Annotated in this window: 100 protein-coding genes, 9 tRNA genes and 1 other RNA gene (2 of these 110 running past the window's edge); 86 read left to right on the plus strand and 24 right to left on the minus strand. The window is 35.9% G+C overall.

The annotated features are described in order from the left end of the window. Nucleotides 1-125, minus strand: partial view of a hypothetical protein gene (locus tag SCA31_RS13430; protein ID WP_410697501.1) — the 5' portion only. The gene continues 124 nt to the left of window position 1, outside the view; the window shows 125 of its 249 coding nt (coding positions 1-125); the start codon lies at nucleotides 123-125; the stop codon falls past the left edge of the window. A gap of 166 nt (nucleotides 126-291) precedes the next feature. Here SCA31_RS13430 and SCA31_RS13435 point away from each other — a divergent pair, with 166 nt between their 5' ends. The 5 genes from SCA31_RS13435 to SCA31_RS13455 all read left to right on the plus strand — a co-directional run bounded on the left by SCA31_RS13435 (nucleotide 292) and on the right by SCA31_RS13455 (nucleotide 3,737). Further along, on the plus strand, nucleotides 292-450 hold the full coding sequence (locus tag SCA31_RS13435) for a CCPGW family putative bacteriocin (RefSeq protein ID WP_410697502.1): 159 nt from the start codon (nucleotides 292-294) through the stop codon (nucleotides 448-450). Nucleotides 451-563: 113 nt separating this feature from the next. Next, on the plus strand, nucleotides 564-1,211 hold the full coding sequence (locus SCA31_RS13440) for an O-methyltransferase (RefSeq protein ID WP_410697503.1): 648 nt from the start codon (nucleotides 564-566) through the stop codon (nucleotides 1,209-1,211). Between the two features lie 84 nt (nucleotides 1,212-1,295). Next, nucleotides 1,296-2,012, plus strand: coding sequence for an NlpC/P60 family protein (locus SCA31_RS13445; protein WP_410697504.1), 717 nt, complete (start codon nucleotides 1,296-1,298; stop codon nucleotides 2,010-2,012). Between the two features lie 9 nt (nucleotides 2,013-2,021). Next, the gene (locus SCA31_RS13450) at nucleotides 2,022-2,486 is read left to right on the plus strand and encodes a DUF1648 domain-containing protein (protein WP_410697505.1); all 465 of its coding nucleotides are present in this window, start codon (nucleotides 2,022-2,024) and stop codon (nucleotides 2,484-2,486) included. A 12-nt stretch (nucleotides 2,487-2,498) separates the two neighbouring features. Further along, nucleotides 2,499-3,737, plus strand: a complete 1,239-nt coding sequence (locus SCA31_RS13455) for a 3-deoxy-D-manno-octulosonic acid transferase (protein WP_410697506.1) — start codon at nucleotides 2,499-2,501, stop codon at nucleotides 3,735-3,737. Here SCA31_RS13455 and SCA31_RS13460 read toward each other — a convergent pair. The 3 genes from SCA31_RS13460 to SCA31_RS13470 are packed head-to-tail and all read right to left on the minus strand — an operon-like array spanning nucleotide 3,729 to nucleotide 6,113. Beyond that, nucleotides 3,729-4,355: a deoxyuridine 5'-triphosphate nucleotidohydrolase gene (locus tag SCA31_RS13460; protein ID WP_410697507.1), complete on the minus strand. Its 627-nt coding sequence runs from the start codon at nucleotides 4,353-4,355 to the stop codon at nucleotides 3,729-3,731. The genes SCA31_RS13455 and SCA31_RS13460 overlap by 9 nt on opposite strands. After that, nucleotides 4,355-5,110 (minus strand): glycosyltransferase family 2 protein, encoded by a 756-nt coding sequence (locus tag SCA31_RS13465; RefSeq protein ID WP_410697508.1) that lies wholly within the window; start codon nucleotides 5,108-5,110, stop codon nucleotides 4,355-4,357. The genes SCA31_RS13460 and SCA31_RS13465 overlap by 1 nt, the downstream gene beginning before the upstream one ends. 25 nt (nucleotides 5,111-5,135) lie before the next feature. Then, a complete protein-coding gene (locus SCA31_RS13470) occupies nucleotides 5,136-6,113 on the minus strand; it encodes an acyltransferase family protein (RefSeq protein WP_410697509.1) in 978 nt (325 codons plus the stop codon). 199 nt (nucleotides 6,114-6,312) lie between these two features. Between SCA31_RS13470 and SCA31_RS13475 the strand changes: the two genes are divergently transcribed. The 13 genes from SCA31_RS13475 to SCA31_RS13535 all read left to right on the plus strand — a co-directional run bounded on the left by SCA31_RS13475 (nucleotide 6,313) and on the right by SCA31_RS13535 (nucleotide 22,631). Then, a complete protein-coding gene (locus tag SCA31_RS13475) occupies nucleotides 6,313-6,792 on the plus strand; it encodes a lipocalin family protein (protein ID WP_410697510.1) in 480 nt (159 codons plus the stop codon). Between the two features lie 179 nt (nucleotides 6,793-6,971). After that, nucleotides 6,972-9,785: a leucine--tRNA ligase gene (gene leuS / locus SCA31_RS13480; RefSeq protein ID WP_410697511.1), complete on the plus strand. Its 2,814-nt coding sequence runs from the start codon at nucleotides 6,972-6,974 to the stop codon at nucleotides 9,783-9,785. Between the two features lie 240 nt (nucleotides 9,786-10,025). Beyond that, nucleotides 10,026-10,889, plus strand: coding sequence for a MotA/TolQ/ExbB proton channel family protein (locus SCA31_RS13485; protein WP_410697512.1), 864 nt, complete (start codon nucleotides 10,026-10,028; stop codon nucleotides 10,887-10,889). A gap of 55 nt (nucleotides 10,890-10,944) precedes the next feature. After that, nucleotides 10,945-11,553, plus strand: coding sequence for an ExbD/TolR family protein (locus tag SCA31_RS13490; protein ID WP_410697513.1), 609 nt, complete (start codon nucleotides 10,945-10,947; stop codon nucleotides 11,551-11,553). A 10-nt stretch (nucleotides 11,554-11,563) separates the two neighbouring features. Continuing rightward, nucleotides 11,564-12,130: an ExbD/TolR family protein gene (locus SCA31_RS13495; protein WP_410697514.1), complete on the plus strand. Its 567-nt coding sequence runs from the start codon at nucleotides 11,564-11,566 to the stop codon at nucleotides 12,128-12,130. Between the two features lie 29 nt (nucleotides 12,131-12,159). After that, complete coding sequence (locus tag SCA31_RS13500; RefSeq protein WP_410697515.1) at nucleotides 12,160-13,002, plus strand: energy transducer TonB; 843 nt, start codon at nucleotides 12,160-12,162, stop codon at nucleotides 13,000-13,002. A gap of 77 nt (nucleotides 13,003-13,079) precedes the next feature. Beyond that, nucleotides 13,080-13,277 carry a C4-dicarboxylate ABC transporter gene (locus tag SCA31_RS13505; RefSeq protein ID WP_410697516.1) on the plus strand — a complete coding sequence of 66 codons (198 nt, stop codon included), beginning with the start codon at nucleotides 13,080-13,082 and terminating at the stop codon, nucleotides 13,275-13,277. Continuing rightward, nucleotides 13,267-14,142, plus strand: a complete 876-nt coding sequence (locus SCA31_RS13510) for a PstS family phosphate ABC transporter substrate-binding protein (RefSeq protein ID WP_410697517.1) — start codon at nucleotides 13,267-13,269, stop codon at nucleotides 14,140-14,142. Before SCA31_RS13505 ends, SCA31_RS13510 begins: the two co-directional genes overlap by 11 nt. Before the next feature lie 91 nt (nucleotides 14,143-14,233). Continuing rightward, nucleotides 14,234-15,886, plus strand: coding sequence for a hypothetical protein (locus tag SCA31_RS13515; RefSeq protein ID WP_410697518.1), 1,653 nt, complete (start codon nucleotides 14,234-14,236; stop codon nucleotides 15,884-15,886). 81 nt (nucleotides 15,887-15,967) lie between these two features. Next, nucleotides 15,968-16,687, plus strand: a complete 720-nt coding sequence (bshB1, locus tag SCA31_RS13520; RefSeq protein WP_410697519.1) for a bacillithiol biosynthesis deacetylase BshB1 — start codon at nucleotides 15,968-15,970, stop codon at nucleotides 16,685-16,687. A gap of 35 nt (nucleotides 16,688-16,722) precedes the next feature. Continuing rightward, nucleotides 16,723-16,798: transfer RNA gene (locus SCA31_RS13525), tRNA-His, on the plus strand. A gap of 326 nt (nucleotides 16,799-17,124) precedes the next feature. Beyond that, on the plus strand, nucleotides 17,125-17,559 hold the full coding sequence (locus SCA31_RS13530; protein ID WP_410697520.1) for a hypothetical protein: 435 nt from the start codon (nucleotides 17,125-17,127) through the stop codon (nucleotides 17,557-17,559). A gap of 26 nt (nucleotides 17,560-17,585) precedes the next feature. Next, nucleotides 17,586-22,631 (plus strand): DUF4132 domain-containing protein, encoded by a 5,046-nt coding sequence (locus tag SCA31_RS13535; RefSeq protein ID WP_410697521.1) that lies wholly within the window; start codon nucleotides 17,586-17,588, stop codon nucleotides 22,629-22,631. 122 nt (nucleotides 22,632-22,753) lie between these two features. On the opposite strand, the gene SCA31_RS13540 is transcribed toward SCA31_RS13535, so the two are convergent. Beyond that, entirely contained in the window at nucleotides 22,754-23,089 is a 336-nt protein-coding gene (locus SCA31_RS13540; protein ID WP_034679055.1) for a DUF3276 family protein, read from the minus strand. Between the two features lie 99 nt (nucleotides 23,090-23,188). Then, complete coding sequence (locus SCA31_RS13545; protein WP_410697522.1) at nucleotides 23,189-24,850, minus strand: ABC transporter ATP-binding protein; 1,662 nt, start codon at nucleotides 24,848-24,850, stop codon at nucleotides 23,189-23,191. Between the two features lie 91 nt (nucleotides 24,851-24,941). On the opposite strand from SCA31_RS13545, the gene SCA31_RS13550 reads away from it, so the two are divergent. The 7 genes from SCA31_RS13550 to SCA31_RS13580 all read left to right on the plus strand — a co-directional run bounded on the left by SCA31_RS13550 (nucleotide 24,942) and on the right by SCA31_RS13580 (nucleotide 30,983). After that, nucleotides 24,942-25,847, plus strand: a complete 906-nt coding sequence (locus SCA31_RS13550) for a transcription antitermination protein NusB (RefSeq protein ID WP_410697523.1) — start codon at nucleotides 24,942-24,944, stop codon at nucleotides 25,845-25,847. 1 nt (nucleotide 25,848) lies between these two features. After that, nucleotides 25,849-26,355, plus strand: coding sequence for a DUF1573 domain-containing protein (locus SCA31_RS13555; protein WP_410697524.1), 507 nt, complete (start codon nucleotides 25,849-25,851; stop codon nucleotides 26,353-26,355). 4 nt (nucleotides 26,356-26,359) lie between these two features. Further along, entirely contained in the window at nucleotides 26,360-26,713 is a 354-nt protein-coding gene (gene yajC, locus SCA31_RS13560) for a preprotein translocase subunit YajC (RefSeq protein ID WP_410697525.1), read from the plus strand. A gap of 98 nt (nucleotides 26,714-26,811) precedes the next feature. Beyond that, nucleotides 26,812-27,546, plus strand: coding sequence for an SDR family NAD(P)-dependent oxidoreductase (locus SCA31_RS13565; protein WP_410697526.1), 735 nt, complete (start codon nucleotides 26,812-26,814; stop codon nucleotides 27,544-27,546). Between the two features lie 389 nt (nucleotides 27,547-27,935). Continuing rightward, complete coding sequence (locus tag SCA31_RS13570) at nucleotides 27,936-28,790, plus strand: mechanosensitive ion channel family protein (protein WP_410697527.1); 855 nt, start codon at nucleotides 27,936-27,938, stop codon at nucleotides 28,788-28,790. Between the two features lie 145 nt (nucleotides 28,791-28,935). After that, complete coding sequence (locus SCA31_RS13575; RefSeq protein WP_410697528.1) at nucleotides 28,936-29,505, plus strand: Crp/Fnr family transcriptional regulator; 570 nt, start codon at nucleotides 28,936-28,938, stop codon at nucleotides 29,503-29,505. Nucleotides 29,506-29,714: 209 nt separating this feature from the next. Continuing rightward, nucleotides 29,715-30,983, plus strand: coding sequence for an adenylosuccinate synthase (locus tag SCA31_RS13580; protein ID WP_410697529.1), 1,269 nt, complete (start codon nucleotides 29,715-29,717; stop codon nucleotides 30,981-30,983). Nucleotides 30,984-31,021: 38 nt separating this feature from the next. On the opposite strand, the gene SCA31_RS13585 is transcribed toward SCA31_RS13580, so the two are convergent. The 3 genes from SCA31_RS13585 to SCA31_RS13595 form a co-directional block, all read right to left on the minus strand. Beyond that, a complete protein-coding gene (locus SCA31_RS13585; protein WP_410697530.1) occupies nucleotides 31,022-31,621 on the minus strand; it encodes a hypothetical protein in 600 nt (199 codons plus the stop codon). A gap of 56 nt (nucleotides 31,622-31,677) precedes the next feature. Beyond that, nucleotides 31,678-33,432: an aspartate--tRNA ligase gene (gene aspS, locus SCA31_RS13590; protein WP_410697531.1), complete on the minus strand. Its 1,755-nt coding sequence runs from the start codon at nucleotides 33,430-33,432 to the stop codon at nucleotides 31,678-31,680. 136 nt (nucleotides 33,433-33,568) lie between these two features. Beyond that, nucleotides 33,569-33,928, minus strand: coding sequence for an ankyrin repeat domain-containing protein (locus SCA31_RS13595; RefSeq protein WP_410697532.1), 360 nt, complete (start codon nucleotides 33,926-33,928; stop codon nucleotides 33,569-33,571). 111 nt (nucleotides 33,929-34,039) lie between these two features. Here SCA31_RS13595 and SCA31_RS13600 point away from each other — a divergent pair, with 111 nt between their 5' ends. Together SCA31_RS13600 and SCA31_RS13605 are read left to right on the plus strand one after the other, a co-directional pair. After that, nucleotides 34,040-35,434, plus strand: a complete 1,395-nt coding sequence (locus SCA31_RS13600) for an MATE family efflux transporter (RefSeq protein ID WP_410697533.1) — start codon at nucleotides 34,040-34,042, stop codon at nucleotides 35,432-35,434. A gap of 144 nt (nucleotides 35,435-35,578) precedes the next feature. Beyond that, nucleotides 35,579-35,698 (plus strand): 30S ribosomal protein THX, encoded by a 120-nt coding sequence (locus tag SCA31_RS13605; protein ID WP_076355030.1) that lies wholly within the window; start codon nucleotides 35,579-35,581, stop codon nucleotides 35,696-35,698. Between the two features lie 60 nt (nucleotides 35,699-35,758). Here the strand turns inward: SCA31_RS13605 and SCA31_RS13610 are convergent, their stop codons facing one another. From SCA31_RS13610 to SCA31_RS13620, 3 genes are all read right to left on the minus strand, one after another. Next, nucleotides 35,759-36,409: a DUF937 domain-containing protein gene (locus tag SCA31_RS13610; protein WP_410697534.1), complete on the minus strand. Its 651-nt coding sequence runs from the start codon at nucleotides 36,407-36,409 to the stop codon at nucleotides 35,759-35,761. A gap of 83 nt (nucleotides 36,410-36,492) precedes the next feature. Beyond that, entirely contained in the window at nucleotides 36,493-37,752 is a 1,260-nt protein-coding gene (locus tag SCA31_RS13615; RefSeq protein ID WP_410697535.1) for a protein O-mannosyl-transferase family, read from the minus strand. A gap of 2 nt (nucleotides 37,753-37,754) precedes the next feature. Next, nucleotides 37,755-38,264, minus strand: coding sequence for a DUF2480 family protein (locus tag SCA31_RS13620; protein WP_410697536.1), 510 nt, complete (start codon nucleotides 38,262-38,264; stop codon nucleotides 37,755-37,757). 157 nt (nucleotides 38,265-38,421) lie between these two features. Between SCA31_RS13620 and lpxB the strand changes: the two genes are divergently transcribed. The 10 genes from lpxB to SCA31_RS13670 all read left to right on the plus strand — a co-directional run bounded on the left by lpxB (nucleotide 38,422) and on the right by SCA31_RS13670 (nucleotide 50,751). Next, a complete protein-coding gene (lpxB, locus tag SCA31_RS13625; protein ID WP_410697537.1) occupies nucleotides 38,422-39,525 on the plus strand; it encodes a lipid-A-disaccharide synthase in 1,104 nt (367 codons plus the stop codon). A 38-nt stretch (nucleotides 39,526-39,563) separates the two neighbouring features. After that, on the plus strand, nucleotides 39,564-40,655 hold the full coding sequence (locus SCA31_RS13630) for a glycoside hydrolase family 99 protein (RefSeq protein WP_410697538.1): 1,092 nt from the start codon (nucleotides 39,564-39,566) through the stop codon (nucleotides 40,653-40,655). A gap of 152 nt (nucleotides 40,656-40,807) precedes the next feature. Further along, on the plus strand, nucleotides 40,808-42,580 hold the full coding sequence (locus SCA31_RS13635) for a ComEC/Rec2 family competence protein (RefSeq protein ID WP_410697539.1): 1,773 nt from the start codon (nucleotides 40,808-40,810) through the stop codon (nucleotides 42,578-42,580). 147 nt (nucleotides 42,581-42,727) lie between these two features. Further along, nucleotides 42,728-43,390: a succinate dehydrogenase cytochrome b subunit gene (locus SCA31_RS13640; protein WP_076355016.1), complete on the plus strand. Its 663-nt coding sequence runs from the start codon at nucleotides 42,728-42,730 to the stop codon at nucleotides 43,388-43,390. 15 nt (nucleotides 43,391-43,405) lie between these two features. After that, a complete protein-coding gene (locus SCA31_RS13645; protein WP_410697540.1) occupies nucleotides 43,406-45,418 on the plus strand; it encodes a fumarate reductase/succinate dehydrogenase flavoprotein subunit in 2,013 nt (670 codons plus the stop codon). A 24-nt stretch (nucleotides 45,419-45,442) separates the two neighbouring features. Continuing rightward, the gene (locus tag SCA31_RS13650) at nucleotides 45,443-46,210 is read left to right on the plus strand and encodes a succinate dehydrogenase/fumarate reductase iron-sulfur subunit (protein WP_109622312.1); all 768 of its coding nucleotides are present in this window, start codon (nucleotides 45,443-45,445) and stop codon (nucleotides 46,208-46,210) included. A gap of 309 nt (nucleotides 46,211-46,519) precedes the next feature. Continuing rightward, a complete protein-coding gene (locus tag SCA31_RS13655) occupies nucleotides 46,520-48,049 on the plus strand; it encodes a TlpA family protein disulfide reductase (RefSeq protein WP_410697541.1) in 1,530 nt (509 codons plus the stop codon). Between the two features lie 161 nt (nucleotides 48,050-48,210). Continuing rightward, nucleotides 48,211-49,617, plus strand: a complete 1,407-nt coding sequence (rlmD, locus tag SCA31_RS13660) for a 23S rRNA (uracil(1939)-C(5))-methyltransferase RlmD (RefSeq protein WP_410697542.1) — start codon at nucleotides 48,211-48,213, stop codon at nucleotides 49,615-49,617. A 53-nt stretch (nucleotides 49,618-49,670) separates the two neighbouring features. Next, complete coding sequence (locus tag SCA31_RS13665) at nucleotides 49,671-50,123, plus strand: DUF6452 family protein (RefSeq protein WP_410697543.1); 453 nt, start codon at nucleotides 49,671-49,673, stop codon at nucleotides 50,121-50,123. After that, nucleotides 50,089-50,751: a DUF6048 family protein gene (locus tag SCA31_RS13670; RefSeq protein ID WP_410697544.1), complete on the plus strand. Its 663-nt coding sequence runs from the start codon at nucleotides 50,089-50,091 to the stop codon at nucleotides 50,749-50,751. Before SCA31_RS13665 ends, SCA31_RS13670 begins: the two co-directional genes overlap by 35 nt. 54 nt (nucleotides 50,752-50,805) lie before the next feature. Here the strand turns inward: SCA31_RS13670 and SCA31_RS13675 are convergent, their stop codons facing one another. Continuing rightward, nucleotides 50,806-51,255, minus strand: a complete 450-nt coding sequence (locus SCA31_RS13675) for a hypothetical protein (protein ID WP_410697545.1) — start codon at nucleotides 51,253-51,255, stop codon at nucleotides 50,806-50,808. A 96-nt stretch (nucleotides 51,256-51,351) separates the two neighbouring features. Here SCA31_RS13675 and SCA31_RS13680 point away from each other — a divergent pair, with 96 nt between their 5' ends. Continuing rightward, a complete protein-coding gene (locus SCA31_RS13680) occupies nucleotides 51,352-53,367 on the plus strand; it encodes a M43 family zinc metalloprotease (RefSeq protein WP_410697546.1) in 2,016 nt (671 codons plus the stop codon). A 290-nt stretch (nucleotides 53,368-53,657) separates the two neighbouring features. Further along, complete coding sequence (locus SCA31_RS13685) at nucleotides 53,658-58,829, plus strand: fibronectin type III domain-containing protein (protein ID WP_410697547.1); 5,172 nt, start codon at nucleotides 53,658-53,660, stop codon at nucleotides 58,827-58,829. Between the two features lie 275 nt (nucleotides 58,830-59,104). Here SCA31_RS13685 and coaE read toward each other — a convergent pair whose 3' ends face one another. The 4 genes from coaE to ruvB are packed head-to-tail and all read right to left on the minus strand — an operon-like array spanning nucleotide 59,105 to nucleotide 62,291. Beyond that, complete coding sequence (gene coaE / locus SCA31_RS13690; protein ID WP_410697548.1) at nucleotides 59,105-59,731, minus strand: dephospho-CoA kinase; 627 nt, start codon at nucleotides 59,729-59,731, stop codon at nucleotides 59,105-59,107. 9 nt (nucleotides 59,732-59,740) lie between these two features. Then, nucleotides 59,741-60,607, minus strand: coding sequence for an MBL fold metallo-hydrolase (locus SCA31_RS13695; RefSeq protein WP_410697549.1), 867 nt, complete (start codon nucleotides 60,605-60,607; stop codon nucleotides 59,741-59,743). A 13-nt stretch (nucleotides 60,608-60,620) separates the two neighbouring features. Next, nucleotides 60,621-61,232: an FMN-binding negative transcriptional regulator gene (locus tag SCA31_RS13700; RefSeq protein WP_410697550.1), complete on the minus strand. Its 612-nt coding sequence runs from the start codon at nucleotides 61,230-61,232 to the stop codon at nucleotides 60,621-60,623. A gap of 36 nt (nucleotides 61,233-61,268) precedes the next feature. Next, on the minus strand, nucleotides 61,269-62,291 hold the full coding sequence (gene ruvB, locus SCA31_RS13705) for a Holliday junction branch migration DNA helicase RuvB (protein ID WP_109622288.1): 1,023 nt from the start codon (nucleotides 62,289-62,291) through the stop codon (nucleotides 61,269-61,271). Between the two features lie 324 nt (nucleotides 62,292-62,615). Here ruvB and hutI point away from each other — a divergent pair, with 324 nt between their 5' ends. The 4 genes from hutI to SCA31_RS13725 all read left to right on the plus strand — a co-directional run bounded on the left by hutI (nucleotide 62,616) and on the right by SCA31_RS13725 (nucleotide 68,813). Beyond that, a complete protein-coding gene (gene hutI, locus SCA31_RS13710; protein WP_410697551.1) occupies nucleotides 62,616-63,842 on the plus strand; it encodes an imidazolonepropionase in 1,227 nt (408 codons plus the stop codon). Nucleotides 63,843-64,325: 483 nt separating this feature from the next. Then, a complete protein-coding gene (locus SCA31_RS13715; RefSeq protein WP_410697552.1) occupies nucleotides 64,326-66,338 on the plus strand; it encodes a BCCT family transporter in 2,013 nt (670 codons plus the stop codon). A gap of 126 nt (nucleotides 66,339-66,464) precedes the next feature. After that, a complete protein-coding gene (gene hutG / locus SCA31_RS13720; protein WP_410697553.1) occupies nucleotides 66,465-67,388 on the plus strand; it encodes a formimidoylglutamase in 924 nt (307 codons plus the stop codon). Between the two features lie 132 nt (nucleotides 67,389-67,520). Further along, a complete protein-coding gene (locus SCA31_RS13725; protein WP_410697554.1) occupies nucleotides 67,521-68,813 on the plus strand; it encodes an aldehyde dehydrogenase family protein in 1,293 nt (430 codons plus the stop codon). Between the two features lie 140 nt (nucleotides 68,814-68,953). Here the strand turns inward: SCA31_RS13725 and pyk are convergent, their stop codons facing one another. The 6 genes from pyk to ssrA all read right to left on the minus strand — a co-directional run bounded on the left by pyk (nucleotide 68,954) and on the right by ssrA (nucleotide 74,005). Then, nucleotides 68,954-70,399: a pyruvate kinase gene (gene pyk, locus SCA31_RS13730; RefSeq protein ID WP_410697555.1), complete on the minus strand. Its 1,446-nt coding sequence runs from the start codon at nucleotides 70,397-70,399 to the stop codon at nucleotides 68,954-68,956. Then, nucleotides 70,392-70,865, minus strand: a complete 474-nt coding sequence (locus tag SCA31_RS13735) for an IPExxxVDY family protein (protein WP_410697556.1) — start codon at nucleotides 70,863-70,865, stop codon at nucleotides 70,392-70,394. Before SCA31_RS13735 ends, pyk begins: the two co-directional genes overlap by 8 nt. Next, nucleotides 70,843-71,607, minus strand: coding sequence for a ribonuclease III (gene rnc, locus SCA31_RS13740; protein WP_410697557.1), 765 nt, complete (start codon nucleotides 71,605-71,607; stop codon nucleotides 70,843-70,845). Before rnc ends, SCA31_RS13735 begins: the two co-directional genes overlap by 23 nt. Before the next feature lie 9 nt (nucleotides 71,608-71,616). Next, the gene (gene fabF / locus SCA31_RS13745) at nucleotides 71,617-72,861 is read right to left on the minus strand and encodes a beta-ketoacyl-ACP synthase II (RefSeq protein ID WP_284464935.1); all 1,245 of its coding nucleotides are present in this window, start codon (nucleotides 72,859-72,861) and stop codon (nucleotides 71,617-71,619) included. A gap of 33 nt (nucleotides 72,862-72,894) precedes the next feature. Beyond that, nucleotides 72,895-73,134: an acyl carrier protein gene (locus SCA31_RS13750; RefSeq protein ID WP_002976354.1), complete on the minus strand. Its 240-nt coding sequence runs from the start codon at nucleotides 73,132-73,134 to the stop codon at nucleotides 72,895-72,897. A gap of 472 nt (nucleotides 73,135-73,606) precedes the next feature. Beyond that, nucleotides 73,607-74,005, minus strand: a transfer-messenger RNA (tmRNA) gene (ssrA, locus tag SCA31_RS13755). Nucleotides 74,006-74,731: 726 nt separating this feature from the next. Between ssrA and rpsU the strand changes: the two genes are divergently transcribed. The 42 genes from rpsU to SCA31_RS13965 all read left to right on the plus strand — a co-directional run bounded on the left by rpsU (nucleotide 74,732) and on the right by SCA31_RS13965 (nucleotide 113,910). After that, nucleotides 74,732-74,929 carry a 30S ribosomal protein S21 gene (gene rpsU / locus SCA31_RS13760; protein ID WP_045501128.1) on the plus strand — a complete coding sequence of 66 codons (198 nt, stop codon included), beginning with the start codon at nucleotides 74,732-74,734 and terminating at the stop codon, nucleotides 74,927-74,929. Nucleotides 74,930-75,004: 75 nt separating this feature from the next. Beyond that, on the plus strand, nucleotides 75,005-75,892 hold the full coding sequence (locus SCA31_RS13765) for a tyrosine-type recombinase/integrase (RefSeq protein WP_410697558.1): 888 nt from the start codon (nucleotides 75,005-75,007) through the stop codon (nucleotides 75,890-75,892). Beyond that, on the plus strand, nucleotides 75,889-76,179 hold the full coding sequence (locus tag SCA31_RS13770) for an HPF/RaiA family ribosome-associated protein (RefSeq protein ID WP_410697559.1): 291 nt from the start codon (nucleotides 75,889-75,891) through the stop codon (nucleotides 76,177-76,179). The genes SCA31_RS13765 and SCA31_RS13770 overlap by 4 nt, the downstream gene beginning before the upstream one ends. 109 nt (nucleotides 76,180-76,288) lie before the next feature. Then, a tRNA-Thr gene (locus tag SCA31_RS13775) sits at nucleotides 76,289-76,362 on the plus strand. Between the two features lie 19 nt (nucleotides 76,363-76,381). After that, a tRNA-Tyr gene (locus SCA31_RS13780) sits at nucleotides 76,382-76,462 on the plus strand. A gap of 87 nt (nucleotides 76,463-76,549) precedes the next feature. Continuing rightward, a tRNA-Gly gene (locus SCA31_RS13785) sits at nucleotides 76,550-76,622 on the plus strand. A gap of 89 nt (nucleotides 76,623-76,711) precedes the next feature. Then, nucleotides 76,712-76,785, plus strand: a tRNA-Thr gene (locus tag SCA31_RS13790). A 20-nt stretch (nucleotides 76,786-76,805) separates the two neighbouring features. Further along, nucleotides 76,806-76,886 (plus strand) — tRNA-Tyr (locus SCA31_RS13795). A gap of 87 nt (nucleotides 76,887-76,973) precedes the next feature. Next, a tRNA-Gly gene (locus tag SCA31_RS13800) sits at nucleotides 76,974-77,046 on the plus strand. Between the two features lie 41 nt (nucleotides 77,047-77,087). After that, nucleotides 77,088-77,159, plus strand: a tRNA-Thr gene (locus SCA31_RS13805). 234 nt (nucleotides 77,160-77,393) lie between these two features. Continuing rightward, the gene (locus tag SCA31_RS13810) at nucleotides 77,394-78,074 is read left to right on the plus strand and encodes a response regulator transcription factor (protein WP_410697560.1); all 681 of its coding nucleotides are present in this window, start codon (nucleotides 77,394-77,396) and stop codon (nucleotides 78,072-78,074) included. A gap of 4 nt (nucleotides 78,075-78,078) precedes the next feature. After that, nucleotides 78,079-79,443, plus strand: a complete 1,365-nt coding sequence (locus SCA31_RS13815) for an ATP-binding protein (protein WP_410697561.1) — start codon at nucleotides 78,079-78,081, stop codon at nucleotides 79,441-79,443. Nucleotides 79,444-79,663: 220 nt separating this feature from the next. Beyond that, the gene (locus SCA31_RS13820; protein WP_410697562.1) at nucleotides 79,664-80,905 is read left to right on the plus strand and encodes a TolC family protein; all 1,242 of its coding nucleotides are present in this window, start codon (nucleotides 79,664-79,666) and stop codon (nucleotides 80,903-80,905) included. Between the two features lie 4 nt (nucleotides 80,906-80,909). Continuing rightward, nucleotides 80,910-81,995: an efflux RND transporter periplasmic adaptor subunit gene (locus tag SCA31_RS13825; RefSeq protein ID WP_410697563.1), complete on the plus strand. Its 1,086-nt coding sequence runs from the start codon at nucleotides 80,910-80,912 to the stop codon at nucleotides 81,993-81,995. 60 nt (nucleotides 81,996-82,055) lie between these two features. Beyond that, nucleotides 82,056-85,154, plus strand: coding sequence for an efflux RND transporter permease subunit (locus SCA31_RS13830; protein ID WP_410697564.1), 3,099 nt, complete (start codon nucleotides 82,056-82,058; stop codon nucleotides 85,152-85,154). A gap of 255 nt (nucleotides 85,155-85,409) precedes the next feature. Next, a complete protein-coding gene (gene tuf / locus SCA31_RS13835; RefSeq protein ID WP_034687396.1) occupies nucleotides 85,410-86,621 on the plus strand; it encodes an elongation factor Tu in 1,212 nt (403 codons plus the stop codon). A 57-nt stretch (nucleotides 86,622-86,678) separates the two neighbouring features. After that, nucleotides 86,679-86,749, plus strand: a tRNA-Trp gene (locus SCA31_RS13840). A 12-nt stretch (nucleotides 86,750-86,761) separates the two neighbouring features. Next, complete coding sequence (secE, locus tag SCA31_RS13845; RefSeq protein ID WP_039369543.1) at nucleotides 86,762-86,968, plus strand: preprotein translocase subunit SecE; 207 nt, start codon at nucleotides 86,762-86,764, stop codon at nucleotides 86,966-86,968. A 19-nt stretch (nucleotides 86,969-86,987) separates the two neighbouring features. Next, nucleotides 86,988-87,530: a transcription termination/antitermination protein NusG gene (gene nusG, locus SCA31_RS13850; RefSeq protein ID WP_002976412.1), complete on the plus strand. Its 543-nt coding sequence runs from the start codon at nucleotides 86,988-86,990 to the stop codon at nucleotides 87,528-87,530. A gap of 623 nt (nucleotides 87,531-88,153) precedes the next feature. Further along, nucleotides 88,154-88,774, plus strand: a complete 621-nt coding sequence (locus SCA31_RS13855) for a hypothetical protein (RefSeq protein WP_410697565.1) — start codon at nucleotides 88,154-88,156, stop codon at nucleotides 88,772-88,774. Nucleotides 88,775-88,785: 11 nt separating this feature from the next. Next, the gene (locus SCA31_RS13860; protein ID WP_410697566.1) at nucleotides 88,786-89,427 is read left to right on the plus strand and encodes a hypothetical protein; all 642 of its coding nucleotides are present in this window, start codon (nucleotides 88,786-88,788) and stop codon (nucleotides 89,425-89,427) included. A 6-nt stretch (nucleotides 89,428-89,433) separates the two neighbouring features. Then, nucleotides 89,434-90,102 carry a hypothetical protein gene (locus SCA31_RS13865; protein ID WP_410697567.1) on the plus strand — a complete coding sequence of 223 codons (669 nt, stop codon included), beginning with the start codon at nucleotides 89,434-89,436 and terminating at the stop codon, nucleotides 90,100-90,102. A 541-nt stretch (nucleotides 90,103-90,643) separates the two neighbouring features. After that, on the plus strand, nucleotides 90,644-91,090 hold the full coding sequence (rplK, locus tag SCA31_RS13870) for a 50S ribosomal protein L11 (RefSeq protein ID WP_047399346.1): 447 nt from the start codon (nucleotides 90,644-90,646) through the stop codon (nucleotides 91,088-91,090). Between the two features lie 11 nt (nucleotides 91,091-91,101). After that, nucleotides 91,102-91,794, plus strand: a complete 693-nt coding sequence (gene rplA, locus SCA31_RS13875; protein ID WP_045501112.1) for a 50S ribosomal protein L1 — start codon at nucleotides 91,102-91,104, stop codon at nucleotides 91,792-91,794. 17 nt (nucleotides 91,795-91,811) lie between these two features. Continuing rightward, nucleotides 91,812-92,396, plus strand: a complete 585-nt coding sequence (gene rplJ / locus SCA31_RS13880; RefSeq protein ID WP_076354936.1) for a 50S ribosomal protein L10 — start codon at nucleotides 91,812-91,814, stop codon at nucleotides 92,394-92,396. 46 nt (nucleotides 92,397-92,442) lie between these two features. Continuing rightward, nucleotides 92,443-92,808, plus strand: coding sequence for a 50S ribosomal protein L7/L12 (rplL, locus tag SCA31_RS13885; protein WP_047493581.1), 366 nt, complete (start codon nucleotides 92,443-92,445; stop codon nucleotides 92,806-92,808). A gap of 274 nt (nucleotides 92,809-93,082) precedes the next feature. Continuing rightward, nucleotides 93,083-93,595 (plus strand): hypothetical protein, encoded by a 513-nt coding sequence (locus SCA31_RS13890; protein WP_410697568.1) that lies wholly within the window; start codon nucleotides 93,083-93,085, stop codon nucleotides 93,593-93,595. Nucleotides 93,596-93,724: 129 nt separating this feature from the next. Then, nucleotides 93,725-94,852, plus strand: a complete 1,128-nt coding sequence (locus tag SCA31_RS13895) for a hypothetical protein (protein ID WP_410697569.1) — start codon at nucleotides 93,725-93,727, stop codon at nucleotides 94,850-94,852. Nucleotides 94,853-94,890: 38 nt separating this feature from the next. After that, nucleotides 94,891-97,491 carry a T9SS type A sorting domain-containing protein gene (locus SCA31_RS13900; RefSeq protein WP_410697570.1) on the plus strand — a complete coding sequence of 867 codons (2,601 nt, stop codon included), beginning with the start codon at nucleotides 94,891-94,893 and terminating at the stop codon, nucleotides 97,489-97,491. A 456-nt stretch (nucleotides 97,492-97,947) separates the two neighbouring features. Further along, complete coding sequence (gene rpoB, locus SCA31_RS13905; RefSeq protein WP_410697571.1) at nucleotides 97,948-101,769, plus strand: DNA-directed RNA polymerase subunit beta; 3,822 nt, start codon at nucleotides 97,948-97,950, stop codon at nucleotides 101,767-101,769. 76 nt (nucleotides 101,770-101,845) lie between these two features. Further along, on the plus strand, nucleotides 101,846-106,108 hold the full coding sequence (gene rpoC, locus SCA31_RS13910) for a DNA-directed RNA polymerase subunit beta' (RefSeq protein ID WP_076354924.1): 4,263 nt from the start codon (nucleotides 101,846-101,848) through the stop codon (nucleotides 106,106-106,108). A gap of 87 nt (nucleotides 106,109-106,195) precedes the next feature. After that, nucleotides 106,196-106,501 (plus strand): DUF3467 domain-containing protein, encoded by a 306-nt coding sequence (locus SCA31_RS13915; RefSeq protein ID WP_002976436.1) that lies wholly within the window; start codon nucleotides 106,196-106,198, stop codon nucleotides 106,499-106,501. A gap of 195 nt (nucleotides 106,502-106,696) precedes the next feature. After that, nucleotides 106,697-107,347 carry a Crp/Fnr family transcriptional regulator gene (locus SCA31_RS13920; protein ID WP_410697572.1) on the plus strand — a complete coding sequence of 217 codons (651 nt, stop codon included), beginning with the start codon at nucleotides 106,697-106,699 and terminating at the stop codon, nucleotides 107,345-107,347. Between the two features lie 126 nt (nucleotides 107,348-107,473). Continuing rightward, on the plus strand, nucleotides 107,474-108,316 hold the full coding sequence (locus SCA31_RS13925; RefSeq protein ID WP_410697573.1) for a DUF5777 family beta-barrel protein: 843 nt from the start codon (nucleotides 107,474-107,476) through the stop codon (nucleotides 108,314-108,316). A 2-nt stretch (nucleotides 108,317-108,318) separates the two neighbouring features. Further along, complete coding sequence (locus tag SCA31_RS13930; RefSeq protein WP_410697574.1) at nucleotides 108,319-108,666, plus strand: hypothetical protein; 348 nt, start codon at nucleotides 108,319-108,321, stop codon at nucleotides 108,664-108,666. A gap of 11 nt (nucleotides 108,667-108,677) precedes the next feature. Then, entirely contained in the window at nucleotides 108,678-109,223 is a 546-nt protein-coding gene (locus SCA31_RS13935) for a YceI family protein (protein WP_410697575.1), read from the plus strand. Further along, a complete protein-coding gene (locus SCA31_RS13940) occupies nucleotides 109,220-109,744 on the plus strand; it encodes an ankyrin repeat domain-containing protein (protein ID WP_410697576.1) in 525 nt (174 codons plus the stop codon). The genes SCA31_RS13935 and SCA31_RS13940 overlap by 4 nt, the downstream gene beginning before the upstream one ends. Nucleotide 109,745: 1 nt before the next feature. Continuing rightward, nucleotides 109,746-110,492 carry a T9SS type A sorting domain-containing protein gene (locus SCA31_RS13945; protein ID WP_410697577.1) on the plus strand — a complete coding sequence of 249 codons (747 nt, stop codon included), beginning with the start codon at nucleotides 109,746-109,748 and terminating at the stop codon, nucleotides 110,490-110,492. A 139-nt stretch (nucleotides 110,493-110,631) separates the two neighbouring features. Next, a complete protein-coding gene (locus SCA31_RS13950) occupies nucleotides 110,632-111,243 on the plus strand; it encodes a GrpB family protein (RefSeq protein WP_410697578.1) in 612 nt (203 codons plus the stop codon). A gap of 17 nt (nucleotides 111,244-111,260) precedes the next feature. Next, nucleotides 111,261-111,656, plus strand: a complete 396-nt coding sequence (locus SCA31_RS13955; protein WP_410697579.1) for a cytidine deaminase family protein — start codon at nucleotides 111,261-111,263, stop codon at nucleotides 111,654-111,656. A gap of 33 nt (nucleotides 111,657-111,689) precedes the next feature. Further along, nucleotides 111,690-112,532: a GNAT family N-acetyltransferase gene (locus SCA31_RS13960; protein WP_410697580.1), complete on the plus strand. Its 843-nt coding sequence runs from the start codon at nucleotides 111,690-111,692 to the stop codon at nucleotides 112,530-112,532. Nucleotides 112,533-112,626: 94 nt separating this feature from the next. Beyond that, nucleotides 112,627-113,910, plus strand: coding sequence for an ectonucleotide pyrophosphatase/phosphodiesterase (locus SCA31_RS13965; RefSeq protein ID WP_410697581.1), 1,284 nt, complete (start codon nucleotides 112,627-112,629; stop codon nucleotides 113,908-113,910). Nucleotides 113,911-113,992: 82 nt separating this feature from the next. Here SCA31_RS13965 and SCA31_RS13970 read toward each other — a convergent pair whose 3' ends face one another. Next, nucleotides 113,993-114,871: an NAD(P)H-binding protein gene (locus tag SCA31_RS13970; RefSeq protein ID WP_410697582.1), complete on the minus strand. Its 879-nt coding sequence runs from the start codon at nucleotides 114,869-114,871 to the stop codon at nucleotides 113,993-113,995. A gap of 171 nt (nucleotides 114,872-115,042) precedes the next feature. On the opposite strand from SCA31_RS13970, the gene SCA31_RS13975 reads away from it, so the two are divergent. Next, nucleotides 115,043-115,343, plus strand: the 5' portion of a protein-coding gene (locus SCA31_RS13975) for a winged helix-turn-helix transcriptional regulator (RefSeq protein WP_109622528.1). 68 nt of this gene lie beyond the right edge of the window; only the first 301 of its 369 coding nucleotides appear in the window; the start codon lies at nucleotides 115,043-115,045; its stop codon lies beyond the right edge, outside the window.

Here is a 115,343-nt window from a genome sequence, read left to right on the forward strand (position 1 = left end):
TCATGGTTAGTTTGTTTCTCTCCTGCAATCATTTTGTTTCTCTTAGTGTTTTTACCCCTTTGTTCTCTGTGCAAACTTATAACTAATACCTCAGAAAAAACATCCGTGTTTTTACGGTATTTCATATGGGGTTTTTCCCAAAAGCAGATAGAACTATTAGTAGCTTTTTTAAATTCTAATTCTTTGGTTTATAAAATAATGCGTATATTTAATTCTCCTTAAAAGGATATAATACAAAGAGGTATCCGAAAATCTTATAGAGTAGGAAAGCTAAACCAACAAATTATTACTATGAAAAATCTACAAAAACTTTCAAGAGAAAAAATGAAAAATGTACAAGGTTCTCTAGACAGCGACTATTGTAATCCTCAGATTATTTGTCAAAGAACTAGTGACTGCTGTCCAGGATGGGTATGTGGAGGAAAAGGAGAGTATTGCATTGCTTATTAATGATTAAATAGGTATATATAAGAGAAGAGAGATTGATTTCTCTCTTTTTTTGTGTCATTAAGGTATTCAAAAAGAAGTTTTAAAATTCTTAAATTTGTTTAAATTAAAATTGTATGAGTTTTTTTGAAGAAAAGAATCCTGAAATGGATAGGTATTTGGAATCACATGCTTCTTCGGAATCTGAAATTCTGAAAAAGCTGAGAAGAGAAACTTATCAGAAGACGACACAGCCACATATGATCTCTGGATATCAGCAAGGGAGGTTATTGACTATTATTTCTCAAATGTTGCAACCTAAAAATGTTCTTGAAATAGGAACGTTTACAGGATATGCTACCTTGTGCCTTGCCTCAGGACTAGCAAAGGACGGTAAAATCACAACATTGGATGTAAATGAAGATCTGGCTTACCTTCCAAAAAAATATTTTGAATCCAGCGAATATGCTGATCAGATTGATTTTAAACTTCAGGACGCTAAAGAATTTTTAAAAGAAACAGATGAAGTCTTTGATTTAATCTTTGTAGATGCTGACAAAGAGAATTATGCAGACTATTTCAGATTAATAAAACCTCATACAAAATCAGGATCAGTAGTGATGTTTGATAATGTTTTATGGTATGGAAAAGTACTGGAAGAAAATCCAAAGCTGAAATCTACACAGTCCATCCAGGAATTGAATGATTTAGCCGCAAAAGACGATGATTTTGAAAATCTTATTCTACCTTTGCGTGATGGAGTAAACTTTCTTCGTAGGAAGTAACTAAATAGTAAAGGATTAAATATCCAAGGGTATATCCTATAGTATTTTAATCTTTTAATTATTCAATCTTTTAATTTAGAGTTAATGAATAAAGGAATTTGTATTGTTACAGTAGCGCCGGTTCGTGCGGAAGGTTCTGATAAAGCAGAAATTGTTACTGAAATATTGTTTGGAGAAAGCACAGATATTCTGGAGGTGAATAAAAACTGGACCAGAATAAAAATGCATTATGATGGCTATGAAGGATGGATGGATACCAAACAGCTAAAACCTGTAACAGATGAAGAGCTTGCCAATAGAAAAGTAACTGTAGTTACAGAGGACTTTTCTTCTGTGTTGATGAATGACGGAAAAACGTTACTTTCAATGGGTTCTGAGGTAGAATTTCCCGTGGTGGCTTCAAGAAGAAGTCATGATGTAAGAGAAAGTATTGCTCTGGCATCCAAGGAATTCCTTAATGTTCCTTATTTGTGGGGAGGCAAAAGTTTTTTTGCCGTAGACTGTTCCGGATTTACACAACTTATCTATAAAATTCATAATATTAAACTTCCTAGAGATGCTTCCCAGCAGGCTGAGGTAGGAGAACCACTTACTTTTGTAGAAGAAACCCAGCCGGGTGATCTTGCATTCTTTGAAAATGCTGATGGGAAGATTATCCACGTAGGAATTATGTTGGAAAATCAAAAGATTATTCATGCATCAGGAAAAGTAAGAATTGATACTTTGGATTCTACAGGAATTTTCAATAAAGAAATGAATAAACATACTCATAAACTTAGGGTTCTTAAAAGCATTATTTAAAATATGAAAGTGTCTAGCATATTGTTAATAGTAAACACTCTTTTGCTTATTGTAATTTGGGTTTTTACAGGAATAAAATATGCTGAGTTACCGGATATAATTCCTACTCATTTTGACTTTCAGGGAAATGTAGATGGAGAATCCGGTAAAGGAACGATCTGGCTTTTGCCATGTATTGCTACCTTTATTCACCTTCTTTTTATTGGAGCTACCAGAGATCCCCATTCTCCTATGCTAAACGTACCACAAAGCTTTCGTAATAAAGAAACACTGGAATTGTATTTGTTCTCTTTGCTGCTTCCTGTGATGATCCTGTTTTTGGATATTATTATCGAAAGTATCCGGGTTGCAGAGGGGAAACAGACTGAATTAAGTGATGCTGTTTTCTTTATTTTAGGATTAGTATTTGCTGTGGTTGGAGTATTCCTTGTAAGATGTATAAAAGAGAATGTAACAAAAAAGTCTAACGACTAAATCAATCAAAAATTGAATTTGCTTTATAATATATTCATCAGTTTTCTCATTGTTGGAATGAAAGTTTTTTCGTGGTTTAATGATAAAACTAAAAAAGGAGTTGATGGTAGGAAACAATCATTGGATAAAGTAAAATCTGCTTTTTCAAAAACAGATATGGTGATTTGGATGCACGCAGCAAGTCTGGGTGAGTATGAACAGGGGCTGCCGGTTTTAGAAAAGCTTAAAGAACAATTTCCTAATCATAAAATTCTGGTCACTTTCTTTTCACCATCAGGATATGAGAATGTTATTAAAAAGAAACATATTGCAGATGTAATTTGTTATCTGCCTTTTGATAAAAAAAGTGATGTAAGAGAATTTGTGTCGCAATTTGATGTTAAACTATTTTTTACGGTGAAATATGATTATTGGTATAATTTGCTTGCCGAACTTAAAAATAGGAATGCGAAAGTGTATGTGATTTCTGCATTATTCTATGAAAGACAATCTTTTTTTACGTCCTATGGCAAGTGGTTTGTGAAGCAGCTTCGAAAGAATGTAGACTGGTTCTTTCATCAGACTCAGTTTTCTCTTGCATTAGCTAAAAGTGTTGGATTGATGAGGTCTTCCGTAACAGGAGATACAAGATTTGATAGGGTAAAACAACTTCAGCTGCGTGATAATCATGTTAATCATATTTCAAGTTTTATAGGGGCACATAAGACCATTGTTTTTGGAAGTTCCTGGCAGGCTGAAGAGAAAATTGCAGAAATGATTTTCCGGAAAAATAATACTGCAAAAATAATTATTGCCCCCCACGATTTGAAGAGGGTGGAGCATTTAAAAAATATGTTTCCGGATGCGATACTGTATAGTGAGATCCAACGTTCAAACCTTTCAACATTCAGTTCTCAACTGCTGATCATAGACAGTATAGGATTATTGTCAAAATTGTATTCCTATGCAGATGTAGCTGTTGTTGGGGGAGGTTTTCATGATGCAGGATTACATAATATCCTGGAAGCAGCAACATTTGGAGTTCCAGTAATCTTTGGAAATCATTATAAAAAGAATCCTGAGGCAGATGATCTTATTTCCATGAATGGAGGGAAATCCTTTGCAGACGAGCAAACAGCCGCAGAATTCGTTTTATTTCTTGCCAATGAAGAGAATAAAGAAGAACTTGAAGAAATGTCTCAGAATGCAAGGAATTTCGTTGATGAAAAGCCTGATTCCACAGAAATGATTCTGCAGAAAATTCTATCTTAAAAATCCCTGACTTTTTATCTCTTTCATGGTTTGCTCAATATTTTCAGGAATGTTGTCGCACTCCAGCCAGTTAATATCCAGTCCGTTATTGATACATAATTTTTGGAGATAATGGTTTTCTGATATTTTGGCTTGAGTATCTCGTAGAAACTCGTCAATTTCCATCCAGTAATCCTCATCCAGTTTCTTAATTAATATCAAGGATTTGAATACTTTATTGATGATATAGATATACAGTTTATAAACATTGTCAAACCTCTGCCTGCTCAGCTCATTATTATAATCCAGAATCTTATTAATCATCAGTAGATTAATTGAAACTTCCCCAAACTTGTCAGTTGTTATTTTTACATGTTCGGTAATTTCAGCACTTATTTTTCGAATAATCGTCAGGAAATATTTGGTATTACCAATATATTTTGAAGCTAAAAGAATTTTTTCCTCCACATCCACTTCCATTGTACTCCTCTTATCATCGGTAGTAGCCGGATCAATAAGCTCGAAGTACAATTTTTTAGACAGTAATTTATCCTTTCTCAGTAATCTGAAGATAAGTTTATCCTTTTCGGTATTGGAAAAAGCACTCAATGCTGCCTTAAACTCTTTTGAATACTCCATTAGTTGAAAATTTTTGAATATTTTAGAAAGCCATTCATGGCCCAGTTAGCGGTATAATACAATGATTTTAAAGTGGAGAATCCCATGAAATCTTTATACACAAGGTACTGATCCTTGATAATGTTTTTTTTATTTCTGGAAACACTGTTCTCACGCATTCTGTATTTTGCCATTGTTTTATTAATAGGTATTCCTTCAGAGACTACCTTTAATAGATTTAGCCACATCACATGATCTTCACGTTTGCTTTTTACAGGGAATAAAAACTTTCCAACCCTTTTAGTGTCATACATTGTGGAAACAGGAGCCAATCGGCATGTTTTCAGGAGATTAGAAAATGTAACTACTTTGTCTGCAAGGAAATCCTTTAAGATAGGCTGAAGCTGCTCATTACATCTTGAATAGTTGCAGTACACAAGTTCTGCATGGTGTTCCTGCATATAATCCGTCATGGTCTCAATGTATTCAGGGTACCAATAATCATCTGAGTCCAGAAATGCAATATATCTGCCCTTTGCTCTTTCAAGACTATTGTTTCTTGCATTTCCGGCACCCCCGTTTTTCTCCAGAACCTGTAGCTTTATTCTTGGGTCATTGTATTTCCTGATGATTTCTACTGTATTATCTTTGGAAAGGTCGTCTGTGATCAGCCATTCCCAGTTTTCATAGGTTTGGGTAAGGACGGACTGTATGGTTTCCTCGATAAATTCAGCAGAATTATAACAGGGAGTAATAATGGAGACAAGGTCTTTCATTTATGCTTTTAAATATTCTTCAAAATTATAAAAATCTTTTTTCATAAAGATGCCATGAGGCAATTCCCACGCTAATAACTACCAACATGCACACAAATCCCATAAAGAATGGATTATAATTGGCAAAAAGGCCCAAAGTAGCAAATACCCTGATAATAGGGAAGTGGAAGATATAAATCCCGTAGGTGAAGTCTCCATATTTTCCAAAGTTATTCAGAAACTTAAATGAATAAGTAATATACAAAACTATAATACTGATCATTATTGGAGAGAATAGTTTTATCTTCAAAATAAGATCTATCCAAACGGTAGCTATAGCAATGATGAAAAGAATATTTTTATGTTGAATAAATTTATCAAAGTGAAAATACAGAAGCATTCCTCCAATAAAATAGCACAATGAGCCAGGGAGCTGTCTTGAAATAGACGCTTTTCCTGTCATTTCAAAATAGTTCAGGAAGATCAAAGAGAGAAAATATAAGACAATTAGGCTAATGCTTCGGTACTTATTATTTTTTCCAAACAGTAAAAACATTAAAGGAACAGCAATGTAAAAACATATTTCAATTTTAAGAGTCCACAAGGCTCCGTTTACAGCCTGATTACCGAATACGCCTGGTAGCCAGGGAGCTTTGAAATTAATGAAAAGAGAATTCCAAAATAAATAATTGTATACCTGTGGATTACTAAAATACTCAGAAAGAGGAAGGGTACTGACCAAGCTTAATAGTATGGCACAAAGAAATACAACCAGTAAATATGCGGGGACAATTCTGTTGAACCTTTTTTTAGCATAGCTTTTTAAGCTCGAAGATCTTTCATAGCTTCTCGCAATTAAGAAACCACTCACAATAAAAAAAGAAAAAACAGCAACCTCTACGGGGCTATACGTTAGAATTTTTAGTTCTTCAGAAACACTTAAGGCTCCAAGATGACCTACGAAGACGATAAAGGCTAGGAGAACACGGATGAAGTCAAAATTATTTTTCGTTATATCTTGCATTTTTTTTCTTTGACTACAAAAATAACTTTTTTAATAAAACAGAGGGATTTTCATATGTTCAATATTTGTTAAATAAAGGGAATATGACCTCTGACTGTTTTAAAATATATATAAATAAAGGTAGATAAAATAATTTTTCACAAAAAATAGTAATATAAATCAAAAAAATTATAATTTTAGCCCTTGAAAAAATTAATCTATGAAGAAATTAGCACTACTATTTTCAGGCTTATCATTACTGGTGGCCTCCGGATGTTCTACTAGTAACGATTATGTTGAAGAAGCTCCACTTATTGGGTTTTGGCAGCCGTTAAAAGAGGTGGTTACTACTGTAGAGGTAGGCGAACAACCAGTTTCGGATGTGATTACCTATACAGACTGTCAGAAAGAGTCCAGATGGTGGTTCAGTAGTGAAGTAAAGGGAAAAAGAATTGATGTGAAAGATCCTGTTACACCAGGATTATGTGATATTCAGCCTGATGCCAACTTTACCTATAGCTATGATAATAACAGCAAAAATATGCAGATGAAATATCAGGGGGTGGTAGCTCCTGTTAATGCAAAGGTGATAACCCTGAGTGAAACAACCCTCAACCTGGCTGTTAGAGAAGAGACGGAAGATCCGGCTGTGTTTAAAACAAGAACTTATACTTTCAAGAGAGTAAATCCTCAACATTAATAAGTGTACTTCAAGATATAAAACAGGTCTCGTCTTCGGATGAGACTTTTTTGTTGAGCAGAGAATTAGAATTCATCATAAATTAAATTTTTATTTCTTTTAAAATCATTAATTTTGTGAATCTTGTAAAAAAGAGAAAATCTAAATATTTAAAGTCTAACATATAACATATATATAAAGTGTTTTACGATCATCAGCAGATAGAAAAAAAGTGGCAGAAATATTGGGAGGACAATCAAACCTATAAAACCTCCAATAATAGAGATAAACCTAAATTTTATGTACTCGATATGTTCCCGTATCCATCAGGGGCAGGACTTCACGTAGGTCACCCGCTTGGATATATTGCATCGGATATCTACGCAAGGTACAAAAGACATCAGGGGTTTAACGTTCTCCACCCGGTAGGGTATGATAGCTTCGGGCTTCCTGCTGAGCAGTATGCAATCCAGACAGGACAGCATCCGGCAATCACTACAGAAAAAAATATCAACAGATACGAAGAGCAATTAAGAAAAATTGGGTTTTCATTTGATTGGAGCAGAGAAGTAAGAACTTCAGATGCATCTTATTATAAGTGGACACAGTGGATCTTCATTGAGTTGTATCACTCTTGGTATAATAAAGATACAGACAAGGCAGAATCCATCGATACCCTGATCAAGCATTTTGAAGAAAAAGGAACAGAGGGATTAAATGCCAATCAAAATGATGAATTAAGCTTTACCGCAGAAGAATGGTCTAGCGCTTCTGAAATTGATAAAGAAGATATCCTATTAAATTATCGTCTTTCTTACAGAGCGGAGACCACTGTAAACTGGTGTCCGGCATTAGGAACGGTTTTGGCTAATGATGAGATAAAGGACGGGAAATCTGAAAGAGGAGGATTCCCTGTATTCCAAAAGAAAATGATGCAGTGGAGCATGAGAATCTCTGCATACTCTGAAAGATTATTACAAGGACTTTCTACATTAGACTGGCCGCAACCGTTGAAGGATGCTCAGGAATACTGGATCGGTAAATCTCAGGGAGCACAGGTTCAGTTCAAGGTAGATGGTCATGATGAAATTGTTGAGGTTTTCACCACAAGACCTGATACTATTTTCGGAGCAACATTTATGGTTTTGGCTCCAGAAAATCCTTTGGTAGAAACAATTACTACAGACGCTCAAAAAGTAGAAGTAGATACCTATATTGAAGAAACTTCCAAAAAAACGGAAAGAGACAGAATGTCTGATGTGAAAAATGTGAGTGGAGCTTTCACAGGAAGTTATGCAATCAATCCTTTCAGTGGAGCAAAAATGCCGATCTATATTTCAGACTATGTATTGATGGGATATGGAACGGGAGCTGTAATGGCTGTTCCTGCACATGATGAACGTGATCACAGATTTGCAAAGAAATTTAATCTTGAAATTAAAAAAGTAGTTGAAACTGATGAAGACGTTCAGGAAAAAGCTTTTGATTCCAAAGACTCCGTATGTGTAAACTCTGATTTCTTAAACGGATTACATTATAATGATGCGAAATCAAAAATAATTGCTGAAATTGAAACTAAAGGGATAGGCCACGGAACAACTAACTATAGACAGCGTGATGCCATTTTCTCAAGACAGCGTTATTGGGGAGAGCCGGTTCCTATATATTATAAGGAAGGAATGCCTTATACATTACCAACATCTGCCTTGCCGTTGGAACTTCCTGAAGTTGAAAAATATTTACCAACAGAAGATGGAGATCCACCACTAGGAAATGCAAAAGAATTTGCTTGGGATGAGGTGAGCCAGAAAGTAGTTTCTACAGATTTAATAGATGATAAAACTATTTTCCCTCTAGAATTATCTACGATGCCAGGTTGGGCGGGAAGCTCATGGTATTTCCTTAGATATATGGATCCTCAGAATGATGGAGAATTTTGTGCGAAAGATCGTTCAGACTATTGGGGACAGGTAGATCTTTACATTGGAGGTAGTGAACATGCAACAGGTCACTTATTATATTCCCGTTTCTGGAACATGTTCTTAAAAGATAGAGGATATATTAATCATGATGAGCCTTTCCAAAAATTGATCAACCAGGGGATGATCTTAGGAATGAGTGCATTTGTGTACAGAATCGATGGAACCAACCAATATGTTTCTAAAAATTTAGCAGGTAATTATCAGACTCAGCAAATTCATGTAGATGTATCCTTATTAAAAGGAACATCCGATGAATTAGACACAGAGGCATTCAAAGCTTGGAGACCTGATTATGCACATGCGGAATTTATCTTGGAGGATGGAAAATACATTACAGATCGTGAAGTAGAAAAAATGTCCAAGTCAAAATATAATGTAGTAAACCCTGATGACATTTGTGAAGAATACGGAGCAGATGGCTTAAGACTATATGAAATGTTCCTGGGACCATTGGAGCAATCTAAGCCTTGGAATACACAAGGACTAAGTGGTGTATACGGTTTCCTTAAAAAATTCTGGAACCTGCATTTCAATGGAGAAACATTTGAAGTTTCTGAAGAAGAACCTACAAAGGCTGAATATAAAGTATTGCATACCCTAATAAAGAAGGTAGTATATGATATAGAAAATTTCTCATTCAACACTTCTGTATCTTCATTTATGATTGCTGTAAACGAGCTTCAGAAAATAAAATGCAACAAACGCAATATTCTAGAACCGCTAGCCGTTATCATCTCTCCATATGCTCCCCACATTTGTGAAGAACTATGGAGTTTATTAGGTCACGATACTTCAATAGAATTTGAACAATTCCCTATATTGAATGAGGATTATCTGGTTGAGGATGAAATTGAGTATCCGGTAAGCGTAAACGGCAAAATGAAGTTCAAAATTTCGCTTTCAGCTCAATTATCTGCGAAGGAAGTCGAAGATTTGGTGATTTCAAATGAGAAAATGCAACAGATTTTGGAAGGTAAAACCCCTAAAAAAATCATTGTTGTCCCTCACCGTATTGTGAATATCGTAATTTAAAAAAAAATTAACATTGGGAAATTAAAAAAAATGGGTGTCTTATTTTTATGATTTTTTAACTCAAATGTTAAATTTGGGAAAAATAAATAAAATATTTAAGAATAATTATTATATCGAAATCGTATTAAATTTTCTTTATCAAAAAAAAGCGAAATGTTTAATTAAGACTCTTGCATTTTAATTAATTTTGCCTTTAATTTACACCCTGTAAAATTTTAAAACAATATAATTTAGTTAAATATGGAAATGAATGTTTCAAAAAATGATGAGCAAGTAGTTGCTAGAAAGGCAGGAGGTTTAAATCCAGCTATTATTATTCCTATTCTATTAGTTATAGGGATTTGTATTTGGTTATTCGTTTTAGGTAATCCAGGTAATTTTAAAGCTGATCCAAGATTGGCAGGTGCATCAGTTGCTTTCTCTGATGTAGAAGGTAAAGAGATGCATCCTGAAGGGTTTTTAGGAATGATCTACATGGGAGGTATTATTGTACCATTACTTGTAACATTCATGATTACTGTAATTGTTTTCTCTTTTGAAAGATACTTTGTACTAAGCAAAGCTTCAGGTTCAGGAAACGTAGACAACTTCGTAGTTAAAGTAAGAAGTTTATTGAACAGCAATAAAGTTGACGAAGCTTTAGAAGAGTGCGACAGACAACAAGGTTCTGTAGGGAACGTTGTAAAAGAAGGTCTTACAACTTATAAAGCATTATCTCACGATACTACTCTAAATAAAGAGCAGAAAATGGTTGCTCTTAACAAAGCAATTGAAGAGGCTACAACTCTTGAAATGCCAATGTTAGAGAAAAACATGATGATTCTTTCAACTCTAGGTACAGTTGCAACACTAGTAGCACTACTAGGAACTGTAATCGGGATGATTAGAGCGTTCTTCGCATTAGGAGCTGGAGGTGGTACTCCGGATGCTGCAGCACTTTCAATCGGTATTTCTGAAGCCTTGATCAACACGGCATTAGGTATTGGTACTTCTGCAGTAGCAATTATTCTTTATAACTTCTTTACTTCTAAAATTGACGGATTAACTTATAAGATCGATGAGATCGCTATGAGCATCCAACAGTCTTTTGCTGAATTCCACTAAGATGGAAGTGTGTTTTACACAATAAAAGAAGTTTAAAAAATAATTATATAAAATAATGGCGAGAATTAAACCAAAAAGACATGGGGTAGTTACGGATATGACGGCGATGTGCGACGTTACATTCCTATTACTTACGTTCTTTATTATGACCACACAGTTTAAAAAACCTGATGTGGAGCAGATCAAACCGCCATCTTCAATTTCGGAAAAATTACTTCCTGATGCTAGTTTAATGACTATCAATGCTACTCCGGACGGAAAATTCTATTTCCAGCCAGTAGAAAATGCATCAGAAAGAATTGCACTTTTAGATAAAATGGGACAAAAGTACGGTGTTACTTTTGACAATAACCAAAAAGCTGCATTCCAGAAAGTTCAGGCTATTGGAGTTCCAATGAACCAATTGAAAAGTTATTTGGATTTGCCTGAAGATGAGCAGAAAAATTACAAGAGTCCTACAGGGATTCCTATGGACAGTACAAATAAGCAATTAATTGACTGGGTAAAAGAAAGTTTGAATGTTAACCCTGACTACAAGTTAGCCATTAAAGGTGACGTTACAACTCAGTACCCTAAAGTTAAAGGTTTGTTTGAGGGTTTAAGAGATATCGATTTTCTTAAATTTTGGTTGATTACATCACAAGAAGGTAAACCTAATGAATAATTAAGAAGAAATGGCAGAAGTACAAGTACAGGATAAGAGTGCCAAGGGTGGCAAGGTTCGATCCAAGAAAAACAACCCCAGAGTCGATATGACTCCGATGGTTGACCTTAATTTCTTACTATTGATGTTCTTTATGTTTACGTCAACCTTTAGTAAACCGAATGTTATGGACTTAGGTCTTCCGGCTAAACCAAAGCCAGATGCTCCTAAACCTGAACCAACAGAAATTAAACTTTCTAACTCAATTTCTATATTATTAGGGAAAAATAATAAAGTGTTTTGGCACCAACAAGATGCTACATCTTTGAATGACCAGACTCTTAATGAAACTACTTTTGATAGAGAAGGAATTAGAAAAGTAATTGAGCAAGCAAAATCTAGAGCTGCAGATCCTACCAAATTTACGGTGATCATTAAGCCAACTGACGATGCTGTATATAAGAACTTTGTTGATATTCTTGACGAAATGGCAATTACCAAAAGTGAGCAGTACGGTGTTACTGATATTAAAGCTTGGGAAAAGGCTATTTATGAGAAGAAAGTAGGTGGTGCTGCTGCACCGGCTGCTACAAAGTAATTTAACCATAAAATTGTTATATCTAATCTATGGCAGATGAAAATGTATACAATCAGAATCTTACTTTAGACGAGATTGTATTTGAAAATAGAAACAAGGAATATGGTGCCTATGATCTTAGACATCAGTATCCGAGGCTTCTGACAAAATCTTTTATTGTTGGAACATCCATATTTCTTTTGGTGGCTTTATCTCCGTTCATCTATCTTACAATTAAAAACCTTACAGCTCCGCCTAAAACAGAAGTAAAGGCAGATCTTGTAAATATTATTGAAGATGAACCAATTATTGACCAGCCTAAAGAAGAAGAACCACCTCCACCACCTCCACCTCCAAAAGAGGAACCAAAAATTGAGGTGATCCAGAATGTGGTTCCTGAGCCTGTAAAGGCTCCGAAGATTGAAACTCCACCTCCACCAATTTCTAAGCAGTTGGAAACAACAACTGGTTTGAATAATCAGGAAGGGGTGAAAGCTCCGGCTTATACGCCACCACCGCCACCACCATCTACAGGTACTAAAGCTAGTACAGTAGAAGTGAAAGCGAATAATCCTAATGAGATCTACAAAGATGTAGACCAGTCTGCAGAATATCCTGGAGGTATGGGTGCATTAAGAAAATTCTTAGGAGATAACTTCGATACTTCCCTAATGGAAGGAGGTGAAGGGACACTTAAAGCTAAGCTTAAGTTCGTTGTAGAAAGAGACGGAACTGTTTCTGCGGTTACTATTGAAGAGAAATCTCCAAATGGCGACTTCAACAGTGAAGCTGTACGTGTAGTTAAGAAACTTAAAAAGTGGACTCCTGCTAAGAGAAATGGAGAAAGCGTTAGATCTTACTATAGTGTACCGTTTACTATGAACTTTGAATAATTAGACTTATTTATTCAGAATATAAATAAAAAGGGAAGCATATGCTTCCCTTTTTATTTTTTTTGTATTTTTGTTACATGATGTTCAAATGGTTATCCCTAGTTGCAGGATTGTTTTATATCGTTTTGGGAATTGTAGTAATTGTATACAGATTCTTTTTTACAATTTTAGACCCTATTATCGCCTATGCTTTAGGTGGGGTGTTTGTTCTTTATGGGATTTTTAGGATCTATAGAGCAGTATCACAAATCAAAAAATCGAAAGATGAGGAATAGTTTTTTTAAACCTGCAGTTGTTTTCACTGTATGTTTGATACTTATGGGCTGTAAGAAAGATGATAAAGCTCCAACCTATAACAAAGGAGATCTTACTATTCTTACCGACGAATCTTTCCAAAGTGTTACGGAGGCATTAGCTGATGGCTATATGATCAACTATCCGGAAACACATATTAAAGTTGAAACCAAAAAAGAAGATCTAGGTTTTCTGGATTTGCTCAATGAAAAAGCAAAAATTATTGTGATGTCCAGAAATCTTAATGCTGAAGAAATAAAAAGCTATGAAGAAAGAACCGAACTGAAATTTCTTCCAGCTAAATTTGCTGCAGATGCTGTGGTTTTTGTTGTACCCAAAGACTCTCCCAAAGAAAGTATTACCATGGAAGAGATCAATGCTGGACTTTTGTCAGATAAAAAAGAATTTATTTTTGATGGAACGAACTCCAGTAATCTGAACTTTGTAGCAGAGAAACTAAAAAAACAACCTAAAGATCTCAAGTTCTCCATTATTCCAGGAAATCAAAAGATTATAGAGGAATTGGGAAAATACCCTGATAAAATTGGTGTTATAGGACTTAATACTTTCAGTCGTCCTTACGATAAGACTTCTGAGAAGTTGAGAGAAATGGTAAAAGTTCTTCCTGTAGTTGCTAATGGAAAATCATATACAGTCGATTTCGAGGACCTTCGTACCATGAAGTACCCATTTACAAGGGTTCTTTATTTCCTTGCTAATGAGGGGAACTTCAATATTGCTAATGGCTTTATACGATTTTCATGTACGCACTTAGGACAAAAAATTGTTCAGAAAGAGGGTTTGCAACCCTATAACATCTATAAAAGAGAGGTGCAAATGCGTTAAAAATATTAAATTCACAATTTATTCCCATTAAAAAAAATGTTTTGGTCTGAAAGTTGTGTAGAATATAACTCAGTTATTTAGAAAATATAAAATGAAAGATATAATGAATATGAATGTAAAAAAGATTGCTTTTGGAGCAGCCGTGGTATTTTTTACCGGTTTTGCCTCTGCACAAACACTGCAGGATGGTATTAACAGTATAGACAGTGATAAATTTGCTCAGGCAAAAACCAATTTCACTGATATGATCGCTAAAGAACCTACTGCTGAAAACTACTTCTATTTAGGAAATACTTTCTTAAGACAAGGAGAACCTGATTATGCTAAGGCTACAGAAAGTTTTAATAAAGGATTAGCAGCTGACAGTAAAAGCTATCTTAATAAAATAGGTCTTGCAGCCATTAAATTAAGTAAAGGTGATAAAAGTGCTATTGCTGAGATTCAGAAAGTAGTAACTGATTCCAGAGAAAAAGACGCTGAAGTATTGTTCAGAGCAGCAGAAGCTTTGACTTTATTTGAAAAAAATAATTCACCTGATCTTGCAATCCAATTCTTGACTAAGGCTATTGAAAAAGCTGAGAAAAAAGGAGTTCCTGCACATTACTATTATACATTAGGAGATGCTTATAGACTAAAAAGAGCGCCAGGAGAAGCGATGTCTGCTTATGACAAAGCATTACCTTTAGCTAAAAATAAAGCTTCTGTTTATACAAGAATGGCTACTCTATGGATGGCTGCTCAGGTATGGCAAAAAGCTAAAGAAAGTGTAGATAAAGCTATTGCTGTAGACCCTACTTATGCTCCTGCATATAAGGCATTGGCTGGTTATGATATCAGATACCAACAAAATGCTAAAGCTACACAAGACCTTATCAACTATACAAAATATGCTGATGAAGATCCATATACTCAATTAGAAATTGCAAAACTATATTTCACTAACGAAGATTATGCAAATTCTAAGAGTGTATTAGATAAGATTTTTGATAAAATTGAAGATCCTATCAAGTTCAAGTTAAGAGCTTACCAGTCTTATGCAGATAAAAACTATGCAGAGGCAAAGCAAAACATGGATACTTTCGTTTCTCAAGCTGAAAAATCAAGAGTATTACCTGCTGACCAAGGCTTACAAGGCCTTATTGCTGCCGGTTTAGCTAAAGACGAGAAAGATGCAGCTAAAAAATCTGCTTTAACAACGGAATCTCAACAAAAAATTGCAATTGCAAAAGCAGCTAAAGACGAGACAATGAAATGGGATCTTGAATTGGCAAACATCGCAGGAGGTGGTGGTGCTTCTCAAGCAGATGCAGATAAAGGACCTACAAACCCTACAATCGAAGGATTGAAGAAGCAAGTTGCTGCTAACGCTCAGGACTCTGATGCTTTATTTAAGTTAGCTACAGCTTATCAGGATGTTAAAAACTGGAATGGAGCAATCCTTACATGGCAAAAAATGTCAGCTCTTCTTCCTGATTGGGCTCCTGCATATTATAGCCAAGGATATTCTTACCAACAGGCAGGAAATAACGATGCTGCAAAGTTAGCTTACGAGAAATTCATCAGCACAGTAAAACCTGCTGATCAGGAAGCCAACAAGCAAACTCTTGCTTACGCTTATTTCGCAGTAGCATACATGAGTAAAGATGCTGATGCTGCAAAAGCAAAAGATTATGTTGCAAAATCTTTACAGTTAGATCCTACTTATCAAGATGCTGTAAAATTAAATGCAGAAATCAACAAGTAATTTAAATTTTAAATTATAGATATTAAAACTTCCCATTCGTAATGTTTGGGAAGTTTTTATTTAAAACTTATCTTTGATTCTATGAAAACTGATATACTTGCTTTTGGAGCACACCCTGATGATGTAGAGCTGGGATGTGGAGGAACTATTGCCAAAATGGTTTCAGAGGGTAAAAAATGTGTAGTGGTAGATCTTACCAGAGGAGAGCTCGGTACAAGAGGTACGGATGAAACAAGAAAAGAAGAAGCGGCGGATGCTGCCCATATTCTTGGGCTATCTGCAAGAGAGAACCTGGGAATGAAAGACGGCTTTTTGGTGAATTCTGAAGAATACCAAATGAGGATTGTAAAAATGATTCGCAAATACCGCCCGGAAATCGTCTTAGCTAATGCAATTGATGATAGACATCCTGATCATGCAAAAGGAGCGAAATTAGTATCAGATGCGTGCTTTTTGTCCGGACTGAGGAAAATTGAAACGACTGAGGATGGAGAAGTTCAGGAGGTATGGAGACCAAAGCACGTTTTTCATTACATCCAGTGGAAAGATATCAAACCGGAGTTTGTTATTGATATATCAGAGCATCTGGATAAAAAACTGGAAGCATGTATGGCTTATAAAACCCAATTTTATGACCCAACTTCTAAGGAACCTGAAACTCCAATTACGACAAAGGACTTTTATGAAAGCTTAACCTACCGTGCTCAGGATTTAGGGAGGTTATCGGGAGTTACTTATGCTGAGGGATTTACATCTGAGAAGTTAATTTCTTTGAAAAATTTTGATGGAATTGTTTGGTAGTTGAGGAAATTGTCCTATATTTGCACTCAGAAAACGGTGATTGTAGCTCAGTTGGTTAGAGCGTCGGATTGTGGTTCCGAAGGTCGGGGGTTCGAGACCCCTCATTCACCCAAAGAAAGTACACTTTTTGAAAGTGTACTTTTTTATTTTATATCTATTTCAACCAAAAAATAAGCTCCACTTTTTTATTTTTTCTTAGTAGCTTTTTATCGCTATTCATCCATACTCCTCCCGCCGACACCTAAAAAAGGTATTATCTGTTGCGAGGTAACCCTTACCATTGGAGTTAATCATTAAAATGACTTTAGCCAAAATATAATATTAAAACAATAGTTATTTAAAGTTTCATCTTCTTTTTTTGATATTCATCATAAAATCTCAAATTGATATAATAGCACAGCGAAATTTTACTATATTTAGTCACACTAAGTTCAAATATGGAAATAAAAGTCACTGTAAAGCAGTTGGGGAAGAAACATCCTGTTCTCTCGGAACAAAACATTGAGATTGCCTACGACGAGGCCAATATCACCTTAGAAAATTTATTAAAATTAATCGTTCAACAGCAAGTATATGAGTTCAATACAAAATCTTTTGAGCGGGAGGATGAAGACTATACTAAAATTCCGCAGGATAATTACCTGAATCTGCTCACAGATACAGGTAAAGTAGGTTTTGGTAGTATTTATAATCTCAAGAAAGCAGACTTGCAAAAAGCGCAGGAAAATGCCATTCAGGCTTTTGAAGACGGAATGTTTGCTGTATTTTACAATGATGAACAGCTTGAAAGCCTTACCCAAACCATCGATTTGGGCCTAAAACATACATTTACATTTATAAGACTTGCATTTCTTGCAGGAAGCTATTGGTAATCAAATTATATTAAGTAATACCATACATGGAAATCACACAAAAATTAGAATCGAAAAAACTTGTCAAGAATTATTACGAGAAACTAAGGAAAGATCTGGTGGAACAATCTGAAAAAGGTTTGTCTACACAGGTTTTTCCGGATAAACCTATACTTAAGAAAGATGTTGCAAAATTAGGTTTATTCTTAATGGGAAAAACAAATTATTATGAGGCAATGACTCTGGGTTCAAAAGAAGCAGAGAAGCTGAAAGAATACATAAAGCCTGATATTTGGGAAGATGCAGATTACTATAAACTCCTGGTTTACTATTTTGGAGAAAATGCAGGTCTTGTAAAACACGTGTGGAACAGAATGCCTTACAAAATGTATCAGACGAGTTATTTCCGTCGCTCGTTTCGTGCTCCTCATAATGAAAGATATGTACTCATGAATCAGGCTAATCTTATAAGAGAACTGCTGCGGTCTCCCTATGTTTACTCTTATGAAAGTAGTGATCCGGACTATGATTTATCATTGGAAGAACAGATTGTCTATGATAATGAGGTATCAAATAACTCAAGCCAGTTCTATGTTTGGGCAGCTGCAATTGATACAGGTAATACAAGTATCTATCAATTAATAGAAGATATTATTTTTAATAAACATTCGGAGGGAAAGGTTTCCAGAAATATCATTAAAGCTTTACTCAACAGTGAGCAGAAGCATTGTTGGGAATTGGTGGAAAAACTTTTACTGGCAGCACAGCGACAAGAAGGGTTAAGGCAGACCATATTGGAAGCTTTGGATGAAACCAGTATCGGAGCTTTGGAATATATGACCAACGTGATTGTGGAACATAAGCTTACCCGTTTTTCGTCTGTTGTACGTTCTATAGATACGTGGACAGGATTAGGCTGGGAAGCAGAAAAAGAATCAGTCGTAAAGAATATTGTATCACTGGCTCATACATACTTCAGCAATCCTGAACTTGTGCCTGATGCTATTAAGAGCAAGAATAATAATGAAGTCTATATGGCTCTTTGGGTACAAGGAGTATGGGATGTGGATAAAACGGTTCCTTACCTGAATTACTTATTTGACAAAGGAAGTATAGAGAAAAAATGTCTTGCGATAAAATTTGCCACAGAAACAGGTAATCCTTATATTCAAATGCCTTTGTATTATAAGGCTGTACTGGAGGGGAATGAAGAGGTGCTGGCATTTGTGGGAAACCATCTGTCGGAATTATTAGGAGCCAATACCCAATCTAAATTCTTTATCAATAATGCAGATTATCCGGATTTCTTTGAAAAAATTCATGAACTGACGCAAAAAATAGAGGTAAAAGAAAAGAAATTTGAAGGGAAAATATTCTCATGGCTTAATGTGACATTCAAGAAGAGTGATTTGTATGCCTCAATGTTTTATCTGGTAGGAGAAGATAACAATAAGCTGGATATAGTTTTGTCTTACTTTGATCAGTTTGATCTTTCGTTGCGTGAATTACTGACCCGAAATATTTTAGGTGAATTTTATTGCTATTCATTTTCCTACGGACTAGGAAAGAAGAAAAAAGCAGTAACTCCTTTCCAAAAGGAATTTGCTTTTAAAATTATAAAAGACAGGGGAGAATCCTTGATTGCTTCAGGAATGAATATTTTGCTTCAAAATCCTTTAAACAAAGAAGAGATTATGGCTTTCTTTGATATGTTTAAAAGAAAAGGCGGTGTACTCCGTAAGAAGCTTATAGAACTTGTTACAGAACAGGAAGATAACGTAGTGACACCATTAGTTGAAGAATTAATGACTAAAGGTGATGTGGAGCAGAGAGCTGCATCTCTGGATATTATGCTTCAGCTTCAACAAGGAAAAAGAGTGTCTTCTCAGATTATCCGTTGGACACAGCAGTATTCTGAAAGATCAAAAATTTCTGAAAGAGAAAAAGGCTTACTTGAGCAGATTAATCCGTCAGGAGACCAAACCATACTTTCCGCTGAAAACGGATTCGGATTTTATGACCCTTCCGTAATTTCAAAGTTTGCATTACCAAAAGTAGAGACAGATTCAATTTACATACAAGCAACTAAAAATGATAAGTATGGCTTTACAATATCCATTACCAAGATAAAAGAAGAATTAAAAAAACTCAATGATTTATTTCTGCAGCATAAGGACCATGAATATGAATCAGAGGAATGGGATAATTCTGTGACCAAAATATTAATGGGAAATACTTTCCGAGAGATAAAAGGAAATACAGAGGGGTTTACTCCTCAGCAGTTAGCTGAAAATTATCCACTGCATGAAGTATGGGAGCAATGGTTTAAAGATTCAGGAATGCTGCCAAGAGATTTATTTTTGCTGACATTTGCTGAAAGTTGCGACCGAAAAGTCTTTAGAAACTTTCTGGAAGAATATGTCTTCTATCATAAAGAGATTATTCCAAACCCTACAAAAGGAACTTATTATTGGGAGAATCCTATCATAAGGATTTTAGGCTCATTAAAGAATAAATTCGTCTTTGAGGAAGTGGTCGATTTTGCAATAGACGCTTGTAGTACACTATTTGCCAATCTTCCTGAAGATATTATTAACTATAAGGGAAAAGATAGTGGAGATTATTATTATCGAGACCAGGGAAATGGCTGGCAGCAACTGGATTTTTTCAATGTTTTTTTACGGGCTATTCCTATGAAAAACCTTACAAATGAACAGCACATTAAACAATGGAATTTGTACCGATGGATGCAGTATAAAGGATTGGCAGAAAATATCATAAAGTCTGTTCCTAGCTTCTATTTCTTCTGTAAAGCATATGAACTAAAGCTTATTACAAAAGAAGAACTGTTTGAGGGAATTTTGACTGCTGATTCAGCTATAAGTGACCTTACAGCAATTAAATCCAATTATAATAATGAGAAATATTTAGAATTGTTTCCTTTCCTGAAGCCTATGATTGAAGAAATTCAGGATAAGTTTCTGGATATAGAGTTGATTCGTGGAGATGCCAATACTTCGGTTTCACATTTTGTACAGCAGTTTCGATCTATTTATGGAACCTTTCGTTTTGTTCAGATTTTGAAAGGACTAGGTAAATCTGGATTATATGCCAATTATATATACAGTTATGGAAACGAAAGCATGACTAAGCAAAAACTTTTCTCCTGGCTTATTTCTAACTGCTATCCTTTAGAAAGTGATACTCAGAAATCATTTGATGAGATCATAAAAAAAGAAAAGATTACAGAGCTTCGCTTAATACAGGCTGCAGTGTATGCGCCGCAATGGCAGCAGCTTATAAGCAATTATTTAGGTTGGAAAGGATTAGATTCAGCGATCTGGTGGATGCATGCCCATACTAAAACCGGGGCCGATGAAGCCCAAAATGCAAAACTGGAAAGTGAAGTTGCTAAATATTCATCAGTAGATATTCAGGAATTTAAAGATGGCGCGGTAGATAAAGACTGGTTTACTAAAGCCTATAAAGAACTCGGTAAAGCCCGTTGGGAAATGCTATATGAATCTGCGAAATATATATCAGATGGCAACGGACACAGAAGAGCGAGACTTTATTCCGATACATTGGCAGGAAGCTTAAAAATAAAAGAGGTAACAGCAAAAGTAAAGGATAAGCGTGATCAGGATTATCTTCGTGTATATGGGCTTGTCCCTTTGAGTAAAGCCAATCCTGAGAAGGATGTCTTAAGCCGATATGAATATATTCAACAATTCAAGAAAGAAAGTAAAGAGTTTGGTTCCATGAAGCAGTCAAGTGAGGCCTTGGCTATTCGCGTTGCATTAGAAAACCTTGCCAGAAATGCTGGTTATCCGGATCCGATAAGATTAACCTGGGCAATGGAAACCAAACAAATTCAGTCTCTCTTGTCCAAAGATACTCAGGTTACCATTGATGGGGTTACAGTAGGTTTGATCATAGAAGATAATGGAAAAGCTGAATTGGTCGTATTCAGGGATGATAAACAATTAAAATCTATTCCGTCAAAGATTAAGAAAGATAAAGCAGTTGTGGAACTGGGTAATAACCGTAAGATCATGCGCGAGCAATGGACCCGTTCCCGAAAAGGACTGGAGGAAGCTATGATAAGAGGAGATGAATTCCTTTTAAAAGAGATCAAGACCCTTTTTGAACATCCTGTTATTGTAAAGCATTTGGAAAAACTTATATTTATTTCCAATGATCAGAAAATAGGATTCTTCCATGATGGAGGTTTGGTAAATGCTCATGGTGAAATTCGGGAATTGAGTGAAGAGAGTACCCTGCGTATTGCTCACTGTGTAGATCTGCATCAGCATTCAGTTTGGGGTGATTATCAACATTATTGTTTTAAAGAAAAACTTGTACAGCCATTTAAGCAGATATTCAGAGAACTTTATGTCCCAACGTCGGATGAATTAAAAGAAAAATCTATTTCACGCCGTTATGCAGGGCATCAGATTCAGCCAAAACAAACTTTGGCGCTTCTTAAAACAAGAGGCTGGAAAGTGGATTATGAAGACGGATTACAGAAAGTGTATCATAAGGAAGGCTTCCAGGTTAAGCTATATGCAATGGCAGACTGGTTCTCTCCTGCAGATGTGGAAAGTCCAACCTTAGAAACAATAGAATTCCATTCATTAAAGGATTACAAGAATATACCTTTTGAAGAGATCAATCCAAGATTGTTTTCAGAGGTAATGAGAGATGTAGACCTGGTTGTCTCAGTTGCTCATGTAGGAGATGTTGATCCTGAAACAAGCCATTCTTCTATTGAAATGAGAGCCGTATTAATGAAAGAAACAGCACGTTTATTTAAACTGGATAATGTAAGGATTGATGGCTCACATGTCCTTGTGAAAGGGCAGATGGCAGAATATAGTGTGCACTTGGGAAGTGCAGTGGTACATCAGGTTCCTGGCAAACATCTGTCTATACTACCGGTTCATTCTCAGCATAGAGGACGGCTGTTCTTACCTTTCGCAGATGATGATCCGAAATCAGCAGAAGTATTATCCAAGGTTCTATTACTGGCTAAGGATAATGAAATACAGGATCCAACCATACTTTCACAGATAAAGAAAGAATATGTGTAAAATAAAAGGTGTACTTTTCAAAAGTACACCTTTTTATATTTTGAATAAGGAGTGAATGTCTTGGTTTCAAGGCATAAAAAAAGCATCTTTTTCAGATGCTTGTGTTTTTAGATATTCTTTTTTTAAACCTCGTCGTCAGAATCTATTGTATAAGATTTGCTTTTGAAGTCTTTGTCATGTTTTTCTGAAATTACATCCTCACCCTTTTCATTAATGATGAAATCTGTGGACTCATTAAACATCTCCTGAAAACTCTTAAAATCTTCCTTGTAAAGGTAAATTTTATGCTTCTCGAATGTAGCTTCCCCATTCTCTCCGAAATTTTTCTTACTCTCAGTGATTGTAAGATAATAATCTCCTGCTTTCGTCTCGCGCACATCAAAGAAATAAGTTCTTCTCCCTGCTTTTAACACCTTCGTGAAAATCTCATTTTCATGGCGTTCCTTGTATTCACTCATTGTTAGATATTTTTTAATCTTGTTAAGAACAAATATAAAAGAATTCTTTTAATCACAAAATTTTTTTTATGATTTATTTAACAATTGAGAACGAAACAGCTAAGCGGTTACAGAATTAGCAATTTCAGTTAGATTGATGATTTGATCTGCTTTTTGAGCGCTAGACTCTCTGTGCGTGATAATTATGGATGTTGCATTACCGATTTTTTTATCAATATTTTCAAGAATATTTTGCTCTGTTTCCGTATCTAAAGCAGATAAAGAATCATCAAAAATAATGATATTTGGGTCCATAATTAAGGCTCTGGCTATACAAATTCTTTGCTTTTGTCCTCCCGAAAGCATCACTCCGCGTTCACCAACAAGTGTTTTATATTGCTCCTTAAACTCAACAATATTTTTGTGTACATCTGCAATCTGGGAATACTCTACCACCTTTTCATGGGATGGATGATCAATTGCAAAACCTATATTATTTTCAATAGAATCAGAGAATAAATAACTCTCCTGAGGAATATATCCAATGAAGTTTCTGTAATTAGTAAGATTGTGATCTTTTAGGTTTTTACCATCAATCAAGATTTCCCCCTCAGTGGGATCTATCAGTCTGCATAAAAGGAGTGCAATGGTAGATTTTCCGCTTCCGGTTTTACCCATGATGGCCAATGATTTACCAGCTTTAATTGTAAAACTTAAATTATCGAGTGCCTTGATCCCTGTATTAGGATACACATACGATACATTTTTGAATTCGATATCTCCTTTGATAGGATAATTCTCGAAGTTTGTATTAACAATTTCCGATTCTTTATCCATAAATTCATTAATCCTTTGCATGGAAGCTTCCGCTCTTTGGTTTACAGAAGTTACCCAGCCCACCATAGAGAATGGGAAAATCAAAGTATTAATATACATGAAGAAATCAGCAATTTTACCAATGCTTAATTCTCCGGCAATATATTTTGTTCCTCCAACCCAGATAACGGCAACATTCAATAATCCAATTACAAACAAAATAATAGTAAAGAAATAGGCTTCCGTTTTAGCAAGATCCAATGCCTTGTTTTGATAATCGGTTACCTTGATTCCGTAGTTTTTTTGAATATATTTTTCCCTTGCGAAGAATTTTACAACACGAATTCCCGAAAAACTATCCTGTACAAAAGTTGAAATAGCAGATTGACTCTTCTGCATCACTTTCGATTTTTTATTGATAATAGAACTTACCTTATAAATAGCATAGGACAAAATAGGAAGGGGAAGCAATGTCCATACAGTCATGGAAGCATCTGTCTTCACCATGTAAATGGCCGTGATCACAACAAGAACAATCAGGTTGGCAACATACATTACTCCAGGCCCAAGATACATTCTTACCGCAACAACATCTTCACTTAATCTGTTCATTAAGTCTCCAATGGTTGTTTGCTTATAATCCGTTAAGGACAGATCCTGATAGTGTCTGTAGATTTTATTCTTAAGTTCATATTCAATTCTTCTGGAAGCCACAATAATAGTTTGCCGCATCATAAAGGTGAAGAATCCTGTTAAAAGTGAACAGCCCACAATAATTCCAACATAAATTAAAACCTGATGGTTGAAGCCAAGGTTTCCGTTTTTAGTAAGCTCATCTACAGATTTTCCTACAAACTGGACTTTATATATATTGAAAAAATTACTGGCAATGATAAATAATACCCCCCAAAACAATAGTATTTTGTGCTTCCAAAAATAGGGGTTTAAGGTTTTTAACGCTTTCATATAGTTTTACAAATTTACAAAAATGTAGTCACACTACGAATTCAATCAATTTTAAATTTTGTATCTTTGCAGTCATAAAAAAGCTCTTTGAATGTTAGGAAGACGACAAATCCGTGAAAAAGTAGTACAGACAGTGTATTCATACTATCAGAATCCTGTGAAATTTGATGTTTTAGAGAAAAACATGTTCGCTGGAATAGAGAAAATCTATTATCTCTATATCTATCAGCTTAATTTTTTAGTAGGACTTAAAGATTTAGCGGAACATCAGATCGAAATTGGGAAAAACAAGTATCTGAAAACTGATGCAGACATCAACCCTAACCAAAAATTCATCAACAACCAAGTATTGCTTAAACTGGAAGAAAATCCAGAAAGATTGTTTTTCACAGGTCAGCACAAGCAGCTGAAATGGGATATGCATGATGATTTATTGGTAAAGACTTTCCAAAGAATTACTGCGGGAAAACGTTATCAGGATTTCATGAAAGAAGAAGGATTCTCCTTTGAAGAAGATCAAAAATTTATTGGGAAATTATTCTTAAGATATATTGCTGAAAATGATGATTTTCATGATTATCTTGGAGATAAGGAACTTTCTTGGTATGATGATATTCACATTGCCAACTCAATGGTACAAAAAACAATCGGATTCCTAAGAGAAGATGAAGAAAGCAGAACTCTAATCAAGATGATTAAAGATGAGGAGGATAAAACTTTCGCAGGCAAATTATTGAGAGATACCCTGAATAACTGGGAAAACAATGAGAAAAAGCTTAGTGAGAGATTAGAAAACTGGGATCTGGAAAGAGTTTCTCTAATGGATAAAGTAATTTTATCTACTGCAATTGCAGAACTTGATAACTTTGCTTTCACCCCTTCAAGAGTTATTATTAATGAATATATTGAGATTGCTAAAGTATTTGCAACGGACCGTTCAAATATTTTCATTAATGGTATTTTAGATAAATATTGTAAAGATCAAAATAGAATATAAAATGAAAAAGACGTTATCAATTATCGCCTTGTCAATTATAGGCTTTGGTTTAGTTTCATGTAAAAAAGAAAACAAAGAAACTCAAAGCCCTGAAACTATCGTTGCTGATTCTGCAACTGCTGGAACTCCAGTAATTACAGATTCTACTGCTGCTCCTATTGCAGGTGAAGCCACTGCACCGATTTCTAACGAGCCATCTACTTCTATTGCTTTATCTGAAAGCAACTTCGATTTTGGAAAGATCAAAAAAGGAGACAAAGTAGAGCACGTGTATGAAGTTACCAATACAGGAAAAAATCCTTTGATTATTTCTGAAGTAAAGCCTGGATGTGGATGTACTGCTCCTGACTTTACAAAAGAGCCTATCATGCCTGGTAAAAAAGGAAAAATTACGTTGCATTTTGACTCTTCAAACTTTGACGGAAACGTTCAAAAGTATGCAGATGTTTTTGCAAACGTAGAAAAAGCACCAATTAAATTAACGTTCACGGCGAACATTCAACCATAATAATATGTTGACATTATTTTTACAGGCACAAGGATCTTCACCAATGATGCTGATCATGATGGGTGTGATGTTTGTAGGGTTTTACTTTCTGATGATAAGACCTCAGATGAGAAAACAGAAGCAGGAAAAAAACTTTCAGGAAAACCTTAAGGTAGGAACTAGAGTTGTTCTTACATCTGGTCTTCACGGAAGGATTGCTCAGGTTCAGGATGATGGTTTTGTAATCGAAACATTATCAGGAAAACTGAAATTTGAGAAAGCAGCTGTTTCCAGAGAAATGACAGAAAGTCGTTTTGGAGATAAAGCAAAAACTGCTGATAAGAAAGAAACTGTTACAACAACTGAAGAGAATAAATAATTCAGTTTAAAAAATACCAGTTGCGGCGGGTGAACGAAGTTCACCCGCCGCAACTTTTTTATGTTCTATACTTTTAAAAAAGAAATTATCTTTGCCCCATGAATCCAAATACAAACAAAACTGTTCTTATCCTTGGTGCTAATTCAGACGTGGCAAAGCAATGCATCAAGCAATATCTCGAAAAAGGATTTTCAGTGATGGCAGCTTCCAGAAATACAAAATCTCTGGTGGATTTTATTCAGACCAATAATCTGGATCAATCGAAGTGTTCAGTTTTGTATTTTGATGCCGCTGATTTTGATTCTCATCAGAAATTTTATTCAGAACTTTTCGTAAAGCCTCATATCGTTGTTTATGCTGCTGGTTTCCTGGTAGATAATCAAAAAGCACTGACTGATTTTAAAGGCGCGAAGCAGATGATGGAAGTTAATTATATGGGTGGAGTTTCTATTCTCAGTATTATTGCCATGGATAAAAGTAATAGTAATCTGGAAAGAATCATTGGATTGTCTTCATTATCAGGGGTGAGAGGGCGAAAAAGTAATTTTGTTTACGGAAGTACAAAAGCCGCTTTCACACAATATCTGGCAGGTTTAAGACAGGAGTTAGCTTCCCGTAAAATAGCGGTTAATGCCTTGGTTATAGGCTATATCAGGACAAAGATTAATGAGGGATTGGAACTGAATGAATCCTTGATAATGGAGCCGGACTACGTGGCGAAATTTATCGTTAATGCCGGAAATTCTTTCACCATCGTTCCCAATTTTAAATGGAAAATAATTTATCATATTCTTAGGCTTTTACCGGAAAGTCTAGCTGCGAAACTTCCTTAATTAAAAGGATGAGAAATAATGTTTTTTAAATGTAAAAAACAATTACTCCCATTTTCTATTTATATGTTTCAAATTACAATGAATTGTTGTTGTTTAATAAATAAGAAATTTTAATCTTTGGAAAATCGACTTCGGTATTTTTTTTGTTATTATAGAAAACAAATTATTTCTTCCCGGCAAGAAATTTCTAAAATGATCATTGGTAAAGCGGAAACAATCTGTTCTGCTATCAATCTATTTTCAGTTATAAAATACTATTGACTTTAACTCTAAAGGTTAGGGTTAGATTTTCTTTTGAAAACAGATTGTGTTTTTGTTCAATTTCATTTTAAAATCCTTTTTTTGCCAAGGAAATTAATAGGCTAGTATAAAAATAAGTAGTATATAAAATGGACGATTTAAAATTGAACAACATTCAGCAACATTGGGATACCTTAATTTCTTCAGCAATTTCATGGGCACCAAGAATTTTTACGGCAGTAGTTTCTGCATTACTGATTTATCTGATTGGCTCATGGATGATAAGAATGATTAAGAAGCTTGCCGCAAAAGGATTCCAAAAACGTAATATGGAAGCCTCATTGCAGCATTTTCTTTTAAATATTATCAATTGGGCTCTTAATATTCTACTTTTTATTGTTGTAGTAACTCAATTAGGAGTACAAACCTCAGCGTTTGTTGCCATGATTGGTGCGGCTGGTTTAGCAGTAGGTCTAGCGTTGCAGGGATCTTTGACCAATTTTGCAGGAGGAATTCTTATATTATTATTAAAACCATTTAAAATAGGAGACTTTATCTCTACCAATTCTGGTGTTTCAGGAACAGTACAGGCGATAGATATTTTTCATACGAAGTTGGTCACCCCGCAAAACCACTTAATTGTTATTCCAAATGGAGTAGTTTCAAACAATAGCATTACTAATTTTACCCAGTTAGGTACCCGAAGAACATCATTAGATATTGGGGTTGCCTATGACGCTGATCTTAAGAAGACAAAAGACATATTAATGGGGGTCATTAATAATAATGAATTTGCTCTTACGGATCCTGCGCCACAGGTAGTGGTAACAACGCTTGGAGATAGTGCAATCAATTTATCAATAAGAGTGAGTTCTTCTACAGAGAACTTTTGGAAAATGAATGAGGAACTTATCATTGATTGTAAAGAAGCCCTTGATAAAGCGGGAATTGGAATTCCATTTCCACAAAGAGATGTTCATGTTTATAATAAACAATCAATATAACTCTGATTTCAAATAATAAAAAAACCTGTATGTTATTAATACAGGTTTTTTTCTTTCATCAATAAAAGACTTTGTTGTCAAATGACAATTGTTTTTATCTGTAGCTTTTATATCTTTATATTTCCGCAATTTGTGGGTGAAAGCTATGGAAGAACTTTTTAATTATATCAAGAAATTTGGGCTGCTGAATGAGCAGGATGAGTTACTCATTGCTGAGGGGATTCAGGAGGTTTCTGTACGTAAAGGAGAAGTTTTTGTTGAAGCAGGAAAGGTAAGTCAGAAGATTGCTTTTGTGAAAGAGGGGGTCTTCCGGTCTTTGTATTATAATAAGCAAGGGGATGATTTTACCCGTTACTTTATTTATGAAGGACGGTTTATCGGAGATTTTCAAGGATTTACAGATCAGCTGCCTGCCCACGAATATATTGAAGCCATTACAGATGCGGTACTCCTCGTTATTGATTTAAGGCATTTTAAAACGCTTGAAGAAAAGATTGCTATCTGGCCTGTTTTATTTGCAAGAATTCATGGTTTTGTAGCGGAGAATAAACTTAAGGTGGCAAGCATCATGCTTAATCAGGATGCAAAAGCCCGTTATACTCATTTTCTCAATCATTATCCAGGACTTGCCAACAGAGTTCCACAATCTATGCTGGCTTCTTATCTGGGGGTTACTCCATCTTCGCTAAGCCGAATCAGAAGAAACATTCTATAGAATTATAAGGGCAGTTAAGATCCGCAAAATTTCACTATTATCCATAAAGTTGGTCTTTTAAGCATTCAGTAGCAGTGTGCTTTAATTGTTCATAAACATCAATAATAAGTACTTTTTATATCCTACATTATACAAGTTAGTCCTTTTTGCCAAATGACAATGGTCTCCCTTTTAAACCTCCATAGCTTTGCATCATAAAATATAAATATATGGATATCGTATTAGGATTGCAGTGGGGTGATGAGGGAAAAGGAAAGTTTATTGATCTGATCAGTGAAAATTATGACATTACAGCACGTTTTAATGGAGGTTCCAATGCTGGGCATAGTATAGAACGAAATGGACAGAGAATTACGCTTAAAATGATTCCTTCGGGAATTTTTATGAAGAATGTTCTGAATGTTATTGGGACAGGAACTGTTCTAGATCCTATAAGTTTTAAAAAAGAAATTTTAAACCTTAAGGTGTTTGACGGAACTATTCAGCCGGAAAAAAATATAATCATTTCCCGAAAAGCACATTTTGTACTACCTACCCATAAACTTTTGGATATTTTCATGGAGGAAAGCCCAGAGTATACAACAATTGGGACAACGAAAAATGGTATTGCACAGGCTTATTCAAATAAAATATTAAGACAAAACCTAAGAGTTGGAGATCTGTTTTCCCCAGATTTTAAGAGTAGGGTAGAGCAGGTAATGGAAAGGGAATACCGATTTATTGCCGGAGGAAATAGGGAACTGCCATCTCTTGAGTCCATTACCAACGAATTTTTTGAAGCGGTAGAATTTCTAAAGCAATTTAATATTACGGAAACAGAAATTGTTTTGAACAAAGCTTTGTCTGATGGTAAAACAATATTGGGTGAAGGTTCCCAGGCTGCAATGCTGGATATTGATCATGGTACCTATCCTCACGTAACCTCTTCTTCAACAACAGCTGCAGGGGCTTGTAGCGGATTAGGTATATCACCGAAAAAAATAGGTGATATCTATGGTATTGCAAAAGCTTATTGTACAAGAGTGGGTAACGGTGTATTTCCTACCGAGCTTTTTGATGAGCTAGGTAATGAAATAAGAATAAAAGGGAATGAATTTGGTTCCAATACAGGACGTCCCAGAAGAATTGGCTGGCTAGATCTGCCTGCTTTAAAATATGCAGTAATGATCAACGGTGTTACACAGTTAGTACTTACTAAGGCTGATGTCTTAAGCGGATTGAAATCGGTAGCGATTTGTACACACTATGAACTGGAGGACGGAACCATTCAGTCTGTTTCCGGAATACTTCCAGAAACTGCTAAACCAATCTTAAAATGGATGAATGGCTGGAATGCAGATCTTTCAATTATTGAAGAACCGACTTCGCTTCCACAAGAACTAATAGATTTTCTTTCATTTCTGGAAGAAGAATTGAGAGTTCCTGTGACTTATCTTTCTACAGGTCCGGGAAGAGAACAGATATTGAAAATGAAATAATTTTCTATAAGTATAAAAGCGGGAATTATTTTCCGCTTTTATTTTTCCCAGTTTTTTATAAATTCCAGATCAAGATAATAGTTGGTAGGAATGTATTTGTCAAAGTAAACTTTTGTTGAGGTGTAATGTTGAAAAATTTCGTTTAATTTCGTCTTATCAATATTTGTAAAAGCTGTGAGTGTTAGTAATGAATCGTTTTTAATGTATTCAATGGTAATTTTGGATTTTACACACTCAATACCTTCTTTATTATAGAAAATGTTGGCATAATCATTTTGATCTTTACCCACTCCAAAAACATAGTTCTCTATCATGCAGTGACTCAACTCTACATTTTCAAAGATTTTGTGACGTTTTATATCTTGAATAACAATGTCTTTATTAAAATTTTCAAGAGGAAACCCTTTTTCACTTTCAATAATCGAATGAATATAATAGTAAATAGGAGCAAGGATAAGAATTCCGATTACAAAATAGCCAGCCTTAAAATCTAAACTACTTTTATATTTTGAATAACCAATTCCGTGATAAAAACAAAGGAGGCCAACCAGCCAAATTATCGCGATTGCCCATTTCCATGGTGTCCATTTTTTATTTTTCGGAAGCGGATTACTTATCTTTTCTTCGGATTTATTCATCTGTTGAATTTTCTATTTAGATATAAAAAAAGCGGGGCAAATACCCCGCTTTAAATTTATGCTTTTAAATTTAATTTCAGTTCAAGTTCATCGAGCTGTGCGTCAGCAATAGAAGCCGGTGCGTCGATCATTACATCACGACCTGAGTTATTCTTAGGGAATGCGATATAATCCCTGATCACTTCGTTTCCATCAAGGATAGCCACTAAACGGTCAAAACCGAATGCCAAACCTCCATGTGGTGGTGCTCCGTACTTAAAGGCATTCATCAGGAATCCGAACTGAGCCTCAGCTTCTTCTTTGGTAAATCCTAATAAATCAAACATTTTAGATTGTAGGTCTCTGTCAAAAATTCTGATAGATCCACCCCCAATTTCGTTTCCGTTCAGTACCATATCATAAGCGTTCGCTCTTGCTTTACCAGGATCTGTTTCCAATAAGTGAATATCTTCCGGTTTTGGAGAAGTGAAAGGGTGGTGCATTGCGTGGTATCTTTCAGTATCTTCATCCCATTCCAATAGAGGGAAATCAACTACCCAAAGTGGTGCAAACACATTTCCTTTTCTTAATCCCAAACGGTTTCCAAGTTCCATTCTCAATGCAGAAAGCTGGGCTCTTACCTTATTTTCGTTTCCTGAAAGAATTAACATTAAGTCACCTTCTTTTGCTCCAAATTTTTCAATGATCTTAGAAAGGTCTTCTTCATTGTAGAACTTGTTTACAGATGAGGTTTTTACTCCATCATTCTGGAATTTTGCCCAAACCATTCCTGAAGCTCCAACCTGAGGACGTTTTACCCAGTCTACAAGTTCATCAATCTGCTTTCTTGTATATTCTGCACACCCTTCAACATTAATCCCGACAACCAGTTCTGCCTCATCAAATATTTTAAAGTCTTTTCCTTTTACAAGTTCATTAAGCTCAATAAACTCCATCCCGAAACGGATATCCGGCTTGTCATTTCCATATTTTCTCATCGCATCTGCGAAAGTCATTCTTGGGAAATATCCGAATTCCTGACCTGTAATATCCTTTATAAGGGTTTTGGTCATTCCTTCAAATACATTCATTACATCTTCCTGATCTACAAAAGCCATTTCACAGTCTATTTGTGTAAATTCCGGCTGTCTGTCTGCTCTTAGGTCCTCATCACGGAAACATTTTACAATCTGGAAATACTTATCCATTCCACCTACCATCAAAAGCTGCTTGAAAGTTTGTGGAGACTGAGGTAAAGCGTAAAACTGTCCAGGATTCATTCTGCTTGGTACAACAAAGTCTCTTGCTCCCTCAGGAGTAGATTTGATTAAAACAGGAGTTTCTACTTCAATGAAACCTTCATCAGATAAATAATTTCTTACTTTCTGAGCCATTTTGTGACGTAAAATCAATTTATCCTTTACCGGATTTCTTCTGATATCCAGGTAACGGTATTTCATTCTTAATTCCTCACCACCGTCGGTTTCATCTTCAATGGTAAATGGAGGAAGTTGTGAATCGTTAAGAATTGTTAGTTTCTCAACTAAAATTTCAATTTCTCCTGTAGGAATATTAGGGTTTTTACTTACTCTTTCAATGACTTTTCCGGTAGCCTGAATTACAAATTCACGCCCCAATTTTTTAGCTTCTTCCATCAATTGTGCCGAAGAACGATCCTGGTCAAGAACCAATTGGGTAATTCCGTAACGATCTCGAAGATCTACCCAAATCATAAATCCTTTATCACGGATAGTCTGTACCCATCCTGATAGTGTAACTTCTTCATTCAGATTTTTCAGAGATAGCTCTCCGTTTGTGTGCGATCGAAACATAATTATTTGTTTAAAGTTCAATGTTTAAGGTTCAGCCTCGAACCTTTTTTTTCGTTGGCAAAGATAAGATTTTTACAGGTTTTATAAATAAAAAAAACTCCCTTTCGGAAGTTTTTGAATATTGTTTTTTGATTTTTTAGTTCGTGTTACCACCTCTGGCAATTAATAATTTTACAGTCTCAGGATTTTTTCCTATCTCTGCCAATTCAAGTGGTGTTTGGTTTTGGCATTTCTTATTCACATTTACCTTATTGTCTAATAGAAAAGCTATAAGAGTGTTTTTCCCGGATAATGCACTGAAACCAAGTGGAGAAAACGATTCGTTTCCTACCATGAAACACTTATTATAATCCCCTGGGGTAAACTGCTTTTTAAATGTTGCAATATCATCAGAATGAATGGATTTCATTTTGTCCTGAGTCATTTTCTGAGCTGACAGCATATTGGCAGATGCTAAAATTCCAAAAAGAAAAATTGTAGAGATTATTTTTTTCATAAGAATTATTTTTAAGAATGTACAAATCTAATTAATTTTTATTATCATTTGCCAAGTTTTAGTAATAAATGGATTTGTATTTTTGAATTTATATAAATTATTGATTGACAAATGACAAAATATGTTGACTTTTTGAAAAAAGCCTTTAGCGGTGAAGAAACCGATCTTACAAAGGTTAATATTAGAAGTGCTGTTCTTCTTTTAGCGATCCCGATGATGCTGGAAATGGCTATGGAATCAGTATTTGCCTTAGTTGATCTCTACTTTGTAGGACACTTGAAAGAGAGTGGTTTTGCTATTCAAACAGTGGGACTTACAGAATCTGTCCTTTCCATCATGTATTCCATTGCTATTGGGATGAGTATGGCTGCAACTGCTTTGGTAGCACGGAGAATTGGTGAAAAAAATCCGGAACAGGCATCCAGAAGTGCAGCACAGGTTTTGATGGTGTCGTTTGCCATAACTTTGGTTTTAAGTTTATTTGGGGTAATCTATGCGGAGGAAATTCTGATACTTATGGGGTCGAAACCGGAAGCTGCAGCCTATGGAAAAGACTTTACACGGATTATGATGGGTAGCAGTACAATTATAATGCTTTTATTTCTCATCAATGGTATTTTCCGAGGGGCAGGAAATGCAATGATTGCCATGAAAAGTTTATGGATCGCCAATATTGTGAACATTATCCTTTGTCCTGTTTTGATAAAAGGATGGGGACTTATTCCTGCATTGGGACTTACGGGTGCGGCACTGGCAACTACAATAGGTAGAAGCATAGGGGTGATTTACCAGCTGTATCATCTTTTAGTGGCAGATACCCAAATTCGTATTAAACTGGATTATTTTAAACCCAAGTATGATTTGATTGGATCTATCATAAAAATTGCAACTCCCGGGATTTTTCAGTTTGTGATTGCTTCATGCAGCTGGATTTTTCTTGCTGAGCTGGTCGCGACTACAGGAGGTGAAAATGCTTCAGCGGGCTATCAGACTGCATTAAGATTAATGATGTTCTTTATACTTCCCGCCTGGGGATTAAGTAATGCTGCTTCTACATTGGTGGGACAGAATATGGGAGCCAATGAAATGCTTCGGGCAGAACAATCTGTGATGAAGACTGTGAAATATAACGTGGTTTTCATGCTGGTTGTAAGCTTGATATTTATTTTTTTTGGTAACTTTTTAGTTGGCTTTTTTACCAAGGAAATAGAGATCAAAGACTTTGCTGAAAATGCTCTTCATATTATGAGCATTGGTTTTATTTTTTATGGAGTTGGAATGGTGATGATTAATGCTTTCAATGGAGCAGGAGATACCTGGACGCCAACATGGGTCAATCTTTTTGGATTCTGGCTGTTTCAGATTCCCTTGGCTTATTTTCTTTCAAAATATATGGAAATGGGACCAAAAGGAGTTTTTATCTCAATTCCGGCAGCAGAGACACTGATTACCATCGTAGCTTTTATTTTGTTTAAAAGAGGAAAGTGGAAAACAGTAAAGGTTTAAAGAACTAAATACAGAAAGAAATGCATTACTGTAAAGATGATTAGGAGCAAATTTTTACTTATTTTATAAAACTTTAACAGCTTAATTCTTTGTGTTTTAAGATGATATTTCCTAAATTCGTAGTAACAACAAATAGGTATTACTATGGGAAAAGGAGACAAAAAATCAAGAAGAGGTAAGATCAATTCCGGAAGTTATGGAAAAAGAAGACCTAAAAAGACTTCAAAATCTGTTGTAGCAGTAGAAGAGAAGTCTAAAAAGTAAGCCCCATAAAAAAGACCAAAGAGATATTCTTCGGTCTTTTTTTATTAAAAATTAAATTAACTATTTTCCAAAAATATTTCCTAGGATACCTCCTAATCCGCCTTGTTGCTGCTGATTTCCACCACCGCCAAGTACACTTCCTAATATATCATTCAAAGGGTTACCTGATGATTGAGATTGTCCACCACCCAAAACACTTCCAAGAATGTCATTCAAAGGATTAGATTGTTGAGTTTGAGCCTGGCTGGAAGCATTTCCCAGGATTCCTCCTAAAAGATCTCCTAAGCCTCCTGCACCAACATTGCTTTGTTGTTTTTGTTGACCAATATATCCCATTACTACGGGCGCCAACATGGCAAGAATAGGTCCGATTTTATCTATTGAAATTCCAGTGTTTTGTGATAACTGGTTTTCTACAGTACTCTTTTGTCCACCAAAAATATGGTCAAGAATAGAACCCCCTTCCGCTTGTCTTGCTTCAATTTGTGAAGGATCATTTAAGATACTTCCATTATGATCTTTATCAAGTGCACTGTTTAAAGCTTCAGCTTCTTTTGCATCTTGCGATTTATTTCTAAGATAAGAAATGATAAGAGGGGTAGCAACGGCCAATAGAGCAATTACTTGATTTCTATTGATTCCGAATTTGTTTTCAGCCTGTTCAGCAACCTGGTTGCTGGTATTCCCTGTAAGTAGGTCAAGTAAGCTCATTGTTTGTGTTTGTTTAATGTATTAATTAAACCAAAGTTATCAAAAAATATGCCTCCCAAAATATTTTGGATTCATAATTAGTGTTAAAGTTTTCGGATCTGCTCTTCAGTATAACCTTTGCTTTTCAAGACCTTTATGTATTCCAGGGCACTGAAGGTCATCCAATGGATAGGTTCAGGAGCAACTTTTTTATCAATGGTAAATTCAAGGATGCCGGCATTATTGTTCATCCATGGTAGCAAGTAATAGTTTAGACCTCCCTTATACTTTTTAAATGCATGGGCTTCTTTCCCTTTTTCTGTAGAGAGCGCAATATTATAGCAGAAAACATATCCCAAGGGAATAAGCAGACAGATCCATGACACTTTTTTGAATGAAGCGTATTTTGCTGAAGACAGTCCGTATCCGATGGAAAGCGCAAAAATAATATTGAAAGGGATAAAGAAAACATAATTGTCCGAAACAATATAAAATGTGGAAAAACCATACACCAAGACAGCTGCAACAAAGAATACATAAAACATTTTTTTGTTTAAGCGATATAGCAAAGCAATTCCTGCGATTCCGAAAAATATAAAAATATTGAAGTTATAAACAAGGTAGGTAAAAGATAAAAGGAAGTCTTTTATCAATTGTATCGGTGTCTGTTTTAGTGAATCCTGAACCCAGGTTCCCTGATCTGAAGAGTAAGGGGATTTGAAAGGTAATCCCTGTGCAATATTCAGGATAAATAGGGATGAAAATAATACAATAAAAAGAGCAAACGATGAATACATATACCTTTTTTCTTCTTTGAAATAAAATAAGAAAAGAAGCAAGGCAGGAATCAGCAAAATGTTCTGAATATGTACCCACAGACTGACTCCCAGGAACAAACTGCTCAGTATAATATGCACGTTCTTCTTTTCAATAAAGACTTTTGTCATAGAAAAGAAAAAAAGACTTACCCATAAAGAATTGTAGGTATATACTTCCACAATTTCAGTATTTCTCCAAAAGGAAAAACTGAAGCCAAAGACGATAGCGGCAGTAATGGCAGCCCATTCGGTCCTTGCAATACTTTTTACCGCAAGATAAATAACAGAAACCGTTGCTGCACCTGAAGTAACAACAAGAAACCGACTGGCTTCAATGGCATTAATACCTGTCAGGTTTTTAATTAAAATAGCAGTGTTAGTATATAAAAAATGACTGGTAGCCGTAGCTGTAGTTTCAAATTCACCATTTTCTACAGAAAGAACAAACCCTACACAATCAGCAAAGGGAATTTTTGTAAAACTCCCGATATAATAAATGACTGAAAAAATAAAAAATAAGACTATAGCAGATAGATATCTCTTCATTCTTAGTTCTTTACAATTGGGACATTGGAGCATGCTTCTCCAAACATCAGAGATTTTACTAAAGGTTTTAGCTGTTCTACCAACTCTATATAAGCGTTTTCAGGAATTTCTTTATCCGAACATCCTTTTACCAATACTCTTTTCCCTCTCATATCTTCAAAATCATAAGTCTGGATGGCATTGTGCATCAAAAGAACTTCAAGATCTTCGCGGTTTCCGAATACTATTTTTTTGGTAACATCAGTAATCTTTGCTGTTAATACAAAATACGCCCAAAGCGGAATAATGGTGTCCACAGAATTATAGATGTATACATAACAGTCACTGTATTCCTCAATATTGATTGCTTCTACCTTTTCACGGAAATCTTTCTCCTTCAGGATCATTTCCTGAAAAAGAAAATCCTTAAGGTCAATACCTTTTCTTTCACCCTTTGGAAGTAGAGTAGTAAGGTCAAAATTCACAAGGCCGCTTTCAGCAACTTTATTTCGGATTTCAAATTCTTCTGACATTTTTATCATTATCTTTGAACAAATTTACGAATTAAGATCAATATACATTTTAATTTGTTCTCTATCCTTACCATAGAGACCACCCATGATCCAACAATGAAAGTATTGGGATGTTTCTGATGGTCATTAAAAACAAACAAGAAAGATTTCGGAGGAAATGAAATATTACATTATTGCAGGAGAAGCTTCTGGTGATTTGCATGGAAGTAATTTAATGAAAGCCTTAAAACACAAGGATCCAGATGCAGAATTTAGATTTTGGGGTGGAGACCTGATGGCAGCTCAGGGCGGAACGTTGGTAAAGCATTACCGTGATCTTGCCTTTATGGGATTTTTGGAAGTGGTTATGAACCTAAGAACCATTTTGAATAACATCAAATTTTGTAAAGAAGATATTATTCAAAACAAACCCGATGTTTTGATTTTGGTAGATTATCCTGGTTTTAATTTAAGGATTGCCAGATTTGCCAAAGAACTTGGGATCAAGGTGATTTATTATATTTCTCCACAGCTTTGGGCATGGAAAGAGGGCAGAGTGGAAATTATCAAAAAATATGTGGATGAAATGATGGTTATTCTTCCGTTTGAAGAAGATTTTTATAGAAAACACGGCGTTCATTCCCACTTTGTAGGTCATCCTTTACTGGATGCCATTTCTGATTTAAAGGAAATCAGTATTGAGAAGTTTAAAGAAGAAAACGGACTGAACGAAAAAGAAATCATCGCACTTTTACCAGGCTCCAGAAAACAGGAAGTTGAAAAAATGCTTGAAATAATGCTTTCTGTAAGACCACATTTTAAAAATTATCAGTTTGTGATTGCCGGTGCACCAAGTCTTCCCAAGGAATTTTACCAAAAATACGTTGATGATAGTGTTCACTTTGTTTCCAATAAAACATACGATTTGTTGAGGTGCTCAAAAGCAGCTCTGGTTACTTCCGGAACTGCCACTTTGGAGACTGCTTTACTGAATATTCCTGAAGTAGTTTGTTACCGTGGAAGTAAAATTTCCTATGCCATTGCCAAAAGATTGGTAAAAAACATCAATTACATTTCTCTGGTTAATTTGATTATGGATAGAGAAGTTGTAAAGGAGTTGATTCAAAATGATTTGAATACCAAAAACCTTGTAGATGAACTTAATAAAATCATAGAGGGAGAAAAAAGAGAACAGGTTTTGAATGACTATAGCCTTTTAAGAGAAAAGCTTGGTGGTAAAGGAGCCAGTGATCACGCTGCTGAGGTGATTTTGAGCGTTTAAAAATATCTTTTTTGAGAACCTAAATTACTTTGTTAAAAATGAATTGTTTTAAGAATCTTTTATTATTCATTGTTTGTACGTTTTTTTTCTCAAATAGTTTTGCACAGCAGAACAATTCAAGAGATAAAGTTCAGATCTTTTATTATGGTTGGTATGGAAACCAGTCGATCGATGGAAGTTTACAGCATTGGAACCATGAAATAATTCCTCACTGGAGTAATCCCAAGTGGAATAATCTAGGACATTACAAAGGAGGAGATGATATAGGGGCCAATTTTTATCCGGCTTTAGGTAACTATAGTTCCAGCGAAGTAAAGATCATTAAAAAGCATATGAAGATGATGAAAGAGGCTGGGGTTGGTGTGGTTATTCTAAGTTGGCTAGGTAAAGATTCCTTTACAGATAAAAGTGTAAAGAACTATCTGGATATTGCAGATCGTTTCAACTTAAAAGTAGCTTTTCATATAGAGCCATTTTATAAAAATATTACGGAGCTTCGGGACCAGCTTTCATATCTGGTAAAAACCTATTCTAAGCATCCTGCTTTTTACAAAAAGGATGGGAAACCTCTGTACTACGTATATGATAGTTATAAAATTGCTCCGGAAGAATGGTCAAAACTCTTGTCCAAAGATGGAGAGAAGACAGTTCGAAATACAGAGCTAGATGCTGTTTATATTGGACTGTGGGTTGAGAAAAACGATTCTGTTTTTTTTGATAAAGCCAGTTTTGATGGGTTTTACACCTACTTTGCCAGTGAGGGATTTGTTTTTGGTAGTACTACTTCTAATTGGGATTTTCTTTCCAACTATGCAAAGGAGCATCATCTTATCTTTATACCTTGTGTAGGCCCTGGATATTCTGATACAAGAATACGACCTTGGAATGAAGCCAATTTTAAAAGCAGGGACAACGGTAAATACTACGAAAGGATGTTTGATGCTGCTGTAAAAGTAAATCCGGAGTTTATTGGAATTACATCATTTAATGAATGGCATGAGGGAACACAAATAGAACCTGCTATTCCTAAAAAGGCTGAGAATTTCACATATGAAGATTATGGTAGTGATCCATGGTTTTACATTAAAGAAACTAAGCAATTGACCGATAAATTTTTGAAAACAAGATGAATTTAAATTTTTTATTGCAAACCCTATTGTTTGCGGTAAAAAAATAAGCGTTCTATTGCTCTGTTTAATAAGAGCAGATATGGTTATTTAGCAATCATAGAGCTTATATTCAATTGATTAATTTCCTACTTTGGAGATGTAATTAATTGATTTTGAATAGGCAACCTATCTTTATTTTAGCCATATGCTTTATCCTTGGAATTTTTTTTCAGGACAGAATTTTGTTGGAAAAAAATGCAGTCTATGGGGTGGGAGTCATTAGCCTCTGCCTTTTAATCTCAATGTTTTTTCAGTCTTATTTTTTTCATAAAATCAGAGCCATTTTGCTGGGGTTGCTATTCTTTGGAACAGGTATTATACTTCATTTTTATAATACTGGTTCTGCATATGCGGAAGGACCTGTAAAAAAGAAAGAAACAGTTACTTTTAAAATTTCTCAGAAATTAAATTCTACTGAGAAATATCGAAAGTATGATGGGGAAGTACAGGCAGGATCAATGAACTTTAACTCTATTCTTTATCTTCCAAAAGATAGTGAGGAGCTGGACTTTACACACTATTATCAAGCAGAAGCCTACATTACAAGACCTCATCACCCACAATATGATTTTCAGTTTGACTATGCCTGTTATTTGAAAAGGAAAAATATTGAATATCAGATCTATTTTTCAAAGAAAATACTTTCTGTAGAAAGAAATGATATGAATTTTACAGATTATATAAAACAGCATAGGCTCAACGTTCTGAAGAAAATTGATAAAGCAGGAATATCCGGAAAAACCAGGGAGTTTTTAAAAGGAATTATTCTTGCAGACAGAACGGAAATGGATGCAGACACAGTACAGGATTTCAACAGATCAGGATTGGTGCATTTTTTGGCAATTTCAGGAACTCATATCGTTGTGATCTTCGGGATCTTTTACTTTTTGATCGTTCGCTTTACTCCTTTACAGTTCAGGAAATATGCTGTGATTTCAAGCTTAGGATTTATCTGGTTGTTTGCTGCTTTTATTGGCTTTGGGAATTCTGTGTTGAGGTCCTGCATCATGCTGAGTGTTTATTTTATCTTCGTATTGCTTCAGAGAAAACCGGATTTACTTCACTCATTAGCACTATCAGCATTTGTTATTCTGATTTTGGATACCCAGCAGCTTTTTGATGTTGGGTTTCAACTGAGCTTTGCTGCGGTACTGGGGATATTTTGGTTAAATCAACCCCTGCTAAAATATTTTCCAAAACCAGATCATTATTTTAAGAAATTGATTTTTAATACAATTACAATATCCCTTTCTGCCCAATTGGCCACTCTTCCTTTGGTTTTGTATTATTTTCATCAATTTTCCCTTGTTTCCATTATTGCTAATTTTATCATAGTTCCTTTTTCTGAAATAATTATTGTCTTTTCATTCCTAATGACAGCTCTTATTGCCCTTGGAATTAATTTTATATTTATAGATAAAGTGTATGACTTCATTATTCAGATTTTATTGAGGGTCATTCACTGGTTTGCGGAGGTAGATTTATTATTTATTAAAAATATTCCGATGAATCTGACTGAAGTATTGGCTGTATTAGTGATCTTATATTGGCTAAGACCAATGATTCTAAAATTTAACTTTAAAAATGGCATCAATTTGACAATGGCTTGTTTGTTCTTTTTCATGATAAGGATGGGATTTGATATTTTTGAAAATCAAAAAGAAGAAATACTGCTGCATACCTTTAATAAAAGTAAAATTGTTTCTCTAAAAAAAGGAAGTAAAGCCTGTTTTTGGATTCCGGATATAGCAGACCAGGAAAAGGTTTCACGATTTATTGTTGCTCCTTATTGCTCCTCGCGAAGAATAGATGATTTTGAAATAAAAATAATTCCCCCATCGACTCAAAAAATAGTTTTCAGAGATCATATCTACGAAATAAAATAAGGTTTTCTCTTTTTTTTATTTTCCTTTATTTTATAATATGCTGCGATCTTATTTAGAAAGATTACAAACTGCCTAATTGTGAGATTTCTCACTTTTCGATATTGTTAACATTTCTTAATTTTGTGGGAAATTCAAATTTAAACTTATATGGCAGGTTTAACGAGTTCTACGATAGGTAGAAAATACGCTATGGCATTATCAGCTATGTTTTTGCTGATTTTTCTTATACTGCATTTGACAACCAATTTGTTATCAGTCCTGAACAGGGATGCTTTCAATACAGCATCTGACTTTATGGGCTATAATCCTTTTGTGCAGTTCTTAATGCAGCCTATTCTTGGTTTTGCAGTAATTTTCCATTTTGCGATGGGGTTTGTACTGGAGATCAAGAATAATAAAGCACGTCCGGTAAAGTATGCATCTAACAACGCTTCTGTGAATTCTTCATGGATGTCTAGAAATATGATTATTTCTGGAGCTGTTGTGTTGGCTTTCTTGGCGCTTCACTTATATGATTTCTGGCTACATGAAATCACTTACAAGTATGTTGATGGAACTGCTCCTGATGCAGAACGTTTCTGGCCGGAACTTCATGAAAAGTTTGCTGATCTTTGGAGAGTGGCTTTATATGTGATCTCTTTTGTATTATTGGGGTTACACCTGGCTCACGGATTCCAGTCTTCATTCCAGTCAATTGGAGCAAGACATCCAAAGTATACGCCGGTAATTAAGGCTTTTGGGAAGTGGTATTCAATCCTTATTCCTGCAGGATTTATCATCGTTGCAGTTTTTCATTTTGTAACTCAATAATATCAATATACTAGTATGAGTAAGTTAGATTCAAGAATTCCAGCGGGTCCTCTAAAGGATAAATGGAAAAATCATAAAGACCATATGAACCTTGTTGCACCAAACAACAGAGATAAGATTGATATTATTGTTGTTGGTACAGGTTTAGCAGGTGGTTCTGCTGCTGCAACTTTAGCAGAGCAGGGATATAATGTAAAAGCATTTTGCTACCAAGATTCTCCAAGAAGAGCACACTCTATTGCGGCTCAAGGAGGTATTAACGCAGCTAAAAATTATCAGGGAGACGGTGACTCTACTTACAGATTGTTCTACGATACCATCAAAGGTGGTGACTACAGAGCGAGAGAGGCTAACGTTTACAGATTAGCTGAAGTTTCTGCAAATATTATCGACCAGTGTGTTTCTCAGGGAGTCCCTTTCGGTAGAGATTACGGCGGTCAGTTAGATAACCGTTCATTTGGTGGGGTTCAGGTAAAAAGAACTTTCTATGCTAAAGGACAAACAGGTCAGCAGTTATTATTAGGTGCATATTCTTCAATGAGCCGTCAGATCGGTAAAGGTAGAATCAAGATGTATAATCGTCATGAAATGCTAGACCTTGTAATTGTTGACGGAAAAGCAAGAGGAATCATCGCAAGAAACCTGGTAACAGGTGAAATCGAAAGACATTCTGCTCACGCTGTTGTGATTGCTTCAGGAGGTTACGGAAACGTATATTTCCTTTCTACAAACGCAATGGGTTCAAACGTTTCCGCAGCTTGGAAGATTCACAAAAAAGGAGCTTACTTCGCAAACCCTTGCTATGTACAGATTCACCCGACTTGTATTCCTGTTCACGGAACGCAGCAGTCTAAATTAACCTTGATGTCTGAATCATTAAGAAACTCAGGAAGAATTTGGGTTCCTAAGAAAATTGAAGATTCAGTTGCGATCAGAGACGGTAAATTAAGACCTGAAAATATTAAAGAAGAAGATAGAGATTATTATTTAGAGAGAAGATATCCTGCATTCGGAAACTTGGTGCCTAGAGACGTTGCATCTAGAGCGGGTAAAGAAAGATGTGATGCTGGGTTCGGAATCGAAAATAATGAAACGAAAGAAGGTGTTTACTTAGATTTCTCTACAGAAATCATTAAAAAAGGTAAAGAAGCCGCTATCGAAAAACATATTCACAATCCTACAGATCAGCAGATCTATGATTTAGGAAAAGCTTGGATCGAAGAGAAATACGGTAACTTATTCGTAATGTACGAAAAGATTACTGCTGATGATCCTTATAAAACTCCAATGAAAATCTATCCTGCAGTTCACTATACAATGGGTGGTGTATGGGTTGATTATAACCTTCAGTCTACAATCCCGGGATGTTTCGTAATTGGTGAAGCTAATTTCTCTGATCACGGGGCAAACAGACTGGGAGCTTCTGCTTTGATGCAAGGTTTGGCAGACGGATATTTCGTACTTCCTTATACGATTGCAGATTACCTTTCAGCAGACATCAGAACAGGTGCAATTCCTACAAACTCTGCAGATTTTGATAAAGCTGAAAAAGAAATTAAAGATAAAGTTGATTTCTTCTTAAATAATAAAGGAACTTATTCAGTAGATCATTTCCACAAAAAATTAGGACACATCATGTGGAATAAGGTAGGAATGGGAAGAACTCCTGAAGGTTTGAAAGAAGCTATTGCTGAAATTGCTCAGGTGAAAAAAGAATTCTGGGCAGACGTGAAGGTTCCTGGTGATGCTGAAGGAATGAACACTGAGCTTGAAAAAGCATTCAGAGTGGCAGATTTTATTGAGCTTGGACAATTGATGGCTATCGATGCTTTACACAGAAACGAATCTTGTGGTGGACACTTCAGAGAAGATCATGCTACTTCAGAAGGTGAGGCAGAAAGAGATGATGTTAACTTTAAATATGTTGGAGCTTGGGAATATCAAACAGATGATATCACAACAGAAGTTCTGCATAAAGAAGACTTGATCTACGAAAACATTGAAGTTAAAGCAAGAAGTTACAAATAATCTCCAACCTATAAAAAAATAATTATGAGTGCAAAAAAAGGCCTTCATCTTACCCTAAAAATTTGGAGACAAAAAAATAGCAAAACTAAAGGTCAGTTCGAGACCTACAAAATATCAGATGTTTCTACAGACTCTTCTTTCTTAGAAATGTTAGATATTTTGAACGAAAATATCATTAACGAAGGAAAGGAACCTATCGCTTTCGATCACGACTGTCGTGAAGGAATCTGCGGAATGTGTTCCCTTTACATCAACGGTAGAGCACACGGTCCGGATACAGGTATTACAACTTGTCAGCTTCACATGAGAATGTTCAAAGACGGTGAAACGATCGTTATTGAACCTTGGAGAAGTGCTGCTTTCCCAGTTATTAAAGACTTAATGGTAGACAGAAGCGCATTCGACAGAGTAATGGCTGCAGGAGGTTTTATTTCTGTAAATACATCTGGTAATACGCTGGATGCTAATGCAATCCCGGTTCCTAAAGAAGATGCAGACAAGGCAATGGATGCTGCTGCTTGTATTGGATGTGGAGCTTGTGTAGCTACGTGTAAAAACGGATCTGCAATGTTATTCGTTGGAGCTAAAGTTTCTCAGTATGCTTTATTACCTCAGGGTAGAGTAGAAGCTAAGAGAAGAGTTTTGAATATGGTGAAAGCTATGGACGAAGAAGGATTCGGTAACTGTTCAAATACCGGTGCTTGTGAAATTGAATGCCCTAAAGGTATTTCTCTTGAGAACATCGCAAGAATGAATAGAGAATACATGGCTGCTCTTGTAGATCAAGGATAGAATTGATTCAAAATAGATAAAAAACGCCTTCATTTTGGAGGCGTTTTTTTTATGCAGGCTGTTGAGTTGTTAAAGTTTGTTAACTTATTGTCAGAACTTAGGTTTTCTTTATTTAATAAGTATATATTTGGAGGGTAGTTGAATTGTATTGAAAACATATATTTCAATTAACATTTTGCTGAAAAAAATGACAGATAAAGTAATTAAAATGTCCCTTTTGATCAGTAATAATGAAATTTTAAAAAAAAATAATTAGTGTGAATTAAGAAGCCCTAAAAAGCGTATTTTTGTGTAATATTAAAAATTGAAATGAAAAAATATCTTTTATTGTTTATCATTGCGGTTTTCGTGATGTCTTGTTCAAAAAAAGTAGAAGTAAAAGGAAAAATTACCGGAAGCTCACCATTAGAAAGAATTGAGTTCGTTGAAGCTTCAGGAGTAGGAACCTTACCTTTAATTAATATAGGTTTAGATAAGGATGGTAACTTTTCAGGTAGCTTCGAAGCTCCCAAGGATGGAATGTATGTGATCAATTATGCAAATAAGCAGAATCTAATCTACCTTGAAGGGGGACAAAAAGTTAATATCTCAGGAAATGCAATGACTTTCCCGAATGAATATATTATTACCGGTGATGCGAAAAAGAACAATGACTTTCTTCAGGGGAATCAAAAGTTTTTAGCAGAATATGGTAACAAAGTTAATTTAGGACAATTAATGTCTGGTGACGAAAGTACATTCTTAAAAGGAATGCACAAAGTAGAAGCAGACATTAATAAAAATGTAGAAGACCTTGCAAAGAAAAATAATCCAAACAAAAACCTTTTGGAATGGAAGAAAAATGATGTTAAGGTAACTATTCTAAACTTACTTGCCAATTATGAAATGTCACATGGTCCAATGGCTGGAAACCCATCTTACAAAGCTTCTAAAGCTTTCAAGGATTATGAAGCACAATTGGACAATAATAAAGAGGCAATGGTGAAGTCTATTCCTCTTTACAGACAGTATTTGCTTGTAAAAATGACTCCTGACTTCCAAAAATATGCAGAAGCAAACAGTAAAGGAAAAACGGGAGTTACTACTTCGGAAATGTTTGCTCAATATTTGAAAACTAAAAACGATTTGCCACAGATTGCAAAAGATTATCTTTTAGCATTTGTAATGGCTCAGTCAGATATTCACCCAACAACTCCTGGTGCTAATATTGACAAAATCAAAAAAATTATTGATACAGATATTAAAGATGCTACCATTAAAGCTGACCTGTTGAAAATGCAGATGGCTATTACCGGGCTTAAAATTGGTGAAGTAGCACCTGATGCTTCCTTAGTAAAACAAGATGGTAAAGCTTATAAACTTTCTGAAAACAATGGAAAACCATACATGGTATTTTTCTATGCATCTTGGAACCCTTACATTGGTGAAGCTGCAGTACCTGTTTTGAAAGAAATTGTTAATTTCTACAAATCTAAAATGAACTTCGTATTTGTAAATGTAGACGATACGAAAGATCAGTTTACAAAAACTAGTAATTCTTTATTAAAAGGAGTTCAGGGAGTAAATGCTTATGCAGAAGGAGGAATGGAATCTGATATTGCTAAAAAATATGGCGTATACGGATTCAAGTTACCTTGTTTCGTAATCATTGACAAAGATGGTAAAATTGCAAGTAGATCTCTTGTAAACCTAGGAGAACCGGAATTAGTAACGATCTTGGATAAGCTAACCGGTCTTTCAGCTCCAAAAGTAGATCCGAATATACAAATGCAACAGCAATTACAGGCTGATCCGTCTATGCAACAACAAGCAAACCCACAGCCGGCTCAAACAAAATAATAAACTTTAACACAGTATAGAAACCTTATCTTCGGATAAGGTTTTTTTTATTGTATTTTTGCAAACGAAATTAGAACTGAAAGGTTTCAAAGGTTATTAGAAAAAATAGAAAATAGAGGAAGGTATAGAGTAGAAAGATATCTTCGTCAAAAGAAATTGATATGAGAAAGAAGAAAGATGTAATTCTTGAAAATATAAAGCTTTTTGCAGCAGGAGCAAAAGGGGTAGCTATCGGAAAAACTGATGAAGGGAAAACGGTTCTGGTTTCCGGTGCGATTCCTGGAGACGTTGTAAATGCAAGAGTTAAAAAATCAAAGTCAAAATATTTTGAGGCTGAAGTAAAAGAAATCGTTGAAAAATCACCATTCAGAGTTGATCCAAAATGTTTTCACTTCGGAACTTGTGGTGGTTGCAAATGGCAGAATATGAGCTACGAAAAGCAGCTTGATTTTAAACAAGAAGAAGTTTACAATAATATTAAAAGAATTGGAGGAATTGAAGATTTTGAAACCGTTCCAATTTTAGGTGCTGAAGAACAATATTTCTATAGAAATAAAATGGAATTTTCTTTTTCTAATGCAAGATGGTTGACCCAATATGAAATCAGTTCTGAAGAAAACTTCGGAAGCAGAGATGCGCTTGGTTTCCATATTCCGGGAATGTGGAGCAAGATTTTAGATTTAAAAGAATGTTTCCTTCAGGAAGATCCGTCGAATGCAATTCGTTTGGCAGTTAAAAAATTTGCTGAGAATAAAGGGTTAGATTTCTTTGACGTGAAAAACCAGGAAGGTTTCCTGAGAACTTTAATGATGAGACAAAACTCTAAAGGAGAATGGATGGTTTTATTCCAGCTTTACAGAGAAGAAAAAGAAAACCGCACTCAGCTTTTTGATTATTTATTGGAACAGTTCCCACAAATAAAAACGCTGGTGTATGCTATTAATTCTAAACAGAATGATTCTATTTATGATTTAAATATCAATGTGTATTTCGGAGAAGGTTACCTTATGGAAGAAATGGACGGGTTGAAATTTAAAATAGGGCCAAAATCATTCTTCCAGACCAATTACAAACAAGCGTTGGAGCTATACAGAAAAACATTAGAGTTTGCTGACCTGAAAGGTGATGAAGTTGTTTACGATTTATATACAGGAACTGGAACGATTGCTCAATACGTTGCAAGAAATGCAAAACAAGTTATCGGAATCGAATCTGTGCAGGAAGCAATTGATGCAGCAATCGAGCATGCTGAACTGAATGGTTTAACCAACACAACTTTCTATTGTGGAGATATGAAAAATGTCTTTAATGATGAGTTTTTAGAAAATCATCCAAAAGCAGATGTTTTGATTACCGACCCGCCAAGAGACGGAATGCACCAGAAGGTTGTAGAACAGATCTTAAAGCTTTCCCCTGAAAAGGTAGTGTATGTAAGTTGTAACTCTGCTACACAGGCAAGAGATCTTGCCTTAATGAAAGATCATTATACCTTAGTAAAAATATTGCCGGTAGATATGTTTCCACAAACTCATCACGTGGAAAACATTGCATTATTGATTAAGAAATAATTTAATTAAATTTGAATTCAAATTTTAGTATGAAGTATTTTAAATTTCTCATAATGTTCTGCTTTATAGGAATGTTTCTTTCCTGTGGTGGGGATGATGATATCTGTGAAAGTGGAGAAGGAACTCCGAGAATGAAGGTTGCTTTCAGAACACTATCAACTGGAAAGGAAATGACTGTGGATACATTATATGTATCAGTAGACTATGGGGCGGGAAAAGTAGACCTGGGGAAACTTGTAAAAGTTGATTCCAGACTAATTCCTTTAAGGGTGGATGATTCACCTTATACAGATGTGTATTTTAAAACTCGAATCAAAGGGGCAGAATCCCAGGTAAGAGTGAAATATACTACGAAGTCAATCTATGTATCTCCCGGATGTGGTGCCAAGAAAAACTATGAAAATTTAACTTCAGAATTAATAACTTCGAATCCTGTTCAAAAGGTGGAAATCGGACAAAATCAAATAGAGAATGAAGACAAGACTAATTTTTACCTTTCTTTTTAGTTTATTTTCAGTAATAAGCTGGGCTCAGGACAAAAAAGAAGAAGTGAAAAAGGCTCATTGGAAGTATGAACCTAATTTTATGGTTGGATTTGATGTTTTGAATACCGGACTTGGATTCTTTTCCGATAGAAAATTATATCAGGGATTTATTTCCGCAAAAATAAATGGAAATGTTCATGCAATAGCTGAGGCCGGATTTGAAAAGAATGTATATCAGAAAAATGGGTATGATGCTAAAGTAAATGGTCCTTTTGTTAAATTGGGAGCATTTTATATGTTGGCAAAGGATGCTGAAAATGAATTTAATGGATTCTATGCAGGAGGAAAAGTTGCAGGATCATTTTATAATCAGGAATATATGGCCATCCCTATTCGTGGATTTGGAGGGAGTAATTCTTCAGAGTCATTTCCTGCATCATCGCAATCTTCCTTTTGGCTGGAGGGTACTTTAGGAGGGCGAGTACAATTGTTTGAATCCAATTTTTATATTGATGTGAATCTTCAACCCCGCTATTTGGTATATACCTCTAAGCAGGATGAAATTTCCCCGATGATTATTCCGGGATTTGGAAGGAGTTCTTCAAAATTCAATATGGGTTTTGCATGGAATATTGCATACAAATTTTAGAGAACAAACTATCAATGATCATATTAATAAACCCGGGACAACCTCCTGGGTTTATTATTTTGTAATAACCATGTACAATTTTTCCAGTTCTTTTGGAGGGGTTCCAGAGTCAAAACTTGACGAGATATAAGTCTGACCATCGACAGTAATGAGAACCGTGGCACTAAGTGCTCCGTCTGAAAATCGGGCCGCTGTAGGAGACTGTAAGGCTGATATTTTTGATAATTCTATCTGGTTTATCTGCTCTGTGATCTTTTTCCATTCATTAGATGACAGTGGGAAAGTGGTAACCTCTCCATTTAAGGATACAATTTTAGAATTGGGCGTGAATGTGACGAACCTCCTTGTTCCTCTTGTTTGTTCTTTTAATTCTATTTTTTCAATTTTCAATGTTTGAACATTAGATGTTGAGATGTTTTTATTTATTTCTGTTTTTTGTTGAGAAGTACAACTTATACTTAGTAGGGTTGAAAAAACGAGTATTAATGGTAATTGGCCTTTCATTGTTTTAAATTTAAGTATATTATTTATTATTTTTTTTATATCTATTATTAATTTTATTAAAAACTAATATATTTGTAAAGTTAATAAAAATAAGAAATGCAAAAATCTACTACTTCAAAATCCCTCTTTTTATTCCCTTTATTATGTGCCGGTCTAATGAGTGCACAGAATATTAATGGAATAGGAAAGAAATTTGAATTTACTCAAAAAACTCCACAACAGCTAGCTAAATCTCACGGTTTCGAAAAATGTGGTACTGTTGAATATGAAGAGTTTTTAAAAAAGAACTTTCATGGAAGAATGAGTACGGATCAATTTGAGGCTTGGATAAAGCCACTGGTTCAGAAAGCTAAAAATGAAAGATCTCAGAACGGAGGTATTGTTACCATTCCTGTAGTGGTTCACGTTATTCATGGCGGACAGCCCGTAGGAACTGCTCCAAACATTATAGATGAGCAGGTAATATCTCAAATAACAGTGATGAATCAGGATTATCGTAAACTGGCAGGGACTCCGGGATTTAACACTAATGTGGTGGGAGCTGACGTACAGCTTCAGTTTGCGTTGGCAAAAGTAGATCCAAATGGGAATCCAACGAACGGAATAGATAGAGTAAATTTATGTACTACAGCCTTTAACAAAAAAGCAATTGAGGCGTATGTAAAACCAGAAACAATCTGGGATCCTACTCAGTACATGAATATGTGGAGTGTAAAGTTTGCTGCTCCGAATACCAATTTATTAGGATATGCTCAGTTCCCGGATGGGTCAAATCTTCCTGGGCTGGATCCATTAATGGGATATGGTATAACGGATGGAGTAGTTGCTGGGTATGATGCTTTCGGAAGTAGTGATTTAGGAAATAATTTTTTATTGAATCCTACTTATAATAAAGGAAGAACAATGACCCATGAAGTAGGACACTTTCTTGGTTTAAGACATATTTGGGGAGATGCTCAATGTGGGGATGACTTCTGTGCAGATACACCTGTAGCTCATGAAGAGAATTATGTATGCTCTGAAATTGTAAGTTGTAATGATCCTGCAGTATTGGAAATGGTTCAAAACTATATGGATTATACCAATGATGCTTGTATGAATATCTTTACCATTAATCAGAAAGACAGAATTACAGCTGTAATGAACAATTCTCCTAGGAGAGCATCATTAAAGACTTCCACTAAGGATCTTCCAATTCCATTATTTCCAAATGATGCGGAAGTTAAGCTAGAAAGAACGTGCGCAGCAATAACTTGTTCAGCATCTCAGAACGTTCCGGTATCATTATTTAATAGAGGGACAGGTGCACTTACAGCTGCTACGATTAACTATACAATTAATGGTGTAGCGCAGGCTCCTTTCACTTGGGCGGGTAACTTGGCACAAGATAAATCTCAATTACTTAGTCTTCCGGTAGCAGCAGGAACTTTGGGTGGTCCAATGACGATCAATATTGCATCAGTAAATGGTGGAGCAGATCAAAGAGCAACCAATAATACTGTTAACTCAACCTATGTGGGAGCACCAATAGCAGTAGGGGTTAATGTTGTATTTAACCTTCAGCTAGATTATTATGGATCGGAAACAAGCTGGGAATTGAAAAATAGTTCTGGTACTGTAGTATACAGTGGAAGTGCTTATCCGGATTCACCAGATAATGCTACATCACTCCCTGAATTAATCACCCTAAACTGGACATTAAACCCGGATGACTGTTATACATTCACTATTTCTGATGTCTATGGAGATGGTATTTATTTAGATGGTGGATATTATAATATTAAAAATCAGGCAGGAACTACCTTAATCTCAGGCTCAAGCTTTGGACTTAACCAAAGTAAGTACATGAAAGCTCAGACTTTAGGGACAAGTGAAGTGAATAAGAAAGATAATAATTTTGGAATTTATCCAAACCCTGTAAATGATATCTTAAACATTACCAAGGTTTCTCATAAAGCAACCTTTGAAATCCACAATGCAGTAGGTCAAATTGTGAAAAAAGGATCAATTGACAATAATAAGGTAAATGTGACTGAATTGTTAAAAGGAAATTATATTATCACCGTAAAAGATAATAATATTTCAGAGAGCTTTAAATTCATTAAAAAATAAGAATAACATTAAATATTCATAAATCCTCAGAATTTCTGAGGATTTTTTTATTTACAATCATATAGGGTATTGTAGTCTAATTTTTGCAAAAAATCATTTTGATGAATGTATTATAATGAAAAAATGATTAGATTTGTGTAATTATTAAAATATTAGCGTATGAGGTAAAATTATTTTTTCACTACAGATACTCTGTAAAAAGGGATGTTTCAAAATCGTATTTGAATCCCACAAAATAGGAAATACTATAATTCTTTTATTATCGTTATCATTATTAAATTAAGAAAAATATGAGTGGACTTTTACTCTGTAAAATGAGCCGGCCTTTTAAGGTGCTCATTGCATTGCTCTGTATGGTCGTCGGACTGTCCATGCAGGCACAAACAATTACAATTGGTACAGGAACAACTACAACTCAGAAATATCCTTTGGGTTGTAACTGGGGATTTGAACGGTCAGCATCGCTTTATACTGCTGCAGAAATCACTGCTGCGGGGGGAGCTGCCGGAAACATCCTATCTGTAGGATGGAAAGCAACGGCAAGTGTGAACGTTGCCCTTCCTGTAAAAGTTTATATAAAATCTGTACCAAGTACAACCACAACCCTTCCTGCACAAAACTGGGCTAATGCAACTACTGGAGCAACCTTGCTTTTCAGTGGAAACATAGACAGTATTCCGGTAGGATGGTATACTATCCCGTTACAGCTTCCTTATAATTATAATGGAACTGATAACTTAGTGGTATTAGTTGAAACCAATTACGGTGGATCCGGAGGTGGATCTACTACAGGAGCTAAATTCACTTATTCCAATGCAGCTTCTGGACATATGACTCTTCAGGGTGATACCAATCCTCCTACAGGAACTGGTACAGTTGGAAACAACAGACCTGATGTTCAATTAACTTTTGGTACGCCTCCAACATGTTTACCAATGCCTCCGGGAGGAACAATAACTACAGGAACAATAGCAGCAACCAATGCTGTTATTAACTGGACACCTTATACCCCTGCACCTGCTGGTGGGTATGATGTATACTATAATACAAACAATGTTGCCCCAACGGCTGCAACGGCACCGTCACAAACAGTACCGGGACCCACAGCAACTCTTACTCCACTTACACCAACCACAACTTATTATGTATGGGTTAGAGCGAGATGTAGTGCAACAGATCAGAGTGTATGGTCGGGGCCAAAAGCTTTTGCAACACCGGCTACATGTCCGGCTATGCCTACCAGCGGAATAATATCTACAGGAACAATAACACCAACGACTGCAGTACTCAACTGGACTGCTTACTCTTATGTGCCTGCCGCAGGATATGATGTATATTATAGTACAACTGCTGCTGCACCAAACGCAGCAACAATTCCTTCGCAAACTGTTCCAACAGGAACAACAGCAACACTTACACCGTTAATTCCTGCTACAACCTATTATGCATGGGTAAGAGCAAGATGTAGTGCAACAGATCAAAGTACATGGTCAGGACCAAAATCCTTTGCCACGCCACCTACATGTCTGCCTGTACCATCATCTGCAGGGTCTTTAACAGTGGGGACGGTAACGCTTACTAGTGCAGTGGTTAACTGGACTGCACCTACTCCTGTACCAGCAGGGGGGTATGAAGTGTATTACAGCACTTCCAATACTCCGCCAACAGCGGCTACAGTAGGAACAGTGGTTCCAGGTACTACAGCTACTTTATCTCCATTAGTTGCAGGGACTTCCTATTACTGGTGGGTAAGAGCAATCTGTACTCCTACAGATAAAAGTACATGGGTTGCCGGACCTAGAGTTGTTCCAGGCCAAATAGGTACGGGTACTGCTACGACAACACAACTTCCGGTTAACTCTAACTGGGGATTCAATTACTCTCAACAACTTTATAAAGCTGCTGAACTTTCAGCCGCATTAGGGACTGCTCGTTTGATTACTGAAGTGAAGTTTTATGTAGAGACGCCTCAAAATCCTCAGACAAATTATAACGCCTGGATTGTTTATATGGGGAATACATCCAAGGCAAGTTTTGCAAATGATACAGACTGGATACCGGTAGGTACTATGTCACAGATTTTTGCAGGTACAATTGCTACAATGACAGCTGGAAACTGGGTGACAATTCCTTTAGCAGCTCCATTTGTATGGGATGGAACAAGCAATATAGTCATTGCTGTTGATGAAAATGCACCTGATTACACATTAGGAGGTACCGCTACATGGGGATCTTATAATGCAGGAGCAAACAGAGGAATATTATATCGTAATGACGGTACTAATCCAGATCCTGCATCGCCACCAACTGCATCCGGAAGATATGCTGATATTCCAAGATTATTACTTTCAGGGGTAGACTTACAACCTTGTACTACAGCTCCTCCTACGGGTATTACCGTTACTAATATTACGGCAAGTACAGCTATGGTAAGCTGGTTACCTGCTGCGGGAGCAACTTATCAAATTAGATATAAGGCAGTAACAGCTACTGCTTGGCAGCCAACAATTAACGTAACCGCTCCTTTTGCAAGCAGCCAGGTTCTTCTTAACCTAGCGGATCAAACTCAGTATGAAGTTCAGATTCTTACTATTTGCCAAAGTAATACAGGAGCATTCTCTACGAGTACTTTATTTACAACACCAGCCCTTACATATTGTACGAATGTACCTCCTAATGCTTCATCAGAAGGGTATATTAGTAAAGTGGTTGTTACCCCTACAAATGCACCATTAATGGTGAGCAATTCAGGGTATGATGGATATAAAGATTACTCTGCTGATCCTACAAGATTAGTTACTTTAGTGAGAGGTACAACAGGTAATAAAATAAGCATCACTAAATTCTGGCCAGGTTCTACATCCAGTTATGGAGTAGGAGTATGGATCGATTTAAATAGAAATGGAGTTTTTGAAGCTAGTGAAAGAATGCTTACAGCTGCTAGTAACACGACAACTCCTGTAACAAACGGGACAGTAGGTTTTGATATACAACTTCCTCCAAATCCTGCTACCTATACAGGTACTCTTCTTACTCGTATGCGTGTAGTAATGATGGACGGAACTGTATCTTCTCCTTGTGGATCTTTTGCATCATATAATGAAGGTGAAGTAGAAGATTATGCTGTGAAGCTTATTGATCAGCCAGCATGTGCAACTACACCCCCAACAAATATTACAGTATCAAACATTACTGATATTAGTGCTACATTCTCGTGGTTAGCGGCTACAGGAGCAACGTATCAATTAAGATACAGAGAAACAGGAACTATCCCTTGGACAACAGTGACTACTATCCCTGCTCCAGGTAACGTTTACACTATCCCTGTTACAGCGCCTTTAAAAGAACAGACTCAATATGAAGTTCAGGTATCTACAAAATGTACCACTACTTTTGGAGCATTCTCCGGATCTGTACTATTTACTACATTACCATTACAGTATTGCCCGGTAACAGGAAGTGGAGCTAACGATCATATTTCAAATGTGACAGTTATTTCTTCTAACTTGGGAGTACCTACAATGAGTAATAATACTGTTCAGAACAATTATACAAGTTATACATCGCCGGCAACGCTTATTACTTTAGATGCTGATTCTAGTAATAATAAGATTTCTGTTGCAAAAGGATGGACGGCTTCATCAGGTAATGATGCAGTAGCAGTTTGGATTGACTTTAACAGAAATGGTCAGTTTGAAACCAGTGAAAGAATTCTTGGTTCTGCTGGAAGTACTACTACACCAGTTACGGGTGTATTTAACGTTCCTCCTACACCAACTTCGTACGTTGGACCGTATACTACTACAATGAGAGTTGTATTGAAGCGTTCAACAGCTATTCCTACTGCGTGTGCAAATGCAATTGATGGAGAAGTTGAGGACTATGCTGTAAGAATCAGACCATGTAGTAATATTGCTCCAAACGCACCTACATTTGGTACAACTACACATACTTCTGTGATTGTTAATCTGACTGGAGGACCTACAACGTCAACTTATCTTGTACGTTATAGAGTGGCAGGAACTACTGCATGGACAGAGGTATATGCTTCTGCTGTATTAGGGAACGTTCCTCTTACGATTAATGGATTAACTCCGGCTACAACTTATGAAATTGAAGTAGCAGCAGTTTGTGGAGGTACTATTGGTACAGCTACTCCAATCAAGACATTCACTACAAGATGTGATCCTACACCTCCAAACGTAACGATCAGTAATATTACTCCAACTACAGCATTGATTACTTGGGCACCACTTGCTGCAAGTTCTACCTATAAGATGAGATGGAGAAAAGTGGGGACTACAGGATGGCCAAATGCAGAAATTGATTTACCTGCTGCACCAGCAAATACGTATGTATTAGGTAGTGTAATTCCTTTAGAGTCATTCGTTACTTATGAGGTTCAGATTGCCAATAAGTGTAATGGAGAAACTCTATTTAACGACTATTCAAACCCTAAGGTATTTACTACAGAAAGAATATGTCAGATTCCACCTCCAGGTTTAACAATTACTCAATTATTGCCAACATCTGCAGAGATCACATGGGATCCGTTCCCAGGAGCAACCTATGTTCTTAGATATAGAAAAGTGGGTATTCCAAGCTGGACAGAAGTTCCTACAGTGGTTAATAATATCGTATTGACCGGTCTTGTAGAAATGACTAAGTACGAAATGCAGGTAGTGAATATCTGTAGTGGTACACCAGGAAACTACACGCCTCCTTACTACTTTACAACACCTACTGTAATTTATTGTAAGATGGCATCAGGAAGTGCAACGGCTGAGCATATTTCTAAGGTAACTGTTATTCCAAATGGAAAACCAACAATGGAAAATGCTTCTGGTGCATCCACTTATACAGATTATACAGGAGTTCCTAAAACATTCATTGAATTGATCCAAGGATCTACAGATAATGAAATCATTGTCGAGAAAAAATGGACAGGAAATACTTATAACGAAGGAGTTGCAGTTTGGATCGATTTCAACAGAAATGGAGACTTTGATATCAATGAGAAAGTATTTACTTCATCTCCAAATACGACAAGTCCAGTATCAGGTAAATTCAGCGTACCAACTGATGCCTTTGTAAGTACAACAGACTACAAGTATGTAGTAATGAGAGTTGCAATGGAAAGAGATGGTGTACCTGTTAGTTGTCTGAACTTTAAGAATGGAGAAGTTGAGGATTACACAGTGAGAATTTCTAAAAAGTCAGTTGCTAATCCAATTGATCAGACAGATATCATGATCTATCCTAACCCTGTAAGTTCAGTATTGTTTGTTAAGAATATTAGCAAGAAAGCTAAATATAAAATTTACAATGCTGCAGGACAGGTAATCGGAAGCGGTATCCTATTGAACAACCAAATCAACGTAAGCCGATTGATTAATGGTGTTTATGTAATAGATATCGAAGACAATGATAAAACTGTTCAAAAGAAATTTATCAAAGAATAATAAGCTAAATTTCAGATAGAATAAGCCTCCAGAAATGGGGGCTTATTTTTTTATGGATGATAAGGATAACTTGTATTGCTTATCTGCGATGAAATAGCTGGTAATTGATTCCGTTAATAGAATTGTTAGTTGCTGGTTATAGACCATGTAGAATCGCCTACGTGATATTGCAGTGGTTCAGAAAGAAAGGTTATTTAGCATTGAATTATATGACAATATAATATACAAACGCCCTCAAAAATGAGGGCGTTTGTATATTTAAAACCAGAAAATGATTATTCAATAGAGAAGATTACTTTTTCGGTCTGCTCTTTTAATTCTTCCAGATTTGTATTATTATAAATGATACAATCTGCCATTTTTATTTTATCCTTTTCGGGCATTTGTTTCTCCATAACAGCTTCTACTTCGCGGTAGGTTTTATTGTCCCTGTCCATTACCCTTTTGATTCGGATATTATCCTCAGCTGTTACCAGAAGAGATTTATAACATTGTCTGTTAAGTCTTAACTCAAATAATAATGCAGTTTCCTTGAAAACTAAATACTTGGTTTGCTTTTTAACCCAATCTTCAAAATCAATGCGAACAGCAGGATGAATAATTTCATTTAGTTGCTCAAGAAGATCTTTATTTTTAAAAACCTTATCGGCAACAAACTTCCTGTCATAACTTCCTTTTTCATCATAGGATGCTTCACCTAGAAGTTCCTTGATTTTAATTTTTAGATCATCATTTTCATTAACGATAGCTTTAGCCCTGTCGTCAGAATAATAAACCGGAAAACCAAATTCCTCAATAAACTTAGCAACCGTAGTTTTCCCTGAACCAATTCCTCCCGTTAAACCTATAATCTTGGGTGCGGGTGGCTCTGCCTGTTGTGCTTCTGAATGTAATTCTTCCATAATTAAAAATTAATATCCAAAAACATCATTAAAGCTGAACGTTTCATCAAGTCTTACCCCTTTTTCAGTCATTTTAAGGCTTGCCAGTTCATTATGGGCATCATGCTCAAAGAATAATAAATATTCGTTATCTACACATTGTTTCAGAAATTTTCCTTTTTCTTCCATTGTTAAAAGAGGTCTTGTATCATATCCCATCACATAGACCTGATTGATATGTCCTGCAGTAGGAATAAGGTCAGCGGCAAAAACAACCGTCTTTTCCTGATACTGAATGACAGGAAGCATTTGTTTTTCTGTATGCCCATCCACAAAAATGACATCCATTTTTAAGTCAGGAGCAAAACCATAATTTCCGGTAGTCGGAAGTGGCAAAAAGTTGAGTTGACCACTTTCCTGTATTGGAATAATGTTTTCTTTCAGGAAGCTTGCTTTCTCTCTGGGATTAGGTTCAGTTGCCCATTGCCAATGGTTTTCATTCGTCCAGAATTGAGCATTTTTAAAAGCTGGTCTGTATCCTGTTCTGTCATCATTCCATTCTATGGCACCACCGCAGTGGTCAAAGTGAAGGTGAGTAAAGAATACATCCGTAATGTCCTCCTTTACAAAACCATATTTCTTTAAGTTTTTATCCAGATTGTCATCTCCCCAAAGAGAATAGTGTCCGAAGAATTTATCATCCTGTTTGTTTCCAAGACCGCAGTCTACAAGGATCAGTTTTTTTCCGTCTTCAATGAGCATAGAACGTGTTCCCAACTCGATTAGGTTTTTTTCGTCTGCCGGGTTGGTTTTCTCCCACAGACTCTTTGGGACGACTCCAAACATGGCACCGCCATCCAGTTTAAATTTTCCACATTGTATTGGATATAGCTTCATATGTATATTTTGATTATTTCTTTATTAATTTCATTTTTTCAGCAACTTTCCGGGCATTATCATCCGATTGTTCAAGTTGTGAAATAATATTTCGAAAATCAGCTTCTTTTCTATTTTGAGATAATTTTTGCTTGATGAAAATCTCAGTGGGGTTTATTTTAATTCCAAAAGCCCCTTTCATTTCCTTTTCTACAAACTCATTTCCCATATCTTTTACCATCATAGGACACTGCTGAAATTTTTCATACTTCGATGTCAACTTATCTAAATGTGCATAAAGCTCATTATGATCCATCAACTCTACCTTTCCATAAATTTGTACTGCTTCATAGTTCCAGGTAGAAACATTAATATGGTCATACCAGCTGCTCGAAATATAAGTATGTGCCCCTAAAAAGTCACACAGTACTTCATCTCCTTCCTTTAAGCTTTTTGCCTGTGGATTAGCTCTTGAAATATGAGTTTCAATATAAACATTTTCCGGATCACTTTCATTCAACATCATCATGGAATGAGTAGCTCGGATCTTATCAACAGAAGAAATAAGTAAAGCAAAAGAATTTTCTCTGATAATTTCTCTCATCAGATTCATATCTTCACTTCTGTATAATTTTGGAACAAACATAAATAACTTGTTTTCTTAAGCCCTTAAACTTTAAAATTAAAAAAGTTCTCCCGGATTTCTGGGTCTTGAAATATTTAAATGATGATAAGCCTTGTCGGTAACCTCTCTGCCTCGTGGTGTTCTAATGATAAAACCCTCCTGAATCAGGAATGGCTCATATACCTCTTCCAGTGTTTCCGGGTTTTCTCCAATGGATGTTGCCAGTGCAGAAATACCAACAGGTTTTCCTTTGAAGTTTTCAATCATAACACGCATGATCTTATTATCCATTTCATCCAGTCCGAATTCATCTACATTCAGAGAATTCAGTGCATATTTTGTAATGTTGATCTCAATTTCTCCATTCCCTTTAATTTCAGCAAAATCACGTACCCTTCTCAATAATGCATTGGCTATTCTTGGTGTTCCCCGGCTTCTTCTTGCCACTTCAATGGCTGCATCTTCATAAATGGTTACTCCCAATACCCTTGCACTTCTTTGAATAATCATCGATAAAAGCTCAATAGAATAGTATTCCAGTCTGCTTTGAATCCCAAATCTGGCAAGCATCGGCTTAGTCAGCATACCGCTTCTTGTTGTAGCCCCCACCAAGGTAAAAGGATTTAATCCAATTTGTACGCTTCTTGCATTAGGACCAGTCTCCAGCATGATATCAATCTTATAGTCTTCCATAGCTGAATACAAATATTCTTCAACCACAGGCGAAAGACGATGGATCTCATCAATGAAAAGAACATCATTTTCTTCCAGATTAGTCAACAGACCTGCTAAGCTGCCTGGCTTATCCAATACAGGACCCGAAGTAATCTTACAGTTAACCCCAAGCTCGTTGGCAATAATATTAGCTAAAGTTGTTTTCCCCAGACCTGGAGGACCATGCAAAAGGACATGATCAAGCGCACCACCACGTCTCTTGGCAGCAGTCACAAAAACCTCAAGATTTTCCAGCGTTTTCCTCTGACCCGCAAAATCTTTAAAGCTTTGGGGGCGAATCTGTTCTTCCTGCATCAGCTCCTCTCGTGAGTAGTTTTCCTTATCTGGATGTAAAAAATCTGGCATTAATTCATTTCATTTACCTCAAAGATAACAAATTTAGGCTAAGGTTGAAATCAAGATTGATAAAAGGTGAGATTGATGTTCTGCTTAAGCCTAATATTAGTGCCAGCCTCCAGAACAGCTCATCCAAAAATGTAGTCAATTGATATATTTTAAGTATTTTTGAGAGGAAAAATAAAGTGTGAACTATCAGGAGTTGAATTTATTTACTTTGCCCGGATTCCTAAGAAATGACAAACTAAACATTGGTTTTGTCATACTGAAAGCATCTGAATATTTGAAATGATAAAACACGATAATTCATTTTCTAACCTTTAGCCTAAACTAATGAAATTAATAGGACCATTTAAGCAAGTAGTAACCCTTGCCAACTTACCTTTAAGAGGAAAACTTACCGATGAACAATTGGAAATTATTGTTGATGGAGGAATTGTAGTGGATAACAATACTATTCAGCATATCGGAAGCTTTGAAACTTTAAAAAATGAAAATCCTACCATAGAAATCGAACAGATTGACGGAGAACAGATTGTTCTTCCTGCTTTTGTAGATTCACATACTCATATCTGTTTTGGAGGAAACCGAGCCAATGATTTCGCAATGCGTAATGCAGGAAAAACATATTTGGAGATAGCGGAAAGTGGCGGAGGAATCTGGAGTTCTGTACAACACACAAGAAATGCTTCCGAAGAAGAGCTATTAAAAACCTTATTGGAAAGAATTAATTTCCTAATTGATCTTGGAATTACAACAATTGAAGTGAAAAGCGGCTACGGTCTTGATGTGGAAAATGAGTTGAAAATGCTTAGAATTATTAAAAAAGCTCAGCAGTCCACAAAAGCTACCTTAGTTCCTACGTGTCTTTCTGCTCATTTAAAACCAAGAGATTTCGAAGGAAGCAATCCTGAATATCTGGAATATATCCTTACCGAAATTTTACCAAAAGTAAAAGAAGAAAACCTAGCCAACCGTGTGGATATTTTTATTGAAAAATCAGCTTTCCAACCAGAAGAAAGCAAAGATTTTTTACTTAAAACTAAAGCTTTAGGTTTTGAGATAACTGTTCATGCTGACCAGTTTACACCGGGAAGTTCAAGAATTGCAGTAGAGGTCGGCGCAAAATCAGCAGATCATTTAGAAGCAACGATTGATGAAGATATAGAATTTTTAGCACAATCCGATACCGTTGCAACTGCTCTCCCGGGAGCAAGCCTGGGATTGGGAGAAAAATTTACACCAGCCAGAAAACTATTGGATGCAGGTGCTATTGTTGCTATTGCTAGTGACTGGAATCCGGGATCAGCTCCAATGGGGAACCTAATTACCCAGGCTTCTATATTGGCGACTTTCCAAAAGCTGACAACTGCTGAAGTATTGGCAGGGATGACTTTCCGTGCTGCATTTGCCCTTAATCTGGAAGACAGAGGAAGACTGGAAGTAGGTAAAAAAGCAGATTTTGTTACCTTTAAAACCAATAATTTCCAGAATGTACTTTATAATCAGGGAAGCCTGAAAGCTGAACATATTTATATCAACGGAACTCTTGTTGATTAAACATAGAGAACATTGATTAGCAATAGTCTTTAAAACGTATTTAGATAAATGAAAGTGGAAGAATTTTTCTTCCACTTTTTTATTTGCAAAACTTATACATCTGCTTAGAAATAGAATGAAATTAATTTTATTTTATCTTTTTTCCTAAAATCGGAGAAGCTGAAGCTAAATTTGCTTTAAAATTCAAATGAAAGAAGTATTGATAAAAGAAAAATCCTATTCATTAATATTTTGTAAATACACGCAAAAAAGTAATATGTCGAAATCATAAAGTCTGTCATATTTTTCGTATTTTATATAAGTTTCCCTATATTGTGCCCCGATTACCGTTGTTTTTTTGCTAAAAAAAGCATTTTTCTATAGTTCTTAAGTGCGCCGGAGATCCCGGAAAACCTGGATATTTTCTTCTTTCTCAGTACTTTTTTACAGCTATATCCAATACCAGGATGACTTGTCAATGCTATAAACACAAAAATAAAAAAGATGAATTTTCAAAATGTTAGATCTACTTTTAATAAAGGGGTCACTATTCCGAGTTTAATTTTTATTATAGGAACCTGTTTTCTTTCAGCTGTTTATCCAAAGCCGACAGAGAAAATTCTGAATGAAATTAAAGAATTCATATTTATTAATTTAAATTGGGTGTACGTCTGGGCAGTGACTTTGTTTGTTATTTTCTTAGTATACCTGTTATTTAGTAAATATGCCAGTATTAAATTGGGAGCTAATGACAGTAAACCCGAATACTCCTTTTTTTCATGGATTTCAATGCTTTTTGCTGCAGGGATGGGAATTGGGTTAATATATTTTAGCGTTGCAGAACCAATGCAACACTATTCCTCCGAAGTTTTCGCAGATAATCATTATGTAAGCAGAGCAAAACAAGCTCAGCTCTATACTTTTTTTCACTGGGGTATTCATGCCTGGGCTATCTATGGAGTGGTAGGACTTTCATTATCTTACTTTGCTTATCGTTATAGGCTTCCTCTTTCACTTAGAAGTTGCTTTTATCCTTTATTAAAAGATAAAATTAATGGAAAGTGGGGGAATGCCATTGATGTATTTGCACTTTGCTGTACTTTTTTTGGAATTACCACTACATTAGGGTTTGGTGTTGTTCAGATCAGTTCAGGGCTTAATATACTTCATATTACTCCTGAAAATAGTTTTATGTATCAGGTTATTATTGTTGTTATTCTTATTTCTCTTTCCGTTATTTCTGCGATTTCAGGAGTCGGTAAAGGAGTGAAATTACTGAGTAATATTAACGTGGTTAGTGTTATTGCTTTGTTATTGTTTGTATTAATATTAGGGCCAACGGTTTATCTGATCGGAAGTTTTACAGAGGGATTGGGAAATTATATTAATAACTTTTTCAATCTTACTTTCAATACCCATGTTTACGAAAAAAATGCATTACCATGGTTTTATGACTGGACAATTCTGTATTGGGCATGGTGGATTTCATGGTCTCCATATGTAGGATTATTTATTGCCCGAATTTCCAAAGGAAGAACAATCAGAGAGTTTATTCTGGCAGTTTTGATATTACCTACATTATTCAACTTTATCTGGATGTCGGTATTTGGTAACAGCGCCATATGGTTTGATTTAAATATTGCGAACGGCCAGTTAAGCCAGTTTGCGTCAGATCCTGATGCATTAATGTTCCGGTTTTTAGAATATATGCCTTTTTCATCCTTTACAGGTTTCTTTGTAATCCTTATCATTATCATCTTTTTTGTGACGTCGGCAGACTCCGGAATATTTGTAATGAACAGTATTGCAACCAAGAATGCCAGCAAATCTCCCAAATGGCAGATTGTATTCTGGGGTGTTTTATTAGCTGTTCTTTCCCTTTTACTACTCAATGCAGGAGGATTAAAAGCACTTCAAAGCATGACCTTAATTACTGCATTGCCTTTCTCAATCATTGTACTTTTATTTATCGTAAGCCTGATGAAAGGACTAATTATAGACCAAAAATATTATGACAGAAACTTTTCAGCTTCCACAGTTCCGTGGTCAGGCGAATTCTGGAAAGAACGATTAAAAAATATTGTTTCCTTTAAAGATAATTCCTCGGTAGACCACTTTATTCAGATAAAAGCAAAAGATGCATTTTCAGATTTGAAAGATGAATTTGCAGCCAATGGAATTGAAGCCAAAATAAACCACTACGATACTCCTGTCAGAATAGAAATAGAAATTCATCAGGGAGTAGTCAACAATTTTATTTATGGAATTGAAAATAGGGTAAAAGTAGTTTCTGAATACGTTGTAAATGAAGAAAATCTTCCGGATTTAGATGACAATAAAACACACTACCCAAGATCTTATTTTGGAGATGGCAGAGAAGGATATGATGTACAGTATTTTACCAAGAATGAATTGATTTCCGATGTATTGAAACACTATGAAAGGTTTCTGGAAATTATCTCAGAAGAACGAAATGAAATGTTCATCAGCAGTAATGCCAATGAGAAAAAGAATTAAAATATGATGTATTGCTCTTATAATGAGTTGTTTGTATAATAAGTGAAAGGAGTTTTTTTATATAAACAATATTAATTAGCTTTACTGGATATAATGATGTGACTAAAATTGAATTTTTAAAGAATTATGCTTCAAAATATTTGGCAGGGTAGATTGGATGGAGAAGAGCTTCTCTTCCACAGACTATTTCAGAGAGTAAAAGAAGAACACAATTACGACAATATTTCAACGGGTGATTTCGTTTTGCACGGTTTTGCTGTTGATGAAGGGGTAAGGCGGAATAAAGGTCGTCAGGGAGCAAAAGAAGCTCCGGATGTGATCAGGAAAAATATGTCCAACTTCCCGGTGATTCTTCCGGATTTCAAACTACTGGATTTTGGTAATGTTACCTGTGAAGACGGTAACTTAGAAAATACCCAGAATAATCTTGCTAAAAATGTATCCAAGGTACTTTTAAAAGGAGGTAAATCCCTAGTGCTTGGTGGAGGACATGAAGTAACCTATGCCCATTATTTAGGCATAAAAACGGCTTTTCCGGAACAAAAAATCGGGATCATTAATATAGATGCCCATTTTGATAACAGACAGCCGGAAAAAGGAATCGGACCAAGCTCAGGAACCGGATTCTGGCAGATTGCGCAGGATGGACCGATCAATTCCCTGCATATCGGAATTCAAAGGAACTCCAATACTCTAAAGCTTTTTGATACTGCCCATCAATACGGGATGAAATATGTTCTTGCTGATGAAGTATTCTTTGAAAATTTAGCATCAATTTATCAGCGCATTGATGAATTGATAAATAATGTAGATTTTGTTTATCTCACCATTTGTATGGATGTTTTTAATGCTTCTATTGCTCCCGGAGTTTCAGCTTCAGCATATAATGGTATCTTTGCAGATACAGCTTTTATGCATTTTTATAAACATATCTTAAAAAATAAAAAATTGGTTGCACTGGATGTAGCAGAAGTCAACCCGTCATTCGATATTCAGGATAGGACGGCGAGACTGGCAGCTTGTCTGGTGAATGAATGGCTAATGATGTAACAAGTATATTCTTCCGATAGAGAAAATCATTATTTTATTTATCCTTAAGGAACAGAATTTGCAGACTTTATCGTGCTTTTAAAGAAAAGCACTCATAAATTCATTAGCTGAATTTAAAACAGAAATTATATTATGGAACAATTAATTGAAAACAAGCTTGTTAAAGCGGATAATGCGTTTTCAGTGTGGAGAAAAGTGCCGTTTGAGGAAAGGCAGAAGTTAATTGCCAAAGCAGCAGAAATTTTAAAAAATAATTCAGAGAAGTTTGGGAGGATCATTACCACTGAAATGAATAAGCCAATTACGGAATCAATTGCTGAGGTAGAGAAATGTGCTTTAATGATGAATTATTATGCAGATGCTGATAATGTTTTAAAACCCGAAAAAGTTCAATCTGAATTTGCTTATTCTGAAGTTCATTATGTTCCGAAAGGTGTAATTTTAGGAGTGATGCCTTGGAACTTTCCTTTCTGGCAAGTTTTAAGGTTTGCTACACCTGCAATTTTATCAGGAAATACAGTCGTTTTAAAGCATGCTTCAATATGTTTTGGAAGTGGAAATGCCATTGAAGAAGCATTCCGTGAAGCTGGATTTCCAGACGGCGTTTTTCAGAACCTTGAAGTAGGGCATAAAGCAGTAAAAGAAATCCTTGAGCATGATGTTGTAAAAGGGGTAAGTCTTACAGGCAGTGGGAAAGCTGGGGGAGAAGTAGCTTCAATAGCAGGTTTAAATATCAAAAAATCTTTACTTGAACTAGGTGGAAGTGATGCTTTTATCATTTTTGATGATGCAGATCTGGAGCAAGCAGCAAAGTCTGGAGTAAAATCAAGACTACAAAATTGTGGACAAACTTGTACGGCTGCAAAAAGATTTATTATTGATGAAAAGATTGAAGATAAGTTTTTACCAATATTCATTGAAGAATATAAAAAATATGAAATTGGTGATCCTTTACATAAGGAAACTAACTTAGCAGGAATGGCAAGACCAGACCTGGCTGACGAACTGGAAGCTCAATTCAACAGAGCGTTGGAAAATGGAGCAGAAATCATTATTCCTTTAGAGAGAATTTCCGAAAACGAGTTTATACCAGGTTTAATCAGAGTTAAGGAGGGTAACCCAATTCTAAAAGAAGAGCTTTTCGGACCTCTTGGAATGGTTATGACTGCTAAAAATGATGAAGAAGCTTTACGAATAGCGAATGATATTCCTTTCGGACTTTCCAATTCTGTTTGGACGAAGAATGTAGAGCGTCAAATATTCTTTATCGAAAACCTTGAATCTGGAACAGTAAATATCAACAGAATGACAAGTTCAGATCCACGTTTTCCATTCGGTGGAAGCAAGGCTTCAGGATACGGAACCGAGCTTTCTTTACTGGCATTAAAAGAGTTTGTAACGGCAAAAACTATTGTTGGAAATTAATTCGTACAATGATCATGTAAAAAGTATTGGTAATACAGATTTACTTAATAAATAAAAGACTCCCGAAAAGTAATTTTCGGGAGTCTTTTTATATTGAATAAAGCAATTTCGCGATTCTACGATTTTGCTTTTCGTTTATATTAAACTGTTGTTAATCTCAACGTATTTGTTTTTCCACCTTCATATGATGGCGTTGCATTAATGTTGATTACAAAGTCACCTGTTTCAATATACCCATAATTATGCGTTAACATATTTACCTGAATAATGGTTTCGTCAGTAGACTTTTTCATATCATAGTAGTAAGCGTGAACACCCCAAAGAAGATTCAGCATAGTGATCACTCTTTTGTTTCCACTGTATACAATAATCTGAGAGTTTGGTCTGTGAGCTGCTAGCTGGAAAGCTGTATACCCCGAATGAGTAAGCGTTACAATAGCAGACACATTGGTTGTCTTAGCAATTCTTACCGCAGCAAGACATACTCTATTCGTAATGAATCTTTCATCGATACAGTTGTAGTCTTTTTCAATCGGTTCATTCTTGTGCTGATAGAAATGAGTGGTTTCAATGTTTTTCACAATTTTAGCCATGTTTTCTACAACCTGTACCGGATATCTTCCTACAGAAGTCTCACCGGAAAGCATTACAGCATCAGCACCATCCAATACAGAGTTAGCAACGTCGTTTACCTCTGCTCTTGTTGGTGTTAAACTGTTAATCATTGTTTCCATCATCTGGGTAGCAATAATTACTGGTTTAGAATAGAATCTTGCCTTTTCTACCAGATTTTTTTGGATCGCAGGAACTTCTTCCATTGGAACTTCAACTCCAAGGTCACCACGGGCAACCATTAATCCGTCACATTCCAGTAAAATTTCTTCAATATTTTTAACCCCTTCAGGCTTTTCAATCTTCGCAATAATAGGAGTTTTGAATTTACCGTTTGGATGTTTTGAAATTAAATCTTTCAGGTCAATGATATCTTGTGCATGACGTACGAAAGAAAGAGCGATCCAATCCACTTCCATATCAAGCATGAAGTTAGCATCTTGGATATCTTTTTCTGTCAATGCAGGAAGAGATACAACTGTATTAGGCAAGTTTACTCCTTTTTTAGAACTTAGTGGCCCACCTTGGATTGTTTTAGCCTTTACAGTATCTATTTCATTGGTTTCAGTAACCTCTAATACCAGTTTACCATCATCAATAAGGATTCTTTCACCTACTTTTACGTCCTGTGGGAACTGTTGATAGGTCATATATACCTTAGTAGAGTCACCCTCTATCTTTTCATTGGTGAAAGTAAGAATATCTCCAGGATTTAGGTAAGAACCCTCCTTTACAACACCTACTCTTAGTTTAGGCCCCTGAAGGTCTCCCAAAATACCCACTGAATAACCATACTCATTATTGAGCTCCCTAATTATTTCAATATTTTTTCGAACTAAGTCGTAATCTGCATGTGAAAAATTTATTCTGAAAATATCAACACCCGCTTTCATTAAATCTAACATCACCTCCTTCGATGACGAAGCAGGGCCTAGTGTTGCGATAATTTTTGTCTTCTTTAAATACTTATTCATAATACTGGATAATTTGATAAAGTTCCTCATCAGAACTCAGTGTATAATCTTGAATTGGAAACACAAGATTTTCAGGGAGCAAAATTACGGAAAAATCAGGAAACTGTTCCGAACTATGTAGAATATATTCCACATCTACCTGATTATTTAATAAAAATTTAATGTTTTCTTCTTCTGTAAACAGTTCGGTTTGAACTTTTTTTTGCTTACTTTCAGAAGATTTATTTGAAATAAAGGTAAAGCAGGTCTTGGAAAACTTGTGATAGCCCTCATATCTTGGAAAAAAATAGTCATAATAATCCCCGTGAAAGACAAGATCTTTTTTTCTTGAAAAAGTGAGGTTGTTATTTTGATTTATTTTATAGAAAAACTCATGAGCGGGTATATCTTTTGCTAATCTTACCAATCCTATGGCAATATCTTCAAATTCTATATCATCAAGATCATAAAGTTTTTGAATTTCCAAGTATATTTTCTTTCTTATTTAAAATATAAAATGCCCTTTGTGCAGCTTTTTCTTCTGCTTTTTTCTTGGAAGTTTCTGATGCATTGGCAATCTTTTCTTCTCCCAACCATACATGACATCGGAATACAATGGCTTTATTGGCCTGTATTTCCTCACAAGTTTCGTACTTTATGTTTACCTTCTTCTTTTGGCTCCATTCAAGTAGGAGGCCTTTGTAGCTTACAATTTTGTTTTCAAGCTTGTTAATCTCGGATGGAGTCAAAAGTTTTTCCAAAATGATTCTTTTGCAAGCATCATAATGGAAGTCCAAATATACAGCACCGATTAGGGCTTCAAATAAGTTTCCGGAGATATTTTCCCCTAAAGCCGAAGAATTATTCTGCTTCTGCAGAAGACTGGTAAGCTTAAGGTCTTCTCCTAATTTATTGAGATTTTTCCTATTAACAATCTTAGATTTCATCTGTGTCAGGTACCCTTCATTGGCTTGAGGGTAAGTCTGGAACAAATGACAAGATATAATTGTACCCAAAACAGAATCTCCCAAAAATTCAAGCCTTTCGTAATTGCTGTCTTGATTTTTAGAAGAATTTTTTAAAGAAAAAGCTTCACGATAAAGAGCAATATTTTGTACCTCTGTACCTAGAACTTTTTTAAGCTCGGTACTGAGAAAATAATCTCTTTCCGTTAATTGTCTTTTTCTTTTTTTGAGAAGGAATTTAGAAAAGTATTTCTGTAACTCCATTCATTGAATTTAGATTTTCTTAAATAGAACGCAAGCGTTATGCCCGCCAAATCCAAAAGTATTGCTCATGGCTACTTTTACATCTTTCTTCACAGCAGTGTTAAACGTAAAGTTTAGTCTGCTGTCAATATTTTCATCATCAGTAAAATGGTTGATGGTAGGAGGAACAGTACCATGAATAATAGTTCCTAATGCAGCGATAGCTTCAATAACACCTGCAGCACCTAAAAGGTGACCAGTCATTGATTTTGTAGAATTAATTTGAATGTCAAAGGCATGCTCGCCTAGTAATTTTGAAATTGCATTAGATTCTGCGATGTCTCCTAATGGAGTAGAGGTACCATGCATATTGATATGATCTACTTCATCAGCAGTTAAACCTGCATCTTCCAGACAACTTTTCATTACGAGATAAGCGCCAAGACCTTCGGGGTGTGGAGCGGTCATGTGATGTGCATCAGCACTTAAACCACCTCCTAGTAATTCTGCATAAATTGTTGCACCACGCTTTACTGCGTGCTCATATTCTTCAAGAATAATGGTTCCTGCACCTTCACCTAGTACAAAGCCATCTCTGTCTTTGTCAAAAGGTCTTGAAGCTGTTTTTGGATCATCATTTCTTGTAGAAAGTGCCATCATTGCATTAAATCCACCGACACCACTTGCCGTAACGGCGGCTTCAGAGCCTCCGCATACAATTACATCTGCTTTTCCTAATTGGATCAGCATTTTGGAATCGATTATAGCATTTGCTGAAGAAGCACATGCAGATACAGTCGTATAATTGGGTCCATGGAAACCATATTCAATAGAAATATGTCCAGGAGTGATATCCGCAATCATTTTTGGAATAAAGAATGGGTTGAATCTCGGAATTTCCGTATTAGCCCAACCTAAAACTTCTGTTTCAAAAGTCTCTAAACCTCCGATTCCGGAACCCCAGATTACACCGACTCTGTTTTTATCCACATTGTCTTCCATAATTCTGGAATGTGCTACTGCTTCTCTAGCGGCAACAAGTCCCAATTGAGTATTTCGGTCCATTTTTTTAGCTTCTTTCTTATCGAAATGCTGTAATGGATCGAAATTTTTAACCTCGCAAGCGAACTTTGTTTTAAAGTTTGTGGCATCAAAAAGAGTAATCGGAGCGGCTCCGCTCTCACCTTTCACAAGATTTTCCCAGTATTCTTTTGCATTATTTCCAATTGGTGTTATTGCTCCAAATCCGGTTACAACTACTCTTTTTAATTCCATAAACTTTGTTTAATTTCTTTTTGTTGAAGAATATTATTTATTTACTACTTCTTCGATGTAAGCGATAGCGTGTCCTACAGTAGTAATTTTTTCAGCTTGATCATCAGGGATTTGAATGTTAAATTCTTTTTCAAATTCCATGATTAGTTCAACTGTATCTAGTGAATCAGCTCCTAAATCGTTAGTGAAGCTAGCTTCAGGAGTTACTTCTGTTTCTTCAACGTCAAGCTTATCAGCGATGATAGCTTTTACTCTTGATGCAATGTCTGACATAGTAAATTATTTTTTTTAATTGTTAGATGGTGCAAATATATAAAATTCTTTACGATAAAACATTTTTTTAGTCTTTTTTGTGGACAGGGAGCTGTCATTTTAGGTTAGGTAGCTTTAGTGTTTTAGTTTTCAGCTATTTATATTTCAATGTATTATAGAGGATTAATTTTTATTTTCTATTTAGCTGACTTATTTAAGGGGTGAAATGTTTAAAAGTGGTTGGTTTTGATTCTATTTGAGATGAAAAAGAGTCAAAAGAGAATGGTTTTCATCACTATTTAGTAGTTGTGAAAGTAAAACGCAGGCTTTTTAAGGAACTGCTTTCAATGGTTATATTAGAAAGCTGAAAATGATGATTTTTTGATAGAAATGATGTAAATCAGTTGATGAGTAATGACAATGTTAGTTGGCTTACCATGAATAATAGCGGGGATTTTAAAAATAAAAAAAACACTGAATATATCAGTGTTTTTTGTGGAGTTGGAGGGATTCGAACCCTCGTCCAAACAAGCAATACATAAGCTTTCTACATGCTTATTCTACCATTGGTTTTCGTCTGAAAGCAGAGGGCAGACACCCAACTTCCAGCTTATCTTCTGAGATTTTCGTGTTTTAGCCAAAGCATCTAAAACCTTATTTCTACATTACTATATCTCAGGATCAAACGCCGTAGAACGGAGCATTTGTGAGATATCTTGCTTCCTTACTATCTTCAGGAAAGCGCTTGAATCTTACTTTATTCGGATTAAGCTGCAAGAGCGAACTCTTCGTTGCCAGTTAAAATTTTGTAGCAAGGGATTATAGAGATCGCGCTACGGTTCTCTGCATGCTTACTTACCCATTGGTCTTGCTGTCGAAACCAGTCAACCCCATGAATTAAGTGACTGCAAAGATAGAATATTTTGTTTAAATACCATTAATACTACCGGTAGCTTTTTAAATAATAATGATGTAAAGATTAATTGTGCTTTTGGATATTCAAGAAAAAAAGTCAACATAATTATTCGTATTTAGGTTTTATTCTCTGTTTTTAAAGAGTACCCAACCCGATTGTATCACTGGTTTTTTAGTAAATCGATCTTTCCGTGACTTTTGTGCCTATAAGTTCCGGGTGTATTAATCGTTATTGATCATGTTGTGTTTCTTATTGACTATATGTTTTGAAGGTTGCTTGAAAATAAGAGGTTAAGTTTCTTCATAGTATATGATATACTTTATACTATATGATATTAGATGGAGTTGTGGGAAAAATGATGTTAAGCTATGCGCTGTGGTCAGTATTGTCATATAATAATGTCGGATCCTGAATTGAAACCAGGGTAGAGGTATTGGCTCTTTGTTGAAAACTTTAGGATTGGTAGAGAAGTAGAGTTTTCCTGAAATACACCATTAGAAAGGCATTGAGATAGGATGGGCAAATTTTCATATTGGGCTATTAATTGATATTGATATAGAGGTGTCTTCTATTGCTGCTTTCTTTATTATTTAAAGCCCTTATAATAAAGGAATATTGTATTTTTTTTAAAGAAAAAGGCAATGAGATTTTGTACTTTAAGAAAAAAGGTCTAGTTTTGCAATCCAAAATGAGATGTAAAATATGTTAATAATTCCAGTAAAAGATGGTGAATCCATCGACAGAGCTTTAAAAAAATACAAGAGAAAATTTGATAAAACAGGTACTGTTCGTCAATTAAGATCTAGACAAGCGTTTATCAAGCCTTCTGTAACTTTGAGACAATCTAAGTTAAAAGCTGCTTACAAACAAAGAGCACTTAGCAAGGAAGAGCAGGCTTAAGATTTTTTCTTAACCATATATTAATTCACTTCTTAAATTCTTATATTTGAGGAGTGAATTTTTGTTTTTACACCCATGCTGGATAAGTTCTTAGAATATCTACAATTCGAAAAGAGGTACTCACCTCATACCATTACAAGCTATAAAAAAGATCTTGATGACTTTTTTCATTTCTATCTCCGAACAGAGTCCTCTGAAGATATAAGTAAGGCTGACAAAAAAATCATCAGAAATTTCATTGTTGAGCTAAGTGAAAACAATATTTCCAAAAGAAGCATCAACAGAAAACTATCATCACTCCGAAGTTTTTATCTTTTCCTTTTAAAGATAGGGGAAATTAAGGTTTCTCCTACAGAAGGTATTTCTTCCCTGAAATTTTATGCAGAGAAGCAGATTCCTATGTCTAAAGAGGAAATGGCTGATCTGAATGACCGGGTATTCGAACAGGTACAGGATCTGCTGGAAAAATGTATTATGGAAGTTCTTTATCAAACCGGTATGAGGAAAGCTGAGCTTTGTGGCCTGATATTTGAGCATGTTGATCTAAATGAATATGAATTAAAAGTAGTCGGAAAAGGGAATAAAGAAAGGGTAATTCCTATTTCCGAAGATCTGTCTAAGCTTCTTAAAAGTTATAAGGAAATAAGAAATCCTCAGACAGAATATGAATCATATTTTTTTGTCAATAAGAAAGGGAAAAAACTCAGCGAAAAATTTGTTTATGTGGTAGTTAATAAGTACCTTAGTCTTATAACAACGAAAGAAAAAAAAAGTCCTCACATCCTTCGTCATAGCTTTGCTACTCACGTTTTGGATAATGGGGCGGAGATCTCCAAAGTGAAAAAAATATTAGGGCATTCAAGTCTTGCAAGTACTCAAGTCTATACGAATGCTAATATTGAACAATTGAAAAAAGTGTTTAATCAGGCTCACCCTCGAGCGTCAAAAAAAGAAGAATTATGAAGATTTCAGTACAATCAATTGGTTTAACTCCACACGAACCATTAGAATCACACATCGACAAAAAAGTAAGCAAATTAGCTACATTCTATGATAAAATTCATGAGTGTAAAGTGTTTCTAAAAGTAGAAAACAATGCTGATAAAGCAAATAAAACAGCTGAACTTATTTTAGCCGTTCCGGGAGATGATATCGTAGTAAAGAAGACTTCTGCAAGTTTTGAAGAAAGTTTGGACCTTTGTGTTGATACAGCTAAAAAGCTACTAATCAAGAAAAAAGAAATGGCTTAGAAAAAAAAGTTAAAAAAAGTTTATAAAATATTTGAGAATTCAAAAAATCCGTTCTATATTTGCACTCGCAAAAAAGGAACAGCGATCTTTTGAATTCTTTTTTATATTTGCCTCCATAGCTCAGTTGGCCAGAGCACGTGATTTGTAATCTCGGGGTCGTGGGTTCGAATCCCTCTGGAGGCTCATAAAATATAAAATATCTGGGGAGATTCCAGAGTGGCTAAATGGGACTGACTGTAACTCAGTTGCTTCGGCTTCGCAGGTTCGAATCCTGCTCTCCCCACTTTATTTTTTTTAAAAAAAACTTGCAAGATTAAATTAGTTTTCTTAGTTTTGCACAGCGTTTACCAATGGTTTTGGAAACAAAATTGCGGAAGTAGCTCAGTTGGTAGAGCGTCAGCCTTCCAAGCTGAATGTCGCGGGTTCGACCCCCGTCTTCCGCTCAATTAAATCACACTTTAAAAGTGATTTTTTTTAACACTGAAACGTGTAGAGTAGAGTTTCTCTATCACTTTCAGTCAATTATTAAAATGCCTCCATAGCTCAGTTGGCCAGAGCACGTGATTTGTAATCTCGGGGTCGTGGGTTCGAATCCCTCTGGAGGCTCATTTTAATATAAAATATCTGGGGAGATTCCAGAGTGGCTAAATGGGACTGACTGTAACTCAGTTGCTTCGGCTTCGCAGGTTCGAATCCTGCTCTCCCCACATTTTATATTAGAAAAAAAACTTGCAAGATTAAATTAATTTTCTTAGTTTTGCACAGCGTTTACCAATAATTTTGGAAACAAAATTGCGGAAGTAGCTCAGTTGGTAGAGCGTCAGCCTTCCAAGCTGAATGTCGCGGGTTCGACCCCCGTCTTCCGCTCAATAAAAATCACGCTATTCAGTGTGATTTTTTTAATTAATGCCGACTTAGCTCAGCGGTAGAGTGCTTCCTTGGTAAGGAAGAGGTCACGGGTTCAAGTCCCGTAGTTGGCTCTCGAAGCTCCCGAATTTCTTTCGGGAATTTTTTTTGCCCAAAATCTAAAACTAATCTGGTAATAATAAAGGGCAATAAGATATAAGGAGACCATAAATATATCATTGTATTCAAAATAAAATCCTCTGTATCACTTTTACTTTTATCTATAGTATATCTAAAACTTTTTCCCTGATATCAATAAAAAGAATAATCCTAAAAATTTTCGTTAAATTCGTGTAAAATAAATTTTGATGAATATTCTTTTATTAGAAGATGATCTCATTCTTTCTGCAGAACTTTGCAGATTTTTAGAATCGAATAATTTTGTCTGTGATAAGATCTACGATGGAGAAACATTTCTTCGCCAGATCAAAAGCAAGACCTATGATCTGTATCTGCTAGACATTAATGTTCCCAAGATAAATGGACTGGATGTTTGCCAGACCATTCGTTCTTTTGATAAAAATACTCCCATTATTATTATCTCAGCATATGGAGATCTTTCAGATAAAAAAGATGCCTTTACCAGACTTGCGGATGATTATTTAGTAAAACCATTTCAGTTTGAAGAGCTTCTTTTAAGAATTAATTCTTTACTAAGAAGAAAAATGCCGTCAGATGCCTCGGATCAGGACATTCTTAGAGTGGATGATCTTATTATCAACAAAACGGAACAGAAGATTTATCGTAGTGGAATCGAAATCACCCTTACCTTAAAAGAATTTCAGTTATTGGTTTATCTGGCAGAAGCACAAGGTAGAACTGTTTCCAAACAACAGATCACAGAACATGTCTGGGAACATAATTTCAATACAAATACGAACACTGTAGAAGTTTACATCAATTTTCTAAGAAAGAAGATTGATAAGGATTTTAAAATAAAGTTGATCCACACCCGCTCGGGTTTCGGATATTACCTAAGCCCATTGTAAATAAATGTCTTTAAAAAGAAAGATAGCCTTAACGATCAGTATCGCCTTTTCATTGCTCTTTGGAATGGTGATGGCTGTGATTTATTTATCTTTCAATGATTTTAGAAGAGACGAATTTAAGGAAAGGTTCAGACAACGACTTGAGTTTACCACTCATTTTATCTCAAAATCCAAGGATTTTGAAGAAGAGGCTCCTATTTTTTTCAATGAAAATTCAGATAATATCCTTTTGAACGAGAAGATTTTAATCTTTAATGAACAAAAAGAACTTATCTATAGCACTATTAAGGACCGTAATGTTACCTGGGATAGCGCCATGCTGAAAGAACTTGATAAAAAGAAGATTATTTATACAGAAAAAACCGTTCCGGAGATTTATGCAGCGCTTAGAAATATTAATGGTGAAAATTATTATATCCTTACAAGTGCCCTTGACACCAATGGAAAGTCGAAATTAAGCTATCTTAAATATCTTTTGATCACAGCCTATGTAATGAGCACGCTTCTTATTGGTTTTTTCAGTTATTATTTCGTTGAAAAATTTCTAAGACCCCTGGAAGACCTGAATAAGGAAATTTCAGAAGTTACAGCTCATAAACTAACCACTCAGATTCCTGTTCAGCACTCCAGTGATGAGATCAGTGTTTTGGCAAAATCATTTAATACCATGATTGGAAGGCTTGATGATGTATTTCAATCTCAAAAAGACTTTACAGCCAGTGCATCACATGAAATCAGAACACCAATTACAAGAATGGCCTTTCAGCTTGAAAATCTGATTAAGTTTGAAAATCATTCCTCCGAAACGCTGTCTTCCCTGCAGCAAATACAGCGGGATGTTTACCAGTTGTCTGACTTAACGAATTCATTATTGCTGCTTACAAAGTTTGATAAGGAAAATATTCAGAGTATTTATGAAGAAGTGAGGATTGATGAAGTTATTTTTGAAGCCTTTGATGGTGTAGAAAAAAGTTACCCAGATCTTAAACTGGATTTTCTTATCACTGAAGATACCTCTGAAAATGCTTTTCTGACCATTGGAGGGATTCATTCGTTATTGGTGATTGTCTTTATCAATTTATTTAAAAACGCAGCAGTATATTCTGATAATACACAGGTAAAGGTCCTTATTACGGAGACCAATGAGAACCTTAGGGTTGAAGTAATTTCTTATGGTGATACTATTTCTGAAGAAGAACAGGCTAAACTATTCGAAGCCTTTACCCGTGGAAATAATGCTCAAAATATTTCAGGTTCTGGTTTAGGACTTAGAATTGTCAAAAGAATTCTGGAATATCATGATGCTGAGATCATATATTCTTCTCCATCCGAATACATGAACAAATTCACTATAATTTTCAAGAAATAAATTCTTTTTATTCCTGTTCTCAAAAGTCAGGTTTATTTTTTGCTAAACAATAGATTAAACTTCGGAAAGAATTCAAAGGTTAGAGAATAATATGTTTCTTTTTATTTTACTAAACCTATTTGGAAATAGCCTGTTTAAGGTGATTTTAATATTTTTTTAATCCTCATTTAAGCTTCTTTTAATCGTATCCAAGCAATTTTGTAATTTAAAAATAAAAATAATGAACAGAATTGCAGTGCTGTGTCTGGCCGTTTCCTCATTCATGTCGGCACAACAGCAAATGTCTCTTTTGGATTGCGAAGAAGCCTTTCAAAAGAACAATCTCCAGCTGCTGGCCGAACAATACAACATCCATATGGCAGATGCTGATATTCTGCAGGCCAAAATCTGGGAACTTCCACAGCTAAGCGGGCAGTTCAATGCTTATAACCCGCAGGACAAGAAGTTTTTTGATGTTGGTCATTCCAAGGGAGCAGGCATTACCCAATTAATTTATATGGGGGGTAAAAAGAAAAATGAAATTGCCTTTGCAAAATCTAATAAAGAATTGTCGCAACTTCAGTTTTCACAACTTCTTGTTGATTTAAGAGCTCAGCTACGTACCACGTACTTTAATCTTTACTACGAAAGATTAAAACTTGAAAATACAGAAAAGCAACTAGGGTATATGAATGAGCTGTTAAGTGCTTACCGTGTACAATCAGCGAAAGGAAATGTGTCCCTTAAAGATGCTGTAAGACTTCAGAGCCTTGTAATCCAGCTGAATCATGACAAGCTTGAAATTAACAAAAATATTCTTGAGTTTGAACGAAACTTGAAAGTCCTTACAGGAATTACAGAAGATATAGAACCCTTGATGTCTGAGGCTGAAGCCAAGGAAGCTTTGGCAACGCAGCCTTTTGGTGAAGAAGAAGAGTTGAAGAGCAAAGCATTGGAAAATAATGCAGATTATCGGTATAATTTAAAACTGATCGACAATAGTAAGCTGTATGCCCAATGGCAGAAATCATTAAATGTTCCGGATCTCAATGTGGGAGCAGCGTGGGATCAGGCGGGAGGAACCTTTAATAATGAAGCTAATCTGACGCTGGGGATTCCTCTTCCTTTATGGAGGGTAAACCAGGGAAATGTGGAAAAGGCGAATTATGCAATTCAGCAGAATCAAAAAAATGCAGACTTTCAAAAATTGACACTTGAAACCAAAGTGCAGTCTGCCTATAAAACCTGGAAAGCACAATATGATCAATTAGTGGATATTAAAACCACAGATCTGCAAAATATGGATCTGGTATACAATGGGATGATGACCAATTTTAGGAAAGGAAATGTCAACCTTATTGAATTTACAGACTTTATGGATAGTTATCGTGAGACAGCCCTTCAGATCTATGATATGAAAAACGAGATCATGCAGTCTGCAGAACAACTTAATCAACTAGTACAAACGAAAATCTTCTATTAAAACAATGAAAACTTATATTATTCCGGTATTAATGATTTTATCATTGATAGCCTGCTCAAAAAAAGAGGGAGAGAAAAAAAATCAGGCTCAAAAAGGATTTGAGCTTAGTAATACCATGCTAAGTTCCATTTCCCTGGCAAAGGTTGAAAAAAAGAACGTAGAAGATGAATACAGCTTTTATGGGAAAATTTCTGCAGACAAAAACAGCTATATAGATGTTTACCCACTGGTAGGAGGAAATGTGATGAGCGTAAATGTGGAACTTGGAGACTATGTAAAGAAAGGACAAGTGCTGGCAACCATTAGAAGTACAGAGCTTGCAGAAATTCAAAAGGATGTAAGCGATGCAAAAACTGATATGGTAGTTGCTAAGAACAATCTTCGTGTTGCCAAAGAGATGTACGAGGGAAAACTGAATACGGAAAGAGATGTACTGGAAGCAAAAAGCCAGTTGCAGAAAGCGGAAGATCAGCTACAGAGAGCCACGGCGGTAAGTACGGTTTATAATGTTAAAACAGGAAATATATACAGTGTAGTAGCACCAATCAATGGATATATTGTTCAGAAAAATATCAATAAGGATATGCAGCTAAGAAGTGACCGAAGCGAGAATATTTTTGATGTAGCCAATACAACTAATGTATGGGCCATCATGAACGTCAATGAGTCAGATATTGATAAAATCAGCCTAGGAATGAAAGCTCAGGTTTCCACACTTTCTTATCCGGATAAGTTTTTTGATGGTAAAATTGATAAAATATTTAAAATCATCGATCCACAAACTAATGCTATGCAGGCAAGAGTGGTACTAGATAATGCCAACGGCTTGCTGATTCCGGATAGTAAAGCAACCATTAAAGTTTCTAGTCTTGAAAGTAATACAATGCTGACCGTTCCTTCTAGGGCGGTGATCTTTGATGATAATAAAAGCTTTGTTGTGGTCTTTAAATCAAGAACAGACGTGAAAGTTCGAGAAATTAAAGTATCAAAGCAGGTGGGTGATGTCACTTACATTGCAGACGGCCTTAAAGAAGGAGAAGAGGTAATTACCAATAATCAACTGCTGATATATCGTTCTTTGAACAGCTGAAAACAGTAGTGATTTAAAACAAATCTTTCAACGGCTTTTTTAGGTCATCAATTATCTATCATGAACAAATTCATAAAAAATATAATCGCTTTCTCCTTAAAAAATAAAGCATTTACCTTTATTTGGGTTGCTATTTTAGCGATTGCAGGTTTTATAAGCTTCAAGAACATGCCCATTGAAGCATTTCCGGATGTTACCAATACCCAGATTGTAATCATTACCCAATGGAATGGGCGTAGTGCAGAAGAAGTAGAACGTTTTGTCACTACACCTATTGAATTGGCAATGAGCCCGGTTCAGAAGAAAACAAGTGTGAGAAGTACCACAATGTTTGGGCTTTCCATTGCTAAAATTCTATTTGATGATGGGGTGGATGATACTTTTGCCAGAAATCAGGTCAATAACCAATTAAGAACCATTAGCCTTCCTGATGAAGTAGATCCTGAAGTACAACCACCCTACGGGCCAACCGGGGAAATTTTCCGATACACGCTGGAAAGTAAAACAAAGGATTCCCGCAAATTACTTACCCTGCAAAACTGGGTGATAGACCGTGCCCTAAGAGGGGTACCCGGAGTTGCGGACATTAATGTTTTCGGAGGACAGGACAAGGTCTTCGAGCTAAGCATTGATCCAAGAGCATTGGATAAATATAATCTGACACCCCTTAAGGTATATGATGCGGTTACCAAAAGTAATCTGAACGTAGGAGGAGATGTGATTGAAAAAAATGGACAGGCCTATGTGGTAAGAGGAATTGGTTTGGTGAAATCTATTACTGATATCGGAAATATTACCATTCAGAATGACAGCGGAAACCCTGTTTTAGTAAAGAATGTTGCTGAAGTTCATGAAAGCTCTATGCCTAGAGTAGGGCAGGCAGCCTTGAATAATCATGATGATACCGTGGAAGGAATTGTAGTGATGAGAAAAGGTGAGAACCCAAGAGAAGTTTTGATCGGAGTGAAAGCTAAAATTAAGGAACTGAATGAAAAAATTCTTCCAAAAGATGTAAAAATGGTGACTTTCTATGACAGGGATAACCTGATGGACTTTACCACCCACACCGTAATGCATAATCTGATTGAAGGAATTGTATTGGTAACAGTAATCGTTTTGATCTTCATGGCAGACTGGAGAACGACATTAATTGTTTCCATCATCATTCCGCTATCCTTATTATTTGCCTTTTTATGTTTAAAATTGGCAGGGATGAGTGCTAATCTACTTTCATTAGGAGCGGTAGATTTTGGAATCATCATAGATGGGGCCGTCGTCATGGTGGAGGGGCTCTTTGTAATGCTCGACCACAAGGCTCGCAAATATGGAATGGAGAAATTCAATAAATTGGCAAAGGGTGGTTGGATCAAGCAGACAGGAACAGGTTTGGGAAAAGCAATATTCTTTTCGAAGCTCATCATCATTACTTCCCTGATTCCTATTTTCTCATTCCAGAAAGTGGAGGGGAAAATGTTTTCACCATTGGCTTTTACTTTAGGGTTTGCATTGATGGGGGCTTTGATATTTACATTAACCCTTGTTCCGGTACTTTCTCATATTCTTTTAAATAAAAATGTAAGGGAAAAAAACAATCCATTTGTTAATTTTTGGGATAGCATCGTGCTAAAAGGCTTCAATACCACATATAAGCATAAAAAAATAAGTATGATTGTTGCCATCTCGTTCCTTGCATTGACTTTATTTTCCGGAAAATTCCTTGGAACAGAATTCCTACCCCAACTCAATGAAGGATCACTTTGGATTACTGCAGAAATGCCGATGAGTTCTTCATTAAAAGAATCCTTAAAAACAGCGGACCTTTTAAAAAAGGATATTATGAGCTTTTCCGAAGTCACAGATGTTCTGGCTCAGACAGGGAGAAGTAATGATGGAACAGACCCGAATGGATTCGGATTTGTACAGTTTGCGGTAAACCTTAAACCAAGAGAAGAATGGAAGCGAAAGATTACCTATGATGAACTTATTAATGAAATTGATAAAAAGCTTAGGAGTTATCAGGGAATCACATTCAACTATTCCCAGCCGATTTCGGATAATGTAGCAGAAGCTGTAGCCGGTTTTAAGGCTGAGAACGGGATTAAAATTTATGGAGATAATCTGGAAACGCTGGATAAACTGGCTCAGGAAATCTTAGTTAAAATTAAAGATGTAGAGGGAGTAAAAGATCCCGGTATCATAAAAAATATTGGTCAGCCGGAAGTAAGTGTTGTCTTAGACCGAGATAAAATGGCAGCCTACGGAGTAATGCCTGCTGATGCACAAGCTGTACTGGAGATGGCTTTTGGAGGGAAAACGGCTTCCGAAATGTTTGATGGAGAAAGAAAGTTCCCGATCCGTCTTCGTTATTCTCAGCAATACAGAACCAATGAGAATGATATCGCAGCTTTGATGGTTCCTACACAGGACGGAGCAAAAATCCCCTTAAAAGAAATAAGTACTATCGTTAAAGATAACGGAGCCGCATTCATTTACAGGGATAACATTAAAAGATACATTGGGGTGAAGTTCTCCATTCGTGACCGAGATTTAGGAAGTACCATTGCAGATGCACAGAAAAAGGTAGCCACTATTGATCTTCCGGACGGATATTCCGTTGGTTGGACAGGGCAGTTTGAAAACCAGCAGCGTGCATCACATAGATTGGCACAGGTAGTTCCGGTAAGTATTCTGATGATTTTCTTCCTGTTGTTTATCCTGTTTGGAAACATGAAAGACTCCCTTCTTGTTTTAGCTAATGTCCCTTTTGCATTGATAGGGGGAATTATTGCGCTGCATGTTACCGGAATCAATTTTGGAATCTCTGCCGGAGTAGGGATGATTGCCTTACTGGGAATCTGTATACAAAATGGAGTGATATTGATCACAGAATTTCATCAGAACGTTAAAGATGGAATGGATATAGACACCGCTATCTTAAATGGTGTGAAATCCAGAACAAGACCGGTAATCATGACGGCTCTTATGGCTTCTATTGGTTTAATGCCTGCAGCTTTGTCTACAGGAATTGGTTCGGAATCACAAAAACCCCTGGCCATTGTAATTATTGGGGGGCTTATTACAGCAACGGTACTTACACTGCTTATTTTTCCAATTATTTTCTGGATCTTCAACAGAACCAAAAAACTGCGTCATAGCTGATTTATCTTTCATTTTATATATTAATTGAGCCTGGAATATTCTGTATTTCAGGCTTTTTCATAAAAGGTTTTAGAAAGTTTTTTTCAATTCAGAAAAATGTGTAAATTTGCAGTCTCAATACATTGAAATATAAGGATTGTATTTCATTGGATGCAAATATTGAATTTTTTTCCAATAAAAAGATTTTGGTATTTAAAAAATCATTATATTTGCACACCGAAAATTTGAAAAACAATAAATAAATAATTTTAAATCATGGCAAAGGAAACGTTTAATCGTAACAAACCACACTTGAACATTGGTACTATTGGTCACGTTGACCATGGTAAAACTACTCTTACAGCTGCTATTTCTGCTGTATTAGCTAGCAAAGGTCTTGCTGAGAAAAAAGACTTCTCTGCAATTGACTCTGCTCCAGAAGAAAAAGAAAGAGGTATTACTATCAATACTGCTCACATTGAATACGAAACTGAAAAAAGACACTATGCTCACGTTGACTGTCCAGGTCACGCCGACTATGTTAAGAACATGGTAACTGGTGCTGCTCAAATGGATGGAGCTATCGTAGTATGTGCTGCAACTGACGGTCCAATGCCTCAGACTAGAGAACATATCCTACTTTGCCGTCAGGTAAACGTACCAAGAATCGTTGTTTTCATGAACAAAGTTGACATGGTAGATGATCCAGAGTTATTAGAGCTTGTTGAAATGGAGCTTAGAGACTTATTATCTACTTACGAATTTGACGGAGATAACTCTCCAGTGATTCAAGGTTCTGCATTAGGAGCTCTTACTGCAGCTACTGCATCTCCTGCTAACACAGAAGATAAGTGGTTCAAGAGCGTTGAAGAATTGATGGATGCTGTTGATACTTGGATCGAGCAACCACCAAGAGATACTGAGAAGCCATTCTTGATGCCAATTGAAGACGTATTCTCTATTACAGGTAGAGGTACTGTAGCAACTGGTAGAATCGAGGCTGGTGTTATCAATACTGGTGATCCAGTTGATATCGTTGGTATGGGTGATGAAAAATTAACTTCTACTATTACAGGAGTTGAGATGTTCAGAAAGATCCTAGATAGAGGTGAAGCTGGAGATAACGTAGGTCTATTGTTGAGAGGTATTGAAAAAACTGACATCAAGAGAGGTATGGTTATCGCTAAGAAAGATTCAGTTAAGCCACACAAAAAATTCAAGGCTTCTGTTTATATCCTTTCTAAAGAAGAAGGTGGACGTCACACTCCATTCCACAACAAATACCGTCCTCAGTTCTACGTAAGAACTACTGACGTTACAGGTGAAATCTTCTTACCAGAAGGTGTTGAAATGGTAATGCCAGGAGATAACTTAGAGATCACTGTAGAATTGTTACAGCCAATCGCTCTTAACGTAGGTCTTAGATTTGCGATCAGAGAAGGAGGTAGAACAGTTGGTTCAGGTCAGGTTACTGAAATCTTAGACTAATCATCTTAAAATAAAAAAAAAGCTTCCGAAAGGAAACTATCGGAAGCTTTTTTAATTACGGGCATCGTCCAATGGTAGGATACCGGTCTCCAAAACCGTTGATCAGGGTTCGAATCCTTGTGCCCGTGCAAATATAAATTATGAGTTCATTTATCGATTTTTTAAAAGGTTCTTATAACGAATTCAGGCATAAAGTTGAATGGCCAAAATGGGCTGACCTTCAGTCTTCTACAATTGTAGTGACTATTGCGACAGTTATTCTGGCACTATTTACCTTTGGAGTTGATGAATTGTTTTCAAAAGCAATCAGCAACATCATCGGAATGCTAATCAACTTGTTCAATTAATTAAAAGTATTTTCCCATAATGAGCGAATTGAAATGGTATGTGCTGAAAGCTATCAGCGGACAGGAAAATAAAGTGAAAAACTATATTGAGACAGAAATCAAACGTTTAGGGTTTGAACAGTACGTTACTCAAGTGGTTATTCCTATGGAAAAGGTTATCCAAATTAGAAACGGTAAAAAAGTTCCTAAAGAAAGACCTTACTATCCTGGATACTTAATGATTGAAGCTGACTTGATGGGGGAGATTCCTCACGTTATCAAAAACATCCCTGGAGTTATTTCTTTCTTAAGCTTAACAAAAGGTGGTGATCCTGTTCCAATGAGAAAATCAGAAGTGAACAGAATGCTTGGTAGAATGGATGAACTTTCAGAATTCGCAAGCGACGTTGAGATTCCATATGTGGTAGGTGAAAACGTAAAAGTGATCGATGGTCCTTTCAACGGATTCAATGGTACCGTTGAGAAAATTCTTGAAGACAAAAAGAAAATTGAAGTTTCTGTATTGATCTTCGGTAGAAAAACTCCAATGGAACTAAGCTACATGCAAGTAGAAAAAGTATAATAATTTACTTATATAAAATATAAAAAGACTGCTATTTAAGCGGTCTTTTTTATTTTATAGTTATTCCTTTTACTAAGTTCTTTTTCTTGTGCATTCACTTCTCTTTTTCACAATGTAATCACTATGACCTGTTACAGGCTCATCTATTGTTAATAAGATTATTTCTATGCTGTTGAAAGGTTTATCGGATGCAAATTTCTGGTAGACTAAGTGACACCCCATAGTAGTGTTTTTTTCTTAAAAAAAATATGAATGTCGAAAAATAAAGCTCTTATTTACTCTTATTATTTTATTTTTTGTAATTTTTTATATATTTTTTTATTGAAAATATAATAATTGATCTTTCGTATCATTCTCCTACACAGTGTTTAGCTTAAATGTAATAATCACCTCTATGGGATAAGACCTGTATTTTCCTGTATTTATAGACTTCTCTGGTTATTATTTCATCTTTGATGGCATGTTTATTGTAAACTAACGTGCAACACCCCATAAAACTTTTTGTTTTTCATTTTGTACACTGTTTAGCAGATGTACAGAGTTATTTTGTGTTTTATTTTTAAATCATAAATGAAATAGAGCATAGTTGGGTTGAAAAGGTTAAAAATAAGCACATCCCTATAATGACAAAAATTACTTCGGTGATCCTTTTAATAGGGTCAGTAGGATTTATAAACGCTCAGGTTGGTATTAATACTGCAAGACCGGAAAAGGAACTGACTGTAAATGGTACTATGAAGACATCTGGAATGGTTTTCAAAAAGCCAATGGAAAAGCTTGGTGCTGATGAAAATTATACATTTATCATTAAGTCTCCGGCTCCGGAAAATAAAATTACAGCTTATAATGATACTTTTGTACCTAATTCTCCGGCACCGATTAATATTATCCAGTTTAAAATTACCTGTGATCCTTCAGATAAGGACTGGGTAAATCAATTTGATACCAAAATCAATTCTCAAAAGTTTCTGGTTGTAATTTCCTCTTTTGGATTTACTCAGCCTATAAGAACCAATACTGCAGATTGGTTGACGCCAGTCCCTCAGATATTTGCCTATTCATCAGGTGGAACCTGGAAGTTGAAAGCCGACTATGAGGGGTTTTCCCCTGCTTCATCCTTGCCTACCGGAGAGTGGACACTTAATCTACTGGTATATGACAGGTCATACGCCAGAGAAGTTAATTCAACACAAGATCTTAAATCTTCTACAACGGGTGCAGCATCAGCACCTTTAATTCAATAAAAAGTACAATAATGAAGAAAATTACCGCATTATTTTTTGTTGCAGCTGCTTCTTTAGGCATGAATGCGCAGGTTGGAATCAATACTCCAAATCCAAAAGGTACCCTGGATGTAGAAGGTGAAACATTGGTTGAATCTTATTTAATAGATACTGAAAATGCGACCGCAAAAGGAAATTATTTACTCCTTACACGTTCCAAAGATACTTCGCCGGTAGGGAAAGTTAAGCTTCTTGATATTACCCTTCGTAATGTTGCTCCTGTAAATATGTATAGAGTTATTTTGAAAAATGTGAAACAGGACGAAGTTATTAACCTGAATACAGGATTGGATGCTGATAAATATGTTGTAGCCATTACAGGAGCTGTTTTTAATGGTGCTGTATCAGCTGCGAATACCTCTACAAATCCCAAATCCTACGGGGCTTATTCTACGGAAGTAACTAAAGTAGCGAAAGGTGGAAAAAATTATCATGCAATTAATTTAAGTTTTAAAGGAGCTGGTACCGCTTCTGAACAAAATGGGACATGGACTCTTACCTTGAATGTATTTGAAAAATCTCTGGTAAAGGATTGGGGAACATTTACTGGTTCTGTTTCTGCTGCCGCTTCTTTCTCAGGAGTATCAACCAACACCCCTTTAGGGCTTCAATAAAAAAATATGAGAAGAAAAATTTTTATTACAATGATAATGGGTCTGGGAATATCTATGAATGCTCAGACTGGAAAAGTAGGAATCAAAACAGATAAACCCACAGAAACCTTTGATGTAAACGGAAAAACATACACAAATTCTTTATATCTGAGAAATCCGGGAGAGCCTACCATGACGGGAGGAAGCTTTTTGGCAACATCAGAAAATGCCATGCAGTTGTATGATCCGAATCAGGAAAGCAGCGGATTATTCAACTATATCAAGCTCTCCTTAACAGGAGTATCTGGGGAAGGAATTACAGATTATGATACAAAAATAGACGCGAATAACTTCTTGGTTGTTCTCCATAATTATTCGTTTAAACTTAGTAATGGCAATACAAACGTAATGCTCGATTATGGAGATAACGGAATTAATGACAATAAACAGGGGTCTCCGGATGTAATTGCGTTCAAAAGTAATGGAACCTGGCATATCAAGGCAAAATTTACCGATAGTAGAATTATTGCTAATGTTGCTGGAGGACCCTCCAGAAGTTACAATAGTTTTACGGTAGATCTTTACTTAATGGCTTATAAAAGGCTTATTACAAAACAAAATATCAATGATATTAATGCTGATCTAGGAGGTGCTAATGGTTCTACACAGACAATTAATAAACCTTCGGGCTTTTAATAGTATTAGACTAGATATTGATCTTCAATCAAAACCGGACTGTAGTCTGGTTTTTTTGTTTTTGATGAATTTTCTGTTGTATACTTAAACAAAGCCGATCATTTATTTTTAGATGAAGATAAGATGGCGAAAATAGATGCCGTTTTTACCTATACCTATTCCCGGCTCAACGATCCTAAACATGCCATAATGTATTATAAAAGGCTCTTAAGTTTGTATCAGAAACAAAACAGGAAAACAGAAACCATAAAATCTTTCAATAATATAGGAATGCTTATCTGATATTATCAAAGCTGGATTCATCAAGATATTATTTTGAAAAAGGACTGGGATAAACTTTAGATAAAATTTAGAATACAAAATATTTTTACAAAGGAAAAAATGTAAAACTTTTTAAAAATCAGCAATATCCGTTTGTAGTTTCAAAAATATTTTATACTTTTGCAGTCCAAAAAGTAGGTTTATTGTTATGTGAGTGCATAACCTACTGAATAATAAATGCTTCCAAACTCATTAATTATTCAAATTTAAAAAACAAACAATGGCTAAGAAAGTCTTTAAAATGGTAAAGCTTCAGGTGAAAGGTGGCGCAGCTAACCCTTCTCCACCAGTAGGTCCAGCATTGGGTTCTGCAGGTGTGAACATCATGGAGTTTTGTAAGCAATTTAACGGAAGAACTCAAGATAAGCCAGGACAAGTTTTACCTGTAGTAATTACAGTATACGAAGACAAATCTTTTGAATTCGTAATTAAAACTCCTCCTGCAGCAATCCAGTTAATGGATGCGGCTAAGATCAAGGGTGGTTCTGGTGAACCAAACAGAAACAAAGTAGGTGCTGTATCTTGGGATCAGGTGAAGAAAATCGCTGAGGATAAAATGACTGACCTTAACTGCTTTACAATGGATTCTGCAGTTTCTATGGTTGCAGGTACTGCTAGATCTATGGGATTAAGAGTAACAGGAACTAAACCAACTTTTAACGCTTAAAACCTAAAGAAATGGCAAAATTAACAAAAAAGCAAAAGGAAGCTTTAAGCAAAGTAGAAAAAGGAAGAATCTATAACCTTGAAGAAGGTTCAGCTCTTGTAAAAGAAGTGAACACTGCAAAGTTTGATGCTTCAGTAGATATCGCTGTAAGATTAGGTGTAGACCCAAGAAAAGCAAACCAAATGGTAAGAGGTGTTGTATCTCTTCCTCACGGTACTGGTAAAGATGTTAAAGTATTAGCTCTTGTAACTCCAGATAAAGAAGCAGAAGCTAAAGCTGCTGGTGCTGACTATGTAGGTCTTGACGAATATTTACAAAAAATCAAAGATGGTTGGACAGATGTTGACGTTATCGTTACTATGCCAGCTGTTATGGGTAAATTAGGTCCATTAGGTAGAGTATTAGGTCCAAGAGGTTTAATGCCTAACCCTAAATCAGGAACTGTAACAATGGAAATTGGTAAAGCAGTAACTGAAGTGAAAGCAGGTAAAATTGATTTCAAAGTAGACAAGTATGGTATCATCCACGCTGGTATTGGTAAAGTATCTTTCGATGCTGCTAAGATCAAAGAAAACGCGCAGGAATTGATCTCTACATTGATCAAAATGAAGCCAACTGCTGCTAAAGGAACTTATGTAAAAAGCATTTATTTGTCTTCTACAATGAGCCCTGGTATTGCAATTGATACTAAATCTGTTAACTAATATAAATCCTTAAGACAATGACAAAAGACCAAAAAGTTGTAGCAATACAAGAGATCAAAGACTTGCTTCAGGATGCAAAAGTAGTATACGTAGCAGATCTAGACGGATTGAACGCTGCTAAGTCTTCAGAATTCAGAAGACAGGCTTTCAAACAAAATATCAAAGTAAAAGTTGTAAAAAATACACTTTTGCAAAAAGCAATGGAACAAATTGAAGGAGTAGATTACTCTGAAATGTTCCAAACTTTTAAAGGAAACTCTGCATTAATGATTTCTGAGACTGCAAACGGTCCAGCAAAATTAATTCAAGGGTTCAGAAAGAAAGAAGAAAAGCCAGCTTTAAAGTCTGCTTTTGTTCAGGAAACTTTCTATGTTGGAGACGAAAACTTATCTGCACTTGCTAACATCAAGTCTAGAGAAGAAATGATCGGAGAAATCATCGGATTACTTCAATCTCCAATTCAAAGAGTTGTTTCTGCTCTTCAAAACAAATCTGAAACTGTAGAAGCTAAAGCTGAAGAAGCTGCTCCTGCTGTAGAAGAAACTCCTGCTGAAGCTCCAGAAGCTGCTGCAGAAAGCACTGAAGAAACAAGTGCTGAATAATTATACTCAAAAAATTAAATAAATAATCAACAAAAACATTACAACAATGTCAGATTTAAAAAATTTAGCTGAAACGCTAGTAAACCTAACTGTAAAAGACGTAAACGAATTAGCTACTATCCTTAAGGATGAGTACGGAATTGAGCCAGCTGCTGCTGCTGTAGTTGTTGCTGCAGGTGGTGGAGAAGCTGCTGAAGAAAAGACTGAATTCGATGTAATTCTTAAGTCTGCAGGTGCTTCTAAATTAGCTATCGTTAAATTAGTAAAAGATTTAACTGGTGCTGGTCTTAAAGAAGCTAAAGATATCGTAGATGGTGCTCCAGCTGCAATTAAGCAAGGAGTTTCTAAAGACGAAGCTGAAGCTCTTAAGAAGCAATTAGAAGAAGCTGGTGCTGAAGTAGAATTGAAATAATTTTCAATTTTATTATAAATATATGAAGCCCGGGCATTTGCCCGGGCTTTTTTTGTTGTTATTTATTAAAGAGGTCGTATCTAATCTATATATGTATTAGAATATTTTTACTTTGTGTTATTTAATATTCAATTATCTTTGTTTATTTCGTAATAATGAACTTTAAAATTTATATTTATTGCATATATTTAATGTTTTTAATGTATTTTTTTTATTAAAAAATTGTTTTTGTTGAAAAATCATTATATTTGCATTAAGAAAAAACACAACATAATTGGATAGAAATTATTTTCTTTCCTATAGTCAAATAGCATTTTTATTGCTCATCTCGGCCGTGGGAAAACTAAACGCTAGGTTTATATCTGTTACCATCAGTAAGTCTGAACTGCTGCATTATACAGATGGAAATAATGCTGGTTTATATCTACAATCAACAATTGCCTTTTCAGATCAACTGATCGAGAATATTAGGGCTCAGAATAATGTGAATGGCAGATTTTTTCATTATAATAAAGATGAGAAGAAATGTCAATGTACTGTATTTCATAATAATACTTCACAAAACAACCATCCTGTCTTTAATGACAAAGATTTCTTTCTATTCTTTGCGAAGAATATGGATTTTCTTTCTGCACAGTATAAGTGGAGAGAGATATATTCCGATGGGCATGAAAATACTAAAACAATATTTGAAAAGGTCAAGAAGTTTACTATTGATACTTTCAGAGTAGTGGATGGTTTTAAATGCATCATCAAAATTCCAGATAAACTAGCTCCTCTTACCTAGTTATACATTCTATTTTTTACAATTCTCTGGTTAAGTTATAAACGTTTTCATTTAAAGATTTAAATGAGAAAGGTAGAATCTGCCCTTTAAATAAAAATAAACACAAAAAAACAACAAATTTTAATTACAATGAAAAGCAAATTATTCACACTCGCATTCTTATCCATAAGTCTCTCGACATATGCACAGGTTGGGATTAATGTAGTCATGCCGCAGGCCTCTCTTGATGTGGTAGGTTTTCCATCAGATAATAGTAAGCTGGATGGTGTTATCGCACCAAGACTTACAGGAGTACAATTGAAAGCTAAGAGCTATACAACGGCCCAAACAGGGGCAATAGTATATGTTACGGCAGCAGAAATTGCACCTGCCGGACAGACCATTGATGTTGTAGTGCCCGGCTATTATTATTTTGATGGAACAAAATGGAGCAATTTAGGTGCTAGCTGGCGTACAACAGGGAATACGGGAACTGTAGCTGCCGCTGCTGGTTTGGGAAGTGATGTTTCCACTGGCAACTATTTAGGAACAAGTGACGGACAAAATCTGGTACTGGCAACCCAGAAAAATGTAAAAGGAATTTTGGATGTGAACGGAACCTTGCGTGGAGGAAATTCTAATACGACCTCAGGAGCTTTCGCATCATTTACATGGGGATCCAATAACACACTGACGAATAGTACTTCTTCCAATGTGGCATTAGGAAAGGATAATACGGTTTCTGCACAAGGAAATTTTCCCGCTGTTGCGATCGGATTAGGAAATACAGCAAATAGCGGAGCTAAGGTTATTGGGAATTCCAACAATGCATCAGGAGCCAATAATTTAGTCTTTGGAAATCTAAATACAATAACAGGTATTACAGGGCTGACCCTGGGAAACAGTAATACTAATAACGGAGGTATTATTGTGGGAGCTGGAAATACAGCGGTAACCAATACCGTTGCCATAGGTTCTGCAAATGATGTTTCAGGGGGACAGGCAATAGCAATAGGATTTACAGGAAAGGCATTAGCAGGACAATCAGTGTATGCTAATAAAGCCCATGCCTTTTTTAATATAGGAAACGGGGCAGATGCTATTGTAGGGATTAATATGGTACCTACAGCTGATACAGCATCAGGAGCCGCTATTCAAATGAAAGGAATTACCCCATCTAATAATGCATGTACAAGTAAGGAAGAAGGGGCGATCCGGTACAATGCTACAGCTAGAGTGCATGAGGGATGCAATGGAACAATATGGAAAGCATTCTAGTAAATAAAAAAATAAACACAAACCTTAAAAATAAAAAAATGACCAAAAAATTATTCGAGAAATTAGCTGCGATGCTCATGACGTTAGTAATGTCTGTAGTGGTAATTGCACAACAAGGCTATGAGCCTATCCGAGGGATGGGAGTAGAGGCAAAACCTGTAAATAATTCAGGAATTTGCCTGGCATGTTACAATGGAAGTATGAATCCGGTAGTGGATGCCAATTTAGATAACAGTGCAAGCATGGGGAACTTTGCGTCTCTGGTAAGTGGAAATGGAATTTCTGTGAAGAACAAGAATACTTCTTACCCGGCAGGATATATCACCGGATTTAATGTAGATCTTGGGACAAGTTTTATTACAATTGATTTATTAAGCTCTTTAAGAATCAGTACGTATAGAAATGGAGTTCTCCAGGAAACAACTACCAGCAGTACGCTTTTATCGGTGCCGGCATTTGGAGGAAGCAAAAACAGAATATTCTTACATTTAAAAACTACAAAAGAGTTTGATGAAGTAAGATTATATCAAACAAACGTTCTTTCGGTTTTCAGTGCAATGAATGTATATTATGCATTTGCGTTTGATCCTACAAAGGTGCCTACTGATAATAATGGTATTTGTGATGATATCATTGCAGGAAGCGGTGTTGACGGCAATGTGTCAGGAAGCAGTAGTTTCCTTGCTCCGCTTTCCTATGTTCAGAATAAAGAAAATATTGGAGACGGAAATAAAAACTCTTTCGGGAAAGTAGTTCTTCCAATAGGGTTGTTAGGATCTTATTCAGTGGGAGTTTTGGATAAAAATCAGGTATATCCTGCTGGTAATAGAACAGGATTTGTAATAGAGCCAGATGATCAGGGAAAACTTTTAAGTGCTGAGTTCTTGAAAAATATTACGATTGAAACTTATTTATTCGGACAACTTCAGGATTCAAGACAATTATCTGATGGTGGAGGATTAATCAATATTAAAGTTCTTGGTTATGGTTCCGGAAAACAAAAAGTTACCCTTACGACTACCAAGCCGTTCAATGAAGTAAGATTGAAAATTACGCAGACTGTAGGATTTAACTTAGGAGCGCTTAAGGTGTATTATGCTTTTGAAGAACCAATATCTTGTGAATGTGATGATAAAATACAGACAAGTGGTTCTGCTATCCCTGGAAATCTGGTAACAGGAGGAAGCTGGACATCGGGACCGGGTTTTCTGGGACTTATTTTAGCCAAAATGGTAAATCCTGAAGCAATTGTTGATAATAATTCATCCAATTATGCAACAGCAACAGTTCCGGCAGCATCTATATTTAGTATTTTCTCAGCATTTGCTACAGTAAGTAGTGCTTCTATGCTGCCTGTTAATACAATGGCTGGATTTACAGTAGAAAAAGCAGGGAACCTTATTGGAGTAAGTGTTTTGGAAAATATTACCGTGACATTGTATAATGGAAACGCCGTTACAGATACCTTTACAAGTTCAGGAAGTCTTATCAGTGGAAACTTCTTTACCACGAACTCGAATAAGTTCTATGTAGGAGGAAAAGCTACAAAGCCCTTTAACCGTATGAAGATTACTTTCAATAGCGGAACAGCGGTTCGTATTCCTCAGAACTACTACATCTACAATGCTTTTGCAAGCAAAGATGATGATAACGATGGAACACCAAACTGCTTTGATCGTTGCCCTGGAGGAGATGACAGCATTGATAATAACGGAAATGGTATTCCGGATTGTGCTGAAGGATGTACAGTGGTTAACGATAAATCGCCAACTTTAGATACTGATGGAGATGGTATTGTTGATGCCTGTGATTTTGATTCTGATAATGATGGTATTCCGGATTCAATGGAAGATTTTGATAAAAACGGAAAATTTGAAGATGATGACATGGAGGGAGATATTTTAATTACACCAATACTTGGAGATGCAATTCCAAACTATCGTGATCTTGATTCTGATAATGACGGAATACTGGATCTATTCGAATCAGGAATTCCTACATCAGTAATCAATCAGATTGATGCAGATCATAATGGGATCATTGATGCTGGTGTAGTGGTAGGAAACAATGGTTTAGCTGATGTATTGGAAACTTATGCGGACTCGGGTACCCTGAAATATCCTCTTAAAAATACGGATGGAGACAGCCAGCCTGATTTCCTTGATCTTACTTCCAATGGTTCAGATCTTGACCTGTACCAAATTGGAAAAGGTAATTTGGATACAACAGGAGGTGGGTTTATTTCTACTATTGATGATAAGGATAGAGACGGTATACAGGCAGTGGTAGATACAGATCTTGTGAAGAGAGGATCACCCGATTCTCCACTTTCACCTTATGCTGCATTGTTGAAAAATATAGCAATGAGTTCTGAGAAAATCACAAGAAGTTCAGAAATAATTGAAGTGGCAAATAATGTTAAGGTGTACCCTAATCCTGTAAAATCAGGTGAAAATCTTATGATTACCGCTGCAGAAGAAGGTGTTTATACATTGTTCTCAGCACAGGGACAGGTGGTGAAGTCTGATAAATTTACCACGCGTACAGGTATTGATACCTCTTCATTGCCTACGGGAATTTATATCATTAAGATTGAAACTAAGTCAACGGTAAAATCTTACAAGGTTATTGTAAAATAAATATAAGAATTCTTAGTGTTAATAAGGGCTGCTCATTTATGGGCAGCTTTTTTATTTTAATAATCTCAAAATGAGCACATTTGTTTGTTATTATGGATGAATTTTTGTATATTTGCACCTCTTTTGGCGCGAAAATTTGTATGTAAATTTATAAAATATTGAAAATCAACTCTTTCATTGTGTAAAAACATGAAAGGGGTTTCGTGTTTATGGATATTGCAGGTAATATAGCCTCAAAAGTAATAAAAGTATTTTGCATTACGCTGTGAAAAGATATACCAGTGTTGCAGTTAGGAATCAGATAAAAGACCTAAAGAACATAGAATAAAGAACAAAGACCGATAATTGCGCCAAAATTTTCTTCCCTTTTTCTTTTTTTATTATTCTTTTTCCCTTTTTCTCTCCTGATATTTTTTAATGAATCAAAATATTTTTTAACCCTTTCTTAAAAGTTTTATGAGTAAAACAAAATCAACAACTCAAGGAAATCCGAGAATTAATTTCTCATCAGCGAAAGGAAAAATTATCACTCCAGACTTCTTGGATATCCAAATCGAGTCTTTCAGAGAATTTTTCCAGCTTGATACACTTCCTGAAGCCAGAAAGACAGAAGCTCTTTACAAGACTTTCCAAGAGAACTTTCCAATTACAGATTCTAGAAATCAATTCGTATTGGAATTCTTGGACTATCTGGTAGATTCTCCACGTTATTCAATCGATGAATGTGTGGAAAGAGGACTTACTTATTCAGTTCCTCTAAAAGCAAGACTTAAATTATATTGTACTGACCCGGAACACGAAGATTTCCAAACTGTGGTTCAGGATGTATATTTAGGTCCGGTTCCTTATATGACGCCAAGTGGATCTTTCATCATCAATGGTGCAGAAAGAGTTATCGTTACGCAGCTTCACCGTTCACCTGGTGTATTCTTCGGACAAACTTACCACGCTAACGGAACCAAACTTTACTATTCAAGAATTATCCCTTTCAAAGGATCTTGGATGGAATTTACAACGGATATCAACAGCGTAATGTACGCGTATATCGACCGTAAGAAAAAATTACCATTAACAACTTTATTAAGAGCTATCGGTTACGAATCTGACAAGGATATCCTTCAGATCTTCGACCTTGCTGAAGAAGTGAAAGTTTCTAAAGCTGCCCTTAAAAAAGTAGAAGGGAGAACATTGGCTGCGAGAGTATTGAACACTTGGTTCGAAGATTTCGTAGACGAAGATACTGGTGAAGTAGTTTCTATTGAAAGAAACGAAATCATCTTAGATAGAGAAACTATTCTTGAAAAAGAACACTTAGATCTTATCTTGGATGCTGGTGTGAAGTCTATCTTGATTCACAAAGAAAACAGCAATGAATTCTCTATCATTCAGAATACATTACAAAAAGACCCTACTAACTCTGAAAAAGAAGCGGTAGAGTATATTTATCGTCAGTTAAGAAATGCAGATCCACCAGATGAGGAAACAGCAAGAGGAATTATTGAAAAATTATTCTTCTCTGAGCAGAGATACTCTTTAGGTGAAGTAGGACGTTACAGATTGAACAAGAAGTTAAGTCTAAACATCCCAACTACAACTGAAGTTCTTACAAAAGAAGATATCATTGCAATTGTAAGACACTTAATTGAGTTAGTAAACTCAAAAACTGATGTAGATGATATTGACCACTTATCAAACAGAAGAATTAAAACTGTTGGTGAGCAATTAGCAGGACAATTCGGTGTAGGTCTTTCAAGAATTGCAAGAACAATCAAGGAAAGAATGAATGTTAGAGATAACGAAATCTTTACTCCACTTGACCTTGTAAATGCAAAGACTTTAACATCTGTAATTAACTCGTTCTTTGGTACCAACCAGCTTTCTCAGTTCATGGACCAAACCAACCCATTATCAGAAATCACGCACAAGCGTAGACTTTCTGCACTAGGGCCTGGTGGTTTATCAAGAGAAAGAGCAGGTTTCGAGGTTCGTGACGTTCACCATACTCACTACGGAAGAATTTGTCCGATTGAAACTCCGGAAGGACCAAACATCGGTTTGATTTCATCTTTAGGTATTTATGCTAAAATCAACAGACTAGGTTTCATCGAAACTCCATATAGAAAAGTAGAAGACAGCAAGATTAATCTTAATGCTGATCCTATTTATCTTAATGCAGAAGACGAGGAAGACAAAGTAATTGCTCAGGCAAACGTTGAATTGAGTGATAACGGTGACTTCTTAACAGACAGAATTATTGCTAGATTGGATGGTGACTACCCTGTAGTTGAGCCATCTCAGGTTAACCTTATTGATGTTGCACCAAACCAGATTTCTGGTATTTCTGCTTCATTGATTCCGTTCCTAGAGCATGATGATGCGAACCGTGCATTGATGGGATCTAACATGATGCGTCAGGCCGTTCCTCTATTGAAGCCACAGGCTCCAATCGTTGGTACAGGGCTTGAGCAGCAAGTTGCAAGAGATTCAAGAATTTTGATCAATGCTGAGGGTACAGGTACTGTAGAGTACGTAGATGCTGATAAGATCACTATTAAATATGAAAGAAGCGAAGACGAAGATTTAGTACAATTTGAGTCTGCTACTAAAACATACAAACTTACTAAGTTTAGAAAAACTAACCAGAGTACAACAATCACGCTAAGACCAAACGTAAGAGTAGGTGATGTAGTGGAGAAAGGACAAGTACTTTGTGATGGGTATGCTACTGAAAAAGGAGAATTAGCTCTTGGTAGAAACTTAGTGGTAGCGTTCATGCCTTGGAAAGGATACAACTTTGAGGATGCAATCGTAATCAACGAAAAAGTTGTACGTGAAGACTGGTTTACTTCAATCCACGTGGATGAGTATTCTCTTGAAGTTCGTGATACCAAATTAGGTATGGAAGAGCTTACAGCAGATATTCCAAACGTTTCTGAAGAAGCTACTAAAGATCTTGACGAGAACGGTATGATCAGAATCGGTGCTGAAGTGAAGCCTGGAGATATCATGATTGGTAAAATTACTCCAAAAGGTGAATCTGACCCGACTCCTGAAGAAAAACTTCTTAGAGCAATCTTTGGTGATAAAGCTGGTGATGTAAAAGATGCATCATTAAAAGCTGACTCTTCATTAAGAGGAGTGGTTATCAACAAAAAATTGTTCTCTAGAAACATTAAAGACAAAAAGAAAAGAACTGAAGAAAAACTTAGACTAGAAGAGATTGAAAACACTTACAAGGCTAAGTTTGATGAGTTGAGAAACACTTTAATTGAAAAATTAAATACACTGGTAAGCGGTAAAACTTCTCAAGGGGTACAAAATGACCTTGATGAGGAAATTATTGGTAAAGGTGTGAAGTTCACTCACAAATTATTGACTTCAGTTGAAGATTATGTAAACGTTAGTGGTGCAGACTGGACCGTTGATGCTGATAAGAATGAATTGATCAAACAATTGATTCACAATTACAAAATCAAATATAACGACATCCAAGGAGTTAAAAACCGTGAGAAATTTGCAATTTCAATCGGAGATGAGCTTCCAGCAGGGATCATGAAGTTGGCTAAAGTTTACATCGCTAAGAAACGTAAACTGAATGTAGGAGATAAAATGGCAGGACGTCACGGTAACAAAGGTATCGTTTCAAGAATCGTTCGTGAAGAGGATATGCCATTCCTAGAAGATGGAACACCAGTAGATATCGTATTGAATCCACTAGGGGTACCTTCTCGTATGAACATCGGTCAGATCTATGAAACAGTTCTTGGATGGGCTGGTCAGAAGCTGGGTATGAAGTTCGCTACGCCAATCTTTGATGGGGCAACTCTTGATCAGATTACTGAATATACAGAGAAAGCAGGTCTTCCTAAATTCGGTCACACTCACCTTTATGATGGGGGTACCGGAGAAAGATTTACTCAGGCTGCAACTGTAGGTATTATCTACATGTTGAAACTAGGACACATGGTTGATGACAAAATGCACGCACGTTCTATCGGTCCTTACTCATTGATTACTCAGCAGCCGTTAGGAGGTAAAGCTCAGTTCGGGGGTCAGAGATTCGGAGAGATGGAGGTTTGGGCACTTGAAGCATTCGGTGCATCAAACATCTTGAGAGAAATCTTGACTGTGAAGTCGGATGACGTGATTGGTAGAGCGAAAACTTATGAAGCAATTGCTAAGGGTGAATCTATGCCTGAACCAGGTATTCCAGAATCATTCAACGTATTACTTCACGAGTTACAAGGACTTGGACTTGACGTAAGACTTGAGGAATAATTTTGAATGTCGAATTTTGAATCAATTCAGAATTTTATAATCCAAAATTTATAATCCAAAATCTAAAATCTAAAAAATGTCAAATAAAAATAAATCAAGTAGATTTAATAAAATAACCATCGGTTTAGCTTCACCGGAGTCTATTTTACAAGACTCAAGAGGGGAAGTTTTAAAGCCGGAAACTATTAACTACAGAACTCACAAACCTGAAAGAGACGGGTTATTCTGTGAGAAAATTTTTGGTCCTGTAAAGGATTACGAATGTGCTTGTGGTAAATACAAGAGAATTCGTTACAAAGGGATCGTTTGTGACCGTTGTGGAGTAGAAGTTACTGAGAAAAAAGTAAGAAGAGAGAGAATTGGACACATTAATCTTGTAGTTCCTATCGCTCACATCTGGTATTTCCGTTCTTTACCAAACAAAATCGGTTACCTTTTAGGAATTCCTTCTAAGAAATTAGATATGATCATCTACTACGAAAGATATGTAGTGATCCAGCAGGGTATTGCTAAAAAATTAGATGGTTCTGATTTTGAAAATATGGAATTCCTTACAGAAGAAGAGTACCTTGACATCATGGAGACTCTTCCTGTAGAAAACCAGTATCTTGATGATTCTGATCCAAACAAATTCATCGCCAGAATGGGTGCTGAAGCTGTAGAAGATCTATTAAAGAGAATTGATCTTGATGCATTGTCTTTCGACTTAAGACACAAAGCTCACAATGAAGGTTCTAAGCAAAGAAGAACTGAAGCGCTGAAAAGATTGAACGTTGTAGAAGCATTAAGAGGTGCTAATACAAGAATGATCAACAGACCAGAGTGGATGATCATGCGTGTACTTCCAGTTATACCACCAGAACTAAGACCATTAGTTCCATTGGATGGAGGACGTTTCGCAACTTCTGACTTGAATGACCTTTATAGAAGAGTTATTATCAGAAATAACCGTTTGAAGAGATTATTGGAGATCAAAGCTCCTGAAGTAATCTTGAGAAACGAGAAGCGTATGCTTCAGGAATCAGTAGATTCATTATTCGATAACACAAGAAAATCTTCTGCAGTAAAATCTGAATCAAACAGACCATTGAAATCACTTTCAGATTCATTGAAAGGTAAGCAAGGTCGTTTCCGTCAGAACTTACTAGGGAAAAGGGTAGATTACTCTGCGCGTTCAGTAATTGTTGTAGGTCCAAACTTACAGCTTCACGAATGTGGTATTCCTAAAGATATGGCAGCTGAACTTTACAAACCGTTCATCATTAGAAAACTAATTGAAAGAGGAATTGTAAAAACAGTAAAATCTGCAAAGAGAATTATTGATAGAAAAGAACCCGTAGTTTATGATATCCTTGAAAACGTGATGAAAGGTCACCCTGTTCTACTAAACAGAGCACCTACGCTTCACAGATTGGGTATCCAGGCTTTCCAACCTAAGATGATCGAAGGTAAGGCAATCCAGCTACACCCGTTAGTAACAACAGCATTCAACGCCGATTTCGATGGTGACCAGATGGCGGTACACTTACCGTTAGGACCAGAAGCAATCCTTGAAGCTCAGTTATTAATGTTAGGTTCTCAAAACATCTTGAACCCTGCAAACGGTTCTCCAATTACAGTACCTTCTCAGGACATGGTTCTTGGTCTTTATTTCATGACCAAAGAATTAAGCTCTACAGAAGATATGAAAGTGAAAGGAGAAGGTCTTGCATTCTATTCTCCTGAAGAAGCGGAAATCGCTTATGCAGAAGGTAGAGTATCTTTAAATGCTAAAGTAAGATGTAGACTTCCTATCAAAGAAGATGGAGTAATCGTAACAAGATTGATCGAAACTTCTGTAGGTAGAATCTTATTCAACCAGATTGTACCTAAACAATCAGGATATATCAATGAGCTTCTTACTAAGAAATCATTGAGAAACGTTATTGGTAAGATCCTTGCTGATACGGATTTCCCTACTACTGTGAAGTTCCTTGATGCAATGAAAGACCTAGGGTATTCAAACGCATTCAAAGGAGGACTTTCATTCTCACTTGGGGATATTGTAGTTCCTGTTGAGAAAAAGCAGATGATTGCTACTTCAATTGAAACGGTAGACGAAATTAGAGCTAACTATAACATGGGTCTAATTACCGATACAGAACGTTATAACCAGGTAATCGACGTTTGGACAAATACCAACGCAGGATTAACTGAAATGATCATGAGCAGAATGAAAACTGACCAAGGTGGTTTCAACTCTGTATATATGATGCTTGACTCTGGAGCGAGGGGTTCTAAAGAACAGATCCGTCAGTTATCAGGGATGAGAGGTTTGATGGCGAAACCGCAAAAAGCCGGTTCTACCGGAGCGGAAATCATCGAAAACCCGATCCTTGCAAACTTTAAGGAAGGTCTATCGATTCTAGAGTACTTTATCTCTACCCACGGTGCTCGTAAGGGTCTTGCGGATACCGCTCTTAAGACAGCCGATGCTGGTTACTTAACGAGAAGATTGGTAGACGTTGCACAGGACGTTATCGTTACAGAAGACGACTGTGGAACGCTAAGAGGTACAGAAGTTACTGCACTTAAGAAAAATGATGAGATTGTTGAAAGAATCTCTGAAAGAATCTTAGGTAGAGTATCTCTTCATAATATTTACGATCCTGAAACTGACGAGCTTATTGCTAGTGCAGACCAGGTGATTATCGAAGCATTGGCGAAAAGAATCGAAGAAGCAGGATTAGAAGCTGTGGAGGTTCGTTCACCATTAACTTGTGAAGCTAAGAAAGGTATCTGTGCGAAATGTTACGGTAGAAACTTAGCAACAGGTAAAGTAATCCACATGGGTGAAGCAGTAGGGGTAATTGCAGCACAGTCAATTGGGGAACCAGGTACTCAGCTTACGTTGAGAACTTTCCACCAAGGGGGTACTGCAGGTAACGTTTCTGAAAACCCATCTATCGTAGCTAGAAGAGATGGTATCGTTGAAATGGATGAAGTAAGAACAATTACTTCTGAAGATGAAAACGGTAATACAGCTGAGGTTGTAGTTTCTCGTTCAACAGAATTTAGATTAGTGGCTGCCGAGTCTAAGACTCCATTAATGGTAGCTAACGTACCTTACGGATCTATATTAGCTGTAAAACCAGGTGATAAAGTGAAGAAAGGAGATGTGATCTGTAGATGGGATCCGTATAACGCGGTTATCATTGCTGAAACTTCAGGTAAGGTAGAATATGAAGATATTATTCAAGGTATTTCATTCCAACTTGAAATTGACGAACAAACAGGATTCGAAGAGAAAGTAATCTCTGAATCTAGAAATAAGAAAGCCGTACCTACATTGAAGGTGGTAGATTCTAAAGGGGTTGAGCAGAAAGCATACAACTTACCGGTAGGAGCCCACTTAATGGTAAATGATGGTGAAAAAATTAAGGCTGGTAAAGTCTTAATCAAAATCCCAAGAAAATCTGCGAAAGCAGGGGATATCACCGGAGGTCTTCCGAGAGTTACTGAATTATTCGAAGCAAGAAACCCTTCAAACCCAGCGGTTGTTACTGAAATCGACGGGGTAGTTTCTTACGGAAAAATTAAGAGAGGTAACCGTGAACTTATTGTTGAGGCTAAAACTGGAGAAAGAAAAATTTACTTAGTAAAACTTTCTAACCAGATCTTGGTTCAGGAGAATGACTTCGTAAGAGCTGGTTCTCCACTTTCTGACGGTTCTATTACACCGGACGATATCCTAAGAATTAAAGGCCCAACTGCGGTTCAGGAATACTTAGTAAATGAGATTCAGGAAGTTTACCGTCTACAGGGGGTAAAAATCGACGACAAGCACTTCGAAATCATCGTAAGACAGATGATGACAAAAGTATCTATCGTAGATGGAGGTGATACTCAATTCCTTGAAGGAGCTCTTGAACATAAGTATGACTTCTTGGAAGAAAACAACAGAGTATTCGGTCTTAAAGTAGTTACTGAAGCTGGTGATTCTAAAGAGTTCAAACCAGGTCAGATGATCACTGCAAGAGAATTAAGAGACGAAAACTCTAAGTTGAAGCGTGAAGATCAGGCTTTAGTAGAAGTAAGAGAAGCACTTCCTGCTACTGCAACTCCTGTATTACAAGGTATTACAAGAGCAGCACTTCAAACGAAGTCATTCATGTCTGCAGCATCATTCCAGGAAACAACTAAGGTTCTTAATGAGGCAGCAGTTGCTGGTAAAGTTGACGCTCTTGGTGGTCTTAAAGAAAATGTAATTGTAGGTCACAGAATTCCTGCAGGTACAGGTCTTAAAGAGTATCAGAATGTTATCGTAGGTTCTAAGAAAGAATTCGAAGACCTTAACTAAAATTAATGATTTGAAATTTGGGGTTTGAATTTATTTTTATATTTTCACAATCTCAAATTTCGAATTTTAAAAACATAATTTATAACAATGGACAACAATCAAAATCCACAAGACGGAAACATCAACATCGAATTAAACGAAATGGTAGCTGCTGGTATCTATGCTAACCTAGCTTTAGTAAACCACTCTCCATCTGAATTTGTAGTAGACTTTATTCAGTTGATGCCAGGTGTTCAGCAAGCTAAAGTAAGATCAAGAGTAATTCTTGCTCCACTTCATGCTAAAAGAGTATTAAACGCTCTTCAACAGAACATCGCTAACTACGAGCAGCAGTTCGGAGAAATTAAAGAAGTTGAGCCTTTCGTATTAGGAGGAAACAACGTACAAGCTTAAGATTTCTCTTTACAATAAAATAGAATACCTCGGTTTTACCGGGGTATTTTTTTTGTCTATAGGAAATTATAATGATTCTTTTGAAAAGTTAAATTATTTTACTGAATTGTTAATAATATTTAATGAAACAAAAAAATACCATATCAATATTTCATTTTTATATATTTGTTTTTAGAAAAAGTAGAAAATATTAATATGGTTAATAGTTCATTCATCCTAAGTAAATTTGGTTTTTTAGGAAGTGATTTTTTAAACGCACTTCAGCAGCATGCCATTATTACAGATATAAAAGCCAAGACTGAAATAATAAGAGAAGGTCAGAAAAACAAATACGTTCCCTTTTTAGTTAAAGGATCGATAAAGGTTTTTACCCTGAACGATGGAAGAGAGTTGATCTACTATTACATCAAGGAAAATGATAGCTGTCTGATGACCTTTTCATCTATTTTTACGGATTATGTAAGCAGGGTATATGCCATTGCTGAAGAAGACTCCGAAGCCCTATTAGTCCCTGTTTCCATAATGCATGACTGGCTGATCAGATTTCCGGAGATCAATAAATTGTTTTATCGCGAATATGACAAGCGTTTCTCAGAGATTATGGGTATGGTAAATGATGCTGTTTTCCACAGACTGGATAAAAGAGTGCTGAATTATATCAAGCAGCAAATTTCTATTACCGGAAACAATCCCATCAAAATTACACATCGCGAAATTGCCAATAATCTTGGAACTTCCAGAGAAGTGGTAAGCAGAGTATTAAAAAAAATAGAAAGTGATGGCGACATTTCACAAACAAAAGAAGGAATAAAAGTAGTTGCAAATGAAAAAGTTAGACTACTCTAGTTTATATTGTTTTAAAGGTTTTTGTTTTATGATTGATAAAAACGATTTTCTTGGTGACTTTTATCACCTATATTTGAATTAATAACTCTATAGTTTTGTTGTATCATAATTTAATACAAATTGTATATGACAAAAGCTTTCTTATTTTTATCGGTATTTTCATCAGTTTTTGCCTTTGCACAGGAAGATCTGCTGAAGGATATTGATACCATTACAACCCATACAGAATCCTCACAACCTGCCTTTAAAGCATTGCAGATTGTTACCGGGCAATCCACAAAACTTGCCGCCAAAAAAGAATGGTACATGGTGGTAGCACACCGGTTTGGTGATGTGAGTACAGGATTCAAAAATTTTTTCGGATTAGATAATGCTTCCACTAAACTGGGGGTTATCTATGGTGTTACTGACGCCATTTCCGTAAGCCTGTCACGGGAAACCAACATGAAAACCTTTGAGGGTGGAGTCAAATATAGATTGGTAAAACAAAATGAAAACTTTCCTGTAGATATTTTGGGCTATCATGTAATGGGAGCCAATACAGATCTTGATAAGGATGCCTATCCACATTTGAGATTCAGTGACAGACTTTCTTACCTTACTCAAGCTTTAATTTCCAGAAGATTTAGTGATAAATTATCATTGCAGATTACCCCATCATATGTTCATAAAAACCTTTACGAACCAACTATTGAAGACAAGAATCAATTTTTGGCCGGTGTAGGAGGACGCTATAAAATTTCAAAAAGGGTTTCTGTAAATGCAGAATATTTTGTGAATTTCGACAATCACAGTTTCTATAAAAATCCATTGTCATTAGGAGTAGATATAGAAACCGGCGGGCATATTTTCCAGCTTTTATTTACGAACTCCCAGATCAATTCAGATATAGGATATCTTACGAATGCCTCAGGAAACTGGGGAAAAGGGCACATTTTCTTTGGGTTTAATCTTTATAGAGTTTTTTAAATATGAAAAAGTTAATATACCTACTTACAATATCATCAGGATTGATAGTCATTGCTTGTGAGAGCAGAACCTATGAAGAAATTTCAGACAATACTCCTGTCATATTGCCTGTAAAATATACATCAGATATAAAGCCGATTATGGATAACAGCTGTAATGGATGCCACTCCGCAGGAAGCTTTAAACCACTCGTTACTTATGATCAGGTGAAAAATAATATAGATGGAATTCTGGATAGAATTCAAAGGCCAAACGGAGATCCACAGAGAATGCCCAAAGGTGGTTCACTGTCTGCAACACAAATCAATGTTTTCATAAAATGGAAAGCGGATGGATTAACTGAAAATTAAAAAGATTTGATATGAAAAAAATAGCACTACTCAGCGTATCCTTACTTTTTGCCGGCTACGCTTCAGCACAAAAATACAGTTCTAAAACAGGTAAAATAGTATTTGAGGCATCAGTGCCTCTGTTTGAAGATATTTATGCACAGGATGATAATAACCTCGTTATTCTAAATACCGATAATGGAGAAATGGCTTCCGTTTCTGCCGTCAAAAATTTTCGTTTTAAAACCAAATTAATGGAAGAGCATTTTAATGAAAGTTATGCTGAGACCTCAAAATATCCGAAAACTACTTTTAAAGGAAAAATTGCAGGTTTTGATAAAACCAAGATTACTGCCAGTCCACAGAAATATACCATTCAGGGAACTTTGAATTTTCATGGAGTAGATAAAGCCGTTGTATCCACGGCCACAATTTATACTAAAGACGGAAAGATCTATATACAAGGGGATTTTGTAGCAAAACCAGTAGATTATAAGGTAACGATTCCTAAGATGGTTACTAAGAAAATTGCAGAAAATGTAAACGTTGAGTATAACTATATATTGATGAAATCATGAGAAACCTGATTTTAGTAGTAAACCTGTTTCTGAGTTCTCTTCTTTTTGCTCAGGAAAAAGTAAAGTCAATATTCGATATTGCCAGAAGCGGAACAGTTGCAGAAGTAAAAGATCTGATGAAACAAAACCCGGATATTATCAACCAAACCAATGAGGGTGGCTTTTCACCTCTTATTTTGGCCTGTTATAGAGGGAATGTAGAAGTTGGCGAATTTCTGATAGACCACGTAAAGGATGTAAACTATAAAAGCAGGGAGGGAACAGCATTGGCCGGCCTCTCAGTAAAGTATAACAAAAAATTGGTGGAAAGCTTATTGAAAAAAAATGCCAGTCCCAATATTGCAGATGATACTGGCTCTACACCCCTTTTTTGGGCAGTGAAGTTAGGTAACAAAGAATTGGTTGAACTGCTGCTTATATATAAGGCAGATAAATCAATAAAAGACTCAATGGGGATGACCCCTTTTGAATATGCTTTAAAAACAGACAACAAAGAAATCATTAGCCTTTTAAAAAATTGATATGAAAAAACTTTTACTAACATTCAGTATGGTCCTTGCTAATTTTGCCTGGGCCCAGTTTTCGTCAGGAACAGTACCTCTTCCGACTACTGCCATGACGGTGAAATTAGACACGACCCCTACAGGAGTGACAATTACAGTGACAGGAGATAGCAATTCAATGCTTGGAATTGGTTTTGGAAGTGTAGGAATGGCTGCAGGTTCCGATGGATTTATATATAATTCCTCTTCCAACAGAGATTATACATTTCCTGGTCCTATGATGCCACCTACCATTGATCCGTCACAGGATTGGACAGAAACCTCCAATACAGTATCAGGAAGCACAAGAACTGTAGTTGCTACAAGATCTCTATCCGGCAGTGCTGGAGATTTTGCTATTTCCAATGCCGCAGCAATAATTAATATCTTTTATGCAAGAAAAACTGGGACAGGCATAGGATATCATGATGCAGGAAGAGGGTATGCAACTTTAACAATGACAGCAAGTACTTTATCTACAAATGAAATTGCTGCTAGCGGCAAGAAAGTTAATTTTTATCCCAATCCAGCTAAGACAAGTGTAAGCCTTAATAATTTTGACAGAATAAAATCCATTGATATTTATGAGGCTACCGGCAGAAAAGTAAAATCATTAAAACCTGGTCAACAAAATATCAATGTTGAAGACCTGAAATCAGGAATCTATTATTTTGAAATCAGATTGAAAGATGGAAGTCTGTCTTATGAAAAGCTGATTAAAGAATAATCAAAAAGAATACAATCGAAATATTTAGAATGATACCTCTGTTTTTTCAGGGGTGTTTTTTTTTTGTAAAACTCTGAAAATGCTTAATTATAAAGGGATTGATTGAATTTTCATATATTTGTGTATTAACCGGATACCCATGAAAATCACTTTTGAAAAATACAATCCGCTCTGGAAAAATCAATTTCTATCCATTAAAAGCGAATTGGAAGAAAGTCTTGGTTTTTTGTATCCAAAGATTGAACATATCGGAAGTACATCAGTGGATGGCTTATCTGCAAAACCCATTATAGACATTATGATTGGTGTAAAGGATGAAGCCGAACTGGATAAGATTCCAACCTTATTGCAGGGAAAACATTATGTTTATTACGAAAAATATAACGAAGATATGCCCTATCGGCGTTTCTTTATTAAGCTTATAGATCAACCTCAAAATCTGGGATTTCCGGATATTATTCATCATGGAGATAGAATTCCGGAGGAACTTCATAATCATAGCCTTCGGATTGCCCATATTCATGCCATCCCTGCTTCATCAGAACATTGGCTTCGCCATATTGCATTTCGTGATTATTTGAGAACTCATTCTCAGGTAAAAGATGAATATCAGTTTCTAAAAGAAGAATTAAGTAAAAAAGAATGGCTGGATGGTAATGATTATAATGATGGAAAGGATCCGTTTATCAAGAGAGAAGAGCAGAATGCCATTCAATGGTATTTAAGGCATCAAAAATCAATGAAATATTAATTTTTATATACTTATCAATGAGAAAGGATTTAAAGGAAATAGCAGGCCAGTTTGCAAAATCTACAATCCTGAATGATTTTATAGAATACGGAGGAGTGGCTGCCGCTATTGAAACCATTGCAGGGAACGTATATACCGGAATCAGCATAGATACGGCTTGTTCCATGGGATTTTGTGCTGAACATAGCGCTGTGGCAGAAATGTTGAAAAACGGAGAACGGTATATTAAAGCAGTTGTTGCAGTGGGGAATGATGGCAATGCAGTTCCTCCTTGTGGACGCTGCAGAGAACTGATGAGCCAGTTGTCAAAAGAAAATATTAACGCAATAATAGAAGTGAAAAACGGTGTTTTTGTACCCTTAAAAGAACTTATGCCCTACGATTGGAAAGAAGACCTTGATAGGGAATGGTAGTTTGTAAACGAATAATTTTTTAAATAAAAATCAATGGAATTTAAAACCTTAAAGAATTTAGATGTAGAGGAACTTTTATCAGTATTCAATCTTTCCTTTTCAGATTATGTTGTCCCCTTTCACCTGACCAGAGAGCTGTTAAACTTTAAAATAGCTACTGAAAAAATAGACCTGAGCATATCTGTGGGAGCATTTGAAAATGAAAAGCTGGTAGGCTTTATACTTCAGGCGGAAAAAATAGAGAATGGAGAAGGAGTGGCTTACAATGGCGGTACGGGAGTTGTTCCTGAGGGAAGAGGAAAGGGCCTGGTGAGAAAAATGTATGATTTTATAATACCAGTTCTTAAGGAAAGAAATATTAATACTTTAATTCTGGAAGTAATTGATGAAAATCAAAAGGCGATCAGAGCATATGAAAATCTGGGATTTATTATTGTAAGAAGATTACTTTGCTTTAATGGAAATATTAATCTGATTAAAAATAACTCAGAGATTGTAATTAAAGAATTGACAGACTTTCAATGGGAAACATTTGCTTCATTCAGGGATATTGAACCATCATGGCAGGGGTCAGTTTTTGTACTTAAAGACATGAAAAAAGATTGTACAATTTTGGGTGCATTTAAGGAAGAAAGATTGGTTGGATATGCTGTTTATAATTCCGTAGTAAGAAAAATATACCAAGTTGCAGTTGACAAAAATTATAGAAAACAGGGAGTTGCCACCACGCTTTTTGATGCCATTAAAAGTGACATCAATGGGCAGACAGTTTCTCTAAATAACGTAGATGAAATTTCTGAGGGGACCAGCAATTTTTTAAGCAAAATAGGTCTTGAAAACAAAGTGTCACAATTTGAAATGACACGAACGATCTGATGAGGATTCAAAAATAACAGGTTTTAATATACTTTTAATCTTCTAAACTTTTCAGGGAGCAGTAGAGAATGTAACTTTGTCGAAAATTTTAATAATGAAGCGAGGAATACATTTTTTACTGCTGTTTATTTCCTTAACGGCTTTTGCCCAGCAAGTAAATATTGATACGGCCCAGGTAGTCGTTCCCGAGAGGCAAAACAGTCAGGAAGCCCAATCCAAACCCTATGTGATTATGATTTCTACAGATGGTTTCCGATACGATTATGCCAAAAAATACAATGCTGAAAACCTGTTGAAACTTTCCAATAATGGAGTAAGAGCAGAAGCCATGATTCCGAGTTATCCAAGTATTACCTTTCCCAACCACTGGAGTCTGATCACCGGGCTTTATCCATCTCATCATGGTTTAATTGATAACTTTTTCTACGATTATAAGAGAAAAGAAGCTTATGCCATGAGCAATAAAAAAAATGCAGAAGATGGAAGCTGGTATGGTGGAATTCCGCTTTGGGCATTAGCTGAAAAACAAGGAATGGTTTCTGCTTCATTAATGTGGGTAGGCTCTGCCAGTGATGCAGGTGGAATGAGACCATCATATTATTATCCCTATCACGAAAAGTTTACCCCATCTGAAAAAGTAGAAAAAGTGGTAAACTGGCTGAAGTTACCTGAAGATAAAAGGCCGCATTTTATTTCCCTATATTTCCCTGAAGTGGATGGTAGCGGACATCATTACGGACCTGATGCCAAAGAAACAGAAACGGCTGTTCATCTGATCGATCAGGCAATAGGTAACCTAGTTCAGAAAGTAAATGATTTAGGATTAAAAAATGTCAACTTTGTTTTTGTTTCTGACCATGGTATGATTAAGGTAGATGGTGGGACCCCATTGGAAATTCCAACTCTGCTTTTTGATAAAAACAGGTTTGATTTTTACAACTCTCAAACCCTTTTAAGAGTATATGTTAAAAATCAGGATGAGGTAAAATCTGTTTATAAAGAATTAAAGAAGAATAAAACAGATGACTATGAAGTTTATTTAGATAAAAAACTTCCTAAATATCTGCATTTTGCAACCAGAGATGATCAATACAACAGAATAGGGCAAATTCTTCTGATTCCGAAAGCTCCGAAGATCTTCCTTGAAAAAGGAAAAAAAACATCAGTAGGAAAACACGGATACAATCCTAGATTAGTTCCTGAAATGAAGGCTACATTCTATGCATGGGGTCCGGAATTTAAAAATAATCTGGTTATCGATGAATTTGTCAATATTAATGTTTATCCTTTGGTCGCTGAAATTTTAGAATTAAAAATTGATCAGCCCATTGATGGGAAAATGAAAGTGTTGAAAGAAACACTAAAAGAGAAAAAATAATATGATAATCTATAAAACATAAGCTTCGGCGCACCAAAGGTGCGCCGAAGCTTATGTTTTATAGTAATACCAAAGAAATAAATTAAAACTGACTTGAAAATTCCTTGGCAAAATCCTCCAGCTTAATACCTCCTGTTACAGGAGATCCATGTTCAATAAATCCTTTTTGTACCACTCCGGTTCTCATTCCCCGTCCCATTTCAACATATAATTCTGCCATATCTTGGGGAAGGCCTGCCTGCAGCATTCCGTTGAGAGCATCTTCATCAGAGAATTCTACCCAAGGTAATTCAGGTTTTGCTACAGAACTTCCCAAGACCTTGGCAAAGTCAGAAGCTTTTCGGGAGTCGCTTACGATATATCGGATGTTTTTTCCTTGTTCATTTTTTACCAGTTCTTCAGCGGCGGCATTCGCAATATCAATGGGATGAACCACAGGGATTTCTATGTTTTCTGAATAATTGCCACCTATGATTCCTGCATTTTTAACCAACGGAATATCATTAAAGAAATTCGTGTAAAAATATCCGGCTCTTAAAAAAGTAAATGAAATATTTTCTAGCTCATTGTAAATTTTTTCGATATGATGAAGACCTTTAATAGGACCATTTTCTACAGGAGATTCAGCTCCTACACTGCTTAGCATTACGGCTTTTTTTACATTAGCTTTTTGTAATGCTTCTGCATAGTTTTTTCCTACGCTGATTGTATTCTGAACAATGTTATCAGGGCTTATGGCAGGAGGGGTCATCAGAAAGACAGCATCTGCTCTGTCAAAAGTTTGGGTTAAGAAATCAATATTGGTAATCGATCCGATAGCTGATGTTGCTCCCAATGATTCAATATCGTGCTTTCTTGATTCATTGCTACTGATTACAGTGATGTCATGACCTTGTTCTACAAGTTGTTGGGTTAAAGGTTTGGCTACATTTCCTAGCGATCCAGTGATGATAATTTTCATATGTAAATTTTTTATTGTTTTTAATGGTCATATGTAATCACTGCATATTGATGAGTATTTATGAATTGATCAAACGACAGCGATTTCATAATAAATATTTTTTTATTTCCTAAGACAAAGTTATATTTGTACTTACTTTTATACAAGTACTTACCCTAAAGTATGTATCCTATGACAGCCATTAAAGAAAATTCAACCATTCAGGAAAACAGAAAAATAGTACAGGATTGCCCTGTAATGTATGTAATGGAGAGAATCGGTGGTTTTTGGAAACCCATTATTCTGTTTAACCTTTATTCAGGAGAAAAAAGATATAGTGAACTGAAAAGAGCAATTCCTGCAGTAACGGAAAAAATGTTAATTCAACATCTTAAGCAATTGGAAACAGACGGACTGGTGATCAGAACAGCAAAACCTGTAGTTCCACCACATGTTTCCTATAAATTGAGCGAGGCAGGAAATGAACTGGCTC

This window comes from Chryseobacterium sp. SIMBA_028 (genome assembly GCF_046535285.1).
GTDB lineage: Bacteria > Bacteroidota > Bacteroidia > Flavobacteriales > Weeksellaceae > Chryseobacterium.

Coding starts and splice junctions, on each gene's coding strand:
- SCA31_RS13435 (WP_410697502.1), top strand. CDS start 292: ATGAAAAATCTACAAAAACTTTCAAGAGAAAAAATGAAAAATGTACAA.
- SCA31_RS13440 (WP_410697503.1), top strand. CDS start 564: ATGAGTTTTTTTGAAGAAAAGAATCCTGAAATGGATAGGTATTTGGAA.
- SCA31_RS13445 (WP_410697504.1), top strand. CDS start 1,296: ATGAATAAAGGAATTTGTATTGTTACAGTAGCGCCGGTTCGTGCGGAA.
- SCA31_RS13460 (WP_410697507.1), bottom strand. CDS start 4,355: ATGGAGTATTCAAAAGAGTTTAAGGCAGCATTGAGTGCTTTTTCCAAT.
- SCA31_RS13465 (WP_410697508.1), bottom strand. CDS start 5,110: ATGAAAGACCTTGTCTCCATTATTACTCCCTGTTATAATTCTGCTGAA.
- SCA31_RS13470 (WP_410697509.1), bottom strand. CDS start 6,113: ATGCAAGATATAACGAAAAATAATTTTGACTTCATCCGTGTTCTCCTA.
- SCA31_RS13475 (WP_410697510.1), top strand. CDS start 6,313: ATGAAGAAATTAGCACTACTATTTTCAGGCTTATCATTACTGGTGGCC.
- SCA31_RS13485 (WP_410697512.1), top strand. CDS start 10,026: ATGGAAATGAATGTTTCAAAAAATGATGAGCAAGTAGTTGCTAGAAAG.
- SCA31_RS13490 (WP_410697513.1), top strand. CDS start 10,945: ATGGCGAGAATTAAACCAAAAAGACATGGGGTAGTTACGGATATGACG.
- SCA31_RS13495 (WP_410697514.1), top strand. CDS start 11,564: ATGGCAGAAGTACAAGTACAGGATAAGAGTGCCAAGGGTGGCAAGGTT.
- SCA31_RS13500 (WP_410697515.1), top strand. CDS start 12,160: ATGGCAGATGAAAATGTATACAATCAGAATCTTACTTTAGACGAGATT.
- SCA31_RS13505 (WP_410697516.1), top strand. CDS start 13,080: ATGATGTTCAAATGGTTATCCCTAGTTGCAGGATTGTTTTATATCGTT.
- SCA31_RS13510 (WP_410697517.1), top strand. CDS start 13,267: ATGAGGAATAGTTTTTTTAAACCTGCAGTTGTTTTCACTGTATGTTTG.
- SCA31_RS13515 (WP_410697518.1), top strand. CDS start 14,234: ATGAAAGATATAATGAATATGAATGTAAAAAAGATTGCTTTTGGAGCA.
- bshB1 (WP_410697519.1), top strand. CDS start 15,968: ATGAAAACTGATATACTTGCTTTTGGAGCACACCCTGATGATGTAGAG.
- SCA31_RS13530 (WP_410697520.1), top strand. CDS start 17,125: ATGGAAATAAAAGTCACTGTAAAGCAGTTGGGGAAGAAACATCCTGTT.
- SCA31_RS13535 (WP_410697521.1), top strand. CDS start 17,586: ATGGAAATCACACAAAAATTAGAATCGAAAAAACTTGTCAAGAATTAT.
- SCA31_RS13540 (WP_034679055.1), bottom strand. CDS start 23,089: ATGAGTGAATACAAGGAACGCCATGAAAATGAGATTTTCACGAAGGTG.
- SCA31_RS13545 (WP_410697522.1), bottom strand. CDS start 24,850: ATGAAAGCGTTAAAAACCTTAAACCCCTATTTTTGGAAGCACAAAATA.
- SCA31_RS13550 (WP_410697523.1), top strand. CDS start 24,942: ATGTTAGGAAGACGACAAATCCGTGAAAAAGTAGTACAGACAGTGTAT.
- SCA31_RS13555 (WP_410697524.1), top strand. CDS start 25,849: ATGAAAAAGACGTTATCAATTATCGCCTTGTCAATTATAGGCTTTGGT.
- yajC (WP_410697525.1), top strand. CDS start 26,360: ATGTTGACATTATTTTTACAGGCACAAGGATCTTCACCAATGATGCTG.
- SCA31_RS13565 (WP_410697526.1), top strand. CDS start 26,812: ATGAATCCAAATACAAACAAAACTGTTCTTATCCTTGGTGCTAATTCA.
- SCA31_RS13570 (WP_410697527.1), top strand. CDS start 27,936: ATGGACGATTTAAAATTGAACAACATTCAGCAACATTGGGATACCTTA.
- SCA31_RS13575 (WP_410697528.1), top strand. CDS start 28,936: ATGGAAGAACTTTTTAATTATATCAAGAAATTTGGGCTGCTGAATGAG.
- SCA31_RS13580 (WP_410697529.1), top strand. CDS start 29,715: ATGGATATCGTATTAGGATTGCAGTGGGGTGATGAGGGAAAAGGAAAG.
- SCA31_RS13585 (WP_410697530.1), bottom strand. CDS start 31,621: ATGAATAAATCCGAAGAAAAGATAAGTAATCCGCTTCCGAAAAATAAA.
- aspS (WP_410697531.1), bottom strand. CDS start 33,432: ATGTTTCGATCGCACACAAACGGAGAGCTATCTCTGAAAAATCTGAAT.
- SCA31_RS13595 (WP_410697532.1), bottom strand. CDS start 33,928: ATGAAAAAAATAATCTCTACAATTTTTCTTTTTGGAATTTTAGCATCT.
- SCA31_RS13600 (WP_410697533.1), top strand. CDS start 34,040: ATGACAAAATATGTTGACTTTTTGAAAAAAGCCTTTAGCGGTGAAGAA.
- SCA31_RS13605 (WP_076355030.1), top strand. CDS start 35,579: ATGGGAAAAGGAGACAAAAAATCAAGAAGAGGTAAGATCAATTCCGGA.
- SCA31_RS13610 (WP_410697534.1), bottom strand. CDS start 36,409: ATGAGCTTACTTGACCTACTTACAGGGAATACCAGCAACCAGGTTGCT.
- SCA31_RS13615 (WP_410697535.1), bottom strand. CDS start 37,752: ATGAAGAGATATCTATCTGCTATAGTCTTATTTTTTATTTTTTCAGTC.
- SCA31_RS13620 (WP_410697536.1), bottom strand. CDS start 38,264: ATGTCAGAAGAATTTGAAATCCGAAATAAAGTTGCTGAAAGCGGCCTT.
- lpxB (WP_410697537.1), top strand. CDS start 38,422: ATGAAATATTACATTATTGCAGGAGAAGCTTCTGGTGATTTGCATGGA.
- SCA31_RS13630 (WP_410697538.1), top strand. CDS start 39,564: ATGAATTGTTTTAAGAATCTTTTATTATTCATTGTTTGTACGTTTTTT.
- SCA31_RS13640 (WP_076355016.1), top strand. CDS start 42,728: ATGGCAGGTTTAACGAGTTCTACGATAGGTAGAAAATACGCTATGGCA.
- SCA31_RS13645 (WP_410697540.1), top strand. CDS start 43,406: ATGAGTAAGTTAGATTCAAGAATTCCAGCGGGTCCTCTAAAGGATAAA.
- SCA31_RS13650 (WP_109622312.1), top strand. CDS start 45,443: ATGAGTGCAAAAAAAGGCCTTCATCTTACCCTAAAAATTTGGAGACAA.
- SCA31_RS13655 (WP_410697541.1), top strand. CDS start 46,520: ATGAAAAAATATCTTTTATTGTTTATCATTGCGGTTTTCGTGATGTCT.
- rlmD (WP_410697542.1), top strand. CDS start 48,211: ATGAGAAAGAAGAAAGATGTAATTCTTGAAAATATAAAGCTTTTTGCA.
- SCA31_RS13665 (WP_410697543.1), top strand. CDS start 49,671: ATGTTCTGCTTTATAGGAATGTTTCTTTCCTGTGGTGGGGATGATGAT.
- SCA31_RS13670 (WP_410697544.1), top strand. CDS start 50,089: ATGAAGACAAGACTAATTTTTACCTTTCTTTTTAGTTTATTTTCAGTA.
- SCA31_RS13675 (WP_410697545.1), bottom strand. CDS start 51,255: ATGAAAGGCCAATTACCATTAATACTCGTTTTTTCAACCCTACTAAGT.
- SCA31_RS13680 (WP_410697546.1), top strand. CDS start 51,352: ATGCAAAAATCTACTACTTCAAAATCCCTCTTTTTATTCCCTTTATTA.
- SCA31_RS13685 (WP_410697547.1), top strand. CDS start 53,658: ATGAGTGGACTTTTACTCTGTAAAATGAGCCGGCCTTTTAAGGTGCTC.
- coaE (WP_410697548.1), bottom strand. CDS start 59,731: ATGGAAGAATTACATTCAGAAGCACAACAGGCAGAGCCACCCGCACCC.
- SCA31_RS13695 (WP_410697549.1), bottom strand. CDS start 60,607: ATGAAGCTATATCCAATACAATGTGGAAAATTTAAACTGGATGGCGGT.
- SCA31_RS13700 (WP_410697550.1), bottom strand. CDS start 61,232: ATGTTTGTTCCAAAATTATACAGAAGTGAAGATATGAATCTGATGAGA.
- ruvB (WP_109622288.1), bottom strand. CDS start 62,291: ATGCCAGATTTTTTACATCCAGATAAGGAAAACTACTCACGAGAGGAG.
- hutI (WP_410697551.1), top strand. CDS start 62,616: ATGAAATTAATAGGACCATTTAAGCAAGTAGTAACCCTTGCCAACTTA.
- SCA31_RS13715 (WP_410697552.1), top strand. CDS start 64,326: ATGAATTTTCAAAATGTTAGATCTACTTTTAATAAAGGGGTCACTATT.
- hutG (WP_410697553.1), top strand. CDS start 66,465: ATGCTTCAAAATATTTGGCAGGGTAGATTGGATGGAGAAGAGCTTCTC.
- SCA31_RS13725 (WP_410697554.1), top strand. CDS start 67,521: ATGGAACAATTAATTGAAAACAAGCTTGTTAAAGCGGATAATGCGTTT.
- pyk (WP_410697555.1), bottom strand. CDS start 70,399: ATGAATAAGTATTTAAAGAAGACAAAAATTATCGCAACACTAGGCCCT.
- rnc (WP_410697557.1), bottom strand. CDS start 71,607: ATGGAGTTACAGAAATACTTTTCTAAATTCCTTCTCAAAAAAAGAAAA.
- fabF (WP_284464935.1), bottom strand. CDS start 72,861: ATGGAATTAAAAAGAGTAGTTGTAACCGGATTTGGAGCAATAACACCA.
- SCA31_RS13750 (WP_002976354.1), bottom strand. CDS start 73,134: ATGTCAGACATTGCATCAAGAGTAAAAGCTATCATCGCTGATAAGCTT.
- rpsU (WP_045501128.1), top strand. CDS start 74,732: ATGTTAATAATTCCAGTAAAAGATGGTGAATCCATCGACAGAGCTTTA.
- SCA31_RS13765 (WP_410697558.1), top strand. CDS start 75,005: ATGCTGGATAAGTTCTTAGAATATCTACAATTCGAAAAGAGGTACTCA.
- SCA31_RS13770 (WP_410697559.1), top strand. CDS start 75,889: ATGAAGATTTCAGTACAATCAATTGGTTTAACTCCACACGAACCATTA.
- SCA31_RS13810 (WP_410697560.1), top strand. CDS start 77,394: ATGAATATTCTTTTATTAGAAGATGATCTCATTCTTTCTGCAGAACTT.
- SCA31_RS13815 (WP_410697561.1), top strand. CDS start 78,079: ATGTCTTTAAAAAGAAAGATAGCCTTAACGATCAGTATCGCCTTTTCA.
- SCA31_RS13820 (WP_410697562.1), top strand. CDS start 79,664: ATGAACAGAATTGCAGTGCTGTGTCTGGCCGTTTCCTCATTCATGTCG.
- SCA31_RS13825 (WP_410697563.1), top strand. CDS start 80,910: ATGAAAACTTATATTATTCCGGTATTAATGATTTTATCATTGATAGCC.
- SCA31_RS13830 (WP_410697564.1), top strand. CDS start 82,056: ATGAACAAATTCATAAAAAATATAATCGCTTTCTCCTTAAAAAATAAA.
- tuf (WP_034687396.1), top strand. CDS start 85,410: ATGGCAAAGGAAACGTTTAATCGTAACAAACCACACTTGAACATTGGT.
- secE (WP_039369543.1), top strand. CDS start 86,762: ATGAGTTCATTTATCGATTTTTTAAAAGGTTCTTATAACGAATTCAGG.
- nusG (WP_002976412.1), top strand. CDS start 86,988: ATGAGCGAATTGAAATGGTATGTGCTGAAAGCTATCAGCGGACAGGAA.
- SCA31_RS13855 (WP_410697565.1), top strand. CDS start 88,154: ATGACAAAAATTACTTCGGTGATCCTTTTAATAGGGTCAGTAGGATTT.
- SCA31_RS13860 (WP_410697566.1), top strand. CDS start 88,786: ATGAAGAAAATTACCGCATTATTTTTTGTTGCAGCTGCTTCTTTAGGC.
- SCA31_RS13865 (WP_410697567.1), top strand. CDS start 89,434: ATGAGAAGAAAAATTTTTATTACAATGATAATGGGTCTGGGAATATCT.
- rplK (WP_047399346.1), top strand. CDS start 90,644: ATGGCTAAGAAAGTCTTTAAAATGGTAAAGCTTCAGGTGAAAGGTGGC.
- rplA (WP_045501112.1), top strand. CDS start 91,102: ATGGCAAAATTAACAAAAAAGCAAAAGGAAGCTTTAAGCAAAGTAGAA.
- rplJ (WP_076354936.1), top strand. CDS start 91,812: ATGACAAAAGACCAAAAAGTTGTAGCAATACAAGAGATCAAAGACTTG.
- rplL (WP_047493581.1), top strand. CDS start 92,443: ATGTCAGATTTAAAAAATTTAGCTGAAACGCTAGTAAACCTAACTGTA.
- SCA31_RS13895 (WP_410697569.1), top strand. CDS start 93,725: ATGAAAAGCAAATTATTCACACTCGCATTCTTATCCATAAGTCTCTCG.
- SCA31_RS13900 (WP_410697570.1), top strand. CDS start 94,891: ATGACCAAAAAATTATTCGAGAAATTAGCTGCGATGCTCATGACGTTA.
- rpoB (WP_410697571.1), top strand. CDS start 97,948: ATGAGTAAAACAAAATCAACAACTCAAGGAAATCCGAGAATTAATTTC.
- rpoC (WP_076354924.1), top strand. CDS start 101,846: ATGTCAAATAAAAATAAATCAAGTAGATTTAATAAAATAACCATCGGT.
- SCA31_RS13915 (WP_002976436.1), top strand. CDS start 106,196: ATGGACAACAATCAAAATCCACAAGACGGAAACATCAACATCGAATTA.
- SCA31_RS13920 (WP_410697572.1), top strand. CDS start 106,697: ATGGTTAATAGTTCATTCATCCTAAGTAAATTTGGTTTTTTAGGAAGT.
- SCA31_RS13925 (WP_410697573.1), top strand. CDS start 107,474: ATGACAAAAGCTTTCTTATTTTTATCGGTATTTTCATCAGTTTTTGCC.
- SCA31_RS13930 (WP_410697574.1), top strand. CDS start 108,319: ATGAAAAAGTTAATATACCTACTTACAATATCATCAGGATTGATAGTC.
- SCA31_RS13935 (WP_410697575.1), top strand. CDS start 108,678: ATGAAAAAAATAGCACTACTCAGCGTATCCTTACTTTTTGCCGGCTAC.
- SCA31_RS13940 (WP_410697576.1), top strand. CDS start 109,220: ATGAGAAACCTGATTTTAGTAGTAAACCTGTTTCTGAGTTCTCTTCTT.
- SCA31_RS13945 (WP_410697577.1), top strand. CDS start 109,746: ATGAAAAAACTTTTACTAACATTCAGTATGGTCCTTGCTAATTTTGCC.
- SCA31_RS13950 (WP_410697578.1), top strand. CDS start 110,632: ATGAAAATCACTTTTGAAAAATACAATCCGCTCTGGAAAAATCAATTT.
- SCA31_RS13955 (WP_410697579.1), top strand. CDS start 111,261: ATGAGAAAGGATTTAAAGGAAATAGCAGGCCAGTTTGCAAAATCTACA.
- SCA31_RS13960 (WP_410697580.1), top strand. CDS start 111,690: ATGGAATTTAAAACCTTAAAGAATTTAGATGTAGAGGAACTTTTATCA.
- SCA31_RS13965 (WP_410697581.1), top strand. CDS start 112,627: ATGAAGCGAGGAATACATTTTTTACTGCTGTTTATTTCCTTAACGGCT.
- SCA31_RS13970 (WP_410697582.1), bottom strand. CDS start 114,871: ATGAAAATTATCATCACTGGATCGCTAGGAAATGTAGCCAAACCTTTA.